The 115,343-nt window shown below is 58.9% G+C and carries 99 protein-coding genes, 3 tRNA genes and 9 pseudogenes (1 of these 111 running past the window's edge); 36 read left to right on the top strand and 75 right to left on the bottom strand.

Annotated features, from left to right (window positions below):
* Nucleotides 1-145: 145 nt before the first annotated feature.
* Nucleotides 146-1,594 carry an aldehyde dehydrogenase gene (locus FFH21_RS12950; RefSeq protein WP_011168578.1) on the bottom strand — a complete coding sequence of 483 codons (1,449 nt, stop codon included), beginning with the start codon at nt 1,592-1,594 and terminating at the stop codon, nt 146-148.
* Between the two features lie 90 nt (nt 1,595-1,684).
* Complete coding sequence (locus FFH21_RS12945; RefSeq protein ID WP_004662588.1) at nt 1,685-2,515, bottom strand: p-hydroxycinnamoyl CoA hydratase/lyase; 831 nt, start codon at nt 2,513-2,515, stop codon at nt 1,685-1,687.
* A gap of 210 nt (nt 2,516-2,725) precedes the next feature.
* On the opposite strand from FFH21_RS12945, the gene FFH21_RS12940 reads away from it, so the two are divergent.
* A complete protein-coding gene (locus tag FFH21_RS12940) occupies nt 2,726-3,214 on the top strand; it encodes a MarR family winged helix-turn-helix transcriptional regulator (protein ID WP_004665318.1) in 489 nt (162 codons plus the stop codon).
* Nucleotides 3,215-3,257: 43 nt separating this feature from the next.
* Here FFH21_RS12940 and FFH21_RS12935 read toward each other — a convergent pair.
* Nucleotides 3,258-4,569, bottom strand: a pseudogene (locus tag FFH21_RS12935) (OprD family porin).
* A 326-nt stretch (nt 4,570-4,895) separates the two neighbouring features.
* Here FFH21_RS12935 and mhpT point away from each other — a divergent pair.
* Nucleotides 4,896-6,116 (top strand): 3-(3-hydroxy-phenyl)propionate transporter MhpT, encoded by a 1,221-nt coding sequence (gene mhpT, locus FFH21_RS12930; RefSeq protein WP_011168577.1) that lies wholly within the window; start codon nt 4,896-4,898, stop codon nt 6,114-6,116.
* A 437-nt stretch (nt 6,117-6,553) separates the two neighbouring features.
* Here the strand turns inward: mhpT and FFH21_RS12920 are convergent, their stop codons facing one another.
* The 3 genes from FFH21_RS12920 to FFH21_RS12910 form a co-directional block, all read right to left on the bottom strand.
* On the bottom strand, nt 6,554-7,501 hold the full coding sequence (locus tag FFH21_RS12920; protein WP_004667647.1) for a transporter: 948 nt from the start codon (nt 7,499-7,501) through the stop codon (nt 6,554-6,556).
* 84 nt (nt 7,502-7,585) lie between these two features.
* On the bottom strand, nt 7,586-8,353 hold the full coding sequence (locus tag FFH21_RS12915; protein WP_004662575.1) for a coniferyl-alcohol dehydrogenase: 768 nt from the start codon (nt 8,351-8,353) through the stop codon (nt 7,586-7,588).
* 86 nt (nt 8,354-8,439) lie between these two features.
* Entirely contained in the window at nt 8,440-9,921 is a 1,482-nt protein-coding gene (locus FFH21_RS12910) for a benzaldehyde dehydrogenase (protein WP_011168576.1), read from the bottom strand.
* A gap of 279 nt (nt 9,922-10,200) precedes the next feature.
* On the opposite strand from FFH21_RS12910, the gene FFH21_RS12905 reads away from it, so the two are divergent.
* The gene (locus tag FFH21_RS12905; RefSeq protein ID WP_041924542.1) at nt 10,201-11,973 is read left to right on the top strand and encodes a sigma-54-dependent Fis family transcriptional regulator; all 1,773 of its coding nucleotides are present in this window, start codon (nt 10,201-10,203) and stop codon (nt 11,971-11,973) included.
* Here FFH21_RS12905 and treS read toward each other — a convergent pair.
* From treS to FFH21_RS12885, 4 genes are all read right to left on the bottom strand, one after another.
* Nucleotides 11,970-14,033 carry a maltose alpha-D-glucosyltransferase gene (treS, locus tag FFH21_RS12900; RefSeq protein WP_011168574.1) on the bottom strand — a complete coding sequence of 688 codons (2,064 nt, stop codon included), beginning with the start codon at nt 14,031-14,033 and terminating at the stop codon, nt 11,970-11,972. The genes FFH21_RS12905 and treS overlap by 4 nt on opposite strands.
* 158 nt (nt 14,034-14,191) lie before the next feature.
* Complete coding sequence (locus tag FFH21_RS12895) at nt 14,192-14,761, bottom strand: LysR substrate-binding domain-containing protein (RefSeq protein WP_230383670.1); 570 nt, start codon at nt 14,759-14,761, stop codon at nt 14,192-14,194.
* A gap of 35 nt (nt 14,762-14,796) precedes the next feature.
* Entirely contained in the window at nt 14,797-15,057 is a 261-nt protein-coding gene (locus FFH21_RS12890) for a LysR family transcriptional regulator (RefSeq protein WP_041924541.1), read from the bottom strand.
* A 229-nt stretch (nt 15,058-15,286) separates the two neighbouring features.
* Complete coding sequence (locus tag FFH21_RS12885; protein ID WP_005734627.1) at nt 15,287-15,892, bottom strand: DJ-1/PfpI family protein; 606 nt, start codon at nt 15,890-15,892, stop codon at nt 15,287-15,289.
* A gap of 142 nt (nt 15,893-16,034) precedes the next feature.
* On the opposite strand from FFH21_RS12885, the gene ftrA reads away from it, so the two are divergent.
* Nucleotides 16,035-16,988: a transcriptional regulator FtrA gene (ftrA, locus tag FFH21_RS12880; RefSeq protein WP_002553443.1), complete on the top strand. Its 954-nt coding sequence runs from the start codon at nt 16,035-16,037 to the stop codon at nt 16,986-16,988.
* Here the strand turns inward: ftrA and FFH21_RS12875 are convergent.
* From FFH21_RS12875 to xerC, 11 genes are all read right to left on the bottom strand, one after another.
* A complete protein-coding gene (locus tag FFH21_RS12875; RefSeq protein ID WP_011168572.1) occupies nt 16,948-18,141 on the bottom strand; it encodes a serine hydrolase in 1,194 nt (397 codons plus the stop codon). The two genes, ftrA and FFH21_RS12875, sit on opposite strands and share 41 nt — an antisense overlap.
* 3 nt (nt 18,142-18,144) lie before the next feature.
* Nucleotides 18,145-19,299 (bottom strand): iron-containing alcohol dehydrogenase, encoded by a 1,155-nt coding sequence (locus tag FFH21_RS12870; RefSeq protein WP_002553441.1) that lies wholly within the window; start codon nt 19,297-19,299, stop codon nt 18,145-18,147.
* Nucleotides 19,300-19,323: 24 nt separating this feature from the next.
* On the bottom strand, nt 19,324-19,968 hold the full coding sequence (locus tag FFH21_RS12865; RefSeq protein ID WP_011168571.1) for a LysE family transporter: 645 nt from the start codon (nt 19,966-19,968) through the stop codon (nt 19,324-19,326).
* A gap of 27 nt (nt 19,969-19,995) precedes the next feature.
* Nucleotides 19,996-21,744, bottom strand: a complete 1,749-nt coding sequence (locus FFH21_RS12860; RefSeq protein ID WP_011168570.1) for an FAD/NAD(P)-binding protein — start codon at nt 21,742-21,744, stop codon at nt 19,996-19,998.
* The gene (sbnB, locus tag FFH21_RS12855; RefSeq protein WP_011168569.1) at nt 21,744-23,927 is read right to left on the bottom strand and encodes a 2,3-diaminopropionate biosynthesis protein SbnB; all 2,184 of its coding nucleotides are present in this window, start codon (nt 23,925-23,927) and stop codon (nt 21,744-21,746) included. The genes FFH21_RS12860 and sbnB overlap by 1 nt, the downstream gene beginning before the upstream one ends.
* 5 nt (nt 23,928-23,932) lie before the next feature.
* Nucleotides 23,933-25,252 (bottom strand): lysine N(6)-hydroxylase/L-ornithine N(5)-oxygenase family protein, encoded by a 1,320-nt coding sequence (locus FFH21_RS12850; RefSeq protein ID WP_011168568.1) that lies wholly within the window; start codon nt 25,250-25,252, stop codon nt 23,933-23,935.
* A 54-nt stretch (nt 25,253-25,306) separates the two neighbouring features.
* On the bottom strand, nt 25,307-26,284 hold the full coding sequence (locus tag FFH21_RS12845; RefSeq protein WP_011168567.1) for an ABC transporter substrate-binding protein: 978 nt from the start codon (nt 26,282-26,284) through the stop codon (nt 25,307-25,309).
* A complete protein-coding gene (locus FFH21_RS12840) occupies nt 26,281-27,420 on the bottom strand; it encodes an FAD-binding oxidoreductase (RefSeq protein ID WP_041924799.1) in 1,140 nt (379 codons plus the stop codon). The genes FFH21_RS12845 and FFH21_RS12840 overlap by 4 nt, the downstream gene beginning before the upstream one ends.
* A gap of 13 nt (nt 27,421-27,433) precedes the next feature.
* Complete coding sequence (locus tag FFH21_RS12835; protein ID WP_011168565.1) at nt 27,434-28,933, bottom strand: methionine--tRNA ligase; 1,500 nt, start codon at nt 28,931-28,933, stop codon at nt 27,434-27,436.
* Complete coding sequence (locus tag FFH21_RS12830) at nt 28,926-29,318, bottom strand: cupin domain-containing protein (protein ID WP_002553433.1); 393 nt, start codon at nt 29,316-29,318, stop codon at nt 28,926-28,928. Before FFH21_RS12830 ends, FFH21_RS12835 begins: the two co-directional genes overlap by 8 nt.
* Nucleotides 29,319-29,652: 334 nt before the next feature.
* The gene (xerC, locus tag FFH21_RS12825; RefSeq protein ID WP_038820090.1) at nt 29,653-30,618 is read right to left on the bottom strand and encodes a tyrosine recombinase XerC; all 966 of its coding nucleotides are present in this window, start codon (nt 30,616-30,618) and stop codon (nt 29,653-29,655) included.
* Nucleotides 30,619-30,852: 234 nt separating this feature from the next.
* Here xerC and FFH21_RS12820 point away from each other — a divergent pair, with 234 nt between their 5' ends.
* Nucleotides 30,853-31,326 carry an antitoxin Xre-like helix-turn-helix domain-containing protein gene (locus tag FFH21_RS12820; protein WP_004662538.1) on the top strand — a complete coding sequence of 158 codons (474 nt, stop codon included), beginning with the start codon at nt 30,853-30,855 and terminating at the stop codon, nt 31,324-31,326.
* A 5-nt stretch (nt 31,327-31,331) separates the two neighbouring features.
* On the opposite strand, the gene FFH21_RS12815 is transcribed toward FFH21_RS12820, so the two are convergent.
* Nucleotides 31,332-32,315, bottom strand: coding sequence for an MDR family oxidoreductase (locus FFH21_RS12815; protein ID WP_011168562.1), 984 nt, complete (start codon nt 32,313-32,315; stop codon nt 31,332-31,334).
* A gap of 50 nt (nt 32,316-32,365) precedes the next feature.
* Nucleotides 32,366-33,001: a TetR/AcrR family transcriptional regulator gene (locus FFH21_RS12810; RefSeq protein WP_011168561.1), complete on the bottom strand. Its 636-nt coding sequence runs from the start codon at nt 32,999-33,001 to the stop codon at nt 32,366-32,368.
* A gap of 142 nt (nt 33,002-33,143) precedes the next feature.
* Between FFH21_RS12810 and FFH21_RS12805 the strand changes: the two genes are divergently transcribed.
* From FFH21_RS12805 to FFH21_RS12780, 6 genes are all read left to right on the top strand, one after another.
* The gene (locus FFH21_RS12805) at nt 33,144-34,223 is read left to right on the top strand and encodes a nitronate monooxygenase family protein (protein ID WP_004665283.1); all 1,080 of its coding nucleotides are present in this window, start codon (nt 33,144-33,146) and stop codon (nt 34,221-34,223) included.
* Nucleotides 34,224-34,324: 101 nt separating this feature from the next.
* A complete protein-coding gene (gene modA, locus FFH21_RS12800) occupies nt 34,325-35,092 on the top strand; it encodes a molybdate ABC transporter substrate-binding protein (RefSeq protein ID WP_004667651.1) in 768 nt (255 codons plus the stop codon).
* Nucleotides 35,093-35,773, top strand: a complete 681-nt coding sequence (modB, locus tag FFH21_RS12795; protein ID WP_011168560.1) for a molybdate ABC transporter permease subunit — start codon at nt 35,093-35,095, stop codon at nt 35,771-35,773.
* Between the two features lie 3 nt (nt 35,774-35,776).
* Nucleotides 35,777-36,865: a molybdenum ABC transporter ATP-binding protein gene (modC, locus tag FFH21_RS12790; protein ID WP_011168559.1), complete on the top strand. Its 1,089-nt coding sequence runs from the start codon at nt 35,777-35,779 to the stop codon at nt 36,863-36,865.
* A gap of 88 nt (nt 36,866-36,953) precedes the next feature.
* A complete protein-coding gene (locus FFH21_RS12785) occupies nt 36,954-38,024 on the top strand; it encodes a DNA topoisomerase IB (protein ID WP_004665279.1) in 1,071 nt (356 codons plus the stop codon).
* Between the two features lie 167 nt (nt 38,025-38,191).
* Nucleotides 38,192-38,277, top strand: a tRNA-Leu gene (locus FFH21_RS12780).
* A 508-nt stretch (nt 38,278-38,785) separates the two neighbouring features.
* Here FFH21_RS12780 and FFH21_RS12770 read toward each other — a convergent pair.
* From FFH21_RS12770 to FFH21_RS12715, 10 genes are all read right to left on the bottom strand, one after another.
* Nucleotides 38,786-40,030: an SGNH/GDSL hydrolase family protein gene (locus tag FFH21_RS12770; RefSeq protein WP_011168557.1), complete on the bottom strand. Its 1,245-nt coding sequence runs from the start codon at nt 40,028-40,030 to the stop codon at nt 38,786-38,788.
* Nucleotides 40,027-40,239 (bottom strand): hypothetical protein, encoded by a 213-nt coding sequence (locus FFH21_RS12765; protein ID WP_011168556.1) that lies wholly within the window; start codon nt 40,237-40,239, stop codon nt 40,027-40,029. Before FFH21_RS12765 ends, FFH21_RS12770 begins: the two co-directional genes overlap by 4 nt.
* A 12-nt stretch (nt 40,240-40,251) precedes the next feature.
* A complete protein-coding gene (locus FFH21_RS12760; protein ID WP_011168555.1) occupies nt 40,252-40,767 on the bottom strand; it encodes a DUF2514 domain-containing protein in 516 nt (171 codons plus the stop codon).
* Nucleotides 40,767-41,180, bottom strand: a complete 414-nt coding sequence (locus FFH21_RS12755) for a DUF6527 family protein (protein WP_230383668.1) — start codon at nt 41,178-41,180, stop codon at nt 40,767-40,769. Before FFH21_RS12755 ends, FFH21_RS12760 begins: the two co-directional genes overlap by 1 nt.
* Nucleotides 41,177-41,710: a glycoside hydrolase family 19 protein gene (locus tag FFH21_RS12750; RefSeq protein ID WP_011168554.1), complete on the bottom strand. Its 534-nt coding sequence runs from the start codon at nt 41,708-41,710 to the stop codon at nt 41,177-41,179. The genes FFH21_RS12755 and FFH21_RS12750 overlap by 4 nt, the downstream gene beginning before the upstream one ends.
* Nucleotides 41,711-41,770: 60 nt before the next feature.
* Entirely contained in the window at nt 41,771-42,100 is a 330-nt protein-coding gene (locus FFH21_RS12745; protein ID WP_050772291.1) for a hypothetical protein, read from the bottom strand.
* Nucleotides 42,101-42,486: 386 nt separating this feature from the next.
* On the bottom strand, nt 42,487-43,467 hold the full coding sequence (locus tag FFH21_RS12735; protein WP_011168552.1) for a hypothetical protein: 981 nt from the start codon (nt 43,465-43,467) through the stop codon (nt 42,487-42,489).
* Nucleotide 43,468: 1 nt separating this feature from the next.
* Nucleotides 43,469-43,825 carry a Rha family transcriptional regulator gene (locus FFH21_RS12730; protein WP_011168551.1) on the bottom strand — a complete coding sequence of 119 codons (357 nt, stop codon included), beginning with the start codon at nt 43,823-43,825 and terminating at the stop codon, nt 43,469-43,471.
* Between the two features lie 334 nt (nt 43,826-44,159).
* Nucleotides 44,160-44,348 (bottom strand): hypothetical protein, encoded by a 189-nt coding sequence (locus tag FFH21_RS12720; protein ID WP_004418163.1) that lies wholly within the window; start codon nt 44,346-44,348, stop codon nt 44,160-44,162.
* Nucleotides 44,349-44,377: 29 nt separating this feature from the next.
* On the bottom strand, nt 44,378-44,608 hold the full coding sequence (locus FFH21_RS12715; RefSeq protein ID WP_041924538.1) for a YdaS family helix-turn-helix protein: 231 nt from the start codon (nt 44,606-44,608) through the stop codon (nt 44,378-44,380).
* A 103-nt stretch (nt 44,609-44,711) separates the two neighbouring features.
* Between FFH21_RS12715 and FFH21_RS30845 the strand changes: the two genes are divergently transcribed.
* Genes FFH21_RS30845 through FFH21_RS12700 form a run of 3 tightly spaced genes read left to right on the top strand, consistent with a single transcriptional unit; the run spans nt 44,712 to nt 46,367 of the window.
* Nucleotides 44,712-45,434, top strand: a complete 723-nt coding sequence (locus FFH21_RS30845) for a LexA family transcriptional regulator (protein WP_011168550.1) — start codon at nt 44,712-44,714, stop codon at nt 45,432-45,434.
* A 49-nt stretch (nt 45,435-45,483) separates the two neighbouring features.
* A complete protein-coding gene (locus tag FFH21_RS12705) occupies nt 45,484-45,810 on the top strand; it encodes a hypothetical protein (protein ID WP_041924537.1) in 327 nt (108 codons plus the stop codon).
* Entirely contained in the window at nt 45,807-46,367 is a 561-nt protein-coding gene (locus tag FFH21_RS12700) for a hypothetical protein (protein ID WP_041924536.1), read from the top strand. Before FFH21_RS12705 ends, FFH21_RS12700 begins: the two co-directional genes overlap by 4 nt.
* 879 nt (nt 46,368-47,246) lie before the next feature.
* On the opposite strand, the gene FFH21_RS12695 is transcribed toward FFH21_RS12700, so the two are convergent.
* The gene (locus tag FFH21_RS12695; protein ID WP_134933172.1) at nt 47,247-47,702 is read right to left on the bottom strand and encodes a hypothetical protein; all 456 of its coding nucleotides are present in this window, start codon (nt 47,700-47,702) and stop codon (nt 47,247-47,249) included.
* An 87-nt stretch (nt 47,703-47,789) separates the two neighbouring features.
* Here FFH21_RS12695 and FFH21_RS30570 point away from each other — a divergent pair, with 87 nt between their 5' ends.
* From FFH21_RS30570 to FFH21_RS12680, 4 genes and pseudogenes are all read left to right on the top strand, one after another.
* Entirely contained in the window at nt 47,790-48,266 is a 477-nt protein-coding gene (locus FFH21_RS30570) for a hypothetical protein (protein ID WP_011168546.1), read from the top strand.
* Between the two features lie 57 nt (nt 48,267-48,323).
* A complete protein-coding gene (locus tag FFH21_RS12685; RefSeq protein ID WP_041924533.1) occupies nt 48,324-48,629 on the top strand; it encodes a hypothetical protein in 306 nt (101 codons plus the stop codon).
* Between the two features lie 39 nt (nt 48,630-48,668).
* The gene (locus FFH21_RS29955; protein WP_011168544.1) at nt 48,669-48,821 is read left to right on the top strand and encodes a hypothetical protein; all 153 of its coding nucleotides are present in this window, start codon (nt 48,669-48,671) and stop codon (nt 48,819-48,821) included.
* Nucleotides 48,822-49,088: 267 nt separating this feature from the next.
* A pseudogene (locus FFH21_RS12680) lies at nt 49,089-49,328 on the top strand (tyrosine-type recombinase/integrase); the annotation flags it as partial.
* Between the two features lie 765 nt (nt 49,329-50,093).
* On the opposite strand, the pseudogene FFH21_RS12670 reads toward FFH21_RS12680, so the two are convergent.
* Nucleotides 50,094-50,525, bottom strand: a pseudogene (locus FFH21_RS12670) (2-oxoglutarate and iron-dependent oxygenase domain-containing protein); the annotation flags it as partial.
* Nucleotides 50,526-50,737: 212 nt separating this feature from the next.
* Nucleotides 50,738-51,391: a cysteine hydrolase family protein gene (locus tag FFH21_RS12665; RefSeq protein ID WP_004665269.1), complete on the bottom strand. Its 654-nt coding sequence runs from the start codon at nt 51,389-51,391 to the stop codon at nt 50,738-50,740.
* Nucleotides 51,392-51,584: 193 nt separating this feature from the next.
* On the opposite strand from FFH21_RS12665, the gene FFH21_RS12660 reads away from it, so the two are divergent.
* The gene (locus tag FFH21_RS12660; RefSeq protein WP_011168541.1) at nt 51,585-51,962 is read left to right on the top strand and encodes a YceK/YidQ family lipoprotein; all 378 of its coding nucleotides are present in this window, start codon (nt 51,585-51,587) and stop codon (nt 51,960-51,962) included.
* Between the two features lie 86 nt (nt 51,963-52,048).
* Here the strand turns inward: FFH21_RS12660 and FFH21_RS12655 are convergent.
* From FFH21_RS12655 to FFH21_RS12635, 5 genes are all read right to left on the bottom strand, one after another.
* Nucleotides 52,049-52,122, bottom strand: a tRNA-Cys gene (locus FFH21_RS12655).
* 200 nt (nt 52,123-52,322) lie between these two features.
* The gene (locus tag FFH21_RS12650; protein WP_011168540.1) at nt 52,323-54,062 is read right to left on the bottom strand and encodes a tannase/feruloyl esterase family alpha/beta hydrolase; all 1,740 of its coding nucleotides are present in this window, start codon (nt 54,060-54,062) and stop codon (nt 52,323-52,325) included.
* 114 nt (nt 54,063-54,176) lie between these two features.
* On the bottom strand, nt 54,177-55,586 hold the full coding sequence (locus FFH21_RS12645) for an efflux transporter outer membrane subunit (RefSeq protein ID WP_011168539.1): 1,410 nt from the start codon (nt 55,584-55,586) through the stop codon (nt 54,177-54,179).
* Entirely contained in the window at nt 55,586-58,732 is a 3,147-nt protein-coding gene (locus tag FFH21_RS12640; RefSeq protein ID WP_011168538.1) for an efflux RND transporter permease subunit, read from the bottom strand. The genes FFH21_RS12645 and FFH21_RS12640 overlap by 1 nt, the downstream gene beginning before the upstream one ends.
* 2 nt (nt 58,733-58,734) lie before the next feature.
* Nucleotides 58,735-59,943, bottom strand: coding sequence for an efflux RND transporter periplasmic adaptor subunit (locus FFH21_RS12635; RefSeq protein ID WP_011168537.1), 1,209 nt, complete (start codon nt 59,941-59,943; stop codon nt 58,735-58,737).
* Nucleotides 59,944-60,087: 144 nt separating this feature from the next.
* Here FFH21_RS12635 and FFH21_RS12630 point away from each other — a divergent pair, with 144 nt between their 5' ends.
* Complete coding sequence (locus FFH21_RS12630; protein ID WP_011168536.1) at nt 60,088-61,479, top strand: ATP-binding protein; 1,392 nt, start codon at nt 60,088-60,090, stop codon at nt 61,477-61,479.
* A gap of 5 nt (nt 61,480-61,484) precedes the next feature.
* Nucleotides 61,485-62,159, top strand: coding sequence for a response regulator (locus FFH21_RS12625; protein ID WP_041924791.1), 675 nt, complete (start codon nt 61,485-61,487; stop codon nt 62,157-62,159).
* 485 nt (nt 62,160-62,644) lie between these two features.
* Here FFH21_RS12625 and FFH21_RS12615 read toward each other — a convergent pair whose 3' ends face one another.
* The 9 genes and pseudogenes from FFH21_RS12615 to FFH21_RS12575 all read right to left on the bottom strand — a co-directional run bounded on the left by FFH21_RS12615 (nt 62,645) and on the right by FFH21_RS12575 (nt 71,945).
* Entirely contained in the window at nt 62,645-64,045 is a 1,401-nt protein-coding gene (locus FFH21_RS12615) for an LLM class flavin-dependent oxidoreductase (RefSeq protein ID WP_011168535.1), read from the bottom strand.
* 4 nt (nt 64,046-64,049) lie between these two features.
* The gene (locus FFH21_RS12610; RefSeq protein ID WP_004662493.1) at nt 64,050-64,490 is read right to left on the bottom strand and encodes an acyl-CoA dehydrogenase family protein; all 441 of its coding nucleotides are present in this window, start codon (nt 64,488-64,490) and stop codon (nt 64,050-64,052) included.
* Between the two features lie 15 nt (nt 64,491-64,505).
* Nucleotides 64,506-65,720: an SfnB family sulfur acquisition oxidoreductase gene (locus FFH21_RS12605; RefSeq protein ID WP_004662491.1), complete on the bottom strand. Its 1,215-nt coding sequence runs from the start codon at nt 65,718-65,720 to the stop codon at nt 64,506-64,508.
* 184 nt (nt 65,721-65,904) lie between these two features.
* On the bottom strand, nt 65,905-66,684 hold the full coding sequence (locus tag FFH21_RS12600; protein ID WP_004662489.1) for an ABC transporter ATP-binding protein: 780 nt from the start codon (nt 66,682-66,684) through the stop codon (nt 65,905-65,907).
* A gap of 5 nt (nt 66,685-66,689) precedes the next feature.
* Nucleotides 66,690-68,021: an ABC transporter substrate-binding protein gene (locus FFH21_RS12595; protein ID WP_011168534.1), complete on the bottom strand. Its 1,332-nt coding sequence runs from the start codon at nt 68,019-68,021 to the stop codon at nt 66,690-66,692.
* Nucleotides 68,022-68,068: 47 nt separating this feature from the next.
* Nucleotides 68,069-69,136 (bottom strand): branched-chain amino acid ABC transporter permease, encoded by a 1,068-nt coding sequence (locus tag FFH21_RS12590; protein WP_011168533.1) that lies wholly within the window; start codon nt 69,134-69,136, stop codon nt 68,069-68,071.
* Between the two features lie 21 nt (nt 69,137-69,157).
* A complete protein-coding gene (locus tag FFH21_RS12585) occupies nt 69,158-70,039 on the bottom strand; it encodes a branched-chain amino acid ABC transporter permease (RefSeq protein ID WP_005733105.1) in 882 nt (293 codons plus the stop codon).
* A 3-nt stretch (nt 70,040-70,042) separates the two neighbouring features.
* Nucleotides 70,043-70,837, bottom strand: coding sequence for an ABC transporter ATP-binding protein (locus FFH21_RS12580; RefSeq protein ID WP_029240831.1), 795 nt, complete (start codon nt 70,835-70,837; stop codon nt 70,043-70,045).
* A 5-nt stretch (nt 70,838-70,842) separates the two neighbouring features.
* Nucleotides 70,843-71,945: pseudogene (locus tag FFH21_RS12575) on the bottom strand (AMP-binding protein).
* 280 nt (nt 71,946-72,225) lie between these two features.
* Here FFH21_RS12575 and FFH21_RS12570 point away from each other — a divergent pair.
* A complete protein-coding gene (locus tag FFH21_RS12570; RefSeq protein WP_011168530.1) occupies nt 72,226-73,464 on the top strand; it encodes an acyl-CoA dehydrogenase family protein in 1,239 nt (412 codons plus the stop codon).
* 9 nt (nt 73,465-73,473) lie between these two features.
* Here FFH21_RS12570 and FFH21_RS12565 read toward each other — a convergent pair whose 3' ends face one another.
* From FFH21_RS12565 to FFH21_RS31040, 6 genes and pseudogenes are all read right to left on the bottom strand, one after another.
* A complete protein-coding gene (locus FFH21_RS12565; protein ID WP_004665242.1) occupies nt 73,474-74,460 on the bottom strand; it encodes an ABC transporter permease in 987 nt (328 codons plus the stop codon).
* The gene (locus FFH21_RS12560) at nt 74,457-75,461 is read right to left on the bottom strand and encodes an ABC transporter permease (protein ID WP_004665241.1); all 1,005 of its coding nucleotides are present in this window, start codon (nt 75,459-75,461) and stop codon (nt 74,457-74,459) included. The genes FFH21_RS12565 and FFH21_RS12560 overlap by 4 nt, the downstream gene beginning before the upstream one ends.
* Nucleotides 75,448-77,019 carry a sugar ABC transporter ATP-binding protein gene (locus tag FFH21_RS12555; RefSeq protein ID WP_011168529.1) on the bottom strand — a complete coding sequence of 524 codons (1,572 nt, stop codon included), beginning with the start codon at nt 77,017-77,019 and terminating at the stop codon, nt 75,448-75,450. Before FFH21_RS12555 ends, FFH21_RS12560 begins: the two co-directional genes overlap by 14 nt.
* A gap of 15 nt (nt 77,020-77,034) precedes the next feature.
* A complete protein-coding gene (locus FFH21_RS12550; protein WP_011168528.1) occupies nt 77,035-78,039 on the bottom strand; it encodes a sugar ABC transporter substrate-binding protein in 1,005 nt (334 codons plus the stop codon).
* A gap of 216 nt (nt 78,040-78,255) precedes the next feature.
* The gene (locus FFH21_RS12540; protein WP_371217801.1) at nt 78,256-79,425 is read right to left on the bottom strand and encodes a methyl-accepting chemotaxis protein; all 1,170 of its coding nucleotides are present in this window, start codon (nt 79,423-79,425) and stop codon (nt 78,256-78,258) included.
* Nucleotides 79,408-79,833 (bottom strand): annotated as a pseudogene (locus FFH21_RS31040) (MCP four helix bundle domain-containing protein); the annotation flags it as partial. The gene FFH21_RS12540 and the pseudogene FFH21_RS31040, both read right to left, overlap by 18 nt.
* A gap of 258 nt (nt 79,834-80,091) precedes the next feature.
* Between FFH21_RS31040 and FFH21_RS12535 the strand changes: the two are divergent.
* Nucleotides 80,092-80,523 (top strand): VirK family protein, encoded by a 432-nt coding sequence (locus tag FFH21_RS12535; RefSeq protein WP_004667660.1) that lies wholly within the window; start codon nt 80,092-80,094, stop codon nt 80,521-80,523.
* A gap of 321 nt (nt 80,524-80,844) precedes the next feature.
* Here FFH21_RS12535 and FFH21_RS12530 read toward each other — a convergent pair whose 3' ends face one another.
* Nucleotides 80,845-81,297, bottom strand: a complete 453-nt coding sequence (locus FFH21_RS12530; protein WP_004665230.1) for a DUF3237 family protein — start codon at nt 81,295-81,297, stop codon at nt 80,845-80,847.
* A gap of 401 nt (nt 81,298-81,698) precedes the next feature.
* On the opposite strand from FFH21_RS12530, the gene FFH21_RS12525 reads away from it, so the two are divergent.
* Nucleotides 81,699-82,466, top strand: a complete 768-nt coding sequence (locus tag FFH21_RS12525) for a C1 family peptidase (protein ID WP_002553372.1) — start codon at nt 81,699-81,701, stop codon at nt 82,464-82,466.
* Nucleotides 82,467-82,471: 5 nt separating this feature from the next.
* Here FFH21_RS12525 and FFH21_RS12520 read toward each other — a convergent pair whose 3' ends face one another.
* Nucleotides 82,472-83,671: a XylR family transcriptional regulator gene (locus FFH21_RS12520; RefSeq protein ID WP_002553371.1), complete on the bottom strand. Its 1,200-nt coding sequence runs from the start codon at nt 83,669-83,671 to the stop codon at nt 82,472-82,474.
* A 182-nt stretch (nt 83,672-83,853) separates the two neighbouring features.
* On the opposite strand from FFH21_RS12520, the gene xylA reads away from it, so the two are divergent.
* The 5 genes and pseudogenes from xylA to FFH21_RS12495 all read left to right on the top strand — a co-directional run bounded on the left by xylA (nt 83,854) and on the right by FFH21_RS12495 (nt 89,630).
* A complete protein-coding gene (xylA, locus tag FFH21_RS12515; RefSeq protein WP_011168525.1) occupies nt 83,854-85,170 on the top strand; it encodes a xylose isomerase in 1,317 nt (438 codons plus the stop codon).
* A 139-nt stretch (nt 85,171-85,309) separates the two neighbouring features.
* Nucleotides 85,310-86,313 (top strand): annotated as a pseudogene (xylF, locus tag FFH21_RS12510) (D-xylose ABC transporter substrate-binding protein).
* Between the two features lie 93 nt (nt 86,314-86,406).
* Entirely contained in the window at nt 86,407-87,963 is a 1,557-nt protein-coding gene (gene xylG / locus FFH21_RS12505) for a D-xylose ABC transporter ATP-binding protein (protein ID WP_011168524.1), read from the top strand.
* Entirely contained in the window at nt 87,964-89,100 is a 1,137-nt protein-coding gene (locus FFH21_RS12500; protein ID WP_011168523.1) for a sugar ABC transporter permease, read from the top strand.
* 143 nt (nt 89,101-89,243) lie between these two features.
* The gene (locus FFH21_RS12495; protein ID WP_011168522.1) at nt 89,244-89,630 is read left to right on the top strand and encodes a CesT family type III secretion system chaperone; all 387 of its coding nucleotides are present in this window, start codon (nt 89,244-89,246) and stop codon (nt 89,628-89,630) included.
* Nucleotides 89,631-90,964: 1,334 nt separating this feature from the next.
* Here FFH21_RS12495 and FFH21_RS12485 read toward each other — a convergent pair.
* From FFH21_RS12485 to FFH21_RS12435, 11 genes and pseudogenes are all read right to left on the bottom strand, one after another.
* Nucleotides 90,965-91,399: a RidA family protein gene (locus FFH21_RS12485; RefSeq protein ID WP_011168521.1), complete on the bottom strand. Its 435-nt coding sequence runs from the start codon at nt 91,397-91,399 to the stop codon at nt 90,965-90,967.
* A gap of 40 nt (nt 91,400-91,439) precedes the next feature.
* Nucleotides 91,440-93,023, bottom strand: a complete 1,584-nt coding sequence (locus FFH21_RS12480; protein ID WP_011168519.1) for an FAD-dependent oxidoreductase — start codon at nt 93,021-93,023, stop codon at nt 91,440-91,442.
* A 22-nt stretch (nt 93,024-93,045) separates the two neighbouring features.
* Nucleotides 93,046-93,964 (bottom strand): annotated as a pseudogene (locus tag FFH21_RS12475) (ABC transporter substrate-binding protein).
* 28 nt (nt 93,965-93,992) lie between these two features.
* On the bottom strand, nt 93,993-94,778 hold the full coding sequence (locus tag FFH21_RS12470; RefSeq protein WP_011168518.1) for an amino acid ABC transporter ATP-binding protein: 786 nt from the start codon (nt 94,776-94,778) through the stop codon (nt 93,993-93,995).
* Nucleotides 94,771-95,745 (bottom strand): amino acid ABC transporter permease, encoded by a 975-nt coding sequence (locus FFH21_RS12465; RefSeq protein ID WP_011168517.1) that lies wholly within the window; start codon nt 95,743-95,745, stop codon nt 94,771-94,773. The genes FFH21_RS12470 and FFH21_RS12465 overlap by 8 nt, the downstream gene beginning before the upstream one ends.
* Before the next feature lie 41 nt (nt 95,746-95,786).
* Nucleotides 95,787-98,242: pseudogene (locus FFH21_RS12460) on the bottom strand (TonB-dependent receptor plug domain-containing protein).
* A 533-nt stretch (nt 98,243-98,775) separates the two neighbouring features.
* The gene (locus FFH21_RS12455) at nt 98,776-99,444 is read right to left on the bottom strand and encodes a DUF3313 domain-containing protein (protein ID WP_004662440.1); all 669 of its coding nucleotides are present in this window, start codon (nt 99,442-99,444) and stop codon (nt 98,776-98,778) included.
* Nucleotides 99,445-99,875: 431 nt separating this feature from the next.
* Entirely contained in the window at nt 99,876-100,712 is an 837-nt protein-coding gene (locus tag FFH21_RS12450) for a sugar phosphate isomerase/epimerase (protein WP_011168515.1), read from the bottom strand.
* A gap of 1 nt (nt 100,713) precedes the next feature.
* Nucleotides 100,714-101,946, bottom strand: a complete 1,233-nt coding sequence (locus tag FFH21_RS12445; RefSeq protein WP_011168514.1) for an NAD(P)/FAD-dependent oxidoreductase — start codon at nt 101,944-101,946, stop codon at nt 100,714-100,716.
* An 18-nt stretch (nt 101,947-101,964) separates the two neighbouring features.
* Nucleotides 101,965-102,285 (bottom strand): MocE family 2Fe-2S type ferredoxin, encoded by a 321-nt coding sequence (locus FFH21_RS12440; RefSeq protein ID WP_004662436.1) that lies wholly within the window; start codon nt 102,283-102,285, stop codon nt 101,965-101,967.
* A 36-nt stretch (nt 102,286-102,321) separates the two neighbouring features.
* Nucleotides 102,322-103,413 (bottom strand): fatty acid desaturase family protein, encoded by a 1,092-nt coding sequence (locus FFH21_RS12435; RefSeq protein ID WP_004667662.1) that lies wholly within the window; start codon nt 103,411-103,413, stop codon nt 102,322-102,324.
* Between the two features lie 121 nt (nt 103,414-103,534).
* Here FFH21_RS12435 and FFH21_RS12430 point away from each other — a divergent pair.
* A pseudogene (locus tag FFH21_RS12430) lies at nt 103,535-104,625 on the top strand (LacI family DNA-binding transcriptional regulator).
* Nucleotides 104,626-104,631: 6 nt separating this feature from the next.
* Here the strand turns inward: FFH21_RS12430 and FFH21_RS12425 are convergent.
* Complete coding sequence (locus FFH21_RS12425; RefSeq protein WP_019741150.1) at nt 104,632-106,626, bottom strand: sigma-54-dependent Fis family transcriptional regulator; 1,995 nt, start codon at nt 106,624-106,626, stop codon at nt 104,632-104,634.
* 193 nt (nt 106,627-106,819) lie between these two features.
* On the opposite strand from FFH21_RS12425, the gene FFH21_RS12420 reads away from it, so the two are divergent.
* The 4 genes from FFH21_RS12420 (at nt 106,820) to FFH21_RS30565 (ending at nt 109,816) form a co-directional block, all read left to right on the top strand.
* Nucleotides 106,820-107,842, top strand: a complete 1,023-nt coding sequence (locus FFH21_RS12420; protein ID WP_011168511.1) for a Gfo/Idh/MocA family oxidoreductase — start codon at nt 106,820-106,822, stop codon at nt 107,840-107,842.
* Nucleotides 107,839-108,627 (top strand): TIM barrel protein, encoded by a 789-nt coding sequence (locus FFH21_RS12415; RefSeq protein ID WP_011168510.1) that lies wholly within the window; start codon nt 107,839-107,841, stop codon nt 108,625-108,627. Before FFH21_RS12420 ends, FFH21_RS12415 begins: the two co-directional genes overlap by 4 nt.
* Nucleotides 108,628-108,719: 92 nt before the next feature.
* Nucleotides 108,720-109,646, top strand: a complete 927-nt coding sequence (locus FFH21_RS12410; RefSeq protein ID WP_004662425.1) for a sugar ABC transporter substrate-binding protein — start codon at nt 108,720-108,722, stop codon at nt 109,644-109,646.
* Nucleotides 109,647-109,693: 47 nt separating this feature from the next.
* Complete coding sequence (locus tag FFH21_RS30565; protein ID WP_004662423.1) at nt 109,694-109,816, top strand: hypothetical protein; 123 nt, start codon at nt 109,694-109,696, stop codon at nt 109,814-109,816.
* A gap of 313 nt (nt 109,817-110,129) precedes the next feature.
* Here FFH21_RS30565 and FFH21_RS12405 read toward each other — a convergent pair.
* The 5 genes from FFH21_RS12405 to FFH21_RS12385 form a co-directional block, all read right to left on the bottom strand.
* Nucleotides 110,130-110,205: transfer RNA gene (locus FFH21_RS12405), tRNA-Gly, on the bottom strand.
* A gap of 66 nt (nt 110,206-110,271) precedes the next feature.
* Nucleotides 110,272-110,832: a CDP-diacylglycerol--glycerol-3-phosphate 3-phosphatidyltransferase gene (pgsA, locus tag FFH21_RS12400; RefSeq protein ID WP_002553346.1), complete on the bottom strand. Its 561-nt coding sequence runs from the start codon at nt 110,830-110,832 to the stop codon at nt 110,272-110,274.
* A 32-nt stretch (nt 110,833-110,864) separates the two neighbouring features.
* Complete coding sequence (uvrC, locus tag FFH21_RS12395) at nt 110,865-112,688, bottom strand: excinuclease ABC subunit UvrC (protein WP_011168508.1); 1,824 nt, start codon at nt 112,686-112,688, stop codon at nt 110,865-110,867.
* A gap of 2 nt (nt 112,689-112,690) precedes the next feature.
* Nucleotides 112,691-113,335, bottom strand: coding sequence for a UvrY/SirA/GacA family response regulator transcription factor (gene uvrY / locus FFH21_RS12390; RefSeq protein WP_011168507.1), 645 nt, complete (start codon nt 113,333-113,335; stop codon nt 112,691-112,693).
* A gap of 178 nt (nt 113,336-113,513) precedes the next feature.
* Nucleotides 113,514-113,807 (bottom strand): helix-turn-helix domain-containing protein, encoded by a 294-nt coding sequence (locus tag FFH21_RS12385; RefSeq protein ID WP_005732029.1) that lies wholly within the window; start codon nt 113,805-113,807, stop codon nt 113,514-113,516.
* A gap of 129 nt (nt 113,808-113,936) precedes the next feature.
* Between FFH21_RS12385 and FFH21_RS12380 the strand changes: the two genes are divergently transcribed.
* Nucleotides 113,937-114,173, top strand: coding sequence for a DNA-binding protein (locus tag FFH21_RS12380; RefSeq protein ID WP_002553342.1), 237 nt, complete (start codon nt 113,937-113,939; stop codon nt 114,171-114,173).
* A 702-nt stretch (nt 114,174-114,875) separates the two neighbouring features.
* On the top strand, nt 114,876-115,343 hold the 5' end (the start) of the coding sequence (locus FFH21_RS12375; RefSeq protein WP_011168505.1) for a 3-deoxy-7-phosphoheptulonate synthase. It continues 615 nt past the right edge of the window; only the first 468 of its 1,083 coding nucleotides appear in the window; it begins with the start codon at nt 114,876-114,878; the stop codon falls past the right edge of the window.

Raw genomic sequence — 115,343 nt, 5'->3', positions numbered from 1 at the left:
CTCTCCATCAAGGTACGCAGACACCCAACGGCTTGCAGCGGTTCGGGCGGGGCGTAGCAGCACAGGCTGCAGCCTTGTTATTGTTATGCCTGACTTGCTGGCGACACGGTCTTTTGCAACATCGGTGACGCCAGCGCCGGAGGATTCAGATCGGGTAGTGCCGCGGCCCGTTTTGCAAGGTCACCCAGCGCAACTGAGTAAAATGCTCGACAGAAGCCTTGCCACCGAAACTGCCATACCCGCTGGACTTGACCCCGCCAAAGGGCATTTGCGCCTCGTCGTGCACAGTCGGTCCGTTGATGTGGCAGATACCCGACTCGACCCGCTGCGCAAGCGCCAGAGCGCGGCTGGTGTCGCGACTGAAAATTGCCGCCGAGAGGCCGAATTCCGAATCATTGGCCAGCCGCAATAACGCCTCGTCACCTTCGCCACGGATCACCACAGCCACCGGCCCGAAGGACTCTTCGCGGTACAGGCGCATGGTGTCAGTCACGCCATCGAGCAACGTCGGTTGCAGAATGCTGCCCTGTAACTGCCCGCCAATCACCAGCGTTGCGCCCAGATCCACAGCGTCATCGATCAACGCCTTGATGCGCGTGCCAGCCCCGACGTCTACCAGCGACCCCAGCACCGATTCACTGTCATCCGGGTTGCCGGCACGCAACGTTTCGATCTTGGCGCTCAGTTTTGCAACAAAGGCATCCGCCACCTTCCGATCAATGATCAACCGTTCGGTGGACATGCAGATCTGGCCCTGATTGAAATAGGCACCAAATGCGGCCGCTTCCACCGCCGCGTCCAGATCAGCGTCGTCCAGCACCAGAAACGGTGCCTTGCCGCCCAGTTCAAGCAGTGCCGGTTTCAGATGGCGTGCCGAGAGCTCACCGACGATACGCCCCACATGGGTCGAAGCGGTGAAATTGACTCGACGCACGGCCGGGTTGGCGATCAGACGCTCGACAATCGCCGCAGCATCGGCAGGCGCATTGCTGATCACGTTGACGACACCGTCGCCCAGCCCGGCATCCTGCAATACCTGACCGATCAGCCGATGCACCGCAGGGCTGAGCTCCGATGCCTTGAGCACCACGGTATTACCGCAGGCAAGCGGCATGGCGATTGCGCGGGTAGCAAGAATCACCGGCGCATTCCACGGTGCGATACCAAGTACCACGCCGCAGGGTTGGCGCAGCGCCATGGCAAAGCAGCCGGGCACATTGGAGGGAATGACTTCACCGGTAATCTGCGTGGTCATCGACGCAGCTTCGCGCAGCATGCTGGCGGCCAGTTGTACGTTGAAGCCATACCAGTTGGCCATCGCCCCGGTTTCGCCAGCGGCAGCGATAAATTCGCCACTGCGCGCCTGCAACTGCTCGGCAGCCTTGAGCAGGCGCGCTCGGCGCTCGCCGGGTGCCAGCGCCGCCCAGGCAGGGAACGCAGCCTGAGCAGCCGCGACTGCTGCATCGGCATCTTCCAGGGTCGCTGCGGCCACACGCGAAACCACTTCGCCAGTCACCGGGTTACAGCGTTCAAATGTACGTCCATCACGGGCGGGGCACGACTGGCCGCCGATCAGCAGGGGCACGTCCAGCATGATCATTCCTCTTTGTTATTGTTGTTCAAGGGCTGCCTCGAACCTTGCAATGCAAGCCTCAAGTCAAAGCCTTACGCGTGCAGCTGCCATCTACCGCTTATAAGCTTCCAACCCTGGTTTGATGCTCTTGTCGTCGAGGAATTGCTTCATGCCTTGCTCGCGCCCGCCTTCCTTGTCCAGCAGTCGTGACTGATCGAGTTTGGCATACAGGTAGTCTTCGCTCTGCTCCCAGGTCAATTCGCGGCAGCGCTTGAAGCCGTGCTTGGCGGCGCGCAGTACCACCGGGTTCTTTTCCAGCAGGTTGAGGGCCAGGTCGATGGTCACCTGACGCAGTTGTGCCAGCGGCACGCTTTCATTGACGAGCCCCATTTCAGCGGCTTTCTTACCATCGAAGGTCTTGCCGGTCATGATGTAGTAAAGCGACTGGCGATGACCCACGGTATCGGCCATAGCCTTGCTCACCAGGTTGCCAGGCGGAATGCCCCAGTTGATTTCCGACAGCCCGAAGGTCGCTTCATCGGCGCAGATCGCCAGGTCACATGCCACCAGCGGGCTGAACCCCCCGCCGAAACACCAGCCGTTGACCATTGCAATGGTCGGTTTGGCGTACATGCGCAACATCTTCCATTGCCACTGGGAGGCCTCGCGACGGATTTTTTCCTGAAGAATCTCCGGTCCGGCGTCCACCTCACGAAAGTACTCCTTGAGGTCCATGCCGGCAGTCCAGGCCTCGCCCGCACCGGTCAACACCAGAACACCTGCGTCGGGATCCTGCTCGAGTGTTTCCAGCACATCGATCATTTCACGGTTCAGGGTCGGGCTCATGGCATTGCGCTTTTCAGGCCGATTGAGTATGACCCACGCGATGCCTTGCTCAATTTCGACCTTGACGGTTGCCCAGCGACCTTCGTACTTGCTCATGGCGATACTCTCTTGTTCTTGGCTTGACGATAGCTCAAAGCTAAACGGCAAATATAGTTATTTCAATTAACTGTTATCGTTATTAATCAAAAAGTCGGCACTCTGCCGGCACAGGCTGGTCACAGTGACGTATACCTCATAGCTATCGTTCGCTAACCTCGGCAAACTGATCGGCTGATTGACCCACCCATCAAAAGGACTGCACTTTCAATGGCCAAGCCATCCGACATTGCCGACATTTGCCAAGCCTCCGCACAGGTTGCCGAAGCAGCTTTGCCAACGGATTCTGCGCTGGATGATCTGATCGGTTATGCCATGCGCCGGGCACAGCTCAAGCTGTTCCAGAACCTGATCGGACGTCTTTCCGCCCACGACCTGCGCCCGGCGCAGTTTTCGGCGCTGGCGATCATCGAGCAAAACCCGGGCCTTATGCAGGCAGACCTGGCCAAGGCGCTGGCTATCGAACCGCCCCAGGTCGTACCGTTGCTGAACAAGCTCGAAGAACGTGCACTGGCCGTGCGGGTTCGCTGCAAGCCAGACAAACGCTCTTATGGCATCTTCCTCAGCAAGAGCGGCGAGACATTGCTGCGCGAACTGAAACAGATCGCCGCCGACAGTGACCTCGATTCCACTTCGGCGCTGGATAACCAGGAACGTCAGGACCTGCTCAGGCTGTTGAAAAAGGTCTACCAATCGTAAAATCCGTCATCAACGGCGATTTTTGCCGTCGATGACGGGCTGATTACCAGAGTGGCAAGCTGTACTGAACAATAAAGCGCGTCTGGTTTTCATCGCGAAAGGCGGCGCCTGCGGGGAAGTCGTTGCGATAGATCGACTTGCGCGCCAGCAGGCCGATATTCTTCAGCGGGCCGCTCTGAACGACGTAGCCCAGCTCCATCTGAAACTCACGCTCCTTGCGATCATCGGCATTGAAAGCGGCCAGTTCGATGTTGTCGCCGCGCACATAACGCAGGCGACTGCGTAACCCGACAAGCCCCACGGCAGTGAAGTCATAGTCGTAAATGGCTTGCCAGGTACGCTCCCTGGCATTGAGAAAGTCAGAACTCATGGTCATCTCGCTCAACCCCATCAGTTCGGTGCCCGATACATAGGGTGTAGCGGTATCGCCGCTCGAATGCATATAGCCAAGGCTGACGCTGTGCCCTCCCCACTTGTAACCCAACAGCGCCGACAGGTTCTGGTTATCCACGTCCCCGGCTTTCCCGCTGCCCGTGTCGCTACTGAAAAAGCTGCGCAGATCAGTGGTCAGCACGCCATCGCCGATTGCCAGTTTGTGTAGTAGCGCGAGCGTGTTCTGAGTATAAAGATCAGCCACTTCAGCGTGATACGCGCGTATGTTGATCTCCTTGTTGACCTGATAGTCGCCCCCGGCATAGGCCATGTGCGATGACGTTGCTGCACCATTGAAGCGCCGGTTCGGCGAAGCGATGGTCATTGCCTGATAGTTGCTGGAATCGCGCTTGTTGACCCGATCAATATGGCCGGCATTGAAGGTCAAGCCGTCGATGTCCTTTGAGGTCAGCGTCGTGCCCCGAAAGGTCTGCGGCAACAGGCGTGAGGGGCTGGCGAAAGCAAACGGCAGAAAAATCGACACGTCGCCAGTCTTGATTGTGGTTTCGCGGAATTTAAGCTTGCCGGTCAGCGCCAGTCGGGAATATTCGTCAGCAGCCCGTTCGTCACTGGCCATACCGGCAATAGCTCGGTACCGCTGCGGTCTGGCGAAGAATCAAGCTTTACACCTACCAGCGTTCGCGCATCAAGACCGAAGCCCACCGGTCCTTCTGTGAAGCCGGATTCGGCGTTGATAATGAACCCCTGCGCCCACTCCCGTGTGGCTGTTTTGGCACCATCGTCCTTGTAATCTAATAATTGCGCAGCGTCAAGGTGCCGTGGCTGTCCTCCAGAAGCCCCTGAGCCTGTGCGAGGTCAGGTATAGCGCTGACGCCCAGCAGGCCCAGCGCGAGACCGCAATTTTTTCCACGGAAAAAGAGAGTTGACACAGCTTTTGCTGCACCACGAGTGAGCGTTGGCATGTTGGATGTCCACTTATTGTTGTTGTTTTTGGATTCGGTCCGGCGCTGGCCGCAGGTCCGTGGAAGGAGAATTGGAGGATTTCGTATCGACGTCAATCCAGAGTGACCGATAATCGAACATTAATAATGTTAACTACTTGACTGCTGTTCTTTCAATTCGACCCTAACTCAATGTTTTAAAAAGAATAAATTCTGCTTTTATTGAATTTTGGGTCCAAATTCATTTTTTAGTTATTTTTGTTACCTTGATCAGCACCTGTCACAACGCCTCGTCGGCGCTCGGGAACAGGCTTTTCTCCACAACAAAAACAACAATGAGGCTTGCCATGAACAGTTCGTTGCGTCGTTCGACGCTGACCATCATCTTGTGTTTTATCGTCGCACTCATCGAAGGTTTCGACCTGCAGGCTGCCGGGACGGCGGCGGCGGGACTTCGTCAAAGCTTTGCCCTTGACCCGAAAATGATGGGCTGGGTATTCAGTGCAGGGATCATCGGGCTGCTGCCGGGCGCTTTTTTTGGCGGCTGGATTGCGGATCGCATCGGCCGCAAGAAGATTCTGGTAAACGCAGTACTGCTGTTCGGGGTCTTCTCGCTGAGCACTGCTTATGTCGAAAGCTTTTCTGCCCTGTTGCTGGTGCGCTTCATGACCGGCCTGGGGCTGGGGGCTGCGCTGCCCAACCTGATCGCCTTGTGCGCCGAAGCTGTCGGCGAACGCCATCGCGGGCTCGCCATCAGCGTCATGTATGCAGGCGTTCCGCTGGGCGGAGCCCTGGCTGCGGTGGTCGCGATGTTTACCAGCGAGCACTGGCAGACAACTTTCATCATCGGTGGTCTGGTGCCACTGCTGGTGGTCCCGTTGATGATCCTGTTACTGCCCGAATCCAGCGCCTTTAAACAGCAGACCACTGCCAGCGCTGTCCGGCATTCAAGTGCCAGCGCACTGTTCGGCGAAGGCAGAGCTCGCACGACACTGGCCTTGTGGGTCGGCTACTTTTTTACCCTGACCGTGATGTACATGCTGCTCAACTGGCTGCCGTCGCTGTTGATCGGCCAGGGTTTCAGCAAACCTCAGGCGGGCCTGGTGCAGATGCTGTTCAATATCGGCGGCGCGCTGGGCTCGCTACTGGGCGGGCTGTTGCTGGATCGCTGCAACGGCACCAAGGTCGTGCTGTTCGTCTACGCCGGTTTGCTGGCTGCGTTGGCGGGCGTGGGCGTGTCGGTCGGCATCGTGCCGATGACAATTGCCGGGTTTGCTGCCGGGGTATTTGTGATGGCCGCGCAACTGGTGCTGTATGCGCTGGCCCCTCCTTCGTACCCGACTTCGGTACGTGCCACCGGTGTCGGCGCTGCGGTAGCCATCGGCCGCCTCGGCTCTGTGGCCGGCCCTTTGGCTGCCGGGCATCTGCTCGGAGCCGGTGCGGGAACCGCTGGCGTACTGTTGGCCACCTCACCCGGCCTGGTGATTGCCGCACTGGCGGCAATCACGGTGCTGTCCAGGTCGGTCGCCCTCGAGAAGCGTGAACTCAAGGTTGCAGAGTCGAGGTGATCAGATCCATCGTCCTCACGTTCCGCGTGATGCATTACGTGACACTGTTCGTCACATCGCGGCTCTGCGACTTCAGGTGGATTGAGGTTCGACTCAGGTCACCTTTTCGCCCCTCGGCGACCTACTTTGATCGGGCCAAAGTAGGCAAAACCCTTCGCTCCTGTTTCCGGCCCGACTTCGTCGGGTTCCTTCGCCCTGACGCTGATCCGGGGGTCGCCGCAACGGGCCATCCATGGCCCGGTGCGGCTAGCCTGGCGTCCTGCCAGGCTACCCCCGGATCAGCGCCAGGGCTCAGCCGTCACTAAGGTCGCACTCTGCGTCGTCAGTGCCATCGCAATAAAAAAGCGCTTTGTGACAGCGGCTGACGGCAAATCATGCAGTTTCGCCGCATCTGAGACGAACTGCACGCTACGCATTGGCAGATAACCATACAAACCTTACAGCTTGTGCAGAAAATTCAGCACCAGCTTGTTGCCTTCGGTGCGGTTTTCCGCACCCTGCTCGAAGTAGCTGTTGACCGTCAGGACGTTCTCCTTGCTAAAGGCGTACAGGAAGCCGGGGCCGATGGCCCAGACTTTTTCCTTGCGGCCACTGACATCATGACCATCCACCTGGGTGTCCGTGAACTGCTTGAGCCAGTAGCCGTTGAGCCCCAGCGAAAGCTGTTCGGTCACTGCGTATTGCACGGTCAGGTTGGCATGCAGCGCCTGGCCCGCCTGAGTGTCGGAGACATTGCCGAACCCGGCTTGCGGGTCGTCATTCTTGCCGTTCCACAAGTACATGAAACGCCCGCTGGCCGACCATTTCGGGGAAAACCAGTAAGTCGCTGCGTAGTATGGGTTGAACGACCAGAAGTTGCTGCCGGGGTTGATCGAACGATTGCGATTGTAGGCACCCACCGGGATCGCAATATCCGCCTCGATACGCTGGGTCAACAGTGGGCTACCGTCAGCACGAGTTATCGTCGGTAACTGCAGAAACGGGCCGATGATCACATCGCCAAACCCTGCACGCGAACTCAGCACGGTGTTATCCAGACCATCGTCCACGTCGGCATGCGCCAGCGACGTGTTGATTGCGGTAATACCCGGCATCGCGCCATTGGCCAAAGGCTGGCCGACGTAAATGAGCTGCGTGGTCACGGCCAGTACATCCACATCCTGTTTGGGAAGTTGCAGTTTGTCGCCATTCACGTCATTGAAGCGATCGGCCCTGGCGTAGTTCAGGTACTCCTCCAGGTACCAGCCTGGCCCTGCCGGGGCTGGCGATCCGTCGTAGAAGCTGGTGTTGCCCAGATTAAGGCCGGGCAAGTCATAGGCATAGGTGGTCGATGAAAGGCCGATGATTGATACGGTCGCAACGGTACGCAAGATAGACTTGGGCATCTTGTGATTCCTGTACTTATTGTTGTTGTTTTCAATATCCCCGACGTCACGAGCGTGCCATCGGGGTTGCACCGCTTGCAGCCATTACACGTAAGAAGCTGCCAGCCCTCCGTCTACCGGCAAGTTGACACCGTTGATCCAGCGCGATGCGTCGGAACACAGAAACGCAATCACCTCGGCCACCTCATCAGCCAGCGCAGGACGCTTCATGTGCAAGCCGTCACGGGTGACCCGCTCCTGGCCGACCATGCTGACAAAATCCCCCAGAATAGGTGTGAACACCGGGCCCGGCGCGACGCAGTTGACACGCACCGACTGCTTGCGAAACCACTCTTGCGACTGCTGAAAGCTCCAGACAATCAGCGCCTCCTTGAAGTACTGGTAGCAGGTCTCCTGAGCGACCGGATTGGCTGCCAGCCACGCCTGCCCTTCGCTGTAGCTTTCAGTGGCGGCCAGCGCCTTGTGCAACTCCAGCCGTTTAACCCATTGGTCACCGAGTATCGACGATACGTTGACGATACTGCCGCCTGGTGCCATGCGCGGCAGCAAACACTGGGTCAGATGGCGCAGCCCCAGGTAATTGACTCGGGCTACCGCCTGAACCGGCGCAGTGCCAGGCACGCCGGCGATGTTGCACAGGGCGTCGATCTGTCTGGGCAAGCGCTCGACCAGCGCATTGATACTGTCAGGATCAGCCAGGTCCGCCTGGAAGAATCCGTCCACGGTCAGTTGCGGTTCATGACGATCGATGCCAATCACTCTGGCACCTTGAAAGCGCGCCACCCTCGCCAGCTCAGCGCCAATTCCGGAGGACACACCCGTAATGATCAGTGTTTTATTATTCAGGTTCATAGTCACGCGCTCTTATTGTTGTTGGATCACGTTTTGTCGTTGCATCACATCACTATTTGCAATAAAGCATGGAAGTCCAGGCACACTCAGAATGGGTAGGTCGGAGCCTGATTCTTCACGGTCACCCACTGCCACTGGCTGTACTCCTCCCAGTCTGAGGGGCTGCCTGCGCTGCAGCCGTTGCCCGACGCTCCGCGCCCGCCGAACGAGTTGATGCACTCATCGGCCACGGTCTGGTCATTGATGTGCAGCATGCCGCACCGCAGTCGATCGCCAATCGCCGTCGCGCGGCCCACATTCGGGGAAATAACGGCAGCGGCCAGGCCATATTCAGAGCGATTGGCCAGTTCAATGGCTTCCTCATCGGTGGAAAAACTGACCACTATGGCCACCGGGCCAAAAATCTCCTCCTCGAATGCACGCATACCGGGCTTCACGCCGCTGAGCACTGTAGGGCGATAGAACAGGCCCCCGTATTCACCACCGGTTTCCAGCTGCGCACCAGCTTGCAGGCTGTCGCTGACCACCTGATGTACGTGCTGCAACTGGCGTTTGTTGATCAGCGGCCCCAACGCAGCTTCACCGCGTGCCGCGTTACCGACCGTCAACGCCCGTGCCTTGTCTGCCAGCTTGCGGGTAAGATCGACGACGATCGATTCGTGAACCAGAATCAGGCCGGTGGCCATGCAGATCTGCCCCTGATGGAGCCAGGCTCCAAACGCTGCATTGCTGGCAGCCAGATCAAGGTCGGCGTCTTCGAGAATGACCAGCGGGTTCTTGCCTCCCAATTCCAGCGACACCTTCTTCAGATTGCGCCCGGCAGCCTCGGCAACCTTGCGTCCGGCCGCAGTTGAACCGGTAAACGTGATCATCTGTACATTGGTGTCGCGGCACAGCGCTTCGCCCGCATCCGCCGCCCCCGGCAACACATGCAACAGCCCTTTGGGCAGCCCGGCTTCCTCGAACAGCCTGGCAATCAGAAAACCGCCACTGATCGGCGTCTGCGGGTCAGGCTTGAGCACCACGGCATTGCCAGCGGCAAGCGCAGGAGCAACCGAGCGCATGGACAGCACCAACGGAAAGTTGAACGGCGAAATCACCCCCACCACACCGTGTGCGACGCGCCGTGCGTAAGACAGGCGACCGGCAGCGCTGGGCAGCATCAGACCGTGACCATGAGCCTGCGAAAGCATACCCGCGGCCTGGCGCAGCAACACAATGGCCTCATTCACTTCGTGCTGGCCCTTGTGCAGACTGCCGCCGCTCTCACGAGCCACGTACAAAGCCAGTTCATCGAACGCACAGACCGCGTGATCGGCGGCCAGCAAAAATATTTCAGCCTTTTCACGAGGCCCCAGCGCCGCCCAGGCAGGCTGGGCAAGCGCAGCTTCCCGGCAGGCAACGGCGATATCCGCCGCGTCAGCCATGGCAGTGTTCATCAACAGCTCGCCGGTCGCAGGCTCGATGACGGGCAATAACGGGGATGAGGAAGGAATCCAGTCGCCATTGAATACACATTCGGCTTCAATCGCGCGGTGCAACAGGGGGGTGCCATCAGATGCTGACATATTCAGACTCCGGCTTTTATGGTTGTAATCGCCTGCTCCACTCCAATGGACAGCACGCGCCGTAAACAGGCCTGAGCAAAGCCTGTGCCGGGATTGCAATCAGGTTGTCATATAGCCGCTCAACCTCTCTGGAACAAGACTTTTCGGCAACCACATTAACGGAGCAAACATCAAGGACCGGAAATACTGCGCGGCCGAGCTTGTTCATTTGATAAAGTTATGTTTATTAACCGAGTCATGAATTGATCATTTAGACCAATGCCGGGCCGAGGTACAAGAATGAGAATTCCTCACTGCGAGCTTCCCGACCACAGCATCTCCACTGAGCACTTCCTGCCTCGGGGCGACAGCAGTCAGCCAGACGCCAGTGGCTCGCCGACCGCCGAGGAATTGACCGGTTGCCTGTTCTTCTCGCCTGACGATGGGCGCATCTGGCTCAACGATCAGCGCATGTTGCTGCTGCACACCTCATCATTCGGCACCTTGCGCCGCGAGATCATCGAGCGTCTGGGGCAGGAGCAGGCGCGCGGAATGTTCACCCGCGCCGGTTATCTGTCTGGCGCGCGCGACGCCCGGCTGATTCGCGAACGCTGGCCACTGGCTGATGCAACATCGGCGTTTCGTGCCGGTACGCACTTGCACACGCTGGAAGGCATGACCAAGGTCGAGCCGTTGCACTTCAAGTTCGACGCCGAGTCCGGGTTCTACGAAGGGGAGTTTCTCTGGCACCACTCCTGCGAAGCCGACGAGCATGTTGCGGCATATGGCATCGGGCAGGATTCGGTGTGCTGGACCGAAATTGGCTACGCCACCGGTTTTGTCAGCGGCCTGTTCGGGCAGATGGTGGTCTTCCGCGAAGTGGAGTGCCGCGGCATGGGCCACGCGAACTGCCGGGTCGTTGGCAAGACCGCGGAACAATGGGGCGACGTCGAACGCGACCTGGGCTACCTGAGCGTGGTCAAACCAACTGCCCCTGAACAAACTCCTCCACTAGCAAAAGCAAACCATGACGCAAGCCCGCCCACCGGTACCGAGCAGCCGCTGATTGGTGCCAGCGCCGCATTCAACGCCGCCACCCAGGCACTGCAGCGTGTGGCAATGACCCCGGCAACGGTATTGATCAGCGGTGAATCCGGCGTCGGCAAGGAAATGTTCGCTCGCCAGTTGCACCAGCTCAGCCGCAACCGCGAAGGCCCGTTCGTGGCGCTCAACTGCGCAGCCATTCCCGATAACCTGATCGAAGCCGAGCTGTTCGGCGTCGAGCGTGGGGCATACACCGGGGCGACGCACTCAAGGCCCGGGCGTTTCGAGCGCGCCAATGGCGGCACGCTGTTTCTGGATGAAATTACCTCCCTGAGCCTGGCCGGGCAAAGCAAACTGCTGCGTGCCCTGCAGGAGCGGGAGATCGAACGCGTCGGGGGCGGCCACGGTATCAAGGTCAATGTTCGGGTGGTGGCGGCGACCAACGTCGACTTGCGCAAGGCGGTGGCCGATGGCGAGTTCCGCGATGACCTGTTCTACCGGCTGAATGTTTACCCGATCACCCTGCCCCCATTACGCGAACGCCGCGATGACATTCCGTTGCTGATCAACGCCTTTCTCAAAAGATTCTGTCAGGAGTACGGCAGGACGCCGGCCGGCTTGACCATGCGAGCATTGAAGACGTTGCTGCGTTATGACTTCGCCGGGAATGTGCGCGAGCTGCAGAACCTGATCGAGCGAGGGCTGATTGCCAGCGACGAGGGCCAGGCGATTGATCTGGTGCATATCTTCCGCAACGAGTCGTTACCGGAGGACTCCTACTCGTTGAACCCCGAGGGCACTTTGCGGCAGACCTCTGTTTCAGAAACCCGGCAGTCCTCGACTGCCAGACTGCTGGACACTTTGGGGCAGTCAGGCCAGGCATTCTCCATCGACGACCTCGAACAGCGCCTGATCCACGAAGCGCTGGACGGGAGCGAAGGCAACCTGGCGGCCGCCTCGCGTTTACTGGGCCTGAGTCGCGCCCAGTTTGCCTATCGTCTGAAGAAACAGCAGCCAGGGGGCGCCTAGATCGGCAAGGTGCTCACCACACGCAGGGCAAGCCCTTCGTAGGCATCCAGCGTGATGGTGAACTCGCCCTGATCGGTCAGATCGCCCTCGACCCGCTCGTTGATGATATCGACCACCGGACCCGGCGCGATGCCAGGCAGGTGCAGCGTTTCGACAATAGTCTCTGAGCTGAAGTTGAGCGCGGTGATCTGCGTGCCCTTGCCTGCAGGCAACTCGTGCACCATGACCAACAGCCCTGGATGCTCGACGTCGGGAATCAGAATCTGACGGCTTGCTGCAATGTCGTAGGCGCGGCGCACAGCAAGAATTTTCTTGAGCTGCGAGGCAAACGAATCAGGTCGCTGGAGCTGACTGACCAGGCTGCCATACAGCGTCTTCGGACGCGGCATGTCACCAGCAGAAAATTCAGCTTCCGGGTCCAGATCCACCAGATCGTAGGCACCCCGATGAATCCAGCGAGTATCACCGTCCTGCATCAGGTGGTCGACCTGCTCGGCCGGCAGCGTCAAGGCGCCGACCAGGTCCCAGCCCGACAAGGCAAACACGCCCGGCTGCATGGCGTTGTACATCACCAGCAGCAGGTGGATGTGCTGGATCTGCTGAATGTCTGCATCGCTGATCGTGCTCAGGTCGCGAATGCCCAGCGCGGCGGTGATGATGCTGGCCGTTGTGCAAGAGACACCATTGGTGACGAACTTGAGGTTGTACGGCGCGTGTTCACCAGACAACTTCTCGTACATCTCTTCACGGATGTGCTCGCGCAGGATATTGCCCGGGAACGTCTGCCCCTGGTAATGGAAGGTGTCGTGGGCGTGCAGCGTCCAGAAATGCACCAGCTCCAGAGTCAGCTCATCGTGGTTCTGCAAGGCATGGATCAGCGATGCCGGATCGATGCCGTACGCATGCACCTGACGCAGCATCAAGCGCAGGAACTCGGTGGTGCCGGTCAACAGTGCATGCTGATAGGCCGGTCGCGTGATGAAGTCGTAGGACAGGTCAGCGCCGCCCTGCCCCATGGACGCGATGTCATCGATGGTCAGGTTGAGTTCCTGGAAGCTGAAACCGCCTGCCTTGCGGATCGCACCGGCCAGTAGCTGGTTACCGGTGATCGACAGCGGGTGGCTTTCCGACCAGGCAGTGCCTTCGGCGCGACGCTCGACACCAAGGAAGCCGTTGGCGTCCAGACGCAGTACTCGCGCGCCCATCACATCAATGGCATGCAGCGCGTCACCGATGATCATCTGCTGCGCGGCAAAACTTGGGTCCAGCCAGTTCAATGAAGGCTGACCGTCCTTGAAATAATGCAGATAGACCCAGCGGCGAGCCTTGCCATCGACGCCATGCACCACGTCGGTGGCGCTCCAGTCGGTTTCCTTGACGCCAGGCTCGAAGAAAATCACCCGTTGCAACTGACCGACGATGTAATGCTTGTCGCGTAACTGATCGACCACATCGGGTATCAGGTTGACTGCGTCGCGACCGGTCGGCACTTCAGGTAACAGCGGCCAGTCTTCCTCACGGATCTCGACCATGTGGAACAGGCCTGGGTAATCCTCGTACGCCAGCTCGGCAAGACGGAAGTCTGCGCCCTTGCCGGTGTGCGACGGGATGATGTCATCGATGATCACCGCGTTGTGCGCTGCAGCGATGCGCGACAGGCTCAACAGTTGTGCTTCGGTGCCCAGATCAGGGTCGATGCCGAAACTGATGCGGTCGAAGTTGCCATCGATACTCGGAGTCCGCTCGCGGCCTTTCAGCCCGCCGGACAGCTTCAGCGGGCCGTTGTGAATGCCCTGAATGCCGATCTCCGACAGCGCGTGCCACAGGGTTTCATCACCCAGCGCTTCCAGCACCGAGCCACCTTCGCGAGTGACGATAGAAGCCGGATAGGCGGTGAACCAGACTGACGCAATGGCGGATGCATCTCTGGGACGTGCAAGGGCGAAAGGACGCTGCCAGAGCCTGCCCTGCCCCGAATAGGTCTTGGCGCGCTGTCTTGCGGCATTAAGCATCGATTGCTCGACCAGCCAGTCCACGTACTGCTTGTCCGGTATCGTCATAGCGTCCAGTCTTCCTCTCGAATCGGCGACCTGAGACGCTCCGCAGGCGGAGCGCCCTGAATGTATTGCTTACGGATATGAGCCCACAGGGCCCGATTCGTTGCATTCATGTCGCGGTCTGACGCTCGCCGACCGTGCTATGACGAAGTTTTGCGGCATCAATAAGGTTGAGGGATGGCAACAGGAGGCTTTTTCAGTGCCTGAATCACCGCATTGGCGGCATTGGAAAGCAGCGAGGCCGGCCGCGCCACCACACTGATGTGCCGCATCACGGTCAGCGGCAGCGGGATCGACTCCAGCTCACGGAAGCGCCCGTTCAGCAACGCCCTGGGCAGAATCGAAATGCAATGGCGCTTGGCGACCAGATCCAGAAGCGTGTCCAGACAGGTCAGTTCGCCGCGTTGACTGAGCCGCACCTGCGCCGATGCCAGTTGCTGGTGCAAACGCTCGACCCCAGGATGCCGCCAGGCCACGTAACGTGACGCCTGCGAAAGCTCGGCGAAGCTTTGCGGCGTTGCCTGTTTGCTGCGCGCCGCCACCAGCACGTAATGGTCCGACCAGCAATGATGCTCGAGATAATGCTCATTCAGGACAGTACCGGGCAGGATGAGGATGTCGGCTACTTCCTTTATCAACGCGTCCAGCGAGGGGTGTTGTTCGGAGCGGTGCAGCACGTTCAAGTGAATATCAGGGTAGTGATGGGCGAGAAAGTCCAGCGAGGCGCTCAGGCTGGTCTCAAGGATATGCGAGTGGTAATGAATGGTTACGCTGCCGCTGACCCCATTTTTTTTAGTTGTTCGAGTTTGGCCATGATGTTTCCGAGGGTCTGGTTGATGACCTTGCCTTCAGGGGTGAGGGTGCAGCCCGTACGGCTGCGAATGAACAGGCGTTTTTCAAAGAAGTCTTCGACTTCCTTGATGGCATAGCTGATGTTCGACTGGCTGCAGCCCAGAATGGCTGCGGCCTCCGAGAACGAACCGTGCTGGGCAACGGTTTGAACGACTTTGAAGAAATGGGTTTTCATGTGTCCTGCACTCTGGTTTTGCAAAGGTGGATGCGGCCCTGCCGCTAAGCCGAAGGCTCGGGAATACAGGAAACCCCCGCTGAAACACCGAACTGGCCGGGTTATCGGCCGTTCGAATAAATGTCTCGAGCGGGGGTAAAGCGAACGCTGGCTATCAGGTTGAAGGCGTGGCTATGCACATTTCGGGTGCACGGCGTCTTCGGGGGTATCCGCAGCGGGACTGAGTGGCTCAGTCGTTCTCGGTCCAGTCGAAATCCATTTGCAGCGCCGTGCGTTCGGCCAATTCACGACTGTGCAGGCGCTCTACCAGGTGAAGGCTCATGTCGATACCGGCGGAGATACCTGCCGATGTCACAAATGAGCCCTCGTCGACCCAGCGCAGGGTGCTGAGCACGTCTACCGAAGGGAACATTTCCTTGAGGTCGTCAATGTCTTCCCAGTGCGTGGTTACTTGCTTGCCTGCCAGCTTGCCGGTCCTGGCCAGCAGAAAGGCACCGGTGCACACGGCAGCCACTACGCGACCGGGTTCCGACTGATCGCTGATCCAGTGGATCACGTCGGGTTTTTCCAGTTCGGCGGTCACGACCCCGCCCGGGACGATCAGGCAGTCGATGGCCGGATGGTCGTTGATCGAAAAGTCCGGATCGACCTTGAGCCCGGCGCGGGCACGCACTGGTGCGGTGCTGCGCCCGATGGTGAACACATTGAACAACTGCCGGTCATCGCGGCTGTTGCGAGCATGCATGCGTGTTGCGGTGGTGAACACTTCGTAGGGGCCAGCGAAGTCGAGAACCTCGACGTCGTCATAAACGTAGATACCGATATTGAGTGGCACGAGTTGGCTCCAGGGCCTGCATGGCAGACCACTTGCATCATATTAAGGTTTAAGCAGTTTCAAGCGGTGACAGGGTGCAGATTACCCAGTAGCATCACGCCAAACTACTGGCTGAAATGCCAATATCCGGTAACATCGCGCCATGAAAAATCATCTCGTTGTCGCACTCATCTACAACCAGTTGTGCACCTTCGAATTTGGCTGCACGGTCGAAGTATTTGCGCTGAAAAGACCTGAACTGGGGGTCAACTGGTACGAATTCGCGACCTTCCCGGTCGACGATGGGCCGATCACCGCCGCCGGGGGCATTACCATCGTGCCAACGCCTGGCGAAGTGCTGCTGGAGAATGCCGATACAATCATCGTGCCAGGCTGGCGCGGAGTGGAGTCCGCAGTTCCGCAGCGGCTCATCGAACAGCTCCAGGCTGCTCATGCACGCGGCGCGCGGATCTGCTCGATCTGTACAGGCGCTTTCGTTCTGGCCGCGGCCGGTTTGCTCGACGGGCACAAGGTCACCACCCACTGGCGCTACACCGACCTGCTGGCAACCATGTATCCGGGCCTGACCATTCAACCCAACGAACTGTATGTGGACCAAGGCACTATCGTGACAGCTGCGGGCTCGGCCGCAGGGCTGGACATGATGCTGCACCTGGTGCGCAACGATCACGGCTCGCGCGTTGCCAACATGGTGGCGCAGCGCATGGTCATCCCGCCTCATCGCGAAGGCGGGCAATCGCAATATGCGTCCCGGCAACTGGTGTCGGCCAGCGACGGGCCGATTTCCAACCTGATGGACTGGATCCGCAGCGATCTGCAGCGCCCTCACACCATCAAGGAAATGGCCTCAAGGGCGGCGCTCAGTACCCGCACTTTGCACCGCAGCTTTATGGAAAGTACCGGCCTTACGCCTTACGACTGGCTGCTCGGCGAGCGCATTGCCTACGCCAAGGAATTGCTGGAGTCCTCGAAGCTGCGTCTCAACGAAGTAGTGGACCGCGCCGGTTTCGGCTCCGAAGAGTCTTTTCGCCGACACTTCCGCAATCTGGTGGGCATCAGCCCGAGCAGCTATCGCAAGCAGTTTGCCCGGGCGTGACCTCGGGCCTCGCGCAGAGCGCATCGACAAGCGTATCGGCAAACTCACCCCACGCGCCCGCAACAGCCGTGTTGGTCAAGACGACCATGCTGAGCGCAGAAACCGGATCAACCCAGTAATGACTGCCATACAAGCCGCACCACGACCAGGTCCCGACACCCTGTTGCTGCCCCCGCACCGCAGCGGGATCGGCAAGGATCATCGGCCCCAGGCCGAACTTCCAGCCAGGCCCCCGACTGGCAATGGTTATGCTTCCAATCGCATTATTCAGCAAGCGCTCGGTACTGACGGCGCTCAATAACGGCGCGCCCCCCAGACGCAGGCATTCGAGCAGCCGAAGATAGTCATCAGCCGTGCCCAGCATGCCTGCCCCGCCAGATTCATATGCGCCTGCGTCGCGAGCCCGAGCCGACGACAACCGCGCCTGTCCGCTGTCGAGCAACAACACATCATTGTCACCGATACGCTGCGGGCCGTTGACACTGTCCTTGTAGGCGCTGGCCAGCGTTAGTTGCTGGTCGTGCCTGAAGGAAGTCGCATCCATGCGTAAAGGCAGGGTGACCCACTTGGCAACAGCCTCTGACAACGGCATGCCGGTGGCCTGTTCAATCACTGCGCCCAGCACATCAGTGCCCAACGAGTAACCCCAGGCGCTACCCGGCTCAAACAACAGCGGCAGGCGCGCCAACCGGGTCAGGTTTTCCGGTAGATCGAACGGCACCCAATCCAGCCCGTCCGACACCCCTGCCCGCTCATAGGCATTACCGGGCGTTTGTTCGAAGCCGTAGCTCAAGCCGCAAGTGTGCGACAGCAAATGCTGCAGTGTGATGACAGGCTCACGGCCGCTGACCAGACGTGGGCGAAAGGCTGGCAGCCAGTCCGTTACCGAGGTTTTCAGGTCCAGAATGCCCTGTTCGCAGAGCCGCAACACCACCACCGAGGTCAACAATTTGGTCAGTGATGCCAGACGAAAGCGCGTGCTGCGAGTGACCGGAATCTGCTGCTCGCGATCTGCCCAGCCGAGTGCGCTGGCGTAAACCAGGCGTCCCTGCCGGGCCAGCAACAGCACCCCGCCAACGATCCGACGCTGGTCGATGAAGCGTTGCCAGACCTTATCGACACGCTGCACGGCGGGCTCATTCAAGGCAATCATCGCTCACAGGCCCTTCACTGCACGGCTGAAGATCTGCGCATACGCCTCGGCCGAATGACGAATCGGATTGGTGTGCGAGCAGCCGTCGGCAAATGCCATGCGTCCGACCCGCTCGGCGTCGCGATCGTCGATACCTATTTCGCCCAGCGTATGCGCAATGCCGATCTGCTCGCGTAGCGCCAGTAACCAGTCCATTACCCCGGTAAAACCGGGCGTGGGCAACCGCAGGTAAACCGCCAGATCATCCATTTGCTTCAGCAGCACCGAGCGATTGGCCTCCAGCACGTAGGGCAGCAGAATCGCATTCAGTAAACCATGATGCTGGTCGTAGAGCGCCCCCAGGCTCTGAGCAATCGCGTGTACGCCACCCAGACCGCGCTGAAACGCGGCGGCACCCAGGCTGGAGGCCACCAGCATCTGCTGCCGCGCCTCCAGGTCCTGGCCGTCAGCAACAACCCGAGGCAAATATTCCTTGATCATCTGCATGCCCTTGACCGACACCGCTTCGGCCATCGGGTGCCAGGCCGGTGAACACCAGGATTCCATGCAGTGAGTCAAGGCGTCCGCACCCGTCGCGGCAGTCAGGTGCGTTGGCAGGTTCAGGGTCAGCGTGGCATCCAGAATCGCAATGCGCGGCATCATGCGAATGTGCAGGATGGTGCGCTTGACCTGTGCCTGTTCATCGGTAATCACCGACGCACGCCCCACTTCAGAGCCGGTGCCAGCCGTCGTCGGCAGCGCAACTACTGGCGCAATACCGTCTGGATCGGCGCGCAGGTGGTTCTGGCCGATGTCTTCGAAATCCCACAACGGGCGGGTCTGGCCTGACATCAGCGCCACCGCTTTGGCAGCGTCCAGCGCCGAGCCGCCGCCAAACGCGATGACGCCGTCGTAGCCACCGGTTCTGTAGGCGTGCAGGCCCTCGGCGACGTTGGTGCCGGTCGGGTTACCCTTGACTCGGTCAAACAGGCCGCAATGGCCTAATTGGCTGCGGCAATCCTCCACGGCGCTGGCGATCATATCGGTGCTGCCGAGAAAGCTGTCGGTAATCAGTAACGGCCGTTTTATGCCGGTCTTCCGGCAGGCGTCGACCAGTTCATTGACGCGTCCAGCGCCTGCACGGATTGAAGTCGGGTAGTGCCAGTCGTTGCTGTGCATGTACGTAGTCCCTTGCAGGTTATTTCAGTAAAAGAAGTTGGCGGGCAGCAAACCGATCAGCAGGCGCAGACCGAAAGCGATCATGAAAAGACCGGTGACGATATCAATGGTCTTTTTCATCCGTTGATAGCGCACCTGCACGGCAGGGATCGAAAACAACGTGGCCAGCAGCACGAACCAGGAAATTGCCAGCACCGCGATGATCGATACACCCGCAGTGCGCACCCACATCGGCATGCCCGGCGTGGTCACGGTGGTGAACACGCTGGTGTAGAACGCCAACGCCTTGGGATTGGTCAGGTTAGTCAGCAGGCCAAACCGATAGGCGCGGCTCAGGCTACCGATGCCCAGCGCACCGATGTCCCTCGGTTTGGGCTGGCTGCCAGCACTGCGCAGGCTCTTGGCGCCGAGCCATGTCAGGTAAGCGCCGCCCAGCAATTGCAACGCCGGCTGCAGCCACGGCAACTGCTGAAACACAAGCCCTAACCCGGTGGCTGCCAGCAAGGCCCAGAGAATGCTGCCCGAGGCGACCCCCAGCCCGGCACAGATGCCCTGCTGCCGTGACTGGCTGAACGAGAGCTGGGTGATTACCAGGAAGTTCGGGCCGGGACTGATGATCAGCACGATGAACGCCCCCGCCAGCGCGGTCAGTAAAGTGACTTCATACATATCATTAATTCCTTTTTAATTAATAAGTTAAACAGCTTTATTAAACTTGAATGTGATGCTACTTGAAGTGTGCTTTCCCAGCGTCTCCAGGCATGACTCGACCGCCCTGCGCGCTTCGATCAGTGCATGGCAGGTCGGGTCAGGCGTGGGCACGTAGTGGTTGTAAAAGGTGCAGCCTTCTACGGCCGGCCCCAGAACCCAGAGCCGCTGCTGCACAGAACCATCGCGGCCAATGGCACGAGCAGACTCATCGGTTTCAATACCGTCGGCAGGCCAGGCGTGCGCAGCGCGAATCAGCCCTTGCTCGTACAAATCACTGATCAGCCCCGGGCCATTGCCCGACAGACCGCCGTGGGCGACCCGCGCGCCAATCATGCTGTCGGGGCGAAAATCGCCCCTTTGCACATCGTCCATCGGCGGCAGGATCGTCACGACGCCAGCCTCGATCAGCGCCAGCAGATCTTCATGGCGCTCCTTCTGCGGCCCGCCGACCAGCCGATTGCTCAACCCGGCCCATGTGCCATAAAACTCCAGGGTCGACGATTCAGTCAGGCCGTTGCGATCCGCGATCAGGCGCAGCAGGTCGCGGTAATCTCGCCAGACCTCCAGTGCCTGGCAGATCGGACTGCCTGCCGTGCCCAGGCGACTCAGCGCCAGGTCCCGTTTGATCCAGTCGACGAACCATTGGCCATACGTGCCTTGCGCACCCGACCAGCGTTGGGTCAACAGCCATTGCTCAGGGTCAAACTCACCCCACAGCTCGGCCAGCCGCTCAAACGCTGCAGGTCTGGCGGTTGACTCGCTCAGCAGACGCTGCACCGATGCCAACTGCGCTGGCGCATCGAGCCGGACCCTGGCCTGATAAAATACGGCGCGCATTTCATCCTTGATCAGCGGCAGCACATCGGCCCGAAAGTCGAGTTGCCCGCCCTCCTTTTGCTCGCGCAAACGGGCTATGGCGGCAGCGGTGAAGAACAGCCTCGGCAAGGGGGGCTGGCTGTAGGCATGCCATTGCGGCCGTGCATGAAACGGCAGCCCTGTGCGCGAGTACAGGAACACCTTGGGCTCGCGTCCAGACGGCAGATATCGCCAGCCTGCAAAGCCGCTATCGCGCACGTAGCGCCCGCCGCGCCCTTGAGTCAGGTGAGCCAGCGTGTCCATCGCGGTCAGTCCCAGCCCCTCGATGGCCACACTATCGCCGACCTCCAGTTGCGCGCCGGTTTCAAAGGCATGCCCGCTGGTGAGGAACACGGCATCGACATCCATCTCCTGACTTCGGGTGTGCAACCTGAAGCCGGGGGCTTCCAATAGCGGCCCACAGGTCATGACCTGCTCGGCGTGATAGCGCACCTGCACATGCGCCGGGCAGCACTGCAGGAGCAAGCGATAGCTGTCCTGCAAGTAGCGCCCGAGCAATGCACGCGGCAAAAAGTCGCCAAACGCCACCGCTCTGCCCTGCCCGTCCGTGCTCACATGGCCGCGCTCGTCAAGGCGCACATCCTGGCTGAGGCACCATTGCAGAAAGGTCGGACCCGGCGGCGCACACGCCGGGAATGCGGAAGAAAACGCGGATAACTGGCCGGCCATGGTGTTGAGCATCAGGTAATCCGGCTGCTGCGCATGGTGCAGTCCACTGCCGGGTGGTTGCGGGTCGAACACTTCGATATTCAGCGACGGCCGACCGGCATGGCGACTCAGGCCGATCAGCTGCTCCAGAATGCTCAAACCACGCGAGCCCAGGCCGATAATCGCGACGGTATGTGTCTGCATGGCCATCACCAGCGCTTCGACTCGAAGAAGAACGTCGGCACCGGCAACGCACTGCCTTCGGCTACTGCCTGGCGATACACGCGCTGGCCTACGGCAAGGTCCAGTACGCCGAGACCGAATGGCGAGAAGATCGAGGCTCGATCCGGGCTCAGTTCCACCTGCCCGGTCATCAGTTGCGCCAGCGTCCCGGTGATGAACGATCGGTCCTGATACTGCTGCACGGCGAGATCAGGAGAAGTCTGAGCCTTGAGGCAGTGCTCAACGTCATCAAGAATGTTATTGGCCTGCGCAATGACGTACGGGCCCAGGTCACGCAACGAAATGTTCAGCAGCAGTTGCCCTGGCCGAAGCAGTGGTTCCAGCACATAAGGGCGCGGCGCGGTGGTAGCGAACACCACCACGTCAGCCTGCAAGGCGGTCGGCAAGTCGCTGGGCTGGCTGTTCAACTGATGTCGACTGGCGGCATGCCGGACCAACGCCAATGCCGAGTCGTCGTGTTGATCGAAGACGGTTATTGCGTCCATCGTCCAGCCATCGCTGACGAACATGTCGAGGATGGTTCGGGCGATGAAACCGGCACCGATGAACGCCATTCGTCCGACGTGGCGCTGATGGCGGTTCATCCAGCGCGCACCGAGCACCGCCGAGGCCGCCGTGCGCATGGCGCTTATGCGTGAGGCTTCCAGACAGGCAAACGCATAGCCGGTGAGCGGGTCATTGAGGATCAGCACAGCCGAGGCGCGTTGCAGGCCCGTCTCGATATTGCCCGGAAAACTGGATATCCATTTGATGCCACTGACTGCCTGCTCGCCGGACAGGCTGGCGGGCAAGGCAATGATCCGATTGGCCGGTGCCTCGGGAAAACGCAGAAAGTAACTGTCGGGGTTGATCGTGCGCCCGGCCTCGTGGGCCAGATAAGCTGCCTGCACATCCTCGATGCAAGCCAGCGGATCAGCCGCCAGCAGGCGCGCGACCACTTCGCCATCGACCACATGAAACGCCGCCTGCTTCAGGCGCTCGGCAGCCAGCCAGAAGGTTGAACACTGCTCCTGCGCAAGCGCACCTGCACCCGAAGGCGCTGTCGCCGACTCACCGCTTTCGCGAGCAAGCTCGCTCCCACAAGGGCTTGCGCACGTGCATACAACAGATTCACACACATCCTGTGGGAGTGAGCTTGCTCGCGAAGGCGTTTTCACGCTTCCCGGAAATGTTGCAGCCTCTGGTGAGGAAAGATCCGCCAGGGTCATGTTCAGCACTTCACGGCCAAAACGCTGCTCGACCCACTGGTCATCGTAGAGGGTGTCCAGATAGCGCTCGCCCCAGTCTGGCGACAATGCCACGACCACCGAACCCGGCTCGATGCGCTCGCGCCAGACATGTACCGCGGCGATCACCGTCGCGGTGGACCCGCCAACCAGCAAGCCTTTGCTGCGCGCCAGAATGCGACACATGGCGACGGTGCGGGACTCCGGGACCATCTCCAGCGCGTAAATACCATCAGCCTTGTAGATCGGCGGATGCTGGCTGGTACCCAGCCCTGGTATGAAGCGACGGCTGGCCGGAGTGCCAAAGGTCACCGAACCGACGCTGTCAACAGCAATGATTCTGGTGCTCGGGTGATGCCGCTGAAAATGCTGGACGCAGCCCATCAGCGTGCCGGTGGTCCCGGCACCGACGAACAGATAGTCGACATGACCGAAGTGCTGGCTGATCGAGCGTGCCGTAGTCCGGGCGTGAGCACGCGGGTTGGCCGCATTCTCGTATTGATTGAGCCAGACGTATCGCGGGTCGCTGGCGAGCTTTTCCCGGATCAGCGCAATGCGTGTTCCCAGAAACCCGCCGTTGGCGTCCGGGGCCTGAACCTGAATCACCTCGGCGCCATAGCTGCGCATCATGCGGACGTTATGGCTGGAGCTGTTGGGGTCGACCACGCAGGTAAAGGGTATCGCCCGTTCAGCGCAGATCATCGCCAGCGCCACACCGAGGTTGCCCGACGAAGACTCGATCAGAATCGTGTCAGGGCCCAGCAAACCCCGAGTCTGAAGGTCATTGATCAGCCCTACGGCGGTTTTGAGCTTGATCGAGCCAGCCGGGTTGAGTGATTCCATTTTCAGGAAAAAGTCTGCGCCCAGGCCAGACACCTTGAGAAAGGTCTGATCGTGAACGATGTCGCAAAGAGAATCGTACATAAGGGTCACTTCCACTGTGCCAGCAAAGGTTCGGCTGCCGGTGCTACCGCCTGCTCAAGCGCATTGGCGATACGCTCGGCGCGTAGCGCCATCAGCGAGAACGACTGGCTGTCGCTGATTCCGTGACTGCGTTCGGAAAGACCGTTGACCCAGATATTCACGTCGCACTCGCCCTGCATAGCGACGCGATAATCCCGATCAATCAGCAGGCCGCCATCCAGATCGGCCTTGAGCCATGGCTGCAAACCACTCAATAACGGCGGTATCAGGTACTGCTGATAACCGGTGCCGAGCACAACGGCATCGACTTCCAGCACCTGGGTGCGCTGGCTGAAGGTGTCGGTCAACTCGATCCGGTAGCCCTCGGCGCTGTGCTCGATGGCACTGATCAGGCTGTAAGCATGGGTCTGCAGACGCTTGCGTCCGGCGATGGAGTCCTCGTAGATCAGCGAAAACAGCTTCTGACTTTCATCCGGGTCGATCCCGGCGTAGTTGGTCGAACGGCTCCAGTCGAGAAAGCGCTGCCGCGCTGCGGGGCTCAGGCTATGGAAGTAATCAACGTGATCCGGGGCAAACACCCGGTTGGGGAACTGCCCCAGTTGAGTGAGCTTGAAACCGGCAGAGCGATGCACTGAATGCACCTCGATAGCATGATCGCGGCTGACCAGTTCCAGCACCGACTCACTGGCGCTCTGCCCCGAGCCCAGCACCAGCCAGCGCTTGGGCAAGTATTCGCCAAAGGCTTGCAGGCGGGTCAGAAACTGCGAAGTGTGAAACAGAGTCGGGCCAAGCAGCGCCTCGAACGCGTGTGGAATGCGCGGTGCGCTGCCGCTGGACAGCACGACATTGCGCGTCGTGAAGCAGGTTTGCGGCGTGCAGACCCGTACTTCATGCAAACGACCGTTGCGCAGCACAGGGTCAATCCCGGTGACCGGCGTGTTGAAGCAGGTCTGGCTATCCACTTGCCTGGAAACCCAGGCTAGATAATCCGACCATTCATGGCGACTGGCGGGACGGCCCAGCAGGCCGAAATCGAACATCCGACCCTGTTCCTTGAGGTACATGGCGAAGGAAAAGCGGCTGCGCGGGTTGCGCGGCGTCACCAGGTCGCGAAATACGTGATGGTTGATGTCAGTCCCGGCCAGCAACAGTTCGCGGTGCCATTGGCTGTCTTGCGCAGCTTCCAGATAGCGGATGGACAGCGAGCCGAGCGGGTCATTGGCCTCCCATGCGTCTTCAAAAGCACAGGCCAGCGCGATGCCGGCTGGACCAAAGCCGATACAGACGGCGTCCGAGTGCAACGTGTGTGGTGTCGAGTTACCCATGAAATTCCTGTCCTTAGAGTTGGCGTGAAACGGTGTTCTTGGTTTTTCTTGCGGCTATCGGGTGACGGGGGTCAGTCCTGTGGGGACCGGGGTCCAGACGCAGGTCATCGCGCCTCGCAGCTCGCCCCGATCAAAGCCAACTGCGCCCAGCGGTGTGTTGAAGGTGGTGTGCTGCAACGCGTTCAGCAGTTGCCCGGCGTAAAGACGGCCGCTGGCAAGTTCGGCCAGCACGTAAAGCATCAGCAGGCTTTCGCGAAAGTAGGTGTGTGGCTCGGCAGCGAAAAACGTTTGGTGCAACGCGCTGGCATGGCAGCCATTTCCTGGGTGGTCAGGAGTCCCGAAACCGATGACGAACGTCTTGCCACGCTGGTCCTCTGCGCAGCCCAGGTACGGCGAGGCAGCGTCGTCAGTCAGCACCAGCGGGCGGTTACTCCCGGCCTGTCGTCGCGCCTTCCAATGTTCGCGACTGGGCTTGAGGCGGCCGGCAAATACCTCGACATCAGCGTGTTCAGGCTCTTCGACGCGCAGCAATCCGGCGCGTACCAGTGCTTCGCAGATGGCAACGCACAAGGCCTGACCGTGAGCGCTGTCATCAGCCTGAACATGCACGCGGCGCCATTGACGGCTCGCCAGCCAGCTCACCAGATCCCCCGCCAGTTGCCGGTCCGAGGGGCAGAAACGGAATGCGTTTTGGTGCTCAAGCGTCAGGCAATCAATCGTTGCTGCCGGTGTCAGCAGCGCGATACCGGCTTGCCGATACAGCGCGGCGGCGCTGACGGCTGCGTCCGAAGAGAAATGGCCGATGACCAGATCGGCTTTCCAGTCGATCATTTGCCGCGCCACTTCGGCCCCGCGAACGGCGTTGGCTCCGTCGTCGAGAAAGTGCCATTGCACCCGCGCAAACCCCGGTACGCAATTGCGCGCCACGGCCAGCGCCCTCATGAAGGTCCGCGCGTGCGGCGTGTCGTGGGGGTCGAACAGTGCGCTGACCCCGACCCGCAGACCCGGCACGGGTGACGCGAGCGGTGTCATGGCTGTATCCCCGCCAGACTGGCAGCGGGCATCTGTCGACGTGGCGACAATGCCGACCAGCCGAGGCTCGGCCGGTCCTTTCCTGCCAGATGACTGCGCAGTTGCTCGAAAGCGATACCGGCAACACCAGGAGCAAACTTGAACCCCAGTCCCGACATGCCTGCGGCCAGATAAACCGGGCTGTACTCGGCGCAGAAACCCAGCAGCGGACGACCGTCGGCGCTGTAACTGTCGAAACCCGGCAACACATCCAGCACACGTGGGTCGGTTGCCGAACCGCACAGCCGGGCAATGCGCTTGCAAGCGTCTTCGGCATGCCGCGCATCAGGCTGTGCCAGATGCTCTGGCCAGAGGCTGTTATCGCGGCTGCCGCAGCCGGTCTGCACGATATGGCGGGTCAGCGGTATAGCGTAGCTCTGAGTAACCGCATCGATCACCGGCATTGACCAATCGCTGTCAGTCAGTACCCGGGCAAAGGGAATAGAACGGGCTTCCAGCCCCGCCTGCGGCACCAGATGCTGACTCCAGGCACCCGCAGCCACCACTACGGCCCGACAACGCAATGTAGCGTCCCCCATATCGATATGTACGAGGTCCGCAGCACGACAGTCGATGGCTTTGATCTCGCAATGCTCCAGCAGCAAGCCTTGCTGACGAACCACGTGGCACAGCGCAGCGACAGCCTGACGTACATTGCCGACGCAGGCGCGAGGTTCGAACAGGTTGACCCGCTCAACTACCGGGCAGTGCGGATAGCGACCGCCATCGAGTTCATGGCCCGCCAGCAGACGCATCGGGTAGCGCTCGCTGCCGTGCTGCTCGATAGCCCGGCACAGATTATCCAGCTGGTCCATGGCGGTCCGGTAGATCACCCCGGTACGTCGCAGTGCGCTTGCGTAAGTGGTCGCGAAAATGCCGTCGTCCATCAGGCTGATGGACCACGCCGCAAGCTCCATCAGCAATGGATCGCTGTCGTACAGGCGAACCAGTCCGCCGGAATAACCGCTCGCCCCCAGACTGCCGGCTGCGCCCTTGTCGATCAGAGCGACCGACACACCTGCGCTGCACAGCTTCGCCGCGATGCTGGCGCCGGTAATCCCGGCGCCGATGACCGCTATCTCGTAATCGATGAACATGTGGTGCATCCGTTCAGATGGAGTATTCAGCGGCCGAGCCGTTCATGAGCGTGGCGTTGACCCGGGCTTCGGGCAGTCCGAATGCGGTCATGATCTGCGCTGACATTTCCGGAATCAGCGCCTTGCCAGCCACTGCGATGAACGCTGCCAGATGGCTGACGGGCCGACCTTCGGCCAGGCGTGCGCGAGCAATGGCGATGACGTCGAGCAGCACCTGAGCCATGCCTTTCATCGAGAACTGCGCAGGCTCTGCGGCCCTGCTCCATTGCAGGCGTAATGCTTCCAACAGCCCGGCATCGGCCCCACAGATACCGCTCCACCAGCTGTCATCGCGATGTTTTCCGGCGTCCAGCAACGCGGGGAAAAATTGGCTGAATATCTGCTCCCGCCATGCGCGAAAATGCGTCAGACGAAAATCGCCTTCGCTTTGCTCGGGTGCGATGCTTGCCAGATACAGGCGCGCACTGTCGGCACAGGCTTCACGGGCCAGATCGCCGACCCAGATCGCGTGATTGCGGCTGGTCGACAGGTTCAGGCCGTCCAGTTTCAGAAACTGATTGGGCATGAAGCGCTGGCGAACTTCGATATCGCGCAGCGCCGACAGCTGCGCCGGGTAGACGATGGCGTGGCTGAACACGCAGTCAAAACCGAGAAAATGCACCAGCGTGCCCTGTCCCGACTGCCAGTACTGACGGAACAGCTCAGGACGTCCGACGCTGTCGGCATATTCACGAAATGCCGCCATATAGCCCGCCAGCCCCATGAACCAGGTGTGGACCCGGCACGAGCCGTCGGCCTGCAGGTCAAGCCCGCCGTCGCCCGGACGGGTTACGCCCCAGTCATGCAAGTGCTCCAGCGTATCGCGCAACCAGTTGTCGAGCGGCTTGCGCCATTGCTGGCCCAACAGACGATCACGCAAGTGCGGCTTGAAATCAGCCAGCTTCAGAAATGCACGATGGGCCTTTTTCCATTGCGACGGCTGCCTGCACAATTTGCAGTGCAGACCGGTCATCAACTCGGCGTCAGGGGCCTGAGCGCAGTTCTCGCACTGGCTGGCATCAGACTCGGCCCCACAGTAATTGCAGTTGCCTCGGGCAAATGCCTCGTAGCCCCACACATCGCAATCGGGGCAGTACGGCTCGCTGGAATCGCGAAACTCGATCGAGCCCGCTTCACGCAACGCGTTGAACACCTCGCCAACCGCCTCGGCAAACCATGGGTTGTTGTGCGGACGCATCCAGTTGTCGGGTTTGATGTTGATCGCCGCCAGCGACGCTTCGATGCGGTCGGAATTACGCCCGGCCAGCTCGACCGGATCACCGCCCTGCTCCAGTCCTTTGCGCAGCATGTAGGACTGGTAATCGTCGGAATAGGACACCAGCACACAGTCGTGACCGCGCTGGCGCTGGACCCGGGTGAACACGTCAGCGGCCAGAAACGGGCCGGCGATATGACCTATGTGCAAATCGCCATTCGGGGTGGGCGGCGTAATGGTCACGATGTACTTACTCATCGAGGCACCCCGTGGTTTCGCTGTGCTGAGCCACGAAAGCATTCACGTAGTTCATGTCCCACCACACCACATAGAAGTGGAAGTCCTCGGCGGAATCATTGATGACGTAATGATTGGTGTGTTTCGGAATCGCGGCGATATCGCCCACGACGAAATCCATCTGTTTTTCGCCGACCACCAGACGGGCGCTGCCCTTGATGGCAATGAAGATTTCCTGATCGATCTGGGTATGCGCTTCGCTGCTGGTGCCCGGACGGACCACGCACCAGCCGCCAGCGAACGGCATCGGGTAGCCTTCCCAAGGCAACAGACGACTGCCATCGAGCCCGTACTCGTGTACCAATGAGTCGAAGCGGGTTTTACGGTGTATATCGAACTTTTCCATGCTCAGTCCCGTACGTTTCAAGTCCGGTAAAGCATGAAATTGTTGCCAATTGTTGGCTATCCAATTGCCGGATAGCTCGGAGGTGAGAAATCGATTTTGCAGATGGCTGGCCACGCAAACACGTGCGGGTCATATGTTTTTTGGCAATGACGGGTATCAATAACGCTGATAATTGAATCAGGGGCGGCAGTGTTACCGTTGTCGGCGATGAACGAACATATCTCGCGGCCTCGCGAATCCGCGTCGCGAGGCCAGTGAATCTCTGCTCTGCTTCATCACTCCTTTGGTTAGATCTTTTAAGCCACCCCGCTTGTGCGAGGTGGCTTTTTTTTGCCTAAAGATCAAACCCTTCCACCACATTGCGGCGTTCGTTCTCGCTGCGCATGTCGTAACTGGCGGTGGTCGAAATATGCGTGTGGTGCGCAAGTTTCTGGGCAATCGACAGATCGAACTCTTCGATCACCCTGGTGATGAACGACCGCCGAAAATCGTGGGGCATGATGTTCACCCCCACCTGCCGCCCGCGTTGCTTGGCGATGAAGTAAATGGCGTGTTTGGTGATTCTGTCGCGAGTGATATGGCTGCCGCGGCGAATCCGGTTGAACAGGAAAGGGTCATCGCCCTGCCCCGGCTGCAGGCACGAGCGGCGCAGTTCCAGCCAGTCGTTCAGCGCCTTGAACGCCCACTCGGGGGCATATTTGATCAACTGCTTGTTACCTTTGCCCAGCACCCGCAGGCTGCGCTCGGCGAAATCGATCTGTGACAGGTCCAGGTTGACCGACTCCGACTTGCGCATTCCCGAACCGTACAGAATCGCAATGATCGCGGCATCGCGACGCCCTTGCGGCCTGGGGTCCGCAGCACAGGCTTCCATCAGTTCACGAATCAACGTGCGGCGGATATTACGGCCCTTGGCCAGACGCGTACCGCTGACCGGTTTGATCGAGCGAATCTTCAGTAATTGCTCGTGGCTGATCAGGTCGTGCCGCCAGGCCTCGTTCATCACACCGCGAATAGCGTTCACATACAGCGAGGTGGTATTGGGTGCGTAGTCGTCTTCACGCAGCGTCGCGACCAGTGCGGTCACGTGACCAGGCTGCAGGGTGTGCCAGGGAATGTCATGAATATCGACGTCAGCCATGCCCAGACGATCTGCCGCGTCCTGCAAAACGTAAGTCATGGTCAGGCGGCTTGAGGGTGCCAGGCGGTCGAGATAGAGGCGCAGTGGCTTGTTGACGTCGGGCAGCGAAGGCTGGCTGACAATGCGTGCGTCCTGATCGGTATAAGGGTCTTGCGGCATGTGGAACGACGCCTTTTCTGGTGCAAGCGCGCGCGAACAGCTGCGGCGCTCTTCATTCATATTCAGGCAGCCGACTTTAGCACGTGGGCCCTGCTGCGACACCTCTGGCGCGGCTCGTTCAGCTCAGCAGCTTAAGCCCACCCGGCAATCATCGGTAACACCCTGCGGCTTGAACGACGCGCTGCCTGGGATAGCCTTGGCCGACTTTTCCGCCCCTCAAGGCAAGCACGTATCTTGATTCCGCCCCTCGCTAGCAAAGCACATGGCCGTCGCGACGCGGCTGCGCATTTCTGGTTGCTGGCCCATCAGGTCAGTCAGCGCAGCGAGGCCGAACGCCTGGCGAACATTCAGGCAGGCTTTGCGCATGGCTGGATCCGCGCGGTACGCGACGCGCTGGCCCTCGGCCCGCGGCAAATGGAGGCGCTGTTCAATGCATCAATTTCAACGCTGGAACGTCGCCAGCGCCAGAAACAGCCATTGGACCCCGTGGCTTCGGAGCGTCTGGACCGCCTCGCAATGATCGCCAGTCACATCCTTCGCGTGCTTGAAACACCCGAGCGCGCCGGTCGCTGGCTGGTGACACCCAGCGCAGCACTTGGCGGTTGCATCCCGTTGCAATTATGCGAAACCGGGCTCGGCACCGCCCGGATGCATCGCGCACTTGAATATGCGCAGTCAGGTGACAAGGGCGAACCCAGCGTTTTTTGACCGACTCAGCGCCCGGTGTCCACCACAACCCGGCCACGGATCTGGCCCGCGATCAATTGCGGCGCGATGTCGATCACTTCACTCAAGCCAACTTCACGACTGATCAGCGGCAGCAGCGCCAGGTCCAGGTCGCTCGCCAGCCTGGACCAGGCTTCCAGCCGGTCAGCCCGCGGGCGAGTAACGCTGTCGATACCAGCCAGAGTGACGCCGCGCAGAATGAACGGTGCAACCGAGCCCGGAAACTCCATACCCTGCGCCAGACCGCAGGCCGCGACTACGCCGCGATAGCGAATACCGGCGCACACATTGGCCAGCGTATGACTACCGACAGAGTCGATTGCCGCCGCCCATTGCTCCTTGACCAAAGGTCGCCCCGGCTGCAACAGGGTCGCCCGGTCGACGACCTGCGCTGCGCCGAGTTGATGCAAATATTCGCTTTCCGAAACACGCCCGGTGGAGGCAATCACCCGATAGCCAAGCCTGGCAAGAATAGCGATGGCGAAACTGCCGACTCCCCCATTGGCACCGGTCACCAGCACATCGCCGTGGTCGGGTGTCAAACCGTGCTTCTCAAGGGCCAGCACGCTGAGCATTGCGGTATAGCCCGCCGTGCCAATGGCCATCGCCTGCGCGGGCGTGAAAGCATCCGGCAATGGAATGAGCCATTCGCTCTTGAGCCGCGCCTTCTGTGCCAGACCGCCCCAGTGCCCTTCGCCAACACCCCAGCCATTGAGCAGGACGTTGTCACCCACCTTGTACTCAGGCGTATCGCTGGCTTGCACCGTACCCGCCAGATCAATACCCGGCACCATCGGAAAACTGCGCACAATAGGGCTTTGGCCGGTGATTGCCAGCGCGTCCTTATAGTTCAGCGTGCTGTGCGACACGTTTATCGTCACGTCACCTGCAGGCAACTGTGCTTCGTCGATATCGGTCAGATTGACGCGATAACCTGTCTCGTCCTTGTCGATCAAAATGCCCTTGAACATGTGCGCCTCCAATTTAGACTGATCGTCTTTAAATACCCCTGAAGAAAAAGTCATTGCGGCAAACCACGAAGGTAACCGGCAATAAACGTGTTCAGTGGTATGTCGCTTTTGACCAGCCGGGCGCGAAGCACCGCCCCTTCCCAGCCGATCCAGAAAAACGCGGCCAGTTCATCGCAATCTGCACTTCTGGCCAACTCACCATGCGCCTGCGCGGCCCTGAGGCAGCATGCAAGCTTTGACTGCCAGTCCAGCAGCGTCTGCTCCAGTACGCCGCGAAACCCCTCCGGCAACAGACCGACTTCCTGGCCTAGATTGCCGACCATGCAACCGCGTCGATAATCATGCCGCGCCATGCCGCTCTTGGCGCTTTGGACAAAGCCCACCAGTCGCTCCAGTGGTGAAAGCGCTTCGTCCAGCAGCCAGTGGTCCAACCGCTGTGCAAAATAGCGAGCGTATTCATCCAGTACCGCCCGGCCGAAGGCTTCCTTGCTGGTGAAGTAGTGATAGAACGAGCCTTTGGGAATGCCGATTTCCTTGAGGATGTAATCCAGCCCGGTGGCCGAGAAGCTTTGCTCGGTGAGCACTTCCAGACCGCGGCGCAACAGTGCTTCGCGGGTTTCGAGGTTGTCGCGATCCACTTTCGGTGGCCGCCCGGGGCGTCTGGTTTTTACCGGCAATTGAGTCATGCAGGAATATTAGACCGATCGTTTTTTATGTCAACCTCGCCGCGCGGTCTATGTGTTGCGCCGGAAATGCCGTTTGCCATTCACGCTATTCTCGCGCTCAATGCCCTGTGCATGACTGCCCGAATACAAGCCGGAGAAACACATGAGCCAATGGCCGGACACCCGCATTATTGACCTGTTAACTACAGAGCTGCCGGTGCTGCAAGCGCCTATGGCCGGAGCCACCGGATCACAAATGGCCATTGCTGTCGCGAAGGCTGGCGGGCTGGCATCGCTGCCCTGCGCAATGCTGACCCCTGAGCAAATCGAACAGGAAGTCACCACCTTTCGGCAACACACCGGCAATCTGCCCCTGAACCTGAACTTCTTCTGCCATCAGGCTCCGGCCTACGATGCCGAACGCGCCGAGCATTGGAAACAGGCACTTAAACCCTATTACGAAGAGTTGGGGGCCGATTTCGATGCACCGACGCCCGTCTCCAACCGTGCCCCTTTCGACAGCGCCACCTGTGCTCTGGTCGAGCGCCTGAAGCCGGAGGTGGTGAGCTTCCACTTCGGCCTTCCCGAGCGAGCGCTACTGGAACGGGTCAGAGCCACCGGGGCAAAGATCATTTCATCGGCGACCACGGTCGAGGAAGCCGTCTGGCTGGAGCAGCATGGCTGCGATGCGGTAATCGCCATGGGCTACGAAGCCGGTGGTCATCGGGGCCTGTTCCTCAGCGATCAACTGCACACTCAGGTCGGCACTCTGGCGCTGGTGCCGCAAATAGTGGACGCCGTGCGCATTCCGGTCATCGCTGCGGGTGGTATAGCAGATGGTCGCGGGGTTGCGGCGGCGTTTGTTCTGGGTGCCTCGGCGGTACAGGTAGGTACGGCGTATCTGTTCTGCCCTGAAGCCAGCGTCAGTGCACTGCATCGCCAGGCGCTGCACACTGCAACGGACAGCCAGACTGCGCTGACCAACCTCTTCACCGGGCGTCTGGCGCGCGGCATCGTCAACCGGATCATGCGCGAAGCTGGCCCCGTCAGCTCACTCGCCCCTGCGTTCCCTCTGGCAGGCGGTGCCTTGATGCCGTTGCGCGCACAAGCGGAAAAACAGGGCAGCAGTGACTTTACCAACCTCTGGGCAGGTCAGGCAGTTGGTATCAAACATCAGTTGCGTGCGACCGAACTGACTCGGCAACTGGCTGAAAACGCGCTGAAAATTCTCTCACCCCGGTAAAACAGTGCTTTCAGAACAACAGGCTATCGCTATATATTTAACTATATAGCGAAACGCCTTTATTTCGACGGCGTGCGTTTTCATCATCAAGGAGCTGTTCCATGCGAACGACCACGCTGCGCGCCATTCTCAAGTTCTCTGCCCTGGCCTTCGCCGTATCAGTTACAGCTAACGCGTTTGCCGACGAGGTGCAGGTCGCCGTCGCAGCCAATTTCACAGCGCCCATTCAGGCGATTGCCACTGACTTTGAGAAGGACACCGGCCACAAGCTTGTTGCCGCGTTTGGCGCTACCGGTCAGTTCTACACACAGATCAAGAATGGTGCCCCTTTCGAGGTGTTCCTGTCGGCCGACGACACCACCCCGGCAAAGCTTGAGCAGGAAGGCGACACCGTCAAGGGCTCGCGTTTCACGTATGCGGTGGGCACCCTGGCGCTGTGGTCGGCCAAGGACGGTTATGTAGACAGCAAGGGCGAAGTGCTCAAGGCCAATCAGTATCAACACTTGTCCATCGCCAACCCAAAAGCTGCCCCTTATGGTCTGGCAGCGACGCAAGTGCTGAGCAAACTGGGTCTGACCGACGCAACCAAAGCCAAGATCGTGGAGGGCCAGAGCATTACTCAGGCCTACCAGTTCGTTTCCACCGGCAATGCGGAACTTGGCTTTGTGGCCCTGTCGCAGATCTACAAGGACGGCAAACTGACCAGCGGGTCGGCCTGGATCGTGCCGGACGCCCTGCATGACCCGATCAAGCAAGACGCCGTCATCCTCAACAAGGGCAAGGACAACGCCGCTGCCAAGGCGCTGGTCGAGTACCTGAAAGGGCCGAAAGCCGCCGCCATCATCAAGTCCTTCGGATACCAGCTGTAAATGCCACTGGGAAGTGCCGACATCGCGGCGATCTGGCTGACACTGAAGCTGGCGTCATTGACCACCGTCATCCTGTTGATCATCGGCACGCCCATCGCGCTGTGGCTGGCGCGCACTGATTCATGGCTCAAGGGGCCGATTGGCGCGGTCGTCGCCCTGCCCCTGGTTTTGCCGCCGACAGTCATCGGCTTTTATCTGCTGCTGTTGCTTGGCCCCAACGGAGCTGTGGGCCAGCTCACCCAGAGCCTGGGACTGGGCACGCTGACTTTCAGCTTTGCCGGACTGGTGATCGGCTCGGTCCTCTACTCGATGCCTTTCGTCGTCCAGCCGCTACAGAACGCGTTTGCAGCCATTGGCACCCGTCCGCTGGAGGTGGCAGTGACGTTGAGAGCGGGTCCATGGGACACGTTCTTCCGCGTGATTCTGCCGCTGGCAAAGCCTGGCTTTATCACTGGGGCGATTCTGGGATTCGCGCACACGGTCGGCGAGTTCGGCGTGGTGCTGATGATTGGCGGCAACATTCCCGAGAAAACCCGCGTGGTGTCGGTGCAGATTTTCGATCACGTCGAGTCCATGGAGTACCTGCAAGCACACTGGCTGGCCGGAGCGATGCTGGTGTTCTCCTTTCTGGTGCTGTTGGCGCTGTATTCCAGCGGTAAATCCAAATCAGGATGGAGCTGAGTCATGGCCTCACCGATAGAAGTCCGCCTGCACATGACCTACCCGGATTTCACCGTGCGTACCGACCTGACCCTGCCGGGGTCGGGCATCACAGCACTGTTCGGGCCTTCAGGCTCGGGCAAGACCACCTGCCTGCGCTGCATTGCCGGGCTGGAAAAAGCTGGCCAGGGCTTCATTCGTGTTCATGATGAAGTCTGGCAAGACACTGAAAAAGGCGTTTTCCTCGCTCCGCACAAACGGGCGATCGGCTATGTATTTCAGGAAGCCAGCCTGTTCCCGCACCTGTCCGTGCGGGCCAATCTTGAATTCGGCATGAAACGCATCCCGCGTCAGCAGCGCAACATTCAATTGCCGCAGGCCACTGAACTGCTCGGCATCGACCATCTGCTGGAGCGCAGTCCTGACAAGCTGTCCGGTGGGGAGCGTCAGCGCGTGGGCATTGCACGCGCACTGTTGACCAGCCCGCGCCTGATGCTGCTCGATGAACCTCTGGCAGCGCTGGACGCCAGGCGCAAAAGTGAAATCCTGCCGTACCTGGAACGCCTGCATCGGGAGTTGGACATCCCCATGCTGTATGTCAGCCACGCTCAGGATGAGGTTGCACGCCTGGCAGATCATCTGGTGCTGCTTGAAGCCGGCAATGTACTGGCCAGCGGCCCGATTCGCGAAACACTGGCGCGGCTGGACCTGCCACTGGCCATGGGCGGCGATGCGGGCGTGGTCATTGAAGGCACGGTCAGTGCCTATGATCGTAATTACCAGTTACTGAGCGTGACGCTGCCCGACAGCACATTGTGCATGCGCGTCGCACACGCCGAAATGCAGATCGGCACCCTTCTGCGCGTCAAGGTTCAGGCCCGGGATGTCAGCCTGAACCTGCAACCCGACGATCAAAGCAGCATTCTCAACCGCTTGCCGGTCACGGTGATGGAGGAAGCGCTGGCTGACAACTCGGCACATGTGCTGGTGAAACTGGACGCCGGGGGCACGCCTTTGCTCGCGCGCATCACGCGCTACTCCAGTGACCAGTTGAACCTGCACAGAGGCCAGTCGCTCTGGGCGCAGATCAAGGCGGTTGCCGTACTGGCCTGATGCCCTGAAAAACCGGTCAGTCAGCAAATAAACGGCACCACGGTAAAAGATCGAGGTCAGTGTTTTTAACTGCCTTTGGAAATTAGCCATGCCTGACTCGACTGCCATCAGCCAGCCCGCCAGTGACCTGCATTATGTAGACGACACTCAGCCGGGCCTTACGCGCAAGGTACTGCGCGGCAAATTCGCCTACTTCAACATTGAGGGTAAACGCATCAAGGACGAGTCGGAGATCAAGCGCATCAACGCGCTGGCAGTCCCGCCCGCCTACACCGATGTGTGGATTTGTGCCGACCCGATGGGCCACCTGCAGGCTACCGGACGTGACGCACGCGGCCGCAAACAATACCGCTACCACCCGCGCTGGCGCGAGATACGCGACCAGGACAAATACTCGCGCCTGATAGAGTTCGGTCATGCGCTGCCCAAGGTTCGCAAGCAGATAGAAGCACAACTCGCGCAGCCGGGTATGGGCCGGGAAAAGGTCATGGCGACGGTCATTTCATTGCTGGATGCGACGCTGATCCGCATCGGCAACAGCCAGTACGCCAAGGAAAACCGCTCATACGGCCTGACCACGCTGCGCAACAAGCATGTCGAGGTAAAGGGCGGCCAGATCCTCTTTGAATTCCGGGGTAAAAGCGGCGTTGAACACAAGGTCAGCGTCAAGGACCGGCGCTTGGCCAATGTGATCAAGCGTTGCATGGAATTGCCGGGGCAGAATCTGTTTCAATATCTGGACGAAGATGGCGTACGCCACGCAGTGACGTCATCCGATATCAACGCCTACCTGCAAAGCCTCACCGGCTCGGATTTCACCGCCAAGGATTACCGGACCTGGGCAGCGAGTGCGCTGGCGCTCGCGACGTTGCAGAAACTGCATTGGGAGCCGGAGGCCGACGCCAAGCGGCACATCGTCGATATGGTCAAGGCGGTCTCGAAACAACTGGGAAACACCCCTGCCATCTGCCGAAAATGCTACATCCACCCCGCAGTACTGGAAGGCTTCCTGCTCGGCAACCTGGCCAAACTTCCCCGCTCCCGGCAACGCAAAGGCCTGCGCCTGGAGGAAGTCGCCCTGGCGAGCTACCTGCGATTACTGGCTGACAAGGTCGAGGCTGTAGTGAGCGATGCGGTGGTGAAAGAGAGCAAAGCCTGAGCCGTCTGAACGCGGCACGTCAGCCTTTGCTCCAATAAAATTTCGTAGCCTCATGATTTACCAAGCATTTCCGGCAGGCAAAAAAGCGGCATTCCGAGTCATTTGTGACGCTTTCAAGCTTGCTTCATGGGGGCCGGGTGTATATATTCCCTGCTCTTGGCGCTACCGCCCCGATGGCGAAATTGGTAGACGCAAGGGACTTAAAATCCCTCGTCCTTTGGACGTGCCGGTTCGACCCCGGCTCGGGGCACCATTTCAAATCAAGGGGTTAAGTGACTTTACTCACACACCCCTTGAGCTTCACGCTCCGCAATAATTAATGCTGCTCCGCAATTAGTCGTAAACCCTGCCCCCGGCGTCCTGCCGACGAACACCCAACCCGAAACATTCAAGCACTGCACGCACGTAATAAATATCCGTGTTGTCGAGCATTATTTATCCAGTTGAACACGACAATTTACATATGCATCACTACCAGGCTTGGCACCATAGGACTGGCACTTTGAGTCATCCGCCTGAGCTTTTCGACGGGTAGCCTCCTGGTAGGCGTCTATACGCTCATGACGGCGCTCGTACCCTTTCGTCCCGGGCAGACAGTCATCCTGCATGACTCCCAACGCACAATCACCGGGGTGGTTAGCGCACCCGGAAAGCGCAAGCGCAATTAGCACAACCACTTGTAGCTTCATCAAGTACTTCTCCGGATTTCCCACCCTGCCCGCAGGTTAGTAACAGATCGTAAAAAGCGCCATGAAGGACGCCTAAACCTTTCGTATACCGAACTGAGCGACCTTGACTGTCGAGCTCTGCGCTACTCCAGCGGCCAGGTACAGCCCCATGCGCGAGGTGATCACCGTCTCGGTCAGGTCAACAGTACCGCGCTGCGTCTCAAGTTGCCCGATAAAGCTGGCGGGTAGCGTGAAAGGTTCCTGATATTTGTCCATCGATCGATAGTAGATGGTCGTGGACGCGCCGTTGACGGGCTTGGTGAATGTCAGCTCAGCCTCCCAGCCCAGGATGCCGCGCGATGAGCCAGCAATCTCCACGGCTGAAACCATCTCGATGACGTCTCCGGCTGCCAGATTTGTCGTGGTGACGTTGGCTGTGGGCTGTACATAAATGTAACCGCCCGCCGCCGCAAGGGTCCCTCCCAGCTCAATGCACTGCGCCTCACCATAGGCGGCCGGCTCCTTGTACCAACGAGTCGTGATGCCGCTCAGGCCAGAGCCCACTGCCTTGTAGCTGTCCGCCAGAACAGAACCGGCCACGGCGTTCACACCGGCCGGGAGCGTGCCGCCAGTGCCCGCCAACAGCGGGTTGGCATTGAGGCAGCCGAACGGGCGAATGGCTGAGTAGATGTCGCCAGCGTCTGTAGGCAACGGGATGCCGGGGAATTCGAAGTTGGCGGTGATGATCGGCACCACCCTGGAACTGATGAAGTCGGCACCCAAGATGTTCGGGTGTAGGCCTTCCACCGTCATTGCCTCGGTGAAGCCGTCCCAGATGTTCACCACCGGCACAAACTGGCTGACATAGCTTAATACCCAGTCTTTGTACGCAATGGCATCGGCCAGAGCCTGACCGGTCAGCGCCTTGCTGCCGAATCGCGGAGTTCCGGTACCGACGATCAGGTACTTGCCCGGAGTGTTCAGGAACGCCGTGACGATCTTCATCACGTTAGCTTTCGTGTCCGCCAGGTTCATACCTGCCGTGGTGCTGTCGTTGGTGCGGGACAACAGCATCCAAAGGTCGGCAGTGGACGATGCTATGCAGGCCGGCAGCCGCGCCAGGAACTGACCGGTGTGGTCGCCGACCTTGCCCTGGTTGTCGAGGTAGCTGGGGAATAGTCCGGTGCGTGCCGCGATCATTGCCGCGTAGCCGTAAGCCTCGGTTCCATACACGGTCGCGCCGATGGTGTGACAGTTGCCAGAGAAGCTATCGCCCAGCAGGCCAAGGCCACGGCGTATCGGCTGGCGGCGCGGAGCCTGATTGATCAAAAGGCTCATCGCGTCACCTCAAAGTAAGCGCCTGCGGTCGGGGTGATCCGGGTATAGGAGCTACCCAACTCTAGAAGATACCCGCCGTCCTTGGCGAGCGTATCGGTCACCACCCAGCTATCGCCGGCCTTTTTCTCAACCGTCACGGTGCCGCCGTTTGCTTTGACGATCAGCATCGTCCGCCCCATGTCTCTTTGAATCAGCTGCGTCGTGGCCATTTTGTTGTTCCGTTACTCAGAGGTAATCAACGATTTGTAGGAGCGTTCGCAAGCCAGCCCGGCTATTCGGGATTGGTCATAAGCCTTTGCCAGCTCTCCCGCTCGCGCGTCAGCCCGGCCGAGCAGTTCGGAGAGCACCATGGCGGCGCGGGTGGCTGCCTTGCCTCGTTCGGTAGCTCCGGTATCGCTGGGCACACAACTTGCTGTGGCTGCCAGCTTTCCTGCTTGGATGCGCAACCGGTCGCCAGCAGCGTCAGCGACAGCAGCATCAGTAAGCGCAGCGGTCTGTTCTTGTCTTGCATCGTTCGCCACCTGGTTGGCCGCATTCTGGCGGCGTTGCTCTTCGGTTCGGTACTCGGTGGCCGTGGTGGCCACCGCTTCGGATTGGGCGCTGACTTCCTCGGCCCACTTCGCCTTCCAGGCCATATCGGTGACGGTCACGCCGTGCCGGTATGCCCCGTACAACGCACCGGCTAGCGCCAGCAGGATCAGCAGCGCGCCGCCGATCCGGTATGCGAATCCGCTCATCAGCGCGCCCATGACTCCTCCCAATTCGGCAGATCGACCGTTTGACCGGCAAGTGCGTGCGTACAGTCACCGAGATATTGGATGCGACCGTCTGTTACGAATGAGTGGCAGACTTTTCCGAATCGACTGGTGAAAACCGCCTCTCGACCGCCTTTCGCGTAAATCGCGTCGTACTCGGCCTCTTCTTCTGGTGTCATCACGCTGCGCCCATCCGGCGCACCTGTCGTTCGAGCCAGCACAGAAGGCGTAAAGGTTGGCGTATCGGGGTTGCCGTTGTATCCCCAGTTAGGCCCCGGCGTTCCCGGGGAGTTGACCTTTATGCTGTGAGGACCGTTGCAACCGTTGCAGAAGAACCAGACCGAACCATCCACCCCCATACCCAAGCAGCGGCCTATAGTTTTAATCGCGCTCATGCCAGCACCTCAAGCGCCCGCGTATAAAGCGCCTGCCGATCTGCCAAGCCGTTCGTGCCGCCGTTGATGCGCTTGGTGATGGTCACGAACTCGCCCTTGTCGGCCAACGTATTGAGCGCGGCCCGGTGCCAGAACCACGCCGCCGACATAGCGGCGTGCTGCGCCAGCTCGAGCAATTCGGGATGGTTGATCAAATCCAGGCCCAGCGCTTCGGCGCACTCGGCATAGTTTGCCCGTCCGGTGATCTGGATCAGGCCGCGCCCACGGTATTTGGAGCCATCGCCCGGCACGGTATTTCCCAGGTCTTTGCGCCCCTCGTACCCCAGCTGCTGCGTAGTTGGGCCCCAGATCTCCCGCACGTAACGCAGCTGACCGGACTCATGGCCGACCTGGGCGATGAACGCAGCGATGCGCAGCGGGGTAACGATCTGGTACTTGCTCATCGCTGTGTTGAGGGCGGGTGCAAAAACGCCGGCTCTCTGGCCGGCGTTCGGGAGGATCTGCAGCAGCTGCGGCGCTGTGATGGACATTCGGTTTTCTCCAAGCAAAAAAATACCCGCTCGATGGCGGGTTTCGGTGGCGGGTGTATGTCAGGCCAGTGGCTCTTCAACCAGCATCGGCGCGGCGGCGATCTCTGGAATAGCAGGCGCGACCGGCCAGACCGGTGCCTGATACCAGGTCGGCTGTGCCGTGACCTTGCCCAGCGCGAACTTGTAGGCCTTCCACGCCTTGAGGACAGGCGCGAGTGCTTCTGCTTCCTCTTCTTCCTCCTCGGTTGCATCGCCTGCCTCGATGCCATAGCCCAGGGTTTCAATACGATCCTGAATGCGGGCGATCTGAAAAGCCGCGGCGCTGTTTCGTGCCGCAAGGTCTGCCTTCGCAAGGGCAAGCTCGCGCGCCGCCTGCTCGGCATCTTTCATTTTTTTCGTAATGAGCTGAGACCAGTCGATCACGCCGACTTTAGATACCGGTTCAGGTGAGGGTAGCGCTGGCTCAACTGGGTCATCGGTTGGCAATGGATCAGGCAAGGCAATGAAACCGTCCGGGACGTCAGTAAGCGGCACGGGAAATGCCTGTTCCTGGCTGTAGTTCGCAGGATTTGGCAATATCAGTGTCAAGCTGAGCACCCCGCCCTGCTTATCAACCTCACCGTCAAACCATCGAGACTTCACCGATCCGCGCGGCAGGGTGTCGCCGTCAACCATTATGGAAAAGTCGAAAGTCTCACCGTTGAGCGTCAACTGATCACCCAATTTGAAAACCTGCAACGTTTCTTCCATTCGAACTGACGAAAACTTTATGTTCATCATGCGAACCACCTGCCAATAGCGGTATAACAAACATATCCAGATGTTCCGGATACAGGAGATACAACACGGGCAGTTACGGAATTCACTGTAGTCTGCCCTTCAACTGCCGCCCAGCAGTAATATGAACCAGCTGTGACCACATTAAGCGTTACGCTCGGGAACGCTCCTACAAATGAGAACGGAAACGTAAAGGAAACGTTGTTACCGGAGTGGAACAAGCTACCCCCTGCGGTGTTAACTGCCAAAGCGTTTGCGCTAACCCCCCTGCATATCATCAAGCCACTTGCAAACTTTACGTAACTGCCATTGTTGTTTGAGCCCTCCTCAACAATAGCTCCCGTTGGAATGCCGCCAGTCTGGGAGACCGTTCCGACTATATTTCCTTCGTGATATAGAGTTCGGGCAACGTTGCCCATTGAAAAACCGCCGAGCTTAAACTTATTGTCGGTATCCAGCCCCAAGTGAACACCAAAAGCAGTGTCTCGGATAAATGTCATTACCGCTGACGCGTTGTTGTTAGCGTCATTGGATATCCGCAACGCAGTTTTGCCCTCATTGTTGGTTTGGTTGATCGAAGCGATACCGGGCGGCGCACCAGAAATAAGGCTTGTGCCAATGGATGAGTTCCCCACCCCCAAGCGCACACCACCCAATGCCTGGATGGCCTCGCCTGCTGTCTTCTTGCCTGTACCACCCTGCTCAATCGTCAGAGCCGTTGTCAGTGCAGAAAGGGAAAGGATGTCGCTGTTGTTCCCACTGGCCGCTGCCGCAAGCGCTGTACGCACGCCTGCCTGGGTGCCGGAGTTACCCAGCAAGGCAAGCGTATTGCCAAATTGATTCACGAATGCCCGAAGCGCGTCTGCAGAATCCTTGACGTAGCCCTGCAATGGGGCAAGTGCATAGCCGCCCGCGTTGTTGGTCGCTCCCTGATAGTTTGGCGCAATCGACATCGCGGTATTACTGGCGATGTTGGTCACCTCATAGCGTGGCGATGACTCGGCCCTGCCCTTGCTCCAGGTCCTGCCATCGGTCAATGATCTTGGCGCGCAGCTCTACGCTGTACCCAGAAACCACGACCATCGTGTCGCGATATGAAAGCAGGAACTCAAAGTAGACTTGCCCGTTCTGTGGGTGGGTGTACGGAATATAGGGGGTGTCATTCCTCGAAACGACACCCTTCTCAATGAGACTGCGCACTGTTTTGAGCACATTGTCATGAGTGCTCCCAGTCAGATCGGCGATTTCACGCGATGACATCGTGCGCGCCACGTTTTGCGAAGGTGCAATTTCGTGGCGCGGACGGTCAGAGTTGACGACGTGTTGGGAAATGGGCATTATTCGCTCCAGAACGTTTTTGCAAGCGATGTAAAAAGAGCCGGGATTGCGCCCCGGCTTTTTTGTGCCTGCGATTTGGTGGTTGGGTTGTTCATTCAGCAGTTCCTCAAGAGTCCCTCAGGGGCTAATCAGCCCTTCTCCCGATTGACCTGACCTTTCCCCTGCTCGGGGGTGGTCGTGACATCCGGTCCAATTCCTTGTTGATGATTTTTGCTCCCAGCTCTTCGGGGGATATCCCTTCCCGCTCCGCCAGCAGCTCCAAATTGCTCAGTCCGATCCCGTCAAGCTGGACATCCAGCTGTTTTCTTTCAGGCACAGGGCCTCCTCGGCAACTTCAGGCCACATCAGTCTTTGCGGTAAGCTCTTCCATCATCTGGTTCAGCCCGCGTTCGAGGATCTCGCGAGCCAAAACGGCTTTCTGCGTGCGCTGATACCTGGCCATGGCGGTCAGCAGGTCGTCGGCCACCTCATCCAGGCGGACTTTGGTGGGCTTGTCGTGCATGTGGCTAGGGTCAAAGTGCATCGTTTTTCTCCAGTGGCTGATGAATGGGTTTAGGCGGCAGAAAGCTCTGGCCAGATCTGACGCCAGTCTTCCGGGCGTAGATCTCGCCTGGTCACGGCGCCGTTGGTGGCGGACTCGGTGCGGACAGCTATTTCTGCGGATGCAGTCTTGTGCCCATAAGCGATAAGTCGGAGGTAGGCGCGAGTTGTGCCGGTGTCCTGAACCTGCGCATCGGTTGCCGTTTTCAGCCAGGCAAGCAGGCTTTGATTTTTGCTCCGCATCGGGAACCTCCGTATAGATGTACGGATTATTACCCACAGGTAATGATCAAATCAATACCCACAGGTAATTTACCCTACGGTAACAGGCGGCGATCATTGGGGAATGGATATTTCAGAAATTAGGCGAATCAACCTTCAGCACCTAACCGATACTCAATTCGGTGGTGTGAAGGCTAAAATTGCAGCGAAGCTTGAGCGTGAAGCGAGCTACATTGCGCGATGCTTGTCGCTTACGGTTGCCCCGGAGAATCGCAAGAAGATTGGCGAGGATTTTGCGCGCCATATCGAGGAAAGGCTCGGCCTGGAACGGTATGCTCTTGATAGCCCATCACTTAACGCCGGCAAGCGTGACGATGCAGGTGGCGGCGTAGCCTCATCCGCATCAGAGCCTTCCAACGTTGCGATGATCGCCCAGCCAGAGCGGATGTACCGCTACCCGGTTGTGAGCTGGGTAACTGCGGGCACCTGGTCTGAAGCGGTCCAGCCATTCCCGGACGGTTTCTCCGATCGGTACGACGTCTCGGACTACAAGGCGAAAGGCCCGGCGTTCTGGCTGGAGGTCAAAGGCGATTCGATGACGTCCACGTCCGCCCCTTCTATCCCTGAAGGCTCGCAGATCCTGGTCGATACAGAGGCTGACGTTCGCCCAGGCAAGCTAGTGATCGCGAAGCTGGCCGACAGCAATGAGGCGACATTCAAGAAGTTGGTGGAGGACGGCGGGGTCAGATACCTGAAGCCGCTGAACCCGGCCTACCCCACTGTGCAGTGCTCGGATGACTGCAAGATCATTGGGGTTGTGGTCAGGTCGCTGACGAAGTTTGCATGAAAGCCGAGCCATATGGCGTGGCGGGGATTTGTGACAACAGGGAGTACTTATGACTGATGAACTAACGCACCGCAGATCATCCAATTTCCAAGATGAGTACGTAGACAAATTTACGCCCGTAGCTATCAGCTGGAACGGCTCAGAGCGCATGCACGTCACGTTTGGTCGAGACTCTTTGGAGGTTCTAAAGGAAAAAATAGTCCCCGACCCTGAGGATAATCGGCGCGCCATCCTTACTAAACCCAATGTAGCTGGGTATAGAAATGATGTTGTGGCCCTTACGATGCCGCTGGATGTGGCAGCAAAACTGGGTCATGAGCTTCTCCGAATGGTGGGACAAGCAAAGAAGCGAGCAGAATCTGGCGGTGCTCAGTGAGCGGCAAATTCGGCATGCAGCACATCTACGCACCTGGCGCACCTGACGACGGCAGCGATGAGTATGTGATCGCTAGCTACAATTTTGCTGGCTCCAGAGAAAATGAAAGCTACATTTATTCTCTTGATCAGATCGAAGAGCACAGTCGCGACCACGACCTTGAGCCGCGTGACAAAGCCATGGATGAAGACGATACTCAACTTATGAGCGAACCACACGATTACCGACATGAACTTTCCCTTCGCGACGACCAGATTCGTCGGGAGATGGACCTGCGCCAAGAGTCTTTCCGGGCAGAACAAGCTGCTCGCGACAAAGCGCTAGATGAGAAGTTTTCAGGTTTTCTTGCTGCACAGACGGAGCGGGATAAGGCATCTGATTATAGGTTCGGCCGTATAGAGTCTGATCTCTCCAGCATTAAAGGTGATCTGAAGACGGTAAACTCAGACGTCCATGAGATCCGACGAACTTTGGCCAGATACATGGGGGGCATAGCTGTAGGTGCTGCCGTTGCTGGCATCGTAATAGGCGCGGCGGTGAAGTTTCTTTTTAATTAGCGATATGAGCATGTCCAAAGCCCGGCCCAGCGCCGGGCTTTTTCATTCCTGAACCTCCCTCCCGATCTGACGCAGCCCGCCACTGAGCGGGCTTTTTTGTGGGCGCGTGAAAAAAGATTACCTACAGGCATTGACGCTATGAGTTACCCACAGGTAATGTTCACCCATCGAGACGCGAAACAGCCCCTCAACAGGCCCAGCGGATCGAACCGCTCTTTACACAACCTGACGTGACCCAACGACGTACCGGCCAACCCGGTGGCGAGTAAGCTAAACCGTCGTCCATGCAGCCTCTGGTAGCTGCCGTGCTTCCACATGCAAGCACGCGAAACCACGCAGACAAACTGGCAATGCACCGAACACGAAATGTGCGGCGCTGGTGAGAGATGACTCGCACTTAGCGTGGTGGAGATAGCCGAAAGGCAGCCCAGGAAACCGTGGCGCGTAACGGAACCCCAGCAACAGCAGATTTCACTAGATGCCATTCCATGAGTGGCATCCGGGAAATCACGGAGGTAACGGATATGGTTAAGCGGGCCTACCAGTGCGGGGAGTGCCATGACGTACACAACAATCACTTCCAGGCGAGCGCTGCTGCCAGCCTGAGGTTATTGATGTTTTCGTCTGCCCCGTCTGCGATCAAGCGCACGAGGAAGAACATGAAGCTGAAACGTGCTGTGAAACGGCGATTCCTCATGGGGAAACATCTGATTGCCCGCGATGCCTAAGGCGGCACGACGAAATACAGCATGCGGCCGAAGTGGAGATAGCAGGCCATTGCTCGGTGTGCGACCCAGCCTTTACAGTCGATCAGAAATTCAAAATCCAAGATCGGATAGACGATCATAGATATGAGCATGAGCTGCTGGTCAGGTGAGGTCAGCGTTTACCCAGCCCTGGCGCGCCTCCACCAACGATGTGAACCCATCCAACAGACCTGGTTCGGTCTGGCGCGCATGGCAGATAAGTTTCGTCGATGTATTTAGTGCACACCTTGCACATGCTCGGCGGCCTTTCCCATGTTGAGTGAACCGAAAATTTTGCATTGCATCGCCAGCAGAATTTCTTGAGCCACTCGCCGCCAGGCGCAATCGCCTTAGGGGCCAATTTTGGCGGGGCCTTGATCGTCTTTGAAGGAGTCTTTTTCGAAGCTTTCTTTGCCTCTTTGATAGCTGCCCTTGCCGCTTTGCGATTCGGCTTCTTCTTGCTGGTGTCTTCGGCAATTTGGCGAAGCTGCTCGATTTTGTTCAGCAGGGCGAACTCAATCCTTAGCTCGACTATTAACGCATCCTCATCCGATTTCGGCTTTGGATGCATCGACTCTTTCAATTCCATGGCGCGCGCCTCTGAATTCATCTTCATCGAAGACTATCAGAGGCAATACGCCAGCGCCATATCGTTCGAATCGGTAGAGGAAAAACTATGAAAATTGAATGTGTCGCCGGCATGGACCCGGCGCGAAAGCGCTGTGTGGCGGTCGGCGAGAACAGTGCTGAAACGCTGGCTGATTTCCTGGCTGACGGCCTGATCATTGTCCCGGTGATGATCGAGAACGCACGGAAGCTGTTCGGGCAGGACGATATCGATGTTTACGCAATAGTCCAAACCGTGTGGATGACTCGCTATGCGGTGCCAGCGGTAGAACAAGATTTCACCGGCTGGCCTTGGCGACAGGGCCAGACGGGAAATCAACCGAGGGTGCAGAAGATGACCATGGAACAGAGAGCGCCCTACCCGCGCTCAGCCGACAACGCGGACAAGATGAACCTGCCGGAAGGTATGACCTGCGGCGACTGCGTGCACTGCCGTCGTTGCACGATGATGTTCGGCCACATACCGGAGGACGAGGCGTGTGACTGGAGCCCGTCGCGCTTCACGCCGGTGAAGGTGGTCGCCTGACGATTTACTGATGCCGCTTCTATGAGGCGGCATTGGAAATCAACGGAGAGATACATCATGAAATTTGCAGAACTGGAAAAGAAACGCATCAGCTTGCTGAAGTCGATCAGCGATGAATTGGCGCGACACAAGGCAGCCGCCGACCGCTTCAAGGCTGAACTGGTCGAAACGGTCAGACTGATCACCGCGTCTGCCGACGGCATCGACCTTGATGCGCTCAAGCTTGCCGAGTCAGTCATTGAGGTGCGCGGCACCTTCGACAAGGCTGGCGATGATCGGGCGCACGCACTGCAAAAGGCGATCGATGACCTCGCGAACGGCGGGCAGTCACTCAAGAAGGCCTATGTCGGCACGAAGTCATAAGACCGCTGGCACGGTCAGTACATCGAGTGCGGTTACGGCATGGGTCCATCTCACGGCAGTGTCATTTTCTCCATCGGCATCCGCCGAAGCGAACTGGGCCGCGACCTGACGGAGGCTGAGATAGAAGCCGCTCTGTACTACCTTCGCAACCTGCATAAGATCCAGGCCGCTACGGCATCGGCGGCCGCCTGAACCAAACAACCAGCGCCAGCGTCAGCCTGACGAAAACTGCCCGATCCCTGTCATAGCGCCAGGCTGTATCGGAGTGTGATCTGTAGCGAAGCATCTAAGCGCGGCGAGTGGTTGCAAATTGGTGGATCGCTACCGCCAAGGATGAGACAGACCCGCCAGATCACACCCCGATGCGGATGAGTACACACCGCGAAAGCGGCCCCCTGCATCAACGCAACAAAGCAGATGAATGCGCAGGCTGATGCGCAATAACTGACTGGCACCCATAACGGCCAGCCCATGACGAGCAGTATGTTGCGGGGGAGATTTGACGCGGCACGCGAAGCTGCCGGTGTTGAGAAGGGAGAGTTTCAGATGCGAGACCTGCGAGCGAAAGCCGGCACGGACAAGGCTGAGTCGAGCGGCGATATCCTTCAAGCTCGCGATCAGCTCGGGCACACCACAGTGGTCATGACTGAGAATTATATCCGCATGCGGATCGGGAAAAAGGTCACTCCAACCAAGTGAATTCTGCACCGCAATTATTTTTACCCCCTTGAATTTAAAGGGCTGCAAGGCAGGTAATTACCCTGTCATGCGGTGCAGGATTATTGCTAACTATCTGTTTATAAAGGATAAGTTTACGGACTTAAAATCCCTCGTCCTTTGGACGTGCCGGTTCGACCCCGGCTCGGGGCACCATATATAGATCAAGGGCTTACGGGGCATTTTGCTCAGTAGGCCCTTTTTGTTTTGGTCCGCAAAAACAGTCGTGGTCCGCAATTCCAAAAAAATCTTTCTCCGGCGTCCTGCTGACGAACACCACTCCCCAAATCTGAAAGACTCAAATACTGTATGCACATACAGAATTTGAGAGTCTCCCGTCATGAACATCGACTACGCCGAAGACTGAGTGTTTCGCGGAGTTCGGGTTGAAAGAGAAGAACAGATTGTTTATAAGATTGGATCCAAATATGAGGATTTGAACATGAAACCAGGCTTTGAAATTGGAATCTTGAGCTTCGCCCTTCCTCTGGCTTTTTGCCTCCTATACCTCGCTGGCCGTCAGTTACGAACCCTCGGGGCTTGGATGGACAACACTGATAAACCGAAAGAACGAGCCAAAGCCTACTTAGTAGTGGCCATCTTATTTGGCTTTGTCATGGGGTCGTTGATGCAGCCTCTATACAACAAAGGCAGTGAATGCTCGGCTGTAGGCCAACCACTGGTGCCATGCCTTTTCAATAGCTATCGGTGAAGCTTCAGACCCGATTGGGCGCAAGGCCAGTCGGGTTTGAACCCAGGCAACAACGCTTCAGCAGGCCAGACATTCGGCGCGAAATGCGAACCTGCTTCGGCGTTGTGGTAATAATCTTCATTCGGCACGTTGCTTGGCCCGATGGAGAAGGATTCCTTCAGATCTCCCGGCGCACTTTCTTCCAGAGAATATGAAAGGCTCTCCTCGGCTATCGCACTGTACCCACGCACCATCTCCGGGCTGGGACGATCAACCTTGCGTTTTTCCGCCAGCGGCAAATCAAAGAACTGGCGGGTCAAACCGGAGACCTTATCAATAAGCTCTTTGGGAATCTGGTGCTCGGTGATTGCCAGAAACCCAATGTCCTTACACGCTTGATTGACTGCCTGCGCCACGGCTGCCTTGCCGTCCGGTTCTCCTGAAAAATAAGGGGCCAGGTTGATAATGGGCACATAGTGCAGAGTCATACGGCTGCTTCCTCTCGCTGACACGGTGCGGGAAAGTTTCACCGGCAAGGGTGAAGGTCAGCGAGACGAGAGCAGAAAGCATGCCACTGCAAGAATTCACAATTCATACAAACAGTTAGCCGTATCGACCGTTCAAGCCAGATCAAACGGTCTGAAACGGAACGCATGGTTTGAATGCGCACAGATGAAAAACGGCCCAGAACTGCGCACATTTATCTCCCGTGCGGATACGCACTTTCAATACGCCGGATGACCTCGGCGGTCGTGGTGACCTCTCCGAACTCATAGGCAATAGTTGTCAGCGATATACGCTGAACGTCTGCGGCTGAAACTGCACCAAAACCGACATCCGGGTAGTCCATTGCAGCATTGGCGTCACTCAGGGCGATAACCTTGTATTCCCGGTGCACGCCGTCCCTGATCGTGGTTTCACAACACACGTTGGTGACCGTACCGCAGACAATGATCGTATCGACATCCCGCGCGCGCAGCACCGTGTCCAGATCAGTGTTATGAAAGCCGCTGTAGAACAGCTTGTCGACAATCACATCATCCGACTGGGGCGCGAGCGCTTCGATAACCTCAACGTCCGGATCATGCCGTGCCAGTATCTGGTCCACATTCGGGTACAAATCGCGCATGCGCCCGGTGTCCGAACCATCGCCGCGCACGATATGGCGCAGATAAATCACCATCACCTGAGCAGCTCGTGCGGCCTGCAGCAGCTTCTGGATCGGCTGGACGATATCCGCCGTACTTTTTACGTACAACGCTCCAGTGGGCTCACAAAAGACTTTTTGCATGTCTACAACAATGACCGCCGTTCTGAGCGGGTTGATCGGCCATCGGACAAGGGGTTTGCTCATCGGGTTTACCTCGGCTATGCCTGACAGGCTGGTTGGGCATGGCAAGCAATAATCGTGCTCCATGTGACAGATCAATTCCCGGCGAAACAACCATCCATTGAACACCCACGGCGATCATGCAACACCGACGGGCATGTGCCTCGCGCGCTAGCTCTGCCGTCCCAATTGCATTGAAAACACAAGGAACGTAGTCATGAAGCCAGGTTTCGTAACGCAAAAAGAGTCGTGTGTACCTCATCTGAAAATTCAGTGCCTTCTATTGCTCACGCTTGCTTTGACGGGATGCGGAACAATCAACACAACGTTCAGGCCCGATTCCGTCGCAGGTGAAAAGCTCACTGACTGGAAATCAAATTGCTCCTCCATTCCGCGCGTTTACAGCGGGGTCATGCTCGATTTCTGTGAACTGAACGCAGAACCCAAACAGAGTAGCGCTTATCAGAAGACCAATGCTCCCGAGTGGGTTTTACTGGACATGGGCTTATCAGGCATCGTAGATACATTGCTCCTGCCTTACACGATTTATCAGCAAAACCAATACGGCTATATCAACGAAAGCCGCTTTAAATAGCGGCTGAGCTCGGTTTTCGGACCCCATCACTTTCATCGCGCCCAATAAAAAACCCCGCAGACGTTAATCTGCGGGGCTTTGAATAGTGGAGGCCGAGGTCGGAATCGAACCGGCGTAGGCGGATTTGCAATCCGCTGCATAACCATTTTGCTACTCGGCCTCAAACGAAAGATGCTTCACTTAAACATCAAACGTATTTTCATTTCGCGGGAAACCGGTATTTCTTTGGCTTCCAACCCATTGAATCTAAAGGGTTTTTTTCAATTCCTCGCTCAGGAATGGACGCAATTCTGTACTGCTTCGCATGTCATGTCAAGAACGAGGAGAAAATAATTCGCTCACTGAGCGCAGGTGTAACAGCTAATCAACCTGACGCTCCAGAGGCGCATACGGTTTGAAGAAGCCTGCCCCCATCCAGTGCGGTGTTTTTTCCGTGGTCAATGGCTGGGCGCGCTGGTAGCTGTTCGCGTTTTTCGAATAGCCTTTGTGGTCGTACTCGGCCATGAACGGGTACGGGAAGACCTTGCGGGTACGTCCGCGATTACCGACGTTTTCATTGACCATCGATGCTGGCAGGGCTTTTGGCAGCGGTCTCTGCCGGTTGCCAGCCTTCTCGGGGCCTGCCTGTCGGGCGACAATCGCATCCGGTGCCTGGCTTTTTTCAACCCAGGCCATGATCGGCGTCAGCAGATCAACCAGGCTTGGCCCTTCCCCGCCGCCGCAGTGATAAACACCGGGCAACATATATAGCCGTGAGAACGCCTCGGTGCGTGTCTTGCCCATCTGTGCTTCGACCGCCTCGTGGTACGCCAGGGTGTTGAGCGGCGAGATGTTCGGGTCGGCCCAGCCGTGCCAGAGAATCAGCTTGCCGCCGCGGCTGGCGAATGGTGACAGGTCCGGGTTGGTGGCATCGTATAGCGCATGCAGCGAGCGTAGTTGATCAAAGGTTTTCTTGTCGAAGTTCAGTGCGTTCAGATCGAAATCCGCGCTCGGGTTCTTTTCGAACACCACATTGCGAATGGCCTCCAGTGCAGCCGTTTCGCTGTAGAAGGGCTGATCGGCGCTGACCGGTACGAATACGCCCGCCCAGGCCAGTTCCGAGCCAGGCTGCGGCCCGCCCAAGGTCAAATGTTCGCCACTGACAGGGTCTTTCGGCCCCTCGTAAAAACGTCTGACAGCAGCCACTTCTTCTGCGCTCAGGCAATTGGCAGTGTCGGCTGCTGTCTTGCATTGCAGTACGGCGGGGTCGAAGTGGCAGATGCGTGGGTCGGATACAAGGCCATCGATTTGCCCGTCCAGCACATCACATTGGGCGAGTACGGCCTTGTGCAGCAGTGGCAGTCTGGACGCGAACAGAATCGGCTTGCCGTCTGCCCCTCGGTTGGAGCGGGCCATCCAGCCGTGGTACAGCGTTTTCTGTACCTGAAAGTTGAGCGCAGGAGCCCCGGCGATGATGCCGTCGAAATCGTCCGGGTAACGCTGGGCCTCGATCAGGGCCTCGCGGCCGCCGTCCGAGCAGCCACTGAAGTAGGCGTATTCGGCTTTGCGGCCATAAAACGCAGTGATCAGTTTCTTCGACGCCAGCGCGGTGAGGTGCACGCCACGGTGAGCGAAATCGGCGCGTTTCTGCGGGTCGTCGCCAAAATGGTTATCTGCCGCCTGATGCCCCATGTCGGTGGAGGCTACTGCAAATGCACCGGTATCAAGCGGCTTACAGCCATCAGCGGCGCGTACGGTCGAGTTGATGTTGCCACACAGCCCACCGCAGCCGACTTGCAGGTAGCGTTGTGCCCAAGTGCCGGTAGGCAGTTCAAGCCTGAAGTTTATCTGCGGTGCCAATCGGCCTTCCACGGCACACACTGCTACATCGTTGCGCATTGATTCACTGGCCGATAGCACACGACTGCCCTGCCCGCCGATATCGTTGAGGTCCACGCCGGTCAGCGCAGAGCACGCGCTGACCGGCTTGACCACCGCAAGCCGGGCAATGTTGTAGGCAGTTGCAGAGGACGGCGTACGAGCCTGGGCTGGCGTCTGAATGATAAGTGAAGTGACCAGCAGCGACAGAGCGCGGACGTACTTCGGCTGGGAGGGTTTCATGAGAACTCCTGTTCATGAAGGATCAAAACCACAGTGCGAGCACCTAAATGACCGCACTGCAGGTAAGGGTAAAACGTTTAAGCGAGGCAATTATTCAAAGGCTAGTAGAAAAAGTCACCCCGGATTCCATCCGCCGCCCATGACCTTGTAGAGCGTTACCCGGTTGCTCTGCTCGGTAAGGCGAAGGGAAATCAGCTCCTGCTCGGCACTGTACAGCGAGCGCTGGGACTCAAGTGCCTCCAGATAACTCTGCGACCCGCCGCGATACAGGGCATCGGCCAGTTCGTAGCTCTTGCGACTGGCATCGGTGTAGGCCTGTTGTGCAGCCACCCGCTCGTCCAGCGTGCTGCGCACCGCCAGTGCATCGGCCACTTCTTTGAACGCAGTCTGAATCGTCTGCTGATAGGTCTGGATCTGAATCTGGTTTTCCACCTTGGCCGAGTCAAGCGTGGCCCGATTGGACCCGCCATCGAAAATCGGCACGCTGATGCTCGGCGCAAAGCTCCATGAGCCGCTCCCGGACGTGAACAGACCTGACAGGCTGGTACTGGCAGAGCCTGCATTGGCGGTGAGGGTGATGCTGGGGAAGAACGCGGCACGCGCTGCGCCAATGTCGATGTTCGCTGCTTTGAGGCTGTGTTCGGCGCTCAGCACATCCGGACGACGTTGCAGCAGGCTGGAAGGCAGTTCGTCCGGCACCTGCACCAGTTGCGCCACGGATGGCACGTCGGCAGTGGGCAGAAGCTCCTCCGGCAGATCGCTGCCCACCAGCAGGCGCAGGGCGTTGCGGTCCTGAAGAATCTGGCTTTTATACTGCGCCACATCGCCCCTCGCCGACTCTACCGTGGTTTGCGCCTGAGCCACTTCCAGGCCGGAAGAGCCGCCCAGAGCATGGCTGCTTCTGGTGAGGTCGTAGCTTTGCTGCTGGCTGGCCAGCGTATCTTCAGCCAGTTTCAAAAGCTGGTTGTCGGCAGCCAGGGTGAGCCAGCCGGTCGCGACTTCGGCAATCAGGCTGATCTGCGTGCTGCGCCGGGTTTCGGTCAAGGCCAGGTAATCCTCGAGCGCTTCGTCCTGAAGGTTCTGGATACGCCCGAACACATCCAGTTCATAGCTGCTCAAGCCTAGTTGCGCGCTGTACTCATGGCTGATCGACGACTTTCCGGTCATTGAGGTCGATGACGGCGTGCGTGTATGCGTGCCGCTGCCGCTGGCATCAATGGTCGGCAGGCTCGCTGCACACTCGATACGGTATTGAGCCTGGGCTTTCTCGACATTCAGGCTGGCCAGGCGCAGATCACGGTTATTGACCAACGCCAGGGTTTGCAGACGTATCAAACGCTTGTCGGTGAAAAAGTTCTGCCAGTCGATATCCGTGGGCACGCTACCTGACGCGACAGGTTGGCTCGCCGTCGCCGGCAGCCATTGGCTCGATACAGGCGCTTCGGGGCGTTGATAATCCGGAGCCAGGTTGACGCAGCCCGTGAGCAGCGCCGTGACAGCCAGCGAGGGCCAGAAAAGACGCATCATGCTTCACCTGTAGATGTGGATTGGGCAACCGGAGCATTGCCAGCAGAACGACTGAAGCGGCGACGGACTTCGACGAAGAACAGCGGCACCAGGAAAATACCCAGCACGGTGGCGCTGAACATACCGCCCAGCACGCCAGTGCCGATTGCATTGCGCCCAGCCGAGCCTGCGCCGGTGCTGAGGGCCAACGGCAGTACACCGAACATGAACGCCAGCGAGGTCATAAGAATCGGGCGCAGGCGTTGCCGGGCAGCAATGAGGGTGGCGTCACGCAGGCTTTTTCCCTGTTCCTGAAGATGCTTGGCGAACTCGACGATCAGAATCGCGTTCTTTGCCGCCAGGCCCACGGTGGTCAACAGCCCGACCTGAAAGTACACGTCATTGCTCAAACCGCTGAGCCGTGTCGCCAGAACCGCGCCGACAACGCCCAGAGGCACCACGAGCATGACCGAAAACGGTACTGACCAGCTTTCATACAAGGCCGCCAGGCAGAGGAACACAAACAGCACTGAAACCGCGTAGAGCATGGGTGCCTGAGAGCCGGACAAACGCAGCTGGTAGGACTGTCCGGTCCATTCGTAACCGATGCCTTCGGGAAGCTGCTTGATGATTGCTTCAACGGCATCCATTGCCGTGCCCGAGCTGACACCCGGCGCAGGATCACCCACCACTTCAAGCGACGAATTGCCGTTGTAGCGTTCCAACAAGGGCGAGCCATAGCTCCAGCTACTGCGGGCAAACGACGAGAACGGGACCATTTCGTCATTGCTGTTGCGCACGAACCAGTGGTTCAGATCGGCTGATTGCATGCGCGAAGCAGCCTCGCCCTGCACGTAGACTTTCTTCACTCGCCCCTGGTTGAGGAAGTCATTGATGTAGCTGCCACCCAGCGCAGTGGACAGGGTCGAATTGATGTCGCTGGTAGACAGGCTCAGCGCACCGGCCTTGCGGTCATCGATGGTCACTTTTAACTGTGGGGTGTCGTCCAGGCCGTTGCTGCGCACGCCCAGCAAGCTCGGGTCCTTCTTCGCCAGCTCGATAAACTGCTCGCGTGCCGCGACCAGCGCCTCATGCCCCACGCCGCCAAGGTCCTTGAGCTGCACATCAAACCCCGAACTCTGCCCCAGCCCGCGCACCGCAGGCGGTTGCATGACAAACACGCTGGCGTCGCCAATGCTTGCCAGCGCCAGCGTTGCCCGCTGAGCCACCTGCGCTGCGCCCTGCCCCTTGCCGGAGCGCTCGCTCCAGTCCTTGAGCTTGATGAACGCCCTGGCAGTGTTCTGGCTGTTACCGCCCATCCCCAGCCCGGAGATACTGATCAGTGCCTCGACCTCCGGCTGCTTGAGCATGTAGGTCTCGAACTGCCTCATAACCGCTTGCGTACGGCTGTCGGTAGCGCCTACCGGCAGCTGGATCTGCGCCATCAGCGCGCCCTGGTCCTCATCCGGCAAAAACGATGTGGGCAGGCTGACATAACCCACCGCCATGGTCACCAGCACCAGCACGTACACCAGCAGAGCCCGCCCGCGATGGTTGATCACACCGCTTACGCCTCGCTGGTAACGGTCGGCGCTGCGGTCGAAGGAACGGTTGAACCGGCCGAAAAAGCCGCCCCGTTGTGCATGCAACTGAGCATCCGAGGCTTTAAGCATCGTTGCGCACAACGCTGGCGTCAGGGTCATTGCAACCAGTACAGAGAGCAGCATGGCCGAAACGATAGTCACCGAAAACTGCCGGTAGATAATCCCGGTGGAGCCGCTGAAAAAGGCCATCGGGATGAATACGGCGCTCAGCACCAGCGCGATGCCGATCAGCGCACTGGTAATTTCATCCATCGATTTGCGGGTCGCCTCCAGCGGGCTCAGTTGCTCTTCGCTCATGACCCGCTCGACGTTTTCCACCACCACAATCGCATCGTCGACCAGCAGGCCGATGGCCAGGACCATGGCAAACATGGTCAGGGTATTGATCGAATAACCGAACAGCGCCAGGACGCCGAAGGTGCCCAGCAGCACCACCGGCACAGTAATCGCCGGAATCAGCGTGGCGCGCAGGTTCTGCATGAACAGAAACATGATCAGCACCACCAGTACGATCGCCTCACCCAGCGACTTCACCACCTCTTTGATCGACAGGCTCACGAACGGTGTCGTGTCATAGGCAATCACCGTCTTCAGTTGCATCTGCGTAGGGTAGAACGGTTCCAGTTCCTTGAGTTTGGCCTTGATCGCTTCGCCAACGCTCAGCGCGTTTGCGCCTGACGCCAGTTGAATGCCCATTGCCGCCGCAGGCCTGCCATTGAGCGCCGAATTGATATCGTAGCTCTCGCTGCCCAGTTCCACCCGCGCCACATCGCGCAGAAGCACGACAGCGCCGTCACTGGAAGATTTGACGACCACGTTCTCGAACTGCTCAGGCGTCTGCAGCTTGCTGCGGCCGCTGATGGTCGCGTTCAGTTGCTGGCCGGTCACCGCAGGCAAAGCGCCCAACTGGCCTGCCGAGACTTCGGTGTTCTGCGCCTCCAGCGCCGAGCTGATGTCGGAGGGCATCAGTGCGTACTTTTCCAGCCTGGCCGGGTCCAGCCAGATACGCATGGCGTAACCCGAACCCAGAGTCTGCACGTCGCCGACGCCATCCACACGGCTGAGTTGGTCGAGCAGCGTGCTGGAAATGTAATCACCTATCTGCGTACCCGTGACACTTTCGTTATCGGATGCCAAGGCAACCAGCATCAGAAAATCGGAACTGCCCTTGGTCACCGTCAAACCTTCACTCTGCACGCTTTGCGGCAAACGTGATTCAGCCTGTTGCAGCTTGTTCTGCACCTGCATCTGCGCCACATCAGGGTCGGTGCCTGCGGCGAAGGTCAGGTTGATGCTCGCACTGCCCGCAGAGCTGCTGGAGGCGGACATATAAGTCAGCCGGTCCAGCCCCTTCATCTGCTGCTCGATGACCTGGGTAACCGAGTCTTCGACGGTCTTGGCCGATGCGCCAGTGTAGGTGGCCGAGATCTTTACCGTCGGTGGCGCGATATTGGGGTATTGCTCAAGTGGCAGCTGGCTGATGGACAACCCGCCGGCGAACATGATGCAAATGGCAATGACCCAGGCGAAGATGGGGCGATCAATGAAGAAACGAGCCATGTTCAGTGCTCCTTCACGTCAGTGGCAGCGACAGTGCCGCTCGGCGATGGCGAATTCGGGCTGTCGGCGTTCTGAACACTGACTTCGGTGCCCACCGGCGTTTTCTGCCCGCCCTCGACCACCACCTGCTCATTGGCCTTGAGCCCGCTGCTCACCCACCACTGGTTGCCCACTGTGCGGTCGACACTGATCACCCGCTGCTCGATCCTGCCGTCAACCACCAGCAACACTGTGGTCTGGCCGCTGGCACTGCGGCTGACGGCTTTTTGCGGAATCAGGATCGCATTTTGATCCTGCGCCTGCTCCAGCACCGCTACCACGTACATGCCCGGCAGCAACAGCCGCTCGGGGTTGGCAAAGCTGGCACGCAGCGTCACGGTGCCGGTGCCGGTGCCTTCATTGACGCTGACGCCACTGAATTGCAAGCGGCCGTCGTGGTTATAAGTGCTGCCGTCATCCAGCTTAAGGGTGATTCGGGCTTGCCCATCGCCGTTGGTTTGCAGCTTTCCGCTGGCCAGGTCGCGCTTGAGACGCAGCAACTCGGTGGTGGACTGCGTGACATCGACGTAAATCGGGTCCAGTTGCTGAACCGTGGTCAGCGCCGTGTCCTGCTGGGCCACCACCAATGCACCGGGGGTGACGGTCGAGGTCTCGATACGGCCACTGATGGGCGCGGTAATACGTGTGTAAGCCAGGTTGATGCGCGCGGTCTGCACATCGGCCTCCGCCACTTTTACCTCCGCCGCAGCGGTCAACAGACTGGCCTCGGCGTCTTCTTTATCCTGCTGGCTGATGGCATCTATCTTTGCCAGTCCAATATCTCGCCTGGCGGTCGCCTGCGCCGATTTGAGCGTGGCACGGGACTTGGCGAGCGTGGCCTGTGACTCCGCCAGCGCAGCCTGGTAGGTCGCACTGTCGAGCTGATACAAAGGCTGGCCGGCCTTGACGTCTGCCCCCTCGACGAACAGCCGCTGCTGAACGATGCCACTGACCTGCGGCCGTATCTCTGCGACCATGAACGCTTGAGTGCGCCCCGCCAGCTCGGTGGTCAGCGCCTGGCTGCGCGGCTGGACAGTGATGACCGACACGCTTGGTTTTGGCGCAGCGGGCGGCGGATCATCCGCCGAACAACCGCTCAGAAGACTGATAAGGGCTGCGTAGATGACAAAGGTCACCGTTATCAGGTATTTGGCGAAAATCTTGCTCGACATGTTTGCCTCAGGACGTTGTGGCGAAAGCCTGATGTCAGAGTGCGAGGCAAATGTGCAGGAAAATTGAAGATTGCTGCGCCGACTTGAAACTTGCGGTCACGAAGGCCTAAATGGACGCCGTCTTCAGGGAAAACCCGAGCCTTCATGAAATCGAGCATCTCCACCAAATTATTTGTCGCGGTACTGGCCAGCGTGCTGTCAGTGATCCTGATCATGGGTCTGACTGCGAACTGGAGTTTTGCCCGTGGCTTTCTGGGTTATCTCAACGAGCAGGCCATGCAGCGTATGTCGCCGGTCCTGCCGCGGCTGGCCGTGGCCTATGCTCGCGAAGGCAGTTGGGAGTTCATGCGTGACAACAAGGATCGCTGGTTTGAGGTGATGCGCCCGGAGCCCGCACAGGACTTCGCCATTCCCGGACTGGCAACACCACCCACTTCCGATCTGACTGGTGCAGTGTTTCGAATCGCCCTGCTGGATGCGCAGAAGAACCTGGTAATGGGGTTTCCGGGCGTGCATGACGATGAGTTCATGCGCCCGGTGGAAGTCGCCGGCAAAATCGTGGGCTGGCTGGCCGTCACACCCTTTCAGAGCGTCAGTGAAGCGGGTGGCGAGCGCTTTCAGCAGTATCAGCTGCGCGCCAGCCTGGCGATGGGTGTGCTGTCGCTGCTGCTGGCCGTGCTGATTGCCTGGTGGATTGCCCGCACGCTGCTCGACCCGGTCAAGCGTGTGGCCGCTGCAACCCATCGGCTCGCCGCCGGGGAATACAGCAGCCGCGTGGCGGTTTCCTCCAATGACGAGGTAGGCCAATTGGCTCGCGACTTCAATCAGCTGGCCTATACCCTGGAGCGCAATGAAAAGATGCGCCGGGAATTCATGGCCGATGTCTCCCATGAGCTGCGCACCCCACTGTCGGTACTGCGTGGCGAACTGGAAGCCATCGAGGATGGCGTGCACACCCTGGATCAGGCATTGATGAAGTCGCTACAGGGTGAAGTCGGCATGCTCAGCAAGCTGGTGGATGATCTCTACGAATTGTCGCTGGCGGATGTGGGCGCCCTGACCTACCGCAAGGTCGACTGTGACCTGGCAGAGCTGCTGACAAACATCACTGAGATGTTCGAGGAGCGTTGCGCCGCGCGTCAATTGAGTTTGCAGCTGGAACTTGCGACTCACCCCTTGTCGGTACACGCAGACCCAGGCCGCCTGCAACAGTTGATCAGCAACCTGCTGGAAAACTCGGTGCGCTACACCGATGCCGGTGGCACGGTGCAGGTTCGCGCAGCCATGCGCGATGATGAAGTGTGTATCGAAGTCATGGATTCCGGCCCCGGCGTCGATCCAGCACAATTGCCCAGGCTGTTCGAACGCTTCTATTGCGGTGAAACATCGCGTAACCGCGCCAGCGGTGGTGCGGGTCTGGGGCTGGCGATCTGTCACAGCATCGCCCTCGCCCACGGCGGCAGCCTCAGCGCCGAACACTCGCCCACAGGCGGCCTCTGGCTGACCCTGTGTCTGCCTGGACGGCTGCGACCATGACCTCCATGACCACCGAAACGCCGATTCTCATTGTCGAAGACGAACCCAAACTGGCATCGCTGATGCGCGACTACCTGATCGCTGCCGGTTATTCGACCCACTGCCTGAGCAACGGTCTGGAGGTGGTGCCAGCAGTCAGAGCCCAGCCGCCGCAACTGATCCTGCTGGATATCATGCTGCCCGGTCGCGATGGCATGGACATCTGCAGGGAGCTGCGCAGTTTCAGCGCCGTGCCCATTGTCATGATCACCGCGCGGGTCGAGGAAATCGATCGTTTGCTGGGCCTGGACCTCGGTGCGGATGACTACATCTGCAAACCGTTCAGCCCGCGGGAGATGGTCGCCCGCGTCAAGGCAATACTGCGTCGCACTTCCTCAACCGACCCGCACACGCCCAAGGGTTTGCAGGTGGACGAAGCGCATTATCAAGCCTCGTTCAATGGTGTCAGCCTGGACCTGACCCCGGTTGAGCTGCGTCTGCTGGCCACTTTCGCCCGCTCACCGGGTCGGGTCTTTTCCCGAGACCATCTGCTGGACCGGCTCTACTCGGATCATCGCGTAGTAACCGACCGCACGGTGGACAGCCACATCCGCAACCTGCGTCGCAAACTGGAGCAGGCCTGTCCTGGTCAGGACCCGATCCAGTCGCTTTACGGCGTGGGCTACAAGCTCGAGCTTTGACCGTCACAGCGTTGAGCACACGTCATCATCCATGCCGTTCCAAGCACCCAACATCGGACGCGGAGCGTCCAGAACGGCATGCGACGCAGAGCGACGCACGATAGTTACGATGATCGTTCCGCACGCTCCAGCGTGGGAATGCCGTTCGTGACGCTCCGCGTCACAAATCTGCGCCGCGCCGCAACCTCAAGACCGGACGCAGAGCGTCCAGAACTGCATGCGACGCGGAGCGCCGCACGATAGTCGGGATTATCGTTCCGCACGCTCCAGCGTGGGAATGCCGTTCGTGACGCTCCGCGTCACAGATCTGCACCGCGCCGCAACCTCAAGACCGGACGCAGAACGTCCAGAACGGCATGCGACGCAGAGCGACGCACGATAGTCGGGATTATCGTTCCGCACGCTCCAGCGTGGGAATGCCGTTCGTGATGCTCCGCGTCACAGATTTGCGCCGCGCCATCTGGGCAACGACAGTCGTCAAACGTTTAGGCACTCTCCGTTTGGCGAGCGCGATTTAGTGCAGCGAGGTCGCGAAAGGCAGCGCCCGGGTGCCCCGCTTCCAGGCGCGGTCCTTCGCCGAACAGCTTTTCGCGCAGGGTGCCTTTGGCATATTCGGTCTTGTAGACGCCGCGTTTCTGAAGTTCCGGCACCAGCAGGTCCACCGCATCGATGAACGTTTCATGGGTCAGCGCGTAGGCCAGGTTGAAGCCGTCCACGTCGGTTTCTTCAACCCACTCCTGGAGCAGGTCGGCCACGGTTTCCGGGCTGCCGACAAACAGCGGGCCGAAACCGCCGATACCGACCCAGTCGGCCAGCGCCTGCGGCGTCCACACCGTATTCGGGTCAGCAGTGGAAAAGGTCTCGACTGCCGACTGAATGGCGTTGGTGTGCACATGCCGAAGCGGCTCATCAGGCTTGAACTGGCTGAAGTCGATGCCGGTCCAGCCGGAAATCAACGCAATCGCGCCTTCATAACTGACCCAGCTTTTGTATTCTTCAAACTTGGCCTTGGCCTTGGCGTCCGTTTCACCAAGGATCACCGTCTGCAAGTTGAAAATCAGCACACTGGAGGGGTCACGACCGGCCTCGGCGGTGCGGCGACGGATATCGGCCACGGTCTTTTTCAGTAGAACCTTGGAGGGTGCGGCCACAAAAACGCATTCGGCGTGCTCGGCGGCGAACTGCTTGCCGCGGCTTGAAGCCCCAGCCTGATAGAGCACCGGCGTACGTTGCGGCGACGGCTCGCACAGGTGGATACCCGGCACCTGGAAGTGTTTGCCAACATGACGAATCTCGTGGATCTTGCCGGGGTCACTGAATACCCGACGCTCGCGATCACGCAGAATCGCGCCCTCCTCCCAACTGCCTTCCCAGAGTTTGTAACAAACCTCCAGATACTCCTCGGCATAGTCATAGCGCGCATCGTGCTCGGTAAGGGTTTTCTGCCCCAGGTTCTTCGCGCCGCTCTCCAGATACGACGTGACGATATTCCAGCCTGCGCGGCCCTTGGTCAGGTGATCGAGCGTCGACAGACGTCGGGCAAACGGATAAGGATGTTCGAACGACAGCGACGCGGTCAGGCCGAAGCCCAAATGTTCGGTCACCAGCGCCATGGGCGGGATGAGCTGCAACGGGTCGTTGACCGGCACCTGCGTGGCCTGGCGAATGGCCGCCTCACCGTTACCGCGATAAACATCGTAAATGCCCAGCACGTCGGCAATGAACAACCCATCGAACTTGCCGCGCTCAAGAATTCTGGCCAGATCGGTCCAGTATTCCAGGTCCTTGTACTGCCAGGAGCGATCACGAGGATGAGCCCAGAGGCCAGGCGATTGATGGCCGACGCAGTTCATGTCGAAGGCGTTGAGACGAATCTGACGAGACATACACTTACTCCTGAAGCTGCGGCGGAACCACGCCATTGAGGCGTTGATTGCCGATAACCTGATAGTGCCAGCGCAGCGGTTCACGACCGGTCGGGGCAGGCAATGACAAACGTTTGCCGGTCAGTTCGTACTGAATATTGCCCACCGCCTGCAATGCATCGGCACTGGCGATGACCGCCTCGCTGCTGGCGACAAGGCGCTGCTCGGAAGAGCCATCCAGCCTTTGGGCACGCTCCAGCAGCGCGGCGGCAACCTCCAGACGAATCTGCAGATCTCCGACTTTGCTGATCACATAGGGGTCATCGACAATGCGCTGCAGGTCACTGAGCGGCCATGGCTGAGCGTGCTCACGCAGGTAATCGAGGGTGTCTTGCAAGCCTTCGCGCGCCTGACCAAGGTCTTCGGCGGCGACCTTCAGTTGTGCGGTAATAGCGGGATGCGTCATGGGCGTACTCCTTGATCAGTTCCAGGCATGGCGTGGCGGTGCAATGCCGTTGAGCACCTGATTACCGATCAGGTGATATTTCCAGCGTGCCGGGTCATGCAGGGTGTGGGTGCGCGCATTGCGCCAGTAACGGTCCAGATTGAGTTTGCCCAGCACCGAACGGGTGCCAGCCAGTTCGAACAGCTGGCTGCTGGCGAGCAAGGCAATCTGTGCCGACAGCACCTTGGCCTGCGCGACGATCACTGATGCTTGCGCGACGCTGGCCTCACTGGGTTCGGCCAAGGCATGGTCAATGGCCTGCCCGGCCTTGGCGAGAATCGCGTCGGTGCCATGCAGCCGCCACTGCAAGTCGCCGATGGTGGCGATGCTGAACGGGTCCTGCCAGCCGAAATCCTGCTTGCTGTCGATCCATGGCCGCGCCAGTCGTGCGTGCTTGAGGGTTTCCTCGAAGGCGCCGTGGGCGATGCCGGTGTCCACCGCCGCCTGAATGATCTGCGAAATCGGCCCGTCGGCAGTCGGCTCATCGAAGGCCCGGTGCGCAGGTATCACCGCGCTTGACGGCACGCGGACAGCGTTCAGGACTGCCCCGCCGCTGGCGGTGGTGCGCTGGCCGAAACCGTCCCAGTTGTCGATGATCGTCAGGCCCGGATTGTCGCGCTCGACGAACGCGATGAAGGCCTGATTTTTCTCGTTGACCCCGGCCACTGGCACGATGTGCGCGAACAGCGCGCCGGTGCAGTAAAACTTTTCACCGTCCAGCACCGCGTGCTCGCCATCGAAGCGGATACGGGTCTGGAAGGCTCCGGCGTTCTTGCTTTTCGACTCGGAGAACGCATTACCGAAGCGGTAACCGGCCAGCGCCTTGCCGAAATAGTGGCGCTTCTGCTCCTCGGTACCGGTCTGCAGCAGGATATCGAGCACGCCCAGATGGTTCTGCGGGATCTGCCCGAGCGAAGAGTCGGCGGCAGAAATGATCTTGATCACTTGCGCAACGGTGACGTAGGAAACGCCTGCACCGCCATAGGCTTTGGGCACTGTAATGGCCCACAGTCCGCTGGCGGAAAACTCATCCAGCTCGGCGACCGGCAGACGGCGTTCGCGATCACGCAGCGACGCTTCCTCGGCAAACCGGCTGGCCAGTGCTGTGGCGACTTCGATGGCTTCGGCATCGGAAGCGATGACATGTGCTCTGGGCGGTGCTGCAGGTGGAATTGAGAGTGGGTTACTCATGGGCTGGCTCCTGCTCGTTGGCGACAGGTTGAAAACACTCAACACGCTTGACCTTGAACAGTGCACAGCCCGTGCCGTAAATTATTTTTCTTTTAAAACAGTCGCTTGCATTAGATTTAAGATTCTTGGCGGTGCCCCGCAGAACAAAATGTCCGAACACTGTTGCTGGGCGAACAGCGGGGATTCACGCTTGAGTCGCTGTGCCCAGATAGAAGTTCTGGATATCGTCACTCCCGGCCAGTTCCTGCGCAGTCCCTGAGCCCACCACCCGGCCGTTCTCCAGCACATAACCGAAGTGCGCGTATTCCAGGGTCAGATTGATATTCTGCTCGGCCACCAGCAGGCTCAGCCCCGCCTCGCGATTGAGCCGCGCCAGCGTGTCAAAAATTTCCTCGACTACCTGCGGAGCGAGGCCCATGGAAGGCTCGTCGAGCAGCAGTAAACGAGGCTGGGACATCAATGCCCGGCCGATGGCGACCATCTGCTGTTCACCGCCCGACGTATAGCCGGTCAGCCGTTTACGCAGCAGGCGCAGCCTGGGGAAGTAGCTGTAGACCCTCTCCAGCCTGGCCTTGATTTCGGCCCGTGATGGTCGCGACACAAAAGCGCCGATCAGCAGGTTCTGCTCGACACTCAAGTGGGTGAAGCAGTGTCGACCTTCCAGCACCTGCGCCAGACCGTTTTTGACCAGTGCCGAAGGATCGGAATGGGTGACTGGCAGGCCCTGGTAGTGAATCCGGCCACTGACCACCTCGCCCCGCTCGGCACGCACCAGTCTGGAAATGGCCTTGAGCGTGGTGCTTTTGCCCGCGCCATTGGCCCCCAGCAAGGCCACGATCTGACCCTGCCGAACCTGCAGACTGATCCCGCGCAACGCGAGGATGGATTGCTCGTAGAACACCTCGACCTGCTCCACCGACAGAATGGTTTCGGCAGCGGGCGCAGCATGCGGGATCAGGCTCATCGGGTTTACTGCTCCTTGCTGCAATCGCGCGGGGTAATGCCTTTTTCCTTGGCGTACTGCGCAGCAGATGCCTCGATGATGGGCCGCAACAAGGCACGATCAGCCTGTATCCAGTCGCTGATCAGGTTCCAGCGCTGGCCGTCCCATTGCTGAAAGCGCACCGCACCACCGCCTTCGTGGTCAGCGCACGACAGCTCCAATGGCTGTACCAGCCCTTTGGCACCCAGCGCCTGCAAGCGTGCGTCGTCAAGGTTCAAATGCTCGAACCCCCAGCGCACCTGCTCGCCAGTCAGTGGCTTATTGCCGAATCGGGCCTGTGCAATGCGCAGCGCTTCGACATTGAGGATGCCGTTCACCACACCCAGGTTGTAATACACGGTGCCAAAACTTTTGGGGTCGGCCAGGTTGCCCTGCCCCTTGTCGAGCACCGCCGTCTTGATGCCTTGCAGCACCGGGAAGTCGGTCCCGGAGGGGTGCGTGGTGATAGAAATGAAGCCCTTGGCGGCTGCCCCTGCGGGAATCACGTCTTCCTCGGAATTGCTCCAGATGTTGCCAATGATGTGATCCACCGGAAAGCCAACCTTCTGCGCCGACTTCAGCGCCACCGGATTCATCACCCCCCAACCACGCAGGATCACCCAGTCGGGCTTGAGGCGACGAATGTTCAGCCATTGCGATTGCTGTTCGTTACCGGGGTGCGGTACTTCCAGGGTGGTCAGCTCGAAGCCGTAATTTTTTGCCAGGGTTTCCAGTACACCATTGGTTTCCTTGCCATAAGGCGAGCCGTGATACAGCACCGCGATTTTCTTGCCCTTGAGCGACGCCAGGCCGCCTTCACGCTGACCGATGTAATTGACGATGGCCGACACTTCGGAGTACGGGTTCAACTGCAGCGGAAACACATAGGGAAAGACACTGCCGTCTGTGGAATCAGTGCGTCCGTGGTTGATGGTGATCAGCGGAAGTTTGTCGGCAGTAGAGCGCTCCAGCGTGGCGTAGGCGATGCCGACGGAAAGCGGATTGGTCGCCGCAGCCGGCGCACCGTTAAGCCCGCCCTTGAGACGCTCGTAGCACTCGACGCCCTTCTCCACCACGTATTCGGTTTCGCACTCCGACCAGGTCAACTTGACGCCATTGACCCCACCGTTGGCATTGACGTATTGCAGGTAGTCGATGAAACCACCGAAAAACCCGGTGCCGCCCGCATCATAAGGGCCAACCCGGTAGCTCTGCAGCGGGAAATACTGCTCGTTGGCAGCCTGTGCCGTGGTAGCCAGGCCACACCCCAGCAGGGCCATACCGAGGGCCAGACGCAACAGGGATTTTCGGTGTTTCATAGGCGCATTCCTTGAGGTACACGAGGTTTTTGTGAGTGAGTAACCAGTCAATAGCGCAGCGGCCAGACGCGTGCGCGCTGACGAAAGCGCAGCCAGAGACGCGCCAGCCCTTCGGGCTCCTTGATCAGAAAAGCGATGATCAAGGCGCCGAAAAGCATTTTCTGAATGTTTTCCAGTTGCCCGGAATCGATCAGGCCGACCGGCAACAAGGCGCTGAGGTTGCCGAGCAGAATCGGGAACAGCACGATGAACGCTGCGCCAAGGAAGTTGCCTTGCACACTGCCCAGCCCGCCGATAATGATGATGAACAGAATCTGGAATGACCGGTTCAGGTCAAAACCATGCGGCTCGACCATGCCCAGATAAGCGAACGCCCACAGCGAGCCAGCGACGCCCAGATAGAAACCGCTGATGGCGAATGCCAGAAGTTTGGCCTTGAACAGGCGAATGCCGATTACCGCAGCGGCGGTGTCCATATCGCGCACGGCCATCCAGTTGCGGCCCAGCTCCCCGCGAAGCAGATTTCTCGCCAGCCAGAAAAGCAGCACTACCAGCCCAAGCGTCAACAGGTAGCGGCCTTGCGGCGAGCTGAAATTCACCCCGGCGATGATCAGTGGCGGCGAGGTGATCACGCCCGACGCATTGTCGTTGGTGAACCAGCTGAAGCGGGTCAACACCCACTCGACCACAAACTGTGCGGCGAGTGTCGAAACCAGCAGGTAGAAGCCCTTGATCCGCAGGCTGGGCAGCCCGAACAGCAACGCCACCAGCGCAGACACCAGCCCACCCAGCGCGAAACCGAGCAGCAACGGCATGCCCGGCACGCGCAGTTGCAGGTTATAAGCAGCGAAAGCACCCACCGCCATAAACGCAGCCGAGCCCAGCGATAACTGCCCGGCGTAACCGGTTAACAGGTTCAGCCCCAGCCCCGCCAGCGACAGCACCAGAAACGGAATCAGGATCGCGCTGAACCAGTAATCGTTACCCAGCAACGGCACTGCGATAAAAGCGAATACCAACAGGCTCCACAGTCCGATGCGGTCCTGGCGCAGACGAAACACCCGGCGTTCATCCGCGTAGCTACTCGCCAGTTGTCCGGTTTCTCGATAAAGCATGGCATTGATCCTTGATTAAAGTCAGACGCGCTCTATCGCCCGCTCGCCGAACAGGCCGGCAGGACGAACCAGCAGAAACAACAGCGCCAGCACATACGGCACCCAGTTTTCGATACCGCTGCCGATGATCGGCCCCAGGTAAATCTCGGCCAGCTTCTCGGCTGCGCCGATGATCAGACCGCCGACAATCGCGCCGCCTATCGAGGAAAAACCGCCAATGATCAACACCGGCAGCGCCTTAAGCACCACCAGTGACAGGGAAAACTGCACCCCCAGCCGCGCCCCCCAGAGCAGCCCGGCCACCAGTCCGACAAACCCGGCCACGGCCCAGACCACCGCCCAGATGCGTGGCAAACGGATACCCACGGCCAGCGAGGCCAATGGGTCGTCCGCCACTGCACGCAACGACAGACCGATACGAGTACGGTTGAACAGCAACGACAGGGCAATCACCAGCGCCGCAGCCGTGCCCGCAGCGAACAGGTCGAACTGCGAGAGCAACATGCCGCGAATTTCCAGTGGCTCGTCAGGGATGCCCAGCTCAAGGCCGTGAACCTGCGCCCCCCACAGCGCCTGGGCCAGGCCTTCGATCATGTACGACAGGCCAAGGGTGGCCATGAACAGAATGATCGGTGGACGATTGACCAGTGGGCGCAGAACCATTCTTTCGATCAACAGCGCCAGCACCACCATGCTGGCCAGCGTTGCCAGAAACGCCCAGAAAAATGGCACACCCCGCTCCAGCAGGCTGACAAACGTCAGCGCCGCGAACAGCACCATCGCGCCCTGAGCGAAGTTGAACACCCCCGACGCCTTGTAGATCAGCACAAACCCAATCGCCACCAGCGAGTACATGACACCTGCCAACAGCCCGCCGATCAGCACTTCAAAGAAGAATTCCATGGTTTATGGTTTCCCGACCGAAGACGAACGACGCGTGCCGAGATACGCAGCGATTACCTGAGGGTTGGCGCGAACCTGCGCGGGTGTGCCGTCCCCGATCTTGCGACCGTAATCCAGCACCACCACATGGTCGCTGAGGCCCATCACCACACCGATGTCGTGCTCGATCAGCACCACAGTGACGCCCAGCTCACGATTGATATCGCGGATGAACTGACTCATCTCGTGCTTCTCTTCGGCATTCATTCCGGCCATCGGCTCGTCCAGCAACAGCAGACGCGGTTCCGCCGCCAGGGCGCGGGCCAGTTCGACACGTTTTTGCAGGCCATAGGAAAGTTTGCCCACCAGTGCATGGCGCCACGGGTGGATGCGCAGAAACTCAATCACCCGCTCGGCATGCCGGCGTTGTTCGTCGTCTTCGGCAGGTGCCCGACCGATGCGCAGCATCTGCTCAAGCCAGGTACTGCGCCGTTTGAGATTGCGCCCGGTCAACACGTTGTCCAGCACACTCATGCCCTTGAACAAGGCGATATTCTGAAAAGTACGGGCGATACCGCCCTCGGCCGCCTGGTGCGGACGCATCCGGCGGCGCGTCTGGCCGGCATAAGTGATGGAGCCGCTTTGCGCCTGATACACGCCATTGATGACGTTGAGCAGCGAACTCTTGCCCGCACCATTGGGGCCTATCAATGCGCAGATCTCGCCTGTAGCCACCGAGAAACTGATTGAGGTAACAGCTTTAACCCCTTTGAAAGATAAGGAAATATCTTCAAGTTCCAACAGCGCCACAGGCGCCAGCGCATTCAAGACGGCACACCCAGTAGTGCTGGCGCATGCGGCATATCATCTGCCGGTTCTTGCGGCTGATTGGCCTGGCTCGCTGCCCCCAACCTGATTGGCCTGATACCCAGCGCCGTAAAAAACGCTTCGCTCTGTGGCGTCAGCGCATCCCTGCCAGCAATGGTTTAGCCAGCCGACTCATGCCCAACACGTCCAGCAGCGGGCGGCGAATCAACCAGTAACCCAGCCAGCGCCGCACGGCACCCGGAGCAGGAGCCATCGCCCATTGATAAAGCCGGTGGCTGATGCTGCCTGGCAGCGGCAAGCGCTCCCTGACCCAGAGTTCCAGACGTGCGTAGGACTCGCGAGTGCCCAGCACCAGGGTGGGCCCCAGTTCGCGACGGTCGTTGTCGCGAGTGCCAAGGGCCTCGGGAAAATTCAGGCAAAACCCGGCAACCAGCCAGGGTGCCAACAGATAGCGCGCCTGCCCGCTGGCGGCAAACACTCTGGCGGCCAATGCCTGATCCTGGCTGGAAAGCGCATGCCTTTGCGCCAATTGCCTTGCGTCCGAAAGCAGAACTGCATGACTCAACTGCAGGTCCGGCTGCCAGTCGACAGCGGGAAAGACAAAGGCCGCAGCCCGGCTCTGGCGCGGATCGGCAACGTTGCCAGCCGGTCCGTCCAGCAGTCGGGCATAGTCGATCACCCCGCTGTCATCAGCCTCAGTCAGGCCGCGCTTGTCCAGCAACACGACGATGCCCGGTGAGGCGACGCGCACCTGGAGAAGCGCTTCCAGCCCGTCGACCACTGCAAACTCCGGGGACTGGCCTGCCAGCCATGCGCGGTTATCCAGCGCCGGGTCGAGCAGGCTGACGCTGCCCCCAAGCCAGTGCGCCGCCAGCGTCAACAACAACAACGCTTCGGCTCGCGCCTCGCTGATAATGAACAGCCTGTCGGCCGGGCCGAACCCGACGCCCTTCAAGGCAGCAGCCAAGCTTCTGACGTCAATGGCCAGCTCGCCCCAGCTACGTTTCTGCCAGATACCGAATTGCTTGTAACGCAAGGCCGTCTGTTCAGGGCGGCTTTGAGCCTGCTGTAGCAGCGCCTGGGGCAATGAGTCGCACATGTTGCGCTTCCGTCGATAAAGAATCGATGAAGCCATAGCAGCGAGCGTGCCAGTCTAACAACCTTATTAGTATCAATAGGTTGCAACGCCTGAATGAGTTTTATCACTGTGCGGTTTGCAGACAAGCTGTTGCGCGGCTGTTGCCCGGACAACAGATGAATCCGCCAATTAAAATAAAATATATAAAAATCAGATAGTTATATTCAGGCATAAAGCATGCAGAGATATGCACGAACCCACCCGGCCCATGTGCCGATCTCTTCGCGTTCAGGAGTACCGCATGACTCAATCAACCGGCTCAAACCCTCTCTCGCTGGGCACCGATTACGAAACTCTGGCCAACCGGTTCCGGCCGATTTTCCGCGAGATCGGCGCTGGCAACGTCGAACGCGAGAAAGCCCGCGCCCTGCCCTATGAACCGATTGCCTGGTTGAAGAAAGCCGGTTTCGGCGCTGTGCGGGTACCCGTCGAATACGGCGGTGCGGGCGCTTCGGTGAGCCAGCTGTTTCAACTGCTGATAGAACTGGCCGAAGCCGACTCGAACATTCCGCAAGCCTTGCGAGCGCATTTCGCCTTTGTCGAGGACCGCTTGAACGCACCACCCGGCACCGACCGTGACACGTGGTTTGCACGCTTCGTGGCCGGGGATCTGGTCGGCAATGGCTGGACCGAGGTCGGTGCAGTGAAAATCGGCGATGTGATAACCAAAGTCAGCCCTCAGGGCGATGGCTTCGTGCTCAACGGCACCAAGTTTTACAGCACCGGTAGCATTTTCGCCGACTGGATCGATGTCTACGCCCAGCGCGCCGACACTGTAGCCGATGTGATTGCGGTGGTGGATGCCAGGCACGCAGGCGTGCGTCACAGTGACGACTGGGACGGGTTTGGCCAGCGCACCACCGGCAGTGGCACCTCGGTGTACGACAATGTGCCGCTGCCTGCCACACATGTCATCCCGTTCGAGCAGCGTTTCAAATACCAGACGGCGTTCTATCAGCTGGTGCTGCTGGCGGTGCTGGCAGGTATTGGCCGAGCCGTCGAACGCGACATCGCGCATGAAGTGCGCGACCGCAAGCGCATCTTCAGCCACGGCAATGCGGGCAGCGTCAGCCAGGACTCACAGGTGCAGCAAGTGGTCGGGCAGATCTCCTCTCAGGTCTACGCCGCCGAAGCGGCCACCCTGCGTTCTGCCGAGCCTTTGCAACGCGCTTATGTGGCACGCTTCGGCAATAATCCACAGCAGGAAAAAGACGCCAACATTGCCGCGGAAATCGAGACTGCCAAGGCGCAGGTCATTGTGTCGGAACTGGTGCTGCGCTCTGCCACCGAGCTGTTCAATGCGCTGGGCGCGTCAGGCGTCAGCGTCAACAAGGCGCTGGATCGCCACTGGCGTAATGCGCGCACAGCGGCATCGCACAATCCGCTGATTTACAAGGCGCGCATTGTCGGTGACTGGCGCATCAATGGTACCGAGCCGCCTTTTGTCTGGCATATCGGCAGCGGTACCGGCAAAGCCTGAGGCGTAAGGTTACGCCGCGTTACGCAACAGGTGGCGACTGGCAAAGCTGAACGCCAGCACCAGAAAGATCAGCACCCCAGTCGCTACCTGCTGCCAATAGAAGTTCCAGCCGATCAACAACAAACCATTGGCGATGACGTTGATGAACAGCACGCCCAATAACGTCCCGACAATGTTGGCACGCCCATGGCGACTCAGCGTCGTGCCGATGAACACCGCGCCAATGGCGTTGATCAGGTAGGCATTGCCCGACATCGGCACGTAGGCGTTGACCGTGGAACTGAGCAGGATACCGGCGACCGCGCAGGCCAGAGCGCTGGCGACAAACACCTGTACGGCGATGCGCCGGGTAGAAAGCCCTGAGTAATACGCCAACTGCGGCTGCGTCCCCAGCGCAAGCATTTCCCGCCCCAAACGGCCACGCGCCAGCACCAGCCCGTAAAACCCTGCCAGCACCCCGACCACCACCAGAGGCAATGGCACGCCCAGAATCAGTACACCGCTAATGCCCGGCAACGCGCCCTGAGCGATGTAGATAGGTTGACCACCGTCGGATAACAGCTGCTGCACGCTGGTGCCGATAAACAATGTACCCAGCGTCGCCAGAAACGGCGAAATACGCAGCCCGGCGATCAGCGTCGCATTAAACGCGCCCGCCGCGCCGCCTGCCAACAAGGCCACCGCGATGGCCGCACCCAGACCGTGGCCGCCATTGAGCGTGACGACAAAGCCGAGGCTGGCAAAGTCCAGCGCTGTTCCCACCGACAGATCGATGCCGCCGGCAGCAACTGCCCAGGTCATACCGACGGCCACAATGGCCAGCAACACAAAATTATTCAGCACCAGGCTCGACAGGTTGCCCCAGCTCAGAAATCCCGGTGCATTGATGGCGAAAAACAGCAGGATGATCAGCACCAACAGCGGCAGGACCGCAGGCAAAAGGCGCGGCAGGAATTTCACCAGTGTTGAAGAAGTGTTCAGGGTCAGCGTATTCATTGTTCACCCTCCCGGCGGCCCAGCGCCCCGGAAAATGCCACCACCAGCAGGATCAGCACGCCTTGAACGCCATTGACCCAGAAATTGGAGATGTTCAGCAATTGAAAGCCATTGATCAGAAAACCCAGCAGCAACGTCGCCAGCAAGGTGCCAGGAATGTTGGCGGTCAGGCGCCGCGAGAACACCACACCGAGAAAGGCAATCGCCACCACTGAAAGCAGCATGTCGCCGGAGCCGGTGGTGCTGCCACTGAAAAATGCAGCAGAGCAGAACGCCGCAATGGCGGCGCAGCCACCGGCAATCAGGTAGCTGGCGAACACATGGCCCTGCAGATTCAGGCCGGCAGCAGTTGCCGCTTGCGGGTATTCACCGATGGCATACAGGCGCAGGCCAAACGCGCTGTGCTGAATCAGCAGCCACAACAGCGCTGCAACACTCAGCAACACCCACGCCAGCGCCGGAATGCCCAGCCAGGCGCCGGAAGCCAGACTGTCCAGCAGCGCGGAATCGGTAGCCAGTACGGTGTTCTGGGTCAGCACCAGCTCCAGACCTGCAATCAAATTCATGCTCGCAAGCGTCGCCAGCAACGGCGGCAAGCGTAATAACACCACTGCCAGACCATTGAGCGCGCCAACCAGCAGACCACAGGCGAGCGTCAAACCAATCGCTTGCCAGGCTTCGAAACCGACGTTGTTCAGACTGCTGTAAACGGCTGCGCACAGACCGAGATTGGCCGCCAGCGAGAGGTCCAGCCCTCCGCTGACAACGTTGGAGCCGCCACCGATAACCACACATGTCAGGCCCAGCGCCAATATGCCCAGCACGGCTGACTGGGCGAACACGTTGCTGATGTTGCCGATGCTGAGAAAGTTGGGCGCGCTGACCGCAAAGCCCAGCAGTATCGCCAGAAATACCAGTAACGAACCGCGCTGTGCCAGCCGTACCAGCCAGCGTTGCGAGGGATCGCCGACCTGAATGACTGATGTTTCAAGCGTGGACATGGCGGGTCTCCTGGAGAGTATTTTTACCGTCATGACGGCTTTCGCTGGCACCGGTGGCGCAGGCCAGCAACTGGTCACTGTCGGTGCTCGACGAATCGAATTCGCCCGCAATACGCCCCCTGTGCAGCACCACAATGCGCTGGGTGATGCCGATCAGTTCCGGCAGGTCCGACGACAGCACCAGCACTGCTGCACCGCCTTCAGCCAGCCGGGCAATCAGCCGGTAGATTTCCACCTTGGCACCAATGTCGACACCCACACTGGGCTCATCCAGCAGGTACAACGTCGAGTGTCGACTCAGCCACTTGGCCAGGGCGACCTTTTGCTGGTTGCCACCGCTGAGCAATTGAACCGCCGCATCATGGCCTGAGGTCTTGATCGCCAGTTCACCGATCAGACGCTGGCTTTCCCTTGACTGCGCAGCACCGTCGAGCAATCCCCAGCGGCTGAAGCGCCCGAGGCTGGCCAGGGTAATGTTCTCCAGCACCGAAAGCACTGGCGCTACGCCATGCGTGCGGCGCTCTTCGGGGACCAGCGCTATACCGTTGCGCACCGCATCACGAGGGGATTTCAGGCCCAACGGCTGACCATTCAACAGCACGTCGCCACGATCCGGCTTGAGCAGCCCGAACAGGCTCTTGAGCAGTTCCTTGGCACCCGAGCCGACCAGCCCGGTCAGGCCCACCACCTCGCCACTTCGCACGCTCAGGTCAACGCCGTTGTAAAAGCGCCCTGCTCCCAGCCCGTTCAATTGAAGCACTGGCGGGCCGGGCTGCGTCTGCGCCCGGAAATATTGCTCACCCACGTCGCGATTGACCATCAGCCGGGCGATCTGCGCGGTGCTGACAAGCGCGGGATCAACCACCGCCACATCGCGTCCATTGCGCAGCACGGTGACCTGATCACACAACGATTCGATTTCCTGCAGGTAGTGGGAGATGTACACAATGGTCAGACCGTCATCGCGCAAGCGCCGGACAATCGCCAACAACCGGTCCACCTCCTGTTTGACCAGTGACACACTCGGCTCGTCGAACACCAGCACCTGCGGTTTGGCCAGCAGTGCGCGAGTGATCTGCAATATCTGTCGCTGCGCGCTGTCCAGATCGCGTACCAGCGCCCCGCTCGGCAGGCGCATGGCAAAATAATCATCCAGCAACCGGGCCGCTTCGCGCTCCTGAGCGCGTCGATCGACGAACAGACCGCGCTTGATTTCCTGCCCGAAAAACAACGCCTCGCCGACGCTGAAGCTGCCCGGCAGCAAGCGCTCCTGATGAATGAAATGCACGCCCGTGGCTTCAATCTGGCGCGGAGTAAAGCTGTCGAACTGCTGGCCATGAATACTCAAGCTGCCCGCATCGGCACGATGAATACCGGCGAGGACCTTGATCAGGGTTGACTTGCCTGCGCCGTTTTCGCCAACCAGCCCATGAATCGTTCCGGCCTCGACCCGCAGGTTGACCCCATCCAGTGCCTGAGTGGCACCAAAGCGCTTACTGATACCCTGCAAGTGCAAGGCCGCCGTTGCCCTCGTAACGTCTGCAATCGCTGCTCTCATGGTCGATCTCCTGCGTCAGTTATCACCCCTGAGTTCCTGCACTTGCGGCAGGTTGGCGGCCGTGGTCAGCAAGGTCGGCACCTGAGTCTCTTTGGGCAGGTCGCGTTGCCCGGCCAGGTAGCGAGCGACGTTCTGCACCGCGGTCTTGCCGATCAGGGCCGGCTGCTGCGCAACCACCGCACCAATCGGCGAGTTCTCAAGGCGCATCAGCTCAAGCACTTCCGGGGTGCCGTCGACGCCATAGGTCTTGATTTCAGTTCTTCCGGCGTCGATCAGTGCCTTGCTGGCACCCAGCTGGGGAATGTCCCAGGCCGCCCAGATCGCAGAAACACTGCCTTTGGGGTACTTGTTAAGCAGTGCCGAGACTTGCGAGTAAGCGTCTTGAACCGTGTTGGGAATGACGTCACGCAACTCCGGCTCGATGATTTTCAGTTCCGGATGATTTTTGAGCGCCAACTTGAGCTGGCCGTAACGAATGGCACACACCGGCACACCATAAAAGCCGTTGAATACCAGCACGTTGCCCTTGCCACCCGCGTCTTTGATCAGTTGCCCGGCCAGTGCCTTGCCGGTGGCAATATTGTCCGAGGTGGTGTTGTTGAGGCTGTATTGCGAAGGTGCATCGATGGTGAATAGTGGAATCCCCGCCTTGCTGATGCGCTTGAGCCAGGGGTCGATAACGCTGAGTGTGCCCAGGGTCTGAATCACCGCGTCGGGTTTTTGCGTAACCACGGTCTGCAGTTGATTGACCAGGTTCTTGTCGTTGCGACCTGCATCAAGCGTTATAGGCGTGCCGCCCAGGCGCTTGACCTCATCCACCTGCGCCTGAAACGTCTTGATATCGAAGTAGTGACTGGTACCGGTCATGCTGATCGCGATGCGCTTGCCCGCCAGCGAAGGTACATCGCTGTCATCGGCATGTGCCGTCGCGACAAGGCTGGTGGCCAACACGGTCAGCGCCAGAGCGCGCCCTAATGCACGCAGGCGGGTTGGCTTAAAAATCGGGACGGCATCAGGCATTCGGGTGGCTCCGCTGGCTCAGGAAAACAATCCTGATCAGCAGTGCACAGGTCATGCCCAAAGCCCTGCGGTTACGCTGGCAACGGCGCAGAGCCTGGCTTGCAGGCTATTGCGCCGAATTGCGTCTAGGCTGATAGCCGACGCTTCAGGCCCAAGGCGGCGAACACATTGTCGATTCGCTGTTGTCCGGGCAACAGCAAGGTCATGCCTGACTGCTCAGCTAAGCTTGAACTGCCTCAGGGTGGTGGTCAGATCATTCGCCAGCTCGGCCAGCGACTGGCTGGCGCTGCCGGTCTGGCCGGTGCGCACTGCCGACTGCGCCGACAAGTCACGGATTCGTACCAGGTTGCGATCCACTTCGCGCGCGACCAGCGCCTGCTCCTCAGAAGCGCTGGCGATCACCGTATTTCGCTCATCGATGACCATGACCGAACTGGCGATACTGGCCAGCACGGCGTTGGCCGACTCGGCCTGCTGTTTGGTACGTTGGGCCTGCTCGGTACTGACTTCAAGCGCCACCAGCGTGCTCTTGGTGCCCTGCTGGATGTGCCCGATCATGGTCTCGATCTCACGGGTCGACTCGCTGGTGCGATGAGCCAGCGCGCGAACTTCGTCCGCAACTACGGCAAAACCCCGCCCGGCATCGCCAGCCCGTGCCGCCTCGATGGCGGCATTGAGGGCCAGCAGGTTGGTTTGCTCGGAGACTGCGCGAATAACATCCAGGACCTTGGTGATATCCAGCGTGCGGGTTGCCAGCGCCTGCGCCTCGACCGACGCGGTGCCGACATTACGGGTCAGTTCAAGGATCGACTGAACGGTTTGATTGAGCTCTTCCTGACCTTCGCGGGCCGACACCGAAGAGGCTTTGGATTCTTCCGAGGTGGCCACCGCATTTCGCGCTACTTCGTCGACCGCCTGGCTCATCTCGGTAACGGCGGTGGCGGCCATTTCTATCTCGCTGTTCTGCACCACAAGGTCAGCGTTGCTGTTGACCATCAGCACACTCATTTGCTCTGTGGCCGAGGCCAATTGGTGAGCGGCATCGCCGACCTGGGTCAGGGTCTGGCTCAGATTGCCGCGCATGCGCTCCATCGATTGCAGCAAAAGGGCCGCTTCATCAGTGCCCTCACGGTTGATTGCGCTGGGACGCAGGTCGCCCGCAGCAATGGTTTCCGAGCTGTGCAGCGCCTGACTGATCGGCACTGCCAGACTTTTGGTCAGGCGCCAGGCGAGCAATACGGTCAGCAACACCGTCAGAAACATAACCCCCTGAGTGACGATCAGGGCGTTTTCATAGACCGACGTCGCTGCAGCGCTGGATTCGGCTTCGGAGTCATCATTGATCTTTTCCAGCTTGCCAAGGGCGGCTTCGATACTTTCCGCCATGGCCTTCATCTCGCCCCAGACGAGCGCCCTTCCGGCCTCTGCCTGATTCTCGTTGATCAGCGTATAGACCTTTTCGGCACGCTCGATGTAGCCCTGATAAGTGCTCTTCAGACCCTCTACGAGCGCGCGCTCTTCATCATCGGTGATCAGCGGGTCGTAGGCCTCTACGGCCTTTTGGAAACCGGCCTTCCTTTCAAGGAACTCGTTGTGAGCCTGAGCTACCTGCGCAAGATCATGCGTGGCAAGCATTTTGGCCACGGTGGTGCGGGTTTTCTCGACCGCCAGGGCAATATCGTCACCCAGCGCAATCCCTGGAAGCGCGTCGTTTTCGATTTCAAGCGATTGCTCACGAATACCGTGCAATTGCTGAATGCTAAAAATACCAAGCCCGAACACCAGCACCACCATCAACGCAAAGCAGGCGGAGGTCCGCGCGGCTATTTTCAGCTGTCTCAGCATGCTCAATCCCCTTCCCGTGGCTGACGAATAAATTAGCACCGTCATTTCTATCGGCTGATCGAGAAAAAGAATGAAGAACGTCGAATCAGAGCCGTGCCACTGCTATTCAGGGCCCACTTCAAGGAAACCTTATGGTAGGTTTCGCGACGCTCGATAACCACGAGATGACGGTCTTTTCAACCTTCAGACTGACTTACTGGAGTTGCCATGAAACATTATTACGCTGCCGCATTACTTGCCCTTGCACTGCCCGGTGCTGCTCACGCTGGCGACGCGCTGGTCAGCTACCCCGCTATCGTCCAGGCGTTGAACACCGGACAGTCGGTCGCTGTGGCGATTGATCTTGGGCAATGCAAGTCTTCGGTCGCGGGTGCCGAGCCGTCCAAAACCAAAGGCGGCAAACGCATCGATGCCTACCGCATCACTCCCGACGGCACCCTCGCGTTCTCGGACAGCCACTTCACCCTCGATCGCGATAACAAGCCCATCGAGCAGTTCATTCGCTACCAGATACGCTCTAATGGCAGTGCCGTATTCAGCATGACGACGCTGAGTGTTCCCGGCTACCAGCAGGTCGGCAATCCGGTGAGTTATGAATGCGCGATCGGCAAAGGACTAAGCTTTTTTGCCAGCCAGTAACGGTCACGCCACAACCAAATGAACCAGACATATATCCGGCGTGGGCGACAGACCGTCCTCACGCCCTTGAAAGTAACGCTTGAATTGCTTATTGGTGGACAATTTCGAGCACTTCAAACCCGATTGATAAACTGAGAATGGTTGAACCCAGTCTGCACGCAAGCAGCCCTGTCAGACTGACCAGTCTCTGGTTATATACATAACCAGCAAAAATGATTTAAACGCCATCACGCCGCCCCGCCAAGTGTCAGCGACAAGGTTTATACCTTGATAACACACTTGACACTTGCTTTCACACCCACGCGCTTCTTTGAAGGCTCTCTATATCTCGTTAACCTGATAAATACTGACACGCAGGCGGTCATCCCCGGCTTTTATATTTAATCTGCCGACGTACAGGTTTCTCTGCAGGTAATCATGAGCGCCGGAAGGAACGCTGAACTGTTTGCTGCACGTGCACCGACAGCGCGATTCGGCGAATGGCGCGCGGTCCGTTTCATCGAAGGCCACGAGCCCTTCTCCGACGACATCTATCTTTATTCCGTCGTCAGTCAGCAAGGTGTAGTACAGGCTGAATCGTGCAAGGCTGTCATCCTGGGGCACGAGAAAAAGGCTACCTCCCGGAAGAACCTGCCCCTGCAATCGATCGCCGGTAAATTCTCCTCCCAGTATCTCACCGCTGCTGCGTTGCCCCCGTTGAGGGTTACAAAGCGCTTGCGGCTTATCGATACGCAGGTGAGCAGCCAGTATTTCATGCAGTTGCATCGTCTCCATCCCTCTACCCCTCATCTTGCATGCGGTGGCTCGCGCCTGCCCATAACTGTACCGAGGTGTTTCTTTTAGCCCGGACATCGCATGCTGTTAATTTAAATGTACCACCCGGTACGCTTATGAGGCTTAGGATAAGCGTCTGTAAAGCAGTATCGTTTTGCCACTTTCGATCAATCTCTGTGGCTCGTACCCAGCGCAGAAAAAAGCGGAAATTCTATTCCGCAAGTTCATTTAAAAATTGATTCACATGGCCTATTACTCAACTAACAGTACTGGCCAAATGAGCCCACTCGGCCAACTCATAGCTCACTACTTACTAAATGAAGTTTAATCCGCGCCTGCCAAAAACCTGTTTACATGAGGACTGTCAACTTTTCCGACAGTGTCTTACAAGGAGATACGAAATGACCTATACCGTGAAACAGTATGGATGGATTCGCGATCTGCCTGATCATCGAGATCATCTTTATGCGGCCCCCACAACGGCGCTGGCGGCGCTCCCACACATGGTTGATCTGCGTCCCCATTGCCCGCCCGTATACGACCAGGGCCAACTGGGCAGTTGTACCGCGAACGGTATTGCCGGAGCGATTCAGTTCGATCGCATGAAGCAAAAGCTGACGCCAGCATTCGAGCCCTCGCGGTTGTTTATCTACTACAACGAAAGGGTCATTGAGCATACCGTCGATTCGGACAGCGGCGCGATGATCCGCCACGGAATCAAAAGTGTAGCGGAGCAAGGTGATTGCCCTGAAAAAGAGTGGCCTTATGACATTGAAAAGTTCGCTGTCAAACCTCCGGCTGCCTGCTACAAGGACGCTAGAAAATACAAAGCAGTGTCTTACCAGAAGGTTGCGCAAAACCTCAACCAGATGAAAGGCTGCCTGGCGGCAGGCTATCCGTTTGTCATTGGTTTTTCCGTCTACGAGAGCTTTGAAAGCAAGAAAGTCGCCCAGACCGGGCATGCCCCGATGCCGGGCCCTCACGAAAAAATGCTCGGAGGGCACTGCGTGTTGGCGGTGGGTTACAACGATGCCCATCAGCATTTCATCCTGCGCAACTCATGGGGCACTGGCTGGGGCATGGAAGGCTACTTCACCCTGCCGTACAGCTATCTGCTGGATGAAAATCTGTCCACCGACTTCTGGACGATAAGGGTCGTGGCTGCCTGACCTTCTCAGGCACCTGGACATTGCACTGCCGCATTGACACCTTGCAGGTACTCTCGCGGCGTGCAACCAAATTCCCGGCGAAAGACCGTATGCAGGTATTGCGCCGACCGGAAACCACAATCGCGTGCGATGTCGGCAATTGCGCAGTCCGTATTTTGCAGCCCGTGTGCGGCAGCGGCCAGTTTGAAACGCAGGATCTCGTCATGCACGCTACAGCCCCGCACCCGGCGAAAATGCGCTTCCAGCGACGAGCGCGAAACGCCCACGTACGCGGCTACCTGTGCGGTCTTGATGCCCTGGCACGCGTACTGCCGGATAAACAGCAACGCCTGCATGACATAGGGGTCCCCCAACGGTTGGTGCAGACTCGAAGCCTGTACGTTGACAGCGTCCGGCGGTATCAGAATGTGGGTGCCGGAAGACGGCATGCCATGCAACATCTGGTGCAGCAGGCGCGCGGCGGTTCGGCCCATTGTGTCGGTGCCTTGAACCACCGAGCTCAGCGGTACACGCGTGAGGGTTCTGGTCAACGGATCGTTGTCGATGCCGATCAGCGCCACTTGTTCAGGCACGGCAATTCCGGCAGTCAGGCAGGCCTGCAACAACTGACGGGCGCGGGCATCGGTCACGGCAATGATGCCGATAGGCTTGGGCAGGCTTTGCAGCCAGGCGATCTGCTGTTCCACAGCGCTGTCCCAGAGCGGTGCACTGGTGCCCAGGCCGCGATAAACCTCGGCGTGCAGGCCGTCGCGCTGCAGCAGTCGACGAAAGGCCTGCTCGCGCTCCTGCGCCCAGCGATTGGCCTGAGCCTCAGGCAGACTGAAGCAGGCAAAGCGGGTCAGCCCGGCCACTATCAAATGCTCGTAGGCGGCCTTGATCAAGGCGTGGTTGTCGGTCGCGACATAGGGAATGCCCTTCGGGTAGGCGCGCTGATCCTGATAGGAACCGCCTACCGCCACCACCGGCAGCCTGATGCCAGCCAACGCCTCGCCAATCAGCGGGTCGTCGAAGTCGGCAATGATCCCGTCACCCTGCCAACGCTCGATGCCTTTCAGGCGACAGAGAAAATCTTCCTCCAGAAACAGATCCCAGGACACCCGGGTACTGCTTAGGTAGTTGCCGATGCCGCTGATGATGCCGCGGTCATAGATTTTGCTGCCGTTGAACAACAGTGCAATACGGTGAACGGGGGGTACGGTTTTCATTATTTTTATGCCGGTTTTTTATATTGATTCGATAAGCACTACATCGCTCAACACAGACTAGGCCCGCAAGGGACCAATCTCAATACTCAAAATCGCACTGCGCGTTGACGATTTTCATAATCAGCAGGCCTGGGGCCGTTGCTAGTATCGAGGCATCGCCAAGAACAATAAGGAAAACGCAGATGCCGTACTTCCCCGCCGTCGACAAGGTTCGCTACGAAGGCCCTGACAGCGACTCGCCCCTTGCCTTTCGTCACTACGATGCCGACAAACTGATTCTCGGCAAACCCATGCGCGAGCATTTGCGCATGGCGGCCTGCTACTGGCACACGTTCGTCTGGCCGGGCGCCGACATGTTTGGTGTCGGCACTTTCAAGCGTCCATGGCAAGGTTCCGGGGACCCGCTGGAGCTGGCTATCGGCAAGGCTGAAACAGCTTTCGAGTTTTTCTCCAAACTCGGCATCGACTACTACAGCTTCCATGACACCGACGTGGCACCGGAAGGCAGCTCGCTCAAGGAGTATCGCAACAACTTCGCGCAGATGATTGATCAGCTGGAACGTCATCAGGAGCAGACCGGGATCAAGCTGCTGTGGGGCACCGCTAACTGTTTCAGCAACCCGCGCTTTGCAGCAGGGGCCGCCAGCAATCCGGACCCTGAAGTATTTGCCTACGCCGCGACTCAGGTGTTCAGTGCCATGAACGCCACCCAGCGACTCAAAGGGGCCAACTACGTCCTGTGGGGCGGTCGTGAAGGCTACGAAACCCTGCTCAATACGGACCTCAGGCAGGAGCGCGAACAGTTGGGCCGCTTCATGCGTATGGTGGTCGAGCACAAACACAAGATTGGCTTCAAAGGCGACTTGCTGATCGAGCCCAAGCCGCAGGAGCCCACCAAGCATCAGTACGATTACGACAGTGCTACGGTGTTCGGTTTTCTGCAGCAGTACGGTCTGGAAAAAGAGATCAAGGTCAACATCGAAGCCAACCACGCGACCCTGGCCGGACACAGCTTCCACCACGAAATTGCCACAGCAGTCTCGCTGGGGATCTTTGGCAGCATCGATGCCAACCGCGGCGACCCGCAGAACGGCTGGGACACTGACCAGTTCCCCAACAGCGTCGAGGAGATGACCCTCGCCACCTACGAGATTCTCAAGGCCGGTGGTTTCACCAATGGCGGCTACAATTTCGATTCCAAGGTCCGTCGTCAGAGCCTCGACGAAGTCGACCTGTTCCACGGCCACGTTGCCGCCATGGATGTGCTCGCCCTGGCGCTGGAGCGCGCAGCGGCCATGGTGCAAAACGATAAGCTTCAGCAGTTCAAGGACCAGCGCTACGCAGGCTGGCAGCAGCCTTTCGGAAAGTCGTTGCTGGCGGGTGAATTCAGCCTCGAGTCGCTTGCGAAGCATGCGTTCGACAAAGACCTCAACCCACAAGCCGTCAGCGGTCGGCAGGAATTGCTTGAAGGAGTGGTCAACCGCTTTATCTACTTCTGAAGCAAGGCTGAACGGACGCCGCAGTGACATTCTCACGACAAATCTGTGCCCGCGGCGTCCGACAACGTTTTACAGTTGCACCGGCATTACGCTGCACATCATGAAGTGTCTTTCGAACAACAATAAAAGGACGCACCCTATGAACACCCTGAAACGCACGCTGCTTGCCAGCGCTCTGGCCTTGCTGTCCCTGCCGGTCATGGCCGACTCCGCCCACCCGAAAATCGGTTTTTCCATCGATGACCTGCGGTCTGGAACGCTGGTCACGCGACCGTGATTACTTCGTTGCGGCAGCGGAGAAACTGGACGCCAAGGTCTACGTACAGTCGGCGGATGCCAACGAGCAGAAACAGATATCGCAGATCGAAAACCTCATCTCTCGCGGCGTCGATGTGCTTGTCATCGTGCCGTTCAACGCCACCGTGCTGACCAACGCCGTTGCCGAAGCCAAGAGGGCCGGGATCAAAGTGGTGTCTTATGACCGGCTGATCCTCAACGCCGACATCGACGCTTACATCTCTTTCGATAACGAAAAGGTCGGCGAAATGCAGGCCGGCGGCGTACTGAAAGCAGCGCCCAAGGGCAACTACTTTTTGCTAGGCGGAGCCCCCACTGACAACAACGCCAAGATTCTGCGCGAAGGTCAGATGAAGGTGCTGCAGCCAGCCATCGACAAGGGCGATATCAAAATCGTCGGCCAACAGTGGGTGAAGGAATGGAACCCCACTGAAGCCCTGAGCATTGTTGAAAATGCCCTGACCCGAAATAACAACAAGATCGATGGCATCGTTGCTTCCAACGACGCCACCGCCGGGGGCGCGATTCAGGCGCTGGCCGCACAGAAACTGGCCGGCAAAGTGCCTATCTCGGGGCAGGATGCGGACCTGGCGGCGGTCAAGCGGGTCATTGACGGCACCCAGACCATGACCGTCTACAAGCCACTGAAGCTGATTGCCAGCGAAAGCCGCCAAACTGTCGGTGCAACCGGTGCGCAACGAGAAGCCTGCCTTTACCGCGCAGTACGACAATGGCAGCAAGAAAGTCGACACCATCCTGCTGACCCCGACACCGTTGACCAAGGACAACATCGACCTGCTGGAGAAAGACGGGTTCTACACCAAGGCGCAGATGGGCGGCCAGTGAGCTATCGATAATCAGTCGATAGAAAGCCTGGGCCTGTGCAGAACGGCTGCGCAGGCTCAGGCACGCCCTTGGATCCCCGTGTGAGCCTGTGCCATGTCCGACTATCTGTTGCAAATGAACGGCATCGTCAAAACCTTTGACGGCGTCAAAGCCCTGAACGGCATTGACATAAAGGTCCGGCCCGGTGAATGCGTCGGCCTGTGCGGCGAAAACGGCACGGGCAAGTCCACGCTGATGAAGGTGCTGTCGGCGGTATACCCTTACGGCACCTGGGACGGCGAGATTCTCTGGGACGGCACCCCCCTCAAGGCGCAGTCAATCAGCGAAACGGAAGCAGCCGGTATCGTCATCATTCATCAGGAACTCACGCTGGTGCCTGACCTGTCGGTGGCCGAAAACATCTTCATGGGTCATGAACTGACGCTCCCGGGTGGGCGCATGAACTACCCGGCCATGATCCATCGCGCCGAAGTGTTGATGCGTGAGCTCAAAGTGCCAGACATGAACGTGGCTCTGCCGGTTTCCCAGTACGGCGGCGGTTATCAGCAACTGGTGGAAATCGCCAAGGCACTGAACAAGAAAGCTCGTCTGTTGATTCTCGACGAGCCGTCCTCTGCCCTGACACGCTCGGAAATCGAGGTGCTGCTGGACATCATTCGTGACCTGAAAGCCAAGGGCGTGGCGTGCGTGTACATTTCGCACAAACTCGATGAAGTGGCGGCCGTGTGCGACACCATTTCGGTGATCCGCGATGGTAAGCACATCGCCACCACCGCAATGTCGGACATGGACATCCCGAAGATCATCACCCAGATGGTCGGTCGCGAAATGAGCAACCTCTACCCCACCGAACCCCATGAGATCGGCGAGGTGATTTTCGAGGCGCGAAACATTACCTGTTACGACGTCGATAACCCCGGACGCAAACGGGTCGACGACATTTCGTTTGCTCTCAAGCGCGGGGAAATTCTCGGCATTGCCGGGCTGGTAGGCGCGGGTCGCACCGAACTGGTGTCCGCTCTGTTCGGTGCCTACCCGGGCCGATATACCGGTGAAGTGTGGCTGGACGGCCAACCTGTCGACACGCGCACGCCGCTCAAATCAATCCGCGCCGGCCTGTGCATGGTCCCGGAAGACCGTAAGCGTCAGGGCATTATTCCGGACCTGGGCGTTGGTCAGAACATCACCCTCGCGGTTCTCGATACCTACTCGAAAATGACCCGCATCGATGCCGAAGCCGAGCTGGGCAGCATCGACCGGGAAATCTCGCGCATGCATCTCAAGACGGCCAGCCCGTTCCTGCCGATCACCAGCCTGTCCGGTGGCAACCAGCAGAAAGCCGTGCTGGCGAAGATGCTGCTGACCCGCCCGCGCGTTCTGATTCTCGACGAACCGACCCGCGGCGTCGATGTGGGTGCCAAGTACGAGATCTACAAGCTGATGGGCGCGCTGGCGGCCGAAGGTGTGTCAATCATCATGGTCTCTTCGGAGCTGGCCGAAGTACTGGGAGTCTCCGACCGTGTGCTGGTGATTGGCGAAGGCCAGTTGCGCGGCGACTTCATCAACCATGAACTCACTCAGGAACAGGTGCTCGCCGCTGCGCTCAGCCACCCCGATGCCCCTGACAATAATGCCCGGAAGACCGCATAGATGAACCAGGTCAAACAGTTCTTCACCCGCTACAAAATGCTTGCGCTGGTGATTGCCATCGCAGTGATCTGGCTGTTCTTCAGTTGGCAGACCGATGGAGGGTTTCTGACCCCGCGCAACCTTTCCAACCTGCTGCGGCAGATGTCCATCACCGGCATTCTGGCTTGCGGCATGGTATTGGTGATCATCAGTGGCGAGATCGACCTGTCGGTGGGTTCATTGCTGGGCCTGCTCGGGGGGCTGGCGGCGATTCTGGATGTGGTTTACCAGGTGCCGCTGCTGGCAAACCTGAGCGTGGTTGCGCTATGTGGGCTGATGATTGGCCTGGCCAACGGCTACATGACGGCCTACCTGCGCATTCCCTCCTTCATTGTCGGGCTGGGCGGTATGCTGGCCTTTCGCGGCATTCTTCTGGGGATTACCGGCGGCACGACCATCGCCCCGGTATCGCCTTCGCTGGTCTACGTCGGCCAGGGATATTTGCCGCACTCTGTCGGTACAGCGCTTGGCGTACTGTTGCTGGCCCTGACGCTGTTCCTGACCTGGAAACAACGGCGCAATAGAGCCCTGCACGGGCTGGCGGCACATTCGATGATCCGTGATGTGTTACGCGTGGTATTGATCGGCGCTGTGTTGGGCGGGTTTGTCTATGTGCTCAACAGCTACGACGGAATCCCCGTTCCGGTATTGCTGTTGCTGGTCCTGCTCGGTGTGTTCAGTTATGTCACCAGCCAGACGGTTTTCGGACGGCGCGTCTATGCGGTGGGCAGCAACATGGAAGCCACGCGGTTATCCGGCATCAACGTACAGGCCGTAAAACTGTGGATCTTCGGCATCATGGGCGTCATGTGTGCCTTCGCCGGGCTGGTCAATACCGCACGCCTGGCTGCAGGCTCACCCTCGGCCGGCAACATGGGCGAACTGGACGCCATTGCCGCCTGTTTTATCGGCGGCACGTCCATGCGCGGTGGCTCGGGCACTGTCTACGGTGCACTGCTTGGCGCGCTGGTCATCACCAGTCTCGATAACGGCATGTCCATGCTCGACGTCGACAGTTACTGGCAGATGATCGTCAAGGGCGGCATCCTCGTGCTGGCGGTGTGGGTGGACGTGAGCACACGGGCCGGACGGCGGTGATTCGCAGAAGTCAGAGGTTGTGCTGAACACTTTATTCTGGAGTTGCCGGTCTCGACAGGTCCCACAGGTTAATCGAGATACCGGGAACCACAGCGTGCGTTCCGGCCACTCACCGTCGATATGGTTTTCTACGGATACTGGCAATGAACTCATCCTCCACTCTGCAAAAGCTGCTTGATAGGCGTGGTCAGGCGGCCAACGGAAATTCTGCGACACAGGCCGTACAGTGGCAGGAAGGAATGAACCTCACGCTGCATGTGAACGGCGATAGCCTCACGATGTTGGCCGAGATCATCAATCTGCGTGCCGACCCTCAGGACGACATCCTCTTGCGCAAGCTGCTTGCCCATGCTTTTCCGGGCCTGCGGCTACGACGCGGCGCGTTGACCATCAACCCGGACGAGAACACGTTGGTGTATTCCTACGAGCATGACTTTCTCGCACTGGACAAGACCCGATTCGAAAATCTGCTGGCTAACTTTGCCGAAACAACGCAGGAGTTGCGTAACACCGCGCAGCGCCTGCGTTAGCGCTGAGGACAGAGCCCATGTTGAACAAGCCGACGTTGAACGGGATTGCCCCTACCGCACAAGCCGCTGCTTCCCATGCCGTCGAGGGCCCCACAAGCCCCACGCCAATGCGACTGGATGCAGCGCAAGGTCAGCGACCACTGCCACCGATGGACGCGCCATCGTCGTTACGCCTACGAGCGTCCGGCACATCGTCAGGTGGAGAACCGCAGGCGGCTCAGGAAAACTCAGGCAGCGCGGCTGCAGACAACAATGGAGCTGCACGCGCCCAGCGAGAGCCGGGGATTGATCCAGTCAGGTTTTCTGTGAAACTGATGGTAGGAACCCTTGCGCTCTCGACAGGATGTCGATTGACAAGGCATCCGGATGATTTTGCAAAAGATCCTGGAGGCAGTATATGGGCGGCCATGAGTTTAAAGCATCGCTCTTCTCAGAACGATCTGGATCAGGGAAACAGAACGGTTCTGGAGCGTTACGGCGCCTACATTCCCAAAGACAGTAACTGTTTCAAAGCAAAGGCAGACGTCACTCACGACATTCCCCCTGGCGTCGCAGGTCAGTGGAACGTTAAAACCCGTCAGGTGAAGCTGAACCCCAACATTGCGCTTGAAAGTCACCCGGCCGAGGTCGCAGGGCACGAGTTCATACACTGTTACACCCACCCGGAGTTCAGGGGTCGTCACATTGATCATCGGCACTGGAAAGCCTTGAACGAAGGCCTGACCACTCATCTGACGGAAAAACTACCCACGCCGAAACGCCTCTTGCCTATCCCTCTGGCCAAAGACCCCTATCACGGTTTCAAACTGGCCACAGGAGACTCATGGCCCGCTGCGGCGAAACGTATTGAAGGTGCTGTCGGCGAAGATACGCTGCTGAAAGCGTTCTTCGGCGGCGACGATGACGCCATCAGTGAAGTCGCCAAAGCCGCTGCCCAGATCTATCCCCGGCTTGCGTCAAGCCGCACCGAGCAGGAGTTGTACAGAGCCGGAATGATGCGCGGCTCGCAGCAATTGGCTGAGTGTTATGCCGGTGCCTTGCTCGCCAGCGGCCAGCCTTTGCCCGAGAGCTGGTCACGCAATATGCTCCCGGTGTTCAGTTTCTCGGACATGCAACCCGAGCAGGCGAAAAAGGCGCGATTGCAAGCAGAGCAGAGCCAGGAGCGAATGGGCATCATATTTGACGCGGCATTTTTCTCACCAGACCTGAAGACCCAACGACAGGCATTGGGCATGCTGCGCGAAGATCTACTGATGCACTGGGAAAACGTTGTGCCCGATAAAGGCTGCCCCATCGAAGCCCTCGCTTTAAAGGCTACCGGGAAGGAAAGGTGCTCAAGCCCGCCTGGCCGCTACCGCTTCCACTTCGATCAGCGCACCGGGCAACGGCAGCGCCACTACCTGCAAAGCGGTGCGCGCAGGTTTCAAGGGTTGCTCGGGGGTGCCGAAAAACTGCGTGTAACCGGCCTGCAGGCCTGCAAAGTCAAGCTTGCCGCCGGTTTCCTCGGCCCCCACCAGAAACACCCGCAACTGCACGATATCGCCCAGATCAAGGTCCTGTTGCCGGAGCATATTGCGCAGTTTGTTGAACACCGAAACAGTCTGGACCTCAGTATTCCCGTATGCGGCAGGCGTACCCGCCGCGGCGTGTGGGTCAGCGAGGTCAGGCAGGGTGCCGCTGATGAACACCAGGCTGGCCGAGGCAGGCACGGTCACGGTTTGCGAGATTGGAAAATCGCCGACGCTGGTACGTTGAATGCTGTCGCTCATGGTGTCACTCCTCAATGGATGTTGATGCTGCAATAAAGGCTCAGGACGCCGTGAGGGCCGCCGTCTGTCGTTGCTGGATAACCCGCTCGGCCAGTTGCCCGACCACATGGCGCGCCGAATTGGCGGCTGATTCCTGCCAGATACCCACGCCGCTCTGCACCAGCCCGTCGCCAGCGAAGTAAACCCGGCCATGAGGTTCATCCAGCAAGGCGCTGGCGTCGGCCGGGAAATGTTCGCGTTGCAGCCACGGGCCTTCGCTGTAAGGAATCTGCTCCCAGGACACGGCCAACGGGTTACGCAGGTGATGCGAATAACCGGGATGCAGCAGTTCGACCGCCTCTATGGAGGCTGCGTATTGCGCCTCGAACGGTTTCGCGCCGAACACGTCGGCACCCTCCCCGGTCACGTAACCGGCGACGAGCAGGCCATCGCGGGTGTTCAAGTCATTGCTCGGGTACCGCAGCAGGCGCGCCGGATGGTCGATCCAGGACAACCCGCCATAGGTGCGGTAATCGGTTTCCCAGAAGCGCGGGGATTGCCACGCCACCTTGGTCGCCTGATCGTTACGGGTGCTCAGCAAAGCAGCCTTGACCGGATTGCTGAAGTCGGTATCCAGCCTGGCCAGCAATGGCAACGGCAGGGTCGAGACCAGATAATCGGCGCGTACTACCTGTTCACGGCCACTGTGTCTGTCGTGATAGGTGACCGCCACACCGTCTTCCAGTTGACGAATCTGGCGCACCTGCGCGCCCAGTTGCACCTGTTCAGTGAGGCGCTGGTAAAAGGCGTCGGTGATGCGGTCCATACCGCCGACCGGCTGAAACATGGTCGCCGAGAACTCGGGAAACTCAGTGTGCAGCAGCGCGCCCCACAGCTCGGGATGCAGCAGGCGCTCCAGCCCTACCGGCTGCGCACTGGTCGGCAATGCCCCCGGATGCGAGAGCGACTCCTGATGTCCGGAACGCAGGCTGCCCTCATAATCCAGTTCCTGCGAGAGGTCGCCATACACCTGCAAAAACGCTAACAGGCGCTGACGCTCTTCGCCGCTCAACACATCATCCAGAGCATCGCGCTGCACCGCCGTGGCCAGTAGACCCGAGAGGTGGCCGCGGGCGTCGTTGATAGCCTGGCCGACAGTGAACGCGGGCTGTTGCAGGTCCGGGCGGACCTGAGCGCCATGGCTGCTGTTGACCAGCACTTCAAGCGGCACCCCCAGCTCGCTGCAATAGTCGAGCAGCGTGCGGTGCTGGCTGGGAATCCGCGCTGGCCCGGCATTGAAATACAGCCCGGGATCAAAGCCCACGGTCTGCGTGCGACCGTCCTTGTAGTCCACCTGATCGCCGCTGCGCAACGTCCAGTTGCGGCCGCCCACTCGATCACGGGCCTCCAGCACTTGCACAGTAAACCCTGCCCGCGTCAATTCCAGCGCAGTCACCAGCCCGGCGATTCCGGCACCCAGCACCAGTACGCGAGTGCCCTGCCCCAGCCCGCTTCCGAGTTTCAGAGGTTTTGGCCGCCGGTGTGATGAAGGCCCCAGCCCCAGTACCGCAAGCGCGTCCTTGACGGCTTTTTCGCCACCTACCGCAGCAATGCTGGAAAGTGCTTCACGTCGTGTCAGTCCCATGTCATTTGCTCCCTTGAAGGCCTCAATCCGGTAAGCCGGGCGGGTTGATCAGCGACTTGTCGACGCGCTCCACATCCAGGCCCCAGCGCTGCAACACTTGCTCCGGCAATCGCGCCTTCAAGGGCGGTATGAATCGGTTTGACCAGACCGTTGTCCTTGCGCGTGGTCACGGCAATATCAGCCTGCAGTGGCCAGCCGCCGTTAACCGTGCCGACCCGCTTAATGCCTCCGGTGATGGCGGCCGAGTAGGCATACACCGAATTGGGCCCGAACAGCGCATCACTGCGCCCCGACTGAATGGCAAGCTGCGCAGCCGCCTGATCATCGAAATACTGCAACAGCGCAGGCTTGATACCTGCCTTTTCGTTAGCCTCGTTCCACGCCAACAGGACCTTTTCCTGATTGGTGCCGGAGCCGACGATGATCTTCAGCCCCGCGATGTCCGACGCCTGTTTTATCTCGCTGATTTTGCTGTTGGTCTTGACATAGAAGCCCAGGACATCCTGGCGGTAGGTGGCGAAATCGAAGCGTTTCTTGCGCGCTTCGGTCACGGTGACGTTACTGATGACTGCGTCGTATTTGCCCGAACTGACGCCCAGTGGCCAGTCCTCCCAACTGGTCTGCACCACGTTCAATTGCAGGCCCAGGCTGTCCGCCACCAGTTGCGCGGTGTCGGCCTCGCTGCCGATGGTGGTCTTGTCATCATTGGCCAGCAGCGCCAGGGGCGGCCCCGCCACACCGGAGACGGCCACGGTGAACTTGCCTGGCTGGGCAAACTTAAAGCCCGCCGGTATCTGCGCAATGGCCGCTTCGTTACGCGGTACATGAATGCGTTGCCGGTCAGGACTGAGGTCGACCGGTTGCGCGGTGGAAGCAAAAGTACTTTGCGCCACGCTGACGGCTATCGTCAGCAGGGCTACGCGGGCGGTATTCACTAGCATCAGCAATCACTCCTTGAAAGCGGGAAATTCACAGCACCTTGCCGAGAAAGGCAGCGGTGCGAGGGTGTCGGGGATGGTGGAAAACCTGTTCCGGCGGCCCTTGCTCAATCAACTGGCCATCGCACAGAAACACCACGTGATCCGCCACTTCCCGGGCAAAACCGATCTCGTGGGTCACTACCACCAGCGTGACACCCAGTTGCGTGAGCCCTTTGATGACATCCAGCACCTCGCCGACCAGCTCGGGGTCGAGGGCTGAGGTAGGTTCATCAAACAGCAGCACCTTGGGGTCCAGCGCCAACACACGGGCAATGGCGACGCGCTGTTGCTGGCCCCCGGAAAGCTGGCGTGGGTAAGCGTCCACCTTGTCTGCCAGGCCAACCCTGGCCAGCAATTCACCTGCTCTTGCCTGCGCCTCGGCCTTGCTCCAGCGTTTATGGGCCAATGGTGCTTCAGCAATGTTTTCCCAGGCGGTGAGGTGCGGGAACAGGTTGAAATTCTGAAACACGAAGCCGACTTCGATGCGCCGCTTGAGGATTTCACGCTCCTTGAGCTCATAGAGCAGATCACCCTTGCGCCGATAACCAACGTAGTCGCCGTCGATGGTGATGTAACCGCTGTCGATCTTTTCCAGGTGGTTGATGGTGCGCAACAGCGTGGACTTGCCCGAGCCGGACGGCCCGAGAATCACCGTGACCTTGCCCGGTTCAATGCTCAGGTCAATGTCCTTGAGCACCTGCTGGCTGCCAAAGCGTTTGCCCACGCCCTGGATCTGAATGCGCCCTGCGCGCACGGGTGCAGAGGCTTCACTCATGATGCTTCTCCTTCAACCAGCCGCGCACTCGCTGCAAGGGCGTGGGCGGCAAAACACGCGCCGTGCCACGAGCAAAGTGTCGCTCGACGTAGTACTGCGCGCTGGTCAACAGCGTGGTGATGATCAGGTACCAGACAGTGGCAACAATCAGCAGCGGAATCACCGCCTGGGTACGGTTGTAGATGACCTGCACGGTGTAAAACAGCTCTGGCAAGGCCAGCACGTAAACAATGGAAGTGCCTTTGACCAGGCCGATGATTTCGTTGAAGCCCGAAGGCAGGATCGAGCGCAGTGCCTGGGGCAGAATGATGCGGAAAACCCGACGCGAAGCCGGCAAGCCCAGGGCTGCAGCGGCTTCATGCTGGCCAGCATCGACACCGATCAGCCCGCCACGAATGATTTCTGCGGTATACGCCGCCTGCATCAGGCTCAAGCCCAGGACCGCCACGGTGAATTGACTGAGCACGTCGACCGTTGACCATTCGGCGAAGACCAGATCGGTAAACGGCACACCCAGTACGATGTGGTCGTACAGGTAGGCGAAATTGTAGAGAATGATCAACACCAGCAGCGCCGGCATCGAGCGGAAAAACCAGATGTAGCCCCAGGCCAGCGCCGCCAGCAGCGGTGAGCCCGACAGGCGTGCCAGCGCCAGCGCCGTGCCGAGAATGATGCTGAACACAGTGCTGAGCAGTGTCAGCAGCAACGTCTGGGCCAGGCCGCGCAGCACTGACGGCGAGAAGAACCATTGTCCGAATACGCCCCACTCCCAGCGCGGATTGGTCGCCAGCGAATGCACGATGGCGACCAGCACCAGTGCAGCGAATATCGACCCCACCCAGCGACCGGGATGCCGGGCGGGTACTACTTGCATCGCCTTGATCGGTGGTTGTGCTACCCGGCTCTGGCGCAGCGGGTAACGGCTGGTCTCGTCGATGAAGTCATAGGGTTTGGCGACAGTGGGCATGCTTGTTCCTCGCACTCAATGGGGGTTTTCAGGTGCTGGCCTTAAAAGGCGTAAGTCAGCCGGGTGTAGTAGTAACCGCCGGTAAAACCGTAGGGCGAATAGGTGCCGTAACTGCTGACCATGGTGCTGCTGGGAACCCCCTGTTTCCTTGGATAGATGTCGAACAGGTTCTTTGCGCCGATGGCAACGTTGAGGTTTTTGCTGAGGTTGTAGCCGAGGTCCAGATCGGTGATCCACTTGGCGCTGTACACCCGATCCAGATCGCGATTGGCTGAGGAATTGACCTCTTTGTAGGAACCGTAACGGGTCAGCGCCAGGTTCAGGTTGAAGCGCTCGATGCTCCAGTCGCCGCCCAGAATCAGTTTGGTACGCGGCTGCACGCCGGTAATCAGATTGCGCGCTTCGCGGTCCATCAGCTCATAGGAAGTACCGAGGATCGAGGTGGATTCCTTGTAGCTGAGGATCTTTGTCTGGTTCCAGTTGAACGCCGCTGTCCACTTCACTGACCCGTACTGCCCAAGGTCCTGGCGGTAGTTGCTGACCAGGTCCAGCCCCTTGGTGCGGGTGTCGGCACCGTTGATGAAATACTGGCCGCCCGACGTCGAATCGATGCCGTTGTTGAGTAGCACCTGAGTGACTTCATCACCCAGCAGGGTGCCGGTCAGAGTGATGCGGTCACGCAGATTGATCACGTAGGCATCGGCGGTCAGGGTCAACTGATCGGTAGGCGTCAGGGTGAAACCGAGGCTGAAATTGGTGGAGCGCTCCGGCTTGAGGTCCTCGGCACCCAGCGCTCTGGCGGCACCCGAGCCGGTCGGCAATACGCCGTAATTGATCGACTGATACACGCCGTCCACCACGCCGTAAGTGGTCGAACGTGCACTGAACAGACTGTTGGCCAGGGATGGCGCACGAAAGCCATTGCTGACGGTGGCGCGAACGGCGAACTGCGGGGTGAAGTCGTAGCGTGTGGTCAGCTTGCCGCTGCGGGTCGCGCCCACACCTTGGTTGTAATGTTCATAGCGCATTGCGCTGCCGACATACCAGTCAGGCACAGGGTTGAAGCCTACGTCGACATAACTGGCGACACTGTTGCGCGAGGCGCTGCTTTCTTCATCCGGCGAAATGCCGTTGGTGACCTGCGCACCTGACGATGCACAGTTGCCCGGTGCAATGCAGTAACCGCCGTTGGCATAGGATTCATAGTCGCCCGCCTGCACCTCATACGTGTCGCGTCGATGTTCAAGGCCGTAGGACACGTCGAGGGGCTTTTGCAGGCCGATGTCAAAGCCGCGCTTGAAATCCAGGTTGGTGGTCAGCTCGGTGGAAATCCACGTTCCTGATGTGAAGCTGTTGGGCGTGGCCTCACCCAGCGACGGGTTCTGGTTATGCGTGGTGCCCTGCTCCGCCTCGTTGCGCCCGTAAGTGCTGGACAGATCCCAGTCCCATTCACCAAGCGTGCCTTTGCCACCAAACGCAGCCTGAAAATCGTCTTCGTCGATATACCAGGTCGGTGTGTATTGTATCCCGCCGGATAACCATTGGGCCCGGTGGTGATCGTATTGGTAATGGTCGGCAGGCGAAAATTCTGCCCCTGCTCGGCCTTGCGACGCGAATAGGTCGTGAAGGAATACAGACTGAAACTGTCATCGATCGGCAGCTCGGCGTTGTAACCCAGGGTCAGCAGATTGGTTTTCGGCGTGCCGTAACCGCCATACGTGGACTTGCCCGCCAGGTCGTAGGCTTGTTCGTAGCTGTAGCCATTGGCGCTGGCCTTGTTGTCGTCATTCTGGCTGCGGGCATCCAGCGCCAGTTGCACGATACCGCCGTCGCCAATCTCGAAGCCTTTATTGAGGCTTTGCTGCACGGTCTGCTTCTTGCCGTCATAACCGAGCCCGGCGTTGGTCACCGAGGTGCCGCTGGTGTCGGCCTTGAGGATGACGTTAATCACCCCGGCAATGGCATCGGAGCCATATTGAGCCGCGGCACCGTCACGCAGCACTTCTACATGATCAATGGCGCTGATCGGGATCAGATCGAGGTCTGCCGGCGCAGCGCCGGTGTTGATGCCGTTGATATTAAGAGTCGCGCTGGTATGGCGGCGTTTGCCATTGACCAACACCAGCACCTCGGCGGCACTCAAACCACGCAAGTTGGGCGCACGGGCAATGCCGCTGGCGTCCCAACCGGTTTTCTCCGGCAGTGTCAGAGATGGGATGACCGCGCTCAATGCCTCCATCAGGCCGGGCTTGCCAGTACTCTGTAATTGTTTGGCACTGACCACATCGATCGGCACCGGGCTGCTGGTCACGGTGCGCTGCTCGGCACCGCGATTACCGGTGACCACCACGGTGGACAAGGTACGACGCTCATCCTCGGAGGTTTTTTCCTCGGCCTGAATCGTCCCTGACAGCAAAACGCTCCCTATCGCCAACGCCAGCGGGCAGTAGCCCAGCACGGCAGTCGAGGCTCGGGCACGGTGTAAAGCTTGCTTCATATTCACTCCAGACATGGCCGTCATTGAAGCCATGCATGCAAATCGCAAAGTCGGGCGTTCCTGCTGTCGTAGGGACAGCGCGGTACGCACGTTTCAGGCTGTGCAGGTAAAACCTGCGCGATGAGCTAGCGGTGGGGTGAGAAGCCGGTTGGCGGCAGAAGTGACGCGCAGCGCCTGTCAACGACAGGGCGAGAGGAATAAAGCCAGTGGCAGGATTGAACAGGCAACATACGTTGAACTCCCTTCCAACGATTCTGCTTGAGGGGAATGGTTTATCCCTCGGTCATGGCGCACTCGACGGCGGCCTGATGCGCAGAATCCTGATAACGATTGGTACCATCCGAGGTAAGGGGTAGGCTGTTGAAACCAAACATAACGGAATCAATTTCGAAAATATAATTCTATTTGGTCATAAGCCAATATTATTATTTTTGATTTATATTTATTTTATTATTCACAAATAGCATTTTCAGTTCTCAGGTGTCTGACTGACAGGAAGACCCGATTATCAGGCCGGGCTTCCCAAGGCTGCTTTACTTTGAGAGCAACAACCCAATCAGCTCATCCGCGCCTCTGGAAATACCCGCCTGCGCCGCCGACAAACGCCCGAAGGTCGAGCTTATGTCATAAACCTTTGGATATTGCCGAGTGACATAGGACTCCAGAAGCTGCGAAGTGGACGCATCGTAGATCTCGACGGCATAGCTGACGGACCCGGTAAACGTACCTTCACGGTCTCTGGAGGCCTGAACGAGGTTATATGACCCCATGCCGATATCGAATCGGGAGAATGTAGACAGCCCGGTAACAGTGGTCTCGGCCCCGGTCAGGGTGAGGCGAATGCGCATTGTCCCGCGTGGAGGTGTGTCGGTGAACCGGAAATGCTTGCCCAGGGCTTCAGAGAACCTGACTGTCATGTCGTTGGCCAGGACGGTCTTTTCGTTGCGCTCCAGGTCTGAAAATTGCGCATCCGCTCCCGAGTAGATCACCACAGGTTCAAGCATTACTTTATCGTATTGGTTCCAGTTGACTGACGTCGAGTACTTGAAGGGAATACGACCCGAGCTGTCCTGTTTGTTGGGCCGCATTTCAAGTGATGACTCGATTCCTGAATACGGCGACGGCTCGTGACTGGCACACCCCGTGACCAGAAAAACCAATAACAACAGCCCGGCCAACTTCATGTTTTTAACGTAGTGCATGCAGAACTCTCCAGCGTGATCAGGTTATTGAAATTCAAGCACTCACCGTCAATCCCCGAGCCCGACTACTATCAGGCACGCACCGTCACGGGCAGTACCTTTGAAGGGCACTGGTAATATCCCGGGACCGTTTATCCAGAAGCACGTTTTCCAGAGGCACTGTATCTCGGAGCACTCTCTTGCCTGATGCAGGGCCATCCATGATCGCGACGTACCGCGTTGCACGGCATTTAATCGATCATCATCAGACTGCTCTGCGAGGCGCTGCCGGACTGTTCTGGATATGTGTCAGTCTGCAATGAACTGCGAGACCACCAAAACTGTACCGACGTGTATAGCTTTAAACCGTTGGCGATGGGTCGTCAACCTAAAATGCACACATCGGTATGCTTTTGAAGAGTTCACTATTCGCATCAAGCGGGCTGAACCCGTCAGACCCTTGAACGGCAATCATTCCAGATTCCGCGAATCAGATCCTTGAGTAACAGTGCCTCGCTCCAGCGATCTGAAATTTCGCGCCCGTCACTCCCTGTGATTGCATACGGGGGTGGGCCCAGCTCGCACGTGAAAGACAGGCTGGCTGGTTTATTCGGTCGAGCCAGCCAATCTTCGATACCGTAACGCCACCAGGCTGAAAACCGCTCAAGCCAGGGACGGTGTTGTGCAAAGCTCAACGGCACCTGCACTTGTTCACTATTGGCTATACGGCCGTGAAACCCCCAACTATGGCGCAAGATGCTGTGAATGTGCTCGTCGTCCTCGGCCGTCGCCGACTCGGGCAACTCCCGACCTACCACGTAGTGGGACAAATCAGCCAGCAGTTTGAGGTCCGGCATCTGCGCCAGCACGTCGAGGGTAAACAACAGATCACTGGTAAGGCGGTAACGGTGAGTTTCCAGCAGAACCGGAAAGTCCACCTGCTCGGCCAGACGCTGCCAGCCCTCGATCAACGTAATCGCCTGGGCCAGCGTCCGCGGACGTGCATCGGCCTGCAGAGTCAGGTGGTGACAACCGTAGCGGCAAGCAACTTCAAGCGCCCTGTCCAGATCGGCCACTGTCTGTGGGAATAGCTGACCTTCAATCTGTAAGCCACGGGCCTCTGCGGCGGCATGCAGCCGCATGACATCGGGGGCATGCAAGTAATGGTCGGTGATCCCGTCAAAGCCGGCGGCGGCAATTCTGTCCAGTTGCGCCTCCATGGGAAGGTCACACTGGCCACGATGGTCCTGCATGGCCCATAGCGACTGAAATACCAGAAATGTGTCCATGTCAGAGCCTCAGCAGTTGTTTGAGCGAACACTCGGGGTCGTTGAGCATGGTGACGCTCAGCGGAGTTCTGGCAACGATCAGGCGCTCACACAGCTTGATATCTTTGGCAACGCTGTCGCCCAGCGCCAGGCCACAGGCACCCTGCAGTCGTTGTTGCGCATCCAGGTAGAACAGCAACCGCCCACCGCAGGCCAATGCGCGGCTGGCTGAAGGCAGGGGCTGCGTGGTTACACCGACTGTCTGCACGCTCCAGTCGTACTGATCGGACCAGAAGCCGGGCACGTCCTGGAACGGAAGATCGTTCCCCAGCATATTCAATGCGCTGTGGCGCCCCTGCGCTTCGGCGTTGCGCCAGGTCTCCTGCCGCTGGTACACCCCCTCGGGGTGCAGGCGATACTCACACACATCACCGGCGGCGAAGATGTCCGGGGCGCTGGTGCGCAGTCGATCGTCGACACGAATCCCTTGCCCCACGGCAAGGCCAGCCGCTACTGCAAGCTCGATGTTCGGCTGCATGCCAACGCCGACAACCACTGCGTCACAAGGCACACTCCAGCCGTCGACCAGCAGCACTGACTCGGCGCGCTCATTGCCTTGCACGCCTTCAAGCACGACATTGAGTTGTACATCGACGCCGTGCTGCCGATGCAAATCCAGCAATGCCCGGGACACTTCTTCAGGCAAGACGCGCCCGGCCAGACGAGGGCCTGCTTCGAGCAACATCACCTGGCAGCCTAGAGCCCGCGCCGTCGCCGCAACTTCAAGGCCAATGAACCCGGCACCGATGATCACCAGGCGTGAACCGTGGATCAAGGCACCCCGCAACGCCAATGCTTCATCGTGGGTGCGCAGGTAGAAAACATTGCTCAGGTGCCTGGGGATCTGTGCCAGGCAACGCGCCCTGCCCCCGGTCGCCAACAGCAATCGGCTGTAAGGCAACTCATCGCCGTCAGCCAACTGCAGGCGATGACCCTGCGTGTCGAGGCTCTTTACCGGGTTGTCGGTCAGATGCTCGATACCCAGCTCAGTGAGGCGCGTGTCCGCACACAGGCTGCAACCGGCCAGGTCCACGGAGCCTCGCAGCACGCCCTTGGACAAAGGTGGGCGCTCATACGGCACGTGCGGCTCGGAGCCGATCAGTATCAGTCGGCCGGCGTAACCCTGATCGCGCAAGGTCAGCGCTGCACGGCCACCTGCATGACCCGCGCCAACGATAATCAATGGAGCATTCATGGCATGCACTCCTGATTTTCAGTCACTGACCGCAAGCAAAACCCGCCCGGATTCGACCCGTACGGCAAAGGTCTTGAGATTGACGCACACGGGTGCTCCCAGGGCTTTGCCATTGCGATAGTCGAAGCGGCCGTTATGTTTAGGGCATTCGATGACGTGATCTATTACCAGCCCGTCGGCGAGGTGAATCTTTTCGTGGGTGCACAGGCCCGCCGTGGCGAAAAATTCGTTGTCGGCGGAACGGTATACGGCATAGGTATGCGGGCCGTGATCGAAGCGAATGACGTCTTCTTCATCAATTTCGCCCACGGCGCATACATCAATCCATTGATTGTTCATGGTTTTTCTCTCTCGTTCGGGAACAACCGGAAAGTGTCAGCCGGAGGTCGCTTCAGGCTGGGGACGTGCGGCGGTGGCAGGCGCTGAAGCATGTGACACCTGGCGCTTGATGAAGTAGGTCGGGTCGCGGCGCTGCCTCAGGAGGGTTGGAATAATTTCCTTGAAGGCTTCGCCGAGGCTGGCATAAGGCGGCGGACAGTCGTGGCGGATCTCTTCATGAAGTTGCGCCAACGCGTGATACGGCACCATCGGGTACATATGGTGCTCAAGGTGGTAGTTCATGTTCATGTACAGAAAGCGCAGCACGCGGTTCATGTAGATAGTGCGGCAGTTGCTGCGATGATCGAGCACGTCTTCAGCCAGCCCCACATGTTGAGTAAGGCCGAACAGGTAAGACAGCCAGCCGCCATAAAGCATGGGCAAACCGACGTACATGAGGGGTAACCAGCTTTGCAGATACAGTGCCGCAGCAACCACTCCGGCATAAATGGCGAGCCAGATACGCGCGGCCAGAAACACTCTGGGCCATTCGGATACCGGGATGAAATCCTTCTCTTGCTCGCTCATGTGCGCAAAAGCATGTCGGCACACGCCGCCCATTGTTTTGATCAGCAAGGGAATCTGAAACAGGCTCAGGAACATCATCACAAGGCTCGGCGGCCGTGGCTCGACAATTTCCGGGTCGCGACCTACCACGATAGTGTCGGTATGATGCCGCGCATGGCTCCAGCGCCATACATGTGGCTCGAACATGCACATGAAACTGGCCACCTGGTACAACCCGTCATTCATCCACCGGGTCTTGAACGCGGTGCCGTGGCCAGTCTCGTGCCAGCGCGGGTTGGAGGCTGTGGCGTAAAGAACGCCATAAGCCAGGAAGAACGGCACACATGCCCAGGAACCCCAGAACCAGTAGCCGCCAAAACCGCTGACCAGCAGCGCCAGCAACCAAATCGCGGTGTCGAGCAAGGCCGGGCCGTCGCGGCGCTGCATCAATTGTTTCATGCGTTGACGAGAGATGGGCGACTGGTACCACTCGGCAGATACCAGGCCTTTTTCCGCTGCACGGGCAGCTTCGGGGCCGGTCAGGCTATAGTCGCGCTGACAGGCTGCAGTGTCTTGAGGCATTGTTATTATTCTCCGCAAGTGTGAGGTTTCAGGAACTTTGCGTAAGAAAATATAGAGAGCACCCACCCCCCTCTCAAGGCCTTGAATACATTCACTATCAAGCTATCATCGAGCATCTGCGGTGCTTGATAGTTTTCTATCAAGCCGCTTCAAGGGCATGGCATGAATAACAATAAGCGCCCCACCATCGCGACTGTTGCCGCGCAGGCAGGCTTGAGTGTCGCGACTGTCGATCGCGTGCTCAACGCCCGCGCTCCGGTAAACCCCGCTATCGCCGAGCAGGTGCTGAAGGCCGCGGAAGCAGTGGGTTATTTCGCCGCACGGCTGATTGCGCAGCGCATTGTCGAGCAACGTCCCACTTACCGTTTCGGCATTCTGTTGCTGAACACCGCCCAGGCGTTCTATGCCAACCTCGCTCAGGCCATTGGCCAGGCCGCGCAACGTCGTATCGGGGCCAATCTGACCTGCCAGTTCGAATACGTGACTGATCGCAGCCCAGCCGCCATCGTTGCCCAACTCGAACAACTGGCAGTGCAATGTGACGGCCTGGCGGTGGTCAGCTTCGCCCACCCGCTGATCAACGCTGCTCTTGAACAGATTCGCCAGGCTGGCGTCCCGGTGATAGCGCTGCTTTCAGACATTCATGAGAAGGCAGATGAGCCTTACGTCGGTCAGGACAATTATCAGGTCGGACGCACCATGGGCTGGCTGCTGGCACGTACCTGCGGTGCTCGCAAAGGCAGCATCGGCATTCTGCTCGGCGGCCATCGCTTTCTCGGTCATCAGGCGCGGGTTGAAGGGCTACACAGTTACCTGGCAGAGCATGCGCCGGGGTTACGTCCTCTGGTGCCGCTGATCAACCTCGACAACTGCGATATCACCGAAGAGGCGAGCCTGGAATTGCTGGGCAATCATGACGATCTGCGCGGGCTGTGCGTGGTGGGCGGTGGTGGCGACGGCATCATCAGTGCCCTCTCGCAACTGCCCAGACGTCCAGCGCTGTGCTGCATTTTGCAGGAGTCCACCGAACTGTCGCGCCTCGCACTCGCGAACGGGCTGGTTGACGTAGTGATCGACTCCCAGCCTCTTCAAATTGCCGAGGCACTGGTAAATCTGCTGATCGAGTTGCAGACCGTCAACAGCTTCGATCCGCTCAGGCACCGGGTGTATGTACCGCTACAGATCGTGACCTCGGAGAATACCGACGCCTGACCGGCGTCAGAGCCCTCGAAAATCGGCGGCGTTCAAGCCGAATCGACTCATTTTGTTGTACAGCCCGCCGCGGGAAACGTTCAGCTGTCGAGCAGCAAGGCGAATGTTGCCTCGGGTGCTTTCGAGCGCCGCAATAATCGCGTGCATTTCGTGGGTGCCAAGGTCATGGGCCGCCAAAGGCACTGGCAGCCGGCCCGGCACCGCGAGGCCGCTGCGCTGCCTGATTTCAAGGGGCAGATCGGCGGGCTGGACGAGCTCACCCGTGGCCAGATTGGTCGCGCGCTCAATGCTGTTTTCCAGCTCTCGCACGTTGCCCGGCCAGCTATAAGCCACCAGCAATTCCAGGGCTTGCGCAGAAAGCCCCAGCACTGACTTGCGCAATGAACGGGCGCAACGATCAAGAAAATGTTGCGCCAGCAAGGCTATGTCTTCCCGACGCATACGCAGCGGCGGTACGGTCAGGTTGAGCACGTTGAGTCGGTAATACAGATCTTCACGAAAGGCGCCTTCGGCCACTGCCTGACTCAAGTTACGGTGAGTGGCGGCAATGATGCGTACATCCACTGGTCGCGAGCTTTTCGCCCCGACCCGGGTTACTTCGCCCTCTTGCAACACCCGTAACAGGCTGACCTGCGCGTCGAAGGACATGTCGCCGATCTCATCAAGAAAGATCGTGCCGCCATCGGCCAGTTCGAACTTGCCCGCCGACCCGCCTTTAGCCGAACCCGTGAATGCGCCCTCGACATGGCCGAACAGCTCGCTTTGCACCAGGTCCCGGGGAATCGCGCCACAGTTGACCGCTACAAAAGGCCCGCTATTGCGGTCACTCGCATTATGGATCGCCTGGGCGAACAACTCCTTGCCGGTGCCGCTTTCGCCAAGAATCAAGGTGGTGGAATCGCTGCGACTGGCGATCCGCCCAAAATGCACGGCATCTGCAATCGCCCGTGAACGGCCCTGAATGGTCTCGAACGTGTAACGGGCCTGAGTGCCGATAATTCGCCGGGTGATCTCCCGAATGCGCCGATTTTCTCGCAGCGACACCACGCGCCCGCCCTGCTCCAGTGGGCATACCGAAACCAGACAGGACAACTGGCTGAAATCATGCAGTTCAAAGGTGCAGTCCAGGTCCCGCAGCCCTTCACCGATACGCGCCAGAATCTGTTCGTTCAAATCACTGCGCCCCAGACGCTGGAACGGGCTGCCCAGCAAATCCAGGCCGACCCGAAAAAGCTGCCGGGCATAGCGATTGAGCGCTTTTATACAGCCTCGTTCGTCCAGTACCACCAAACCTTCGTTGAGCACTTCGAGCACGGTTTGCTGTTCTTCCAGCAGCGCCTGCAAGGCCATTTGCCGCGAGACGGCCTCGGCCGCCGCCTGGACAGTGCCGAGCGTATGAAAATGGAACCAGCCAGGTTCTGCGGTCAGGGTCAGCATCGCCAGGGTCTTGCCTTGGGCATTGCGGATGGGCGCCGCAGCGCAATGCATCCGCCGCTGACGAAGGCCTGTACCGAAGTTTTCCTCTGCCAGTACATACACCAGGGAATCTTCAGCCAGGGCCAGCCCGGTGCAGTTGGTGCCCTGCACCGACTCCAGCAAACGCGTACCCACCGGCGTCAGATCCAGCCCGCAAAAATACAGTGTGGTGCCCTCAGCATCGGTGAGGTTGATATGGCCTCTCGGGTTATAGGCAAGCAAGCCGCGCATCACTTGAGCTGCTGCGGCAATCAAAACCCGATTGGCCGCCAGAGTAGCCGCAAGGTGTTGAGGGTCGACAAACCGGTAGTCGCTGTCTTCAGGGTTCACGCCGCCTGCGATGCTGCGTCCCCAGGAATCCCAAATAACCTTCCTGACCGTCGCCGGGCGCTCGTCAACGCCACTCAGGCGCGCCCGCCAGGCCTGCTCCAGTTCGGGTATGGGACCGCTGTTGAGTGCCACAGCCCCCAATGCGGTGAGGTATCCGAGGTCTTGCACGCTGAAGGTCGCAGACGGTGAGGACATTGATGTATCCATGTTCATATATTCAACATATCAGTATAGACATGTCATTAAAATGAACACTTTTTGGCTGGAAATTTTTAATAAACGTTTAAAATCAATATCTTAAGTTATGGCATGGCATTTGCTCTCCCTCTTTTGCCCGGCGCGCTTACGGCCGGGAAATAATCGAACAACAATTAAAAAGGGTTATTTCATGAGCAAAAAAAATCTCCGCCTTGGTCTGATTGGCGCCGGTCGCATGGGCAGCTTCCACGGCCAGACCGCCGCCCACCATATTCCCGGTGCCTGCCTTGCGGCCATCGCCGACCCCACTCCGGGCCGGGCGTCGCGTCTGGCCGCAGAGTTAGGGGTAGATCGGGTTTACACCGACCCTCAGCAATTGCTGGACGACCCAGACCTGGATGGCGTGCTGATCGCTGCCCCCGCGCGCAGCCACGCAGAATTGGTCATCAGCGCGGCGCGGGCCGGCAAGGGCATTTTTTGCGAGAAACCCATGGCGATCACTCTCGAGGAAGCCGACCGCGCTATCGCTGCGGCCGCCGATGCCGGCGTGCCCTTGCAAGTCGGTTTCAACCGTCGCTTCGCCAAAAGCTTTCGTACGGCTCATCTGAACGTGGTTGAGGGGCGTATAGGTACACCGCAACTGTTGCGCTCGTTAACCCGAGATCCTGCGCTGAACAATCCGGCAGCCTCGCCGCAATGGGTGATCTTTCTTGAAACGCTGATTCATGACTTCGATACCCTGCGCTACCTGAACCCCGGTGCCGAGGCAGTCAGCGTCTTCGTCATGGCTGATGCGCTGATTGCACCGGATTACAAGAACAATGGGTTTCTGGACACAGCGGTGGTGATGATCCGTTTCGACAACGGTGCCTTTGCCACCGCTGAAGCCAGCTTTCAGGCGGTCTACGGTTACGACGTCCGGGGCGAGGTCTTCGGCAGTGCCGGCATGTTGACTATGGGCAACGTCAGTGAATCTGATCTGACCCGTTATCTGGCCAATGGTATACAGGCCGACTCCCAACGACTGGACACCGACCTGCTGCGTGACGCCTACATCGCCGAACTCAATCATTTTGCCGACTGCCTGCGTACCGGGGCCAAACCCCTGGCCAGTGGCGAAGATGCCCGAGCGGCGCTGGCCATTGCCCGCGCCTGCATCGAGTCGTTCCAGCAAGGCCGACCGGTGGCGGTGTCACGAGGAGTCTGCGCATGAGCTCCATACCGTTCACATTAGCGGTCAGCGCCGAGATGGTGTTCCTGGATTTACCCTTCACCGAGCGTGTCAGGCGTATTCACGAGCTGGGCTTCAGCGCCGAAATATGGAGCTGGGCCAATAAGGACATCGCAGCGCTGGCTGCCACAGGGGCGAATTTCACCTCCATGACCGGCTACACCCACGGCAATCTGACCGATGCCGACGCAATCCAGCACCTGCTGGACAGCGCACGCGAATCCCTCGCGGTCGCCGCCCGGCTCAATTGCCCGAGCCTGAACCTGCATGGCACGGGCCTTGACGACAAAGGTTTGCCCGTCAATCCGGTGGCTCATGTCAATGGACGCATGTGGCTGAGTGCCTGCAAAACGCTGGAAAAACTCGCTCGCCTTGGCGAAGAGGCCGGCCGGGTATTCTTGCTGGAAAACCTGAATACCGAGGTCGACCACCCCGGCACCCCGTTCGCTCGCGCTGAAGACACATTGGCCCTGATCGAGGCCGTGGGCAGCCCGCACCTGAAAATGAACCTGGACCTTTATCACGCGCAAATCGGCGAAGGAAACCTGATCGAACTCATCCAGCGCTCAGGCAGTGCCATAGGAGAAATCCAGGTCGCCGACGTTCCCGGTCGCCAAGAGCCCGGTACAGGTGAAATTCATTATCCCGCCATTGCCAGAGCGTTGTTCGATATGGGCTACACGGGTGTCGTCGGGCTTGAAGGCTGGGCCAGTGGCAACAGCGAAGCAGCACTGGAACGCTTCAAAAAAGCCTTCACCCTGACTTGAGGAACACCTTGGCAAGCTCTCGTGAAAAGCGCTGGAAACGTTCATGACAGGTCTTGGTGAACGTCACACATAACAACAAAAGGAAACGTCTCATGCCCTTCTGCAAACTGTTTATCGCCGTGCTGTTACTGGTTTCCAGCCAATGGGCTGCTGCGAGTTACCGAATTGGCGTCACGATCGCCAGAGTCGACGATAACTTCATGACCTATGTGCGCAGCGGCCTGGAAGAAGCTGCCCGAAAAGAGAATGTGCAGCTCCAGTTCGAGGACGCTCAAGGCGATGTGGTTCGCCAGATCAATCAGGTTCAGGGCTTTCTCAGCCAGAAAGTGGATGCGGTTATCGTCTTGCCGGTGGACACCTCCGCCACGGCAAATATGACCCGCGCAGCGGTCGAGGCAAAGATGCCGCTTGTCTACGTCAACCGTCACCCGGATGAGCGCGTCTTGCCCAAGGGAGTTACCACCGTGGCGTCCAACGACATTGAGGCAGGACAATTGCAGATGCGCTATCTGGCAGAAAAGATGGGAGGCAAAGGTACTATCGCGCTCATCATGGGTGACCTTGCGCAGAACTCGACACACGACCGCAGCGAAGGCGTCAAACAGGTGCTCAAGGACTATCCGGGCATAACGATCGTCGAGCAGCAAACAGCGGAATGGCAACGTAACAAAGGTATGGACCTGACCAGTAACTGGCTACTGGCGGGCAGAACCTTTGATGCCATTGTGGCCAATAACGACGAGATGGCCATAGGCGCCGCCATGGCGTTACAACAGGCTGGCAAAGCGAAGGGGGAAGTTGCAATTGTAGGCATTGACGGCTTGCCTGATGGCCTGGCGGCGATCAAACGTGGAATGCTGGCAGCCTCGGTGTTTCAAGACCCGAAAGCCCAAGCGACCACAGCTCTGCAATCGGCCATAAAAATGATCAAAGGCGAGCCGGTCGACGCCGAGGTCTGGGTGCCCTTCCAACTCATTACACCGGAGCAGGTAGCGGTGTTCGAGCAACATTATAAATAGTAGTCGGGAAGGCGAGTATCGAATGGAGGGATGAACGCCCTGACCAGATGAGTTTCGAACTTCAGGGGCAACGCATGGCATGGGCTGCCAAGCCGGGTATCGACACTGGCGTAGAAGGTGTGCGCTGGGTACAGCCTGCCAATAACGATGCCGCCTGGGTGAACTACTAAAGCACTGACTGCCGGGTTTCTTACCCGGCAGGATGGCTGCCCTGCCGGCGATTCAACCGACAGTGGCTTCCTTGACGAAGTCTTCGTAGGTGCGCAGCGGGTGCCCGATAATGGCCTCCAGCCGGTCTACTGTTCCTTCGACTGCTTGAGGTGGCGACGGCTATATGGCTTCGGACGCCAAAACTGCTTCAGACAATCAGAAGTACATCACAAGAAAGTAAACCCGGGATATTTACCGCAAAAACGAAAAAAGACGCCTAAGCGTCTTTTTTGTTAATCCCATATGCCTCTTGTGCATACATGGATTTATATTTGGAGCGGGAAACGAGACTCGAACTCGCGACCCCGACCTTGGCAAGGTCGTGCTCTACCAACTGAGCTATTCCCGCATTGTCTTGATGACGGGCGCTATTCTAGCGTTTCAGAAAGCTGCGTCAAGCCCTTGATTCAAAAACTTATTTTTTTTCTGCCGTAGTCTTGAGGTGCGGCCACGCGGCTCTGAGGTATTGCACCATCGACCACAGGGTCAACCCCGCTGCAACGAGCAGCAATGCGTAGCCGAGAATCACCCAGATCGTGATCGCAGGCGGGTTGCCCAGCAGAATAACCAGCGCGAGCATTTGCGCCGCCGTTTTCCATTTGCCCATATTGGAAACGGCAACCTGCGCACGCGCGCCGATTTCCGCCATCCACTCGCGGAGTGCAGAAATCACGATTTCGCGACCGATGATCACCGCTGCGGGCAGCGTCAGCCACAGATTGGCATGCGCCTGAACCAGCAGCACCAATGCCACGGCCACCATCAGTTTGTCTGCTACCGGGTCGAGAAAGGCGCCAAAAGGCGTACTTTGTTCAAGACGGCGGGCCAGATACCCGTCGAGCCAGTCGGTCGCCGCAGCGAACGCAAAGACTGCACTGGCGGCCATGTAGCTCCAGTGATAAGGCATGTAGAACAGCAAAATGAAGATCGGAATCAATAAAACGCGTAGTACGGTGATCAGATTAGGGATATTCATCGGCACAACTGGCTACGAGGTGAGCGGGCATTCTACTCGCTGTGCAGGTTTGCATAAATCGACTCTGCCAGCTTTTTACTGATTCCGGGTGCTTTTGCGATTTCATCGATGCTGGCACGGGACAATTCCTGTAATCCGCCGAAATGTTTGAGCAGGTCACGACGCCGGGTCGGCCCGACGCCTGCAACGCCTTCAAGGGTCGAGGTGCGCCGGGTCTTACCGCGCCGCGCGCGGTGACCGGTGATTGCGAAACGGTGGGCCTCGTCGCGAATCTGCTGAATAAGGTGCAACGCCGGAGAATCGCCGGGCAGCGTGAATTCATGTGCTGCGTCGTTCAGGTAAAGGGTTTCAAAGCCCGCCTTGCGCGTGGTGCCCTTGGCGACACCGAGCAGAATCAGATCAGGCACCTGCAATTCATTGAGCACATCACGGGCCATGGACATCTGGCCCTTGCCGCCGTCCACCAGCAGCACATCCGGCAACTTGCCCTCCCCGGCCTTGATGCGGCTGTAACGTCGGGTCAAGGCCTGGTGCATGGCGGCATAGTCGTCGCCTGCCGTCACGCCTTCAATATTGAAGCGCCGGTAATCGGACTTGATCGGGCCTTCCGGACCGAACACCACACAGGACGCTACGGTCGCCTCACCACTGGAGTGGCTGATGTCGTAGCATTCGAGGCGCATTGGCGGATCTTCAAGCCCCAGCACCTTGGCCAGCGCTTCGAACCGCGACGCAACATGCTGACGGTTGGCCAGCCGCGCAGTCAGTGCCTGCTCGGCATTGGTGACCGCCATTTGCTGCCAGCGCGCCCGGGTGCCGCGCACGCGATGACTGATAACCATCTCGACGCCGCGCAGTTCTTCGACGGCGTCGACGAACGCAGGGAAATCGTCGTTGATGACATTGACGATGACTTCGCCGGGCAGCTCACGGTCGATGCCGCCGAGGAAATACTGAGCCAGGAATGCCGACATCACTTCGCCGACCTCCTCTTCTATGCCGACCTGCGGGAAGAAGTTCTTGCTGCCCAGCACCCGCCCGCCCCGCACGCTAATCAGGTGCACGCAGGCACCGCCAGGGTTGACGAACGCGGCGACCACATCGACATCGCCGGTAGCGCCGTCCATGCTCTGCTGATCCTGGACGCGGCGCAACAAGGCGACCTGATCGCGCAACTCGGCTGCGCGTTCGAAATCGAGCGCCATCGCGGCTTTTTCCATGGTGGCGTTCAGTTCGTCACTCAGGGCATTGCTGCGTCCCTCGAGAAACATCACCGAGTGACGTACGTCCTCGGCATACACCTCAGGCTCGACCAGCCCAACACACGGCCCTTTGCAACGTTTGATCTGGTATTGCAGGCAAGGGCGTGTGCGGTTCTTGAAGTAGCTGTCCTCGCACTGCCGCACCTGAAAGGTCTTCTGCAGCAGGCTAAGGCTCTCGCGAATCGCGCCGGCACTCGGGTAAGGCCCGAAATAACGGCCCTTGGCCTTTTTAGCTCCCCGATGAATACTCAGTCGCGGGTAGTTACCATCGGACAGAAACACATAGGGATAGGACTTATCGTCACGCAGCAGAATGTTGTAGGGCGGCCGCCACTCCTTGATGAGGGTCTGCTCCAGCAACAGCGCTTCAGTTTCGTTGCCCGTGATGGTCGTTTCAATCTGGGCGATGCGCGACACCAGCGCTCCGGTCTTGGGCGCGTGTCCGGTTTTGCGAAAATAGCTGGCAAGACGCTTCTTGAGGTTCTTGGCCTTGCCGACGTAAAGCAGTGTGGCTTCGGCGTCGAACATACGGTAGACGCCGGGACGACCGCTACAGGTCGCGAGAAATGCACTTGGATCGAAAGTCTGGGTCATGTTCAGGCGCTGGCATCAACCATGCCGTGACGTACAGCGAGCAAAGCCAGTTCAACATCACTGCTGATCGAGAGCTTTTCAAAGATACGGTATCGGTAGGTATTAACGGTTTTCGGTGACAGGCACAGCTTGTCCGAAATGGTCTGGACTTTCTGGCAGCCGACGATCATCAGGGCAATCTGGATTTCACGCTCGGAAAGCAGATCGAACGGCGAATTGTTGACCTGCGGTTGGAACGACTTTAATGCCAATTGCTGGGCAATCTGCGGGCTGATGTAACGCTGACCGGCAAACACCAGGCGAATGGCCTGGACCATTTCGGCAAGCCCCGCACCCTTGGTCATGTAGCCGGCAGCACCTGCCTGCAGCAAACGGGTCGGAAACGGGTCTTCTTCACAGACAGTGACTGCGACGACCTTGATATAAGGGTGGCTACGCAGCATCTTGCGCGTCGCTTCCAGGCCGCCGATGCCTGGCATCTTGACGTCCATGAGTACAACGTCAGGCTTGAGCTCGCGCGCCTTCTTCAGTGATTCCTCGCCGGAATCAGCCTGCCCGACAACCTGCAGACCGTCTATGTCGGCCAGCATGCGTGTGATGCCTGTCCGGACAAGATCATGGTCATCGACAACTAGCACCTTAATCAAGCAGACACCTCGCGCAACGGTCATAACGAATGCCAATCACCATAACAAAAACAATGAGTCAGACCTAGCACTGCGAACTCAGACTCTCGACAAGTTGACGGTGGGTGCTTCGAGAACGACGAAAAAAACCCGCAGGCCGCAGAAAAGCAGGCTGCATGTCCGCCTCGCAATGCTTACCCTAAGGAAGCTTTTCAGGAGCGGAAAGCTCGGCAATGGTCGTCGTCAAACGCCTGATCGCATCCTGATCATCTTTGCCCAACACCCGGTAATTACCCAGAATCTTTTCTTCGATCACACTGAGATTGTCAATCGGCACCGGCGTGCGCGCTCCCGTCAGCACATAGAGCACATCCACACCTTTGGCCGCCACCGCAGCCAGGTAATCGGCCTTGGGCGCGCGATCACCATTTTCATACTTTCCCTGGGCGTTAGCCTCAACTCCCCCTATTTCACCGAAGGTACGCTGAGACATGCTCAGACGCTCTCGTTCTTTTCTCAGCCGACAACCGATTCCACTCATTTGAATCTATGATCCTATTAAAGCCATCCTAACGAATGTTAGAATCCCGCGGAATTGAATAGATTTGAACGGTTTTGAACTATGCCCGGAATACGCACCGCCGCACAAGCCAAGGCCTGGCTCGAACAACAGGGAAAATCTGTTCAGGAATTCGCTCGGGAAAACAGCATTGATCCGGCGACAACTTACCAGGTGCTGGCGGGCCGCAAGAAAGGCAGGCGCGGTGAAGCGCATAAGGTAGCCGTATTGCTGGGCATGAAGATCGGGACCATCCCGAACATGCAAACCCCGCAGGAAGAAGTAATGGGTGAAGAGTAGCTGATCCTGCCGGAGACTGCAGGCGCAATATGTAGAAGCCTGGCCGCACCATAGCCTGCCGCCAGGTAACTGTCATCAGCCGTTGAGCGGTTTACCCCTCGCCCTCTGCACCACCACGTCAATGCTCGTAGCCATTGATAATCCTGGTGATTGAATTTTCCAATTGAATGCGCCGCCGCTCCTGAAGTAAGCTTCGGAGCAATCAACGGAGACCCACCATGCTGCAATCCACTTCATCACTGCTTCAAGCGGCTACCGGCATTTCCTGCCGTGCATGCGCTATGGCTGTGCGGGTTGCCTCGGTGAATGCTCCTGTTCAGCTCAACTCTTATTATGGGTATTGGTATAGCCACTGGCGCGCCTGATACCCATCCGGCGCCCACTTCAAGGGGACGCCAACCAGAGAATTCTCTACCCCCGGTCGGCTTCCCGACCGGGGGTTTTGTTTTTTCAGGGCCAGGTATTTTCAACCCTTCATAAATATCACGCTGCACATTGAGGACTACGACATGAACTACGCCACTTATTACCGCAACGACATCGACTTCGCCTGGCGATTTAGCCATCTCCGTTCGGGACAGCCTGCCGCCTCCGTTCGGTCACTGCCAGGTGGCAACCACAAACGCCCGGCCAATACGGCCATTTGTCGAACACCCCAGTAAGTCTGCGCGGTACTGCACCGCCAGCCCAGGAAGCCAGAATATGAATTCGTCCGTTGCCGTAAAACCGTCCGACCTGTCCAGCCATGCCGTTGCTCTGGCAGACAACAGCCCCTCCTCAAAACGTCTGCCCGGCACGCTTGAACTGAAAATGCGCCTGCCACTGAATGCAGCGCTGACCGAAAAGGTTGCTGCCCATCGCCGCGCCGTACGCGCCATCCTTGAAGGTGAAGACTCGCGACTGCTCGTTATCGTGGGTCCCTGCTCGATCCATGACCCGCAATCTGCTCGTGAATACGCCGAGCGACTGGCCGGCCTTGCGGCACAAGTCAGTGATCAGATGCTGCCGGTGATGCGCGCCTACGTCGAAAAACCGCGCACGACAGTGGGCTGGAAAGGCCTGGCGTACGATCCCCATCTGGACGGCAGTGACGATATGGCTGAAGGCCTGACGCTGTCGCGACAACTGATGCGTGACATGCTGGAAATGGGTCTGCCGATTGCCACCGAG

Origin of the sequence: Pseudomonas sp. KBS0707, from assembly GCF_005937945.2 — a bacterium.
Taxonomy (GTDB): domain Bacteria; phylum Pseudomonadota; class Gammaproteobacteria; order Pseudomonadales; family Pseudomonadaceae; genus Aquipseudomonas; species Aquipseudomonas amygdali.
This window is presented reverse-complemented; position numbering and strand designations above follow the sequence as displayed.

Excerpts from the sequence above, each read along its gene's own strand:
- FFH21_RS12950 (WP_011168578.1), bottom strand. The coding sequence starts at position 1,594 with ATGCTGGACGTGCCCCTGCTGATCGGCGGCCAGTCGTGCCCCGCCCGT.
- FFH21_RS12945 (WP_004662588.1), bottom strand. The coding sequence starts at position 2,515 with ATGAGCAAGTACGAAGGTCGCTGGGCAACCGTCAAGGTCGAAATTGAG.
- FFH21_RS12940 (WP_004665318.1), top strand. The coding sequence starts at position 2,726 with ATGGCCAAGCCATCCGACATTGCCGACATTTGCCAAGCCTCCGCACAG.
- mhpT (WP_011168577.1), top strand. The coding sequence starts at position 4,896 with ATGAACAGTTCGTTGCGTCGTTCGACGCTGACCATCATCTTGTGTTTT.
- FFH21_RS12920 (WP_004667647.1), bottom strand. The coding sequence starts at position 7,501 with ATGCCCAAGTCTATCTTGCGTACCGTTGCGACCGTATCAATCATCGGC.
- FFH21_RS12915 (WP_004662575.1), bottom strand. The coding sequence starts at position 8,353 with ATGAACCTGAATAATAAAACACTGATCATTACGGGTGTGTCCTCCGGA.
- FFH21_RS12910 (WP_011168576.1), bottom strand. The coding sequence starts at position 9,921 with ATGTCAGCATCTGATGGCACCCCCCTGTTGCACCGCGCGATTGAAGCC.
- FFH21_RS12905 (WP_041924542.1), top strand. The coding sequence starts at position 10,201 with ATGAGAATTCCTCACTGCGAGCTTCCCGACCACAGCATCTCCACTGAG.
- treS (WP_011168574.1), bottom strand. The coding sequence starts at position 14,033 with ATGACGATACCGGACAAGCAGTACGTGGACTGGCTGGTCGAGCAATCG.
- FFH21_RS12890 (WP_041924541.1), bottom strand. The coding sequence starts at position 15,057 with ATGAAAACCCATTTCTTCAAAGTCGTTCAAACCGTTGCCCAGCACGGT.
- ftrA (WP_002553443.1), top strand. The coding sequence starts at position 16,035 with ATGAAAAATCATCTCGTTGTCGCACTCATCTACAACCAGTTGTGCACC.
- FFH21_RS12875 (WP_011168572.1), bottom strand. The coding sequence starts at position 18,141 with ATGATTGCCTTGAATGAGCCCGCCGTGCAGCGTGTCGATAAGGTCTGG.
- FFH21_RS12870 (WP_002553441.1), bottom strand. The coding sequence starts at position 19,299 with ATGCACAGCAACGACTGGCACTACCCGACTTCAATCCGTGCAGGCGCT.
- FFH21_RS12865 (WP_011168571.1), bottom strand. The coding sequence starts at position 19,968 with ATGTATGAAGTCACTTTACTGACCGCGCTGGCGGGGGCGTTCATCGTG.
- FFH21_RS12860 (WP_011168570.1), bottom strand. The coding sequence starts at position 21,744 with ATGGCCATGCAGACACATACCGTCGCGATTATCGGCCTGGGCTCGCGT.
- sbnB (WP_011168569.1), bottom strand. The coding sequence starts at position 23,927 with ATGTACGATTCTCTTTGCGACATCGTTCACGATCAGACCTTTCTCAAG.
- FFH21_RS12850 (WP_011168568.1), bottom strand. The coding sequence starts at position 25,252 with ATGGGTAACTCGACACCACACACGTTGCACTCGGACGCCGTCTGTATC.
- FFH21_RS12845 (WP_011168567.1), bottom strand. The coding sequence starts at position 26,284 with ATGACACCGCTCGCGTCACCCGTGCCGGGTCTGCGGGTCGGGGTCAGC.
- FFH21_RS12840 (WP_041924799.1), bottom strand. The coding sequence starts at position 27,420 with ATGTTCATCGATTACGAGATAGCGGTCATCGGCGCCGGGATTACCGGC.
- FFH21_RS12835 (WP_011168565.1), bottom strand. The coding sequence starts at position 28,933 with ATGAGTAAGTACATCGTGACCATTACGCCGCCCACCCCGAATGGCGAT.
- FFH21_RS12830 (WP_002553433.1), bottom strand. The coding sequence starts at position 29,318 with ATGGAAAAGTTCGATATACACCGTAAAACCCGCTTCGACTCATTGGTA.
- xerC (WP_038820090.1), bottom strand. The coding sequence starts at position 30,618 with ATGCCGCAAGACCCTTATACCGATCAGGACGCACGCATTGTCAGCCAG.
- FFH21_RS12815 (WP_011168562.1), bottom strand. The coding sequence starts at position 32,315 with ATGTTCAAGGGCATTTTGATCGACAAGGACGAGACAGGTTATCGCGTC.
- FFH21_RS12810 (WP_011168561.1), bottom strand. The coding sequence starts at position 33,001 with ATGACTCAATTGCCGGTAAAAACCAGACGCCCCGGGCGGCCACCGAAA.
- FFH21_RS12805 (WP_004665283.1), top strand. The coding sequence starts at position 33,144 with ATGAGCCAATGGCCGGACACCCGCATTATTGACCTGTTAACTACAGAG.
- modA (WP_004667651.1), top strand. The coding sequence starts at position 34,325 with ATGCGAACGACCACGCTGCGCGCCATTCTCAAGTTCTCTGCCCTGGCC.
- modB (WP_011168560.1), top strand. The coding sequence starts at position 35,093 with ATGCCACTGGGAAGTGCCGACATCGCGGCGATCTGGCTGACACTGAAG.
- modC (WP_011168559.1), top strand. The coding sequence starts at position 35,777 with ATGGCCTCACCGATAGAAGTCCGCCTGCACATGACCTACCCGGATTTC.
- FFH21_RS12785 (WP_004665279.1), top strand. The coding sequence starts at position 36,954 with ATGCCTGACTCGACTGCCATCAGCCAGCCCGCCAGTGACCTGCATTAT.
- FFH21_RS12770 (WP_011168557.1), bottom strand. The coding sequence starts at position 40,030 with ATGAGCCTTTTGATCAATCAGGCTCCGCGCCGCCAGCCGATACGCCGT.
- FFH21_RS12765 (WP_011168556.1), bottom strand. The coding sequence starts at position 40,239 with ATGGCCACGACGCAGCTGATTCAAAGAGACATGGGGCGGACGATGCTG.
- FFH21_RS12760 (WP_011168555.1), bottom strand. The coding sequence starts at position 40,767 with ATGAGCGGATTCGCATACCGGATCGGCGGCGCGCTGCTGATCCTGCTG.
- FFH21_RS12755 (WP_230383668.1), bottom strand. The coding sequence starts at position 41,180 with ATGAGCGCGATTAAAACTATAGGCCGCTGCTTGGGTATGGGGGTGGAT.
- FFH21_RS12750 (WP_011168554.1), bottom strand. The coding sequence starts at position 41,710 with ATGTCCATCACAGCGCCGCAGCTGCTGCAGATCCTCCCGAACGCCGGC.
- FFH21_RS12745 (WP_050772291.1), bottom strand. The coding sequence starts at position 42,100 with ATGAAAGATGCCGAGCAGGCGGCGCGCGAGCTTGCCCTTGCGAAGGCA.
- FFH21_RS12730 (WP_011168551.1), bottom strand. The coding sequence starts at position 43,825 with ATGCCCATTTCCCAACACGTCGTCAACTCTGACCGTCCGCGCCACGAA.
- FFH21_RS12720 (WP_004418163.1), bottom strand. The coding sequence starts at position 44,348 with ATGCACTTTGACCCTAGCCACATGCACGACAAGCCCACCAAAGTCCGC.
- FFH21_RS12715 (WP_041924538.1), bottom strand. The coding sequence starts at position 44,608 with ATGCGGAGCAAAAATCAAAGCCTGCTTGCCTGGCTGAAAACGGCAACC.
- FFH21_RS30845 (WP_011168550.1), top strand. The coding sequence starts at position 44,712 with ATGGATATTTCAGAAATTAGGCGAATCAACCTTCAGCACCTAACCGAT.
- FFH21_RS12705 (WP_041924537.1), top strand. The coding sequence starts at position 45,484 with ATGACTGATGAACTAACGCACCGCAGATCATCCAATTTCCAAGATGAG.
- FFH21_RS12695 (WP_134933172.1), bottom strand. The coding sequence starts at position 47,702 with ATGGAATTGAAAGAGTCGATGCATCCAAAGCCGAAATCGGATGAGGAT.
- FFH21_RS30570 (WP_011168546.1), top strand. The coding sequence starts at position 47,790 with ATGAAAATTGAATGTGTCGCCGGCATGGACCCGGCGCGAAAGCGCTGT.
- FFH21_RS12685 (WP_041924533.1), top strand. The coding sequence starts at position 48,324 with ATGAAATTTGCAGAACTGGAAAAGAAACGCATCAGCTTGCTGAAGTCG.
- FFH21_RS29955 (WP_011168544.1), top strand. The coding sequence starts at position 48,669 with ATGGGTCCATCTCACGGCAGTGTCATTTTCTCCATCGGCATCCGCCGA.
- FFH21_RS12665 (WP_004665269.1), bottom strand. The coding sequence starts at position 51,391 with ATGAGCAAACCCCTTGTCCGATGGCCGATCAACCCGCTCAGAACGGCG.
- FFH21_RS12660 (WP_011168541.1), top strand. The coding sequence starts at position 51,585 with ATGAAGCCAGGTTTCGTAACGCAAAAAGAGTCGTGTGTACCTCATCTG.
- FFH21_RS12650 (WP_011168540.1), bottom strand. The coding sequence starts at position 54,062 with ATGAAACCCTCCCAGCCGAAGTACGTCCGCGCTCTGTCGCTGCTGGTC.
- FFH21_RS12645 (WP_011168539.1), bottom strand. The coding sequence starts at position 55,586 with ATGCGTCTTTTCTGGCCCTCGCTGGCTGTCACGGCGCTGCTCACGGGC.
- FFH21_RS12640 (WP_011168538.1), bottom strand. The coding sequence starts at position 58,732 with ATGGCTCGTTTCTTCATTGATCGCCCCATCTTCGCCTGGGTCATTGCC.
- FFH21_RS12635 (WP_011168537.1), bottom strand. The coding sequence starts at position 59,943 with ATGTCGAGCAAGATTTTCGCCAAATACCTGATAACGGTGACCTTTGTC.
- FFH21_RS12630 (WP_011168536.1), top strand. The coding sequence starts at position 60,088 with ATGAAATCGAGCATCTCCACCAAATTATTTGTCGCGGTACTGGCCAGC.
- FFH21_RS12625 (WP_041924791.1), top strand. The coding sequence starts at position 61,485 with ATGACCACCGAAACGCCGATTCTCATTGTCGAAGACGAACCCAAACTG.
- FFH21_RS12615 (WP_011168535.1), bottom strand. The coding sequence starts at position 64,045 with ATGTCTCGTCAGATTCGTCTCAACGCCTTCGACATGAACTGCGTCGGC.
- FFH21_RS12610 (WP_004662493.1), bottom strand. The coding sequence starts at position 64,490 with ATGACGCATCCCGCTATTACCGCACAACTGAAGGTCGCCGCCGAAGAC.
- FFH21_RS12605 (WP_004662491.1), bottom strand. The coding sequence starts at position 65,720 with ATGAGTAACCCACTCTCAATTCCACCTGCAGCACCGCCCAGAGCACAT.
- FFH21_RS12600 (WP_004662489.1), bottom strand. The coding sequence starts at position 66,684 with ATGAGCCTGATCCCGCATGCTGCGCCCGCTGCCGAAACCATTCTGTCG.
- FFH21_RS12595 (WP_011168534.1), bottom strand. The coding sequence starts at position 68,021 with ATGAAACACCGAAAATCCCTGTTGCGTCTGGCCCTCGGTATGGCCCTG.
- FFH21_RS12590 (WP_011168533.1), bottom strand. The coding sequence starts at position 69,136 with ATGCTTTATCGAGAAACCGGACAACTGGCGAGTAGCTACGCGGATGAA.
- FFH21_RS12585 (WP_005733105.1), bottom strand. The coding sequence starts at position 70,039 with ATGGAATTCTTCTTTGAAGTGCTGATCGGCGGGCTGTTGGCAGGTGTC.
- FFH21_RS12570 (WP_011168530.1), top strand. The coding sequence starts at position 72,226 with ATGACTCAATCAACCGGCTCAAACCCTCTCTCGCTGGGCACCGATTAC.
- FFH21_RS12565 (WP_004665242.1), bottom strand. The coding sequence starts at position 74,460 with ATGAATACGCTGACCCTGAACACTTCTTCAACACTGGTGAAATTCCTG.
- FFH21_RS12560 (WP_004665241.1), bottom strand. The coding sequence starts at position 75,461 with ATGTCCACGCTTGAAACATCAGTCATTCAGGTCGGCGATCCCTCGCAA.
- FFH21_RS12555 (WP_011168529.1), bottom strand. The coding sequence starts at position 77,019 with ATGAGAGCAGCGATTGCAGACGTTACGAGGGCAACGGCGGCCTTGCAC.
- FFH21_RS12550 (WP_011168528.1), bottom strand. The coding sequence starts at position 78,039 with ATGCCTGATGCCGTCCCGATTTTTAAGCCAACCCGCCTGCGTGCATTA.
- FFH21_RS12540 (WP_371217801.1), bottom strand. The coding sequence starts at position 79,425 with ATGGCGGAAAGTATCGAAGCCGCCCTTGGCAAGCTGGAAAAGATCAAT.
- FFH21_RS12535 (WP_004667660.1), top strand. The coding sequence starts at position 80,092 with ATGAAACATTATTACGCTGCCGCATTACTTGCCCTTGCACTGCCCGGT.
- FFH21_RS12530 (WP_004665230.1), bottom strand. The coding sequence starts at position 81,297 with ATGGAGACGATGCAACTGCATGAAATACTGGCTGCTCACCTGCGTATC.
- FFH21_RS12525 (WP_002553372.1), top strand. The coding sequence starts at position 81,699 with ATGACCTATACCGTGAAACAGTATGGATGGATTCGCGATCTGCCTGAT.
- FFH21_RS12520 (WP_002553371.1), bottom strand. The coding sequence starts at position 83,671 with ATGAAAACCGTACCCCCCGTTCACCGTATTGCACTGTTGTTCAACGGC.
- xylA (WP_011168525.1), top strand. The coding sequence starts at position 83,854 with ATGCCGTACTTCCCCGCCGTCGACAAGGTTCGCTACGAAGGCCCTGAC.
- xylG (WP_011168524.1), top strand. The coding sequence starts at position 86,407 with ATGTCCGACTATCTGTTGCAAATGAACGGCATCGTCAAAACCTTTGAC.
- FFH21_RS12500 (WP_011168523.1), top strand. The coding sequence starts at position 87,964 with ATGAACCAGGTCAAACAGTTCTTCACCCGCTACAAAATGCTTGCGCTG.
- FFH21_RS12495 (WP_011168522.1), top strand. The coding sequence starts at position 89,244 with ATGAACTCATCCTCCACTCTGCAAAAGCTGCTTGATAGGCGTGGTCAG.
- FFH21_RS12485 (WP_011168521.1), bottom strand. The coding sequence starts at position 91,399 with ATGAGCGACAGCATTCAACGTACCAGCGTCGGCGATTTTCCAATCTCG.
- FFH21_RS12480 (WP_011168519.1), bottom strand. The coding sequence starts at position 93,023 with ATGGGACTGACACGACGTGAAGCACTTTCCAGCATTGCTGCGGTAGGT.
- FFH21_RS12470 (WP_011168518.1), bottom strand. The coding sequence starts at position 94,778 with ATGAGTGAAGCCTCTGCACCCGTGCGCGCAGGGCGCATTCAGATCCAG.
- FFH21_RS12465 (WP_011168517.1), bottom strand. The coding sequence starts at position 95,745 with ATGCCCACTGTCGCCAAACCCTATGACTTCATCGACGAGACCAGCCGT.
- FFH21_RS12455 (WP_004662440.1), bottom strand. The coding sequence starts at position 99,444 with ATGCACTACGTTAAAAACATGAAGTTGGCCGGGCTGTTGTTATTGGTT.
- FFH21_RS12450 (WP_011168515.1), bottom strand. The coding sequence starts at position 100,712 with ATGGACACATTTCTGGTATTTCAGTCGCTATGGGCCATGCAGGACCAT.
- FFH21_RS12445 (WP_011168514.1), bottom strand. The coding sequence starts at position 101,946 with ATGAATGCTCCATTGATTATCGTTGGCGCGGGTCATGCAGGTGGCCGT.
- FFH21_RS12440 (WP_004662436.1), bottom strand. The coding sequence starts at position 102,285 with ATGAACAATCAATGGATTGATGTATGCGCCGTGGGCGAAATTGATGAA.
- FFH21_RS12435 (WP_004667662.1), bottom strand. The coding sequence starts at position 103,413 with ATGCCTCAAGACACTGCAGCCTGTCAGCGCGACTATAGCCTGACCGGC.
- FFH21_RS12425 (WP_019741150.1), bottom strand. The coding sequence starts at position 106,626 with ATGTCCTCACCGTCTGCGACCTTCAGCGTGCAAGACCTCGGATACCTC.
- FFH21_RS12420 (WP_011168511.1), top strand. The coding sequence starts at position 106,820 with ATGAGCAAAAAAAATCTCCGCCTTGGTCTGATTGGCGCCGGTCGCATG.
- FFH21_RS12415 (WP_011168510.1), top strand. The coding sequence starts at position 107,839 with ATGAGCTCCATACCGTTCACATTAGCGGTCAGCGCCGAGATGGTGTTC.
- FFH21_RS12410 (WP_004662425.1), top strand. The coding sequence starts at position 108,720 with ATGCCCTTCTGCAAACTGTTTATCGCCGTGCTGTTACTGGTTTCCAGC.
- FFH21_RS30565 (WP_004662423.1), top strand. The coding sequence starts at position 109,694 with ATGAGTTTCGAACTTCAGGGGCAACGCATGGCATGGGCTGCCAAGCCG.
- pgsA (WP_002553346.1), bottom strand. The coding sequence starts at position 110,832 with ATGAATATCCCTAATCTGATCACCGTACTACGCGTTTTATTGATTCCG.
- uvrC (WP_011168508.1), bottom strand. The coding sequence starts at position 112,688 with ATGACCCAGACTTTCGATCCAAGTGCATTTCTCGCGACCTGTAGCGGT.
- FFH21_RS12385 (WP_005732029.1), bottom strand. The coding sequence starts at position 113,807 with ATGTCTCAGCGTACCTTCGGTGAAATAGGGGGAGTTGAGGCTAACGCC.
- FFH21_RS12380 (WP_002553342.1), top strand. The coding sequence starts at position 113,937 with ATGCCCGGAATACGCACCGCCGCACAAGCCAAGGCCTGGCTCGAACAA.